General features: G+C 69.1%; 99 protein-coding genes, 1 tRNA gene and 1 pseudogene (2 of these 101 running past the window's edge). 52 read left to right on the top strand and 49 right to left on the bottom strand.

Going from position 1 to position 112,738, the window contains the following annotated elements; all coding sequences use genetic code 11:
• Positions 1 to 1,807, bottom strand: partial view of a lantibiotic dehydratase gene (locus R2J75_RS12355; RefSeq protein ID WP_316410278.1) — the 5' portion only. The gene continues 1,415 nt to the left of window position 1, outside the view; 1,807 of the gene's 3,222 nt are visible here — the first part of the coding sequence; it begins with the start codon at positions 1,805 to 1,807; its stop codon lies beyond the left edge, outside the window.
• A gap of 111 nt (positions 1,808 to 1,918) precedes the next feature.
• Between R2J75_RS12355 and R2J75_RS12350 the strand changes: the two genes are divergently transcribed.
• Positions 1,919 to 3,256, top strand: coding sequence for a lanthionine synthetase C family protein (locus R2J75_RS12350; protein ID WP_316410277.1), 1,338 nt, complete (start codon positions 1,919 to 1,921; stop codon positions 3,254 to 3,256).
• Positions 3,257 to 3,286: 30 nt separating this feature from the next.
• On the opposite strand, the gene R2J75_RS12345 is transcribed toward R2J75_RS12350, so the two are convergent.
• Entirely contained in the window at positions 3,287 to 3,592 is a 306-nt protein-coding gene (locus tag R2J75_RS12345; protein ID WP_316410276.1) for a hypothetical protein, read from the bottom strand.
• Between the two features lie 57 nt (positions 3,593 to 3,649).
• Between R2J75_RS12345 and R2J75_RS12340 the strand changes: the two genes are divergently transcribed.
• On the top strand, positions 3,650 to 3,907 hold the full coding sequence (locus R2J75_RS12340) for a helix-turn-helix domain-containing protein (RefSeq protein ID WP_316410275.1): 258 nt from the start codon (positions 3,650 to 3,652) through the stop codon (positions 3,905 to 3,907).
• A 460-nt stretch (positions 3,908 to 4,367) separates the two neighbouring features.
• Here the strand turns inward: R2J75_RS12340 and R2J75_RS19920 are convergent, their stop codons facing one another.
• From R2J75_RS19920 to R2J75_RS12330, 3 genes are all read right to left on the bottom strand, one after another.
• Positions 4,368 to 5,630 carry an ATP-binding domain-containing protein gene (locus R2J75_RS19920; RefSeq protein ID WP_394365841.1) on the bottom strand — a complete coding sequence of 421 codons (1,263 nt, stop codon included), beginning with the start codon at positions 5,628 to 5,630 and terminating at the stop codon, positions 4,368 to 4,370.
• Positions 5,627 to 7,417, bottom strand: coding sequence for an ATP-dependent nuclease (locus tag R2J75_RS12335; protein ID WP_316410274.1), 1,791 nt, complete (start codon positions 7,415 to 7,417; stop codon positions 5,627 to 5,629). Before R2J75_RS12335 ends, R2J75_RS19920 begins: the two co-directional genes overlap by 4 nt.
• 99 nt (positions 7,418 to 7,516) lie before the next feature.
• Positions 7,517 to 8,818: a Shedu immune nuclease family protein gene (locus tag R2J75_RS12330; RefSeq protein WP_316410273.1), complete on the bottom strand. Its 1,302-nt coding sequence runs from the start codon at positions 8,816 to 8,818 to the stop codon at positions 7,517 to 7,519.
• A gap of 303 nt (positions 8,819 to 9,121) precedes the next feature.
• Here R2J75_RS12330 and R2J75_RS12325 point away from each other — a divergent pair, with 303 nt between their 5' ends.
• The 3 genes from R2J75_RS12325 to R2J75_RS12315 all read left to right on the top strand — a co-directional run bounded on the left by R2J75_RS12325 (position 9,122) and on the right by R2J75_RS12315 (position 11,871).
• On the top strand, positions 9,122 to 10,300 hold the full coding sequence (locus tag R2J75_RS12325) for a tyrosine-type recombinase/integrase (RefSeq protein ID WP_316410272.1): 1,179 nt from the start codon (positions 9,122 to 9,124) through the stop codon (positions 10,298 to 10,300).
• Between the two features lie 187 nt (positions 10,301 to 10,487).
• Complete coding sequence (locus tag R2J75_RS12320; protein WP_316410271.1) at positions 10,488 to 11,288, top strand: helix-turn-helix domain-containing protein; 801 nt, start codon at positions 10,488 to 10,490, stop codon at positions 11,286 to 11,288.
• Positions 11,269 to 11,871 carry a DUF6036 family nucleotidyltransferase gene (locus R2J75_RS12315; protein ID WP_243331981.1) on the top strand — a complete coding sequence of 201 codons (603 nt, stop codon included), beginning with the start codon at positions 11,269 to 11,271 and terminating at the stop codon, positions 11,869 to 11,871. The genes R2J75_RS12320 and R2J75_RS12315 overlap by 20 nt, the downstream gene beginning before the upstream one ends.
• On the opposite strand, the gene R2J75_RS12310 is transcribed toward R2J75_RS12315, so the two are convergent.
• From R2J75_RS12310 to R2J75_RS12300, 3 genes are all read right to left on the bottom strand, one after another.
• Positions 11,798 to 12,862, bottom strand: a complete 1,065-nt coding sequence (locus tag R2J75_RS12310; RefSeq protein WP_316410270.1) for a tyrosine-type recombinase/integrase — start codon at positions 12,860 to 12,862, stop codon at positions 11,798 to 11,800. The two genes, R2J75_RS12315 and R2J75_RS12310, sit on opposite strands and share 74 nt — an antisense overlap.
• Before the next feature lie 440 nt (positions 12,863 to 13,302).
• Positions 13,303 to 13,378, bottom strand: a tRNA-Val gene (locus tag R2J75_RS12305).
• A gap of 19 nt (positions 13,379 to 13,397) precedes the next feature.
• Positions 13,398 to 13,952 (bottom strand): hypothetical protein, encoded by a 555-nt coding sequence (locus R2J75_RS12300; RefSeq protein WP_243331985.1) that lies wholly within the window; start codon positions 13,950 to 13,952, stop codon positions 13,398 to 13,400.
• Between the two features lie 108 nt (positions 13,953 to 14,060).
• Between R2J75_RS12300 and R2J75_RS12295 the strand changes: the two genes are divergently transcribed.
• From R2J75_RS12295 to R2J75_RS12270, 6 genes are all read left to right on the top strand, one after another.
• Complete coding sequence (locus tag R2J75_RS12295) at positions 14,061 to 14,846, top strand: LytR/AlgR family response regulator transcription factor (protein WP_308220513.1); 786 nt, start codon at positions 14,061 to 14,063, stop codon at positions 14,844 to 14,846.
• Between the two features lie 197 nt (positions 14,847 to 15,043).
• Positions 15,044 to 15,757: a pilus assembly FimT family protein gene (locus tag R2J75_RS12290; RefSeq protein WP_316410269.1), complete on the top strand. Its 714-nt coding sequence runs from the start codon at positions 15,044 to 15,046 to the stop codon at positions 15,755 to 15,757.
• Positions 15,754 to 16,299 carry a type IV pilus modification PilV family protein gene (locus R2J75_RS12285; protein ID WP_243331990.1) on the top strand — a complete coding sequence of 182 codons (546 nt, stop codon included), beginning with the start codon at positions 15,754 to 15,756 and terminating at the stop codon, positions 16,297 to 16,299. Before R2J75_RS12290 ends, R2J75_RS12285 begins: the two co-directional genes overlap by 4 nt.
• Positions 16,286 to 17,458 (top strand): PulJ/GspJ family protein, encoded by a 1,173-nt coding sequence (locus R2J75_RS12280; protein ID WP_243331992.1) that lies wholly within the window; start codon positions 16,286 to 16,288, stop codon positions 17,456 to 17,458. The genes R2J75_RS12285 and R2J75_RS12280 overlap by 14 nt, the downstream gene beginning before the upstream one ends.
• Positions 17,448 to 18,137: a hypothetical protein gene (locus R2J75_RS12275; protein ID WP_243331994.1), complete on the top strand. Its 690-nt coding sequence runs from the start codon at positions 17,448 to 17,450 to the stop codon at positions 18,135 to 18,137. Before R2J75_RS12280 ends, R2J75_RS12275 begins: the two co-directional genes overlap by 11 nt.
• Positions 18,138 to 18,154: 17 nt before the next feature.
• Positions 18,155 to 22,498: a pilus assembly protein gene (locus R2J75_RS12270; protein WP_316410268.1), complete on the top strand. Its 4,344-nt coding sequence runs from the start codon at positions 18,155 to 18,157 to the stop codon at positions 22,496 to 22,498.
• 40 nt (positions 22,499 to 22,538) lie between these two features.
• Here R2J75_RS12270 and glmS read toward each other — a convergent pair whose 3' ends face one another.
• On the bottom strand, positions 22,539 to 24,371 hold the full coding sequence (gene glmS, locus R2J75_RS12265) for a glutamine--fructose-6-phosphate transaminase (isomerizing) (RefSeq protein WP_243331998.1): 1,833 nt from the start codon (positions 24,369 to 24,371) through the stop codon (positions 22,539 to 22,541).
• Between the two features lie 206 nt (positions 24,372 to 24,577).
• Between glmS and R2J75_RS12260 the strand changes: the two genes are divergently transcribed.
• From R2J75_RS12260 to R2J75_RS12250, 3 genes are read left to right on the top strand one after another with little or no spacing between them, the layout of a single operon-like run.
• Positions 24,578 to 24,790 (top strand): helix-turn-helix transcriptional regulator, encoded by a 213-nt coding sequence (locus R2J75_RS12260; protein ID WP_243331999.1) that lies wholly within the window; start codon positions 24,578 to 24,580, stop codon positions 24,788 to 24,790.
• Positions 24,791 to 24,988 (top strand): hypothetical protein, encoded by a 198-nt coding sequence (locus R2J75_RS12255; RefSeq protein WP_316410267.1) that lies wholly within the window; start codon positions 24,791 to 24,793, stop codon positions 24,986 to 24,988.
• Positions 24,989 to 24,990: 2 nt separating this feature from the next.
• Positions 24,991 to 25,227, top strand: coding sequence for a hypothetical protein (locus R2J75_RS12250; protein ID WP_243332002.1), 237 nt, complete (start codon positions 24,991 to 24,993; stop codon positions 25,225 to 25,227).
• A gap of 88 nt (positions 25,228 to 25,315) precedes the next feature.
• Here R2J75_RS12250 and fliN read toward each other — a convergent pair whose 3' ends face one another.
• From fliN to flhA, 6 genes are all read right to left on the bottom strand, one after another.
• A complete protein-coding gene (fliN, locus tag R2J75_RS12245) occupies positions 25,316 to 26,278 on the bottom strand; it encodes a flagellar motor switch protein FliN (RefSeq protein WP_316410266.1) in 963 nt (320 codons plus the stop codon).
• A 13-nt stretch (positions 26,279 to 26,291) separates the two neighbouring features.
• Positions 26,292 to 27,320 carry a flagellar motor switch protein FliM gene (fliM, locus tag R2J75_RS12240; protein WP_316410265.1) on the bottom strand — a complete coding sequence of 343 codons (1,029 nt, stop codon included), beginning with the start codon at positions 27,318 to 27,320 and terminating at the stop codon, positions 26,292 to 26,294.
• Between the two features lie 12 nt (positions 27,321 to 27,332).
• Positions 27,333 to 28,199 (bottom strand): FliA/WhiG family RNA polymerase sigma factor, encoded by an 867-nt coding sequence (locus R2J75_RS12235; RefSeq protein WP_243332010.1) that lies wholly within the window; start codon positions 28,197 to 28,199, stop codon positions 27,333 to 27,335.
• Positions 28,196 to 29,059, bottom strand: coding sequence for a MinD/ParA family protein (locus tag R2J75_RS12230; protein ID WP_243332011.1), 864 nt, complete (start codon positions 29,057 to 29,059; stop codon positions 28,196 to 28,198). Before R2J75_RS12230 ends, R2J75_RS12235 begins: the two co-directional genes overlap by 4 nt.
• 37 nt (positions 29,060 to 29,096) lie before the next feature.
• Positions 29,097 to 30,203, bottom strand: coding sequence for a flagellar biosynthesis protein FlhF (locus tag R2J75_RS12225; protein ID WP_316410264.1), 1,107 nt, complete (start codon positions 30,201 to 30,203; stop codon positions 29,097 to 29,099).
• A 251-nt stretch (positions 30,204 to 30,454) separates the two neighbouring features.
• Positions 30,455 to 32,536 carry a flagellar biosynthesis protein FlhA gene (flhA, locus tag R2J75_RS12220; protein WP_243335791.1) on the bottom strand — a complete coding sequence of 694 codons (2,082 nt, stop codon included), beginning with the start codon at positions 32,534 to 32,536 and terminating at the stop codon, positions 30,455 to 30,457.
• A gap of 89 nt (positions 32,537 to 32,625) precedes the next feature.
• Here flhA and R2J75_RS12215 point away from each other — a divergent pair, with 89 nt between their 5' ends.
• Complete coding sequence (locus tag R2J75_RS12215; protein WP_243335793.1) at positions 32,626 to 33,702, top strand: hypothetical protein; 1,077 nt, start codon at positions 32,626 to 32,628, stop codon at positions 33,700 to 33,702.
• 6 nt (positions 33,703 to 33,708) lie between these two features.
• On the opposite strand, the gene R2J75_RS12210 is transcribed toward R2J75_RS12215, so the two are convergent.
• The 5 genes from R2J75_RS12210 to R2J75_RS12190 form a co-directional block, all read right to left on the bottom strand.
• Positions 33,709 to 34,695 (bottom strand): cation diffusion facilitator family transporter, encoded by a 987-nt coding sequence (locus R2J75_RS12210; RefSeq protein ID WP_243335795.1) that lies wholly within the window; start codon positions 34,693 to 34,695, stop codon positions 33,709 to 33,711.
• An 87-nt stretch (positions 34,696 to 34,782) separates the two neighbouring features.
• On the bottom strand, positions 34,783 to 35,193 hold the full coding sequence (locus R2J75_RS12205; protein WP_243335797.1) for a hypothetical protein: 411 nt from the start codon (positions 35,191 to 35,193) through the stop codon (positions 34,783 to 34,785).
• Positions 35,194 to 35,421: 228 nt separating this feature from the next.
• Entirely contained in the window at positions 35,422 to 36,468 is a 1,047-nt protein-coding gene (hydE, locus tag R2J75_RS12200) for a [FeFe] hydrogenase H-cluster radical SAM maturase HydE (protein WP_243335799.1), read from the bottom strand.
• On the bottom strand, positions 36,455 to 37,675 hold the full coding sequence (gene hydF / locus R2J75_RS12195) for a [FeFe] hydrogenase H-cluster maturation GTPase HydF (protein WP_243335801.1): 1,221 nt from the start codon (positions 37,673 to 37,675) through the stop codon (positions 36,455 to 36,457). Before hydF ends, hydE begins: the two co-directional genes overlap by 14 nt.
• Positions 37,672 to 39,075, bottom strand: a complete 1,404-nt coding sequence (locus R2J75_RS12190; protein WP_316410263.1) for an aspartate ammonia-lyase — start codon at positions 39,073 to 39,075, stop codon at positions 37,672 to 37,674. The genes hydF and R2J75_RS12190 overlap by 4 nt, the downstream gene beginning before the upstream one ends.
• Before the next feature lie 143 nt (positions 39,076 to 39,218).
• Between R2J75_RS12190 and R2J75_RS12185 the strand changes: the two genes are divergently transcribed.
• Positions 39,219 to 41,357, top strand: a complete 2,139-nt coding sequence (locus R2J75_RS12185) for an FAD-dependent oxidoreductase (RefSeq protein WP_243335803.1) — start codon at positions 39,219 to 39,221, stop codon at positions 41,355 to 41,357.
• Positions 41,357 to 42,514, top strand: coding sequence for an NAD(P)/FAD-dependent oxidoreductase (locus tag R2J75_RS12180; protein WP_243335804.1), 1,158 nt, complete (start codon positions 41,357 to 41,359; stop codon positions 42,512 to 42,514). Before R2J75_RS12185 ends, R2J75_RS12180 begins: the two co-directional genes overlap by 1 nt.
• Here R2J75_RS12180 and R2J75_RS12175 read toward each other — a convergent pair.
• Positions 42,507 to 44,528 carry a PAS domain-containing hybrid sensor histidine kinase/response regulator gene (locus tag R2J75_RS12175; protein ID WP_243347516.1) on the bottom strand — a complete coding sequence of 674 codons (2,022 nt, stop codon included), beginning with the start codon at positions 44,526 to 44,528 and terminating at the stop codon, positions 42,507 to 42,509. The genes R2J75_RS12180 and R2J75_RS12175 overlap by 8 nt on opposite strands.
• 92 nt (positions 44,529 to 44,620) lie before the next feature.
• Positions 44,621 to 45,343: a hypothetical protein gene (locus R2J75_RS12170; protein WP_243335806.1), complete on the bottom strand. Its 723-nt coding sequence runs from the start codon at positions 45,341 to 45,343 to the stop codon at positions 44,621 to 44,623.
• A gap of 30 nt (positions 45,344 to 45,373) precedes the next feature.
• On the opposite strand from R2J75_RS12170, the gene R2J75_RS12165 reads away from it, so the two are divergent.
• The 4 genes from R2J75_RS12165 to R2J75_RS12150 all read left to right on the top strand — a co-directional run bounded on the left by R2J75_RS12165 (position 45,374) and on the right by R2J75_RS12150 (position 47,767).
• Positions 45,374 to 45,883: a YqgE/AlgH family protein gene (locus tag R2J75_RS12165; protein WP_243335807.1), complete on the top strand. Its 510-nt coding sequence runs from the start codon at positions 45,374 to 45,376 to the stop codon at positions 45,881 to 45,883.
• Between the two features lie 88 nt (positions 45,884 to 45,971).
• Positions 45,972 to 46,726, top strand: a protein-coding gene (locus R2J75_RS12160; RefSeq protein WP_316410262.1) for an IS5 family transposase whose coding sequence is annotated in 2 segments (ribosomal slippage) — positions 45,972 to 46,305 and positions 46,305 to 46,726 — 756 coding nt in all. Because the reading frame shifts where the segments join, the coding sequence is not laid out codon by codon here.
• Positions 46,727 to 46,764: 38 nt separating this feature from the next.
• Positions 46,765 to 46,926, top strand: a complete 162-nt coding sequence (locus tag R2J75_RS12155; protein ID WP_316410261.1) for a GxxExxY protein — start codon at positions 46,765 to 46,767, stop codon at positions 46,924 to 46,926.
• 44 nt (positions 46,927 to 46,970) lie between these two features.
• A protein-coding gene (locus R2J75_RS12150) for an IS5 family transposase (protein ID WP_394365840.1) occupies positions 46,971 to 47,767 on the top strand; the annotation gives its coding sequence in 2 pieces (ribosomal slippage) (positions 46,971 to 47,307 and positions 47,307 to 47,767; 798 coding nt in all).
• A gap of 484 nt (positions 47,768 to 48,251) precedes the next feature.
• Here the strand turns inward: R2J75_RS12150 and rnhA are convergent.
• A complete protein-coding gene (rnhA, locus tag R2J75_RS12145; RefSeq protein ID WP_243335676.1) occupies positions 48,252 to 48,695 on the bottom strand; it encodes a ribonuclease HI in 444 nt (147 codons plus the stop codon).
• 3 nt (positions 48,696 to 48,698) lie between these two features.
• The gene (lat, locus tag R2J75_RS12140; RefSeq protein ID WP_243335675.1) at positions 48,699 to 50,039 is read right to left on the bottom strand and encodes an L-lysine 6-transaminase; all 1,341 of its coding nucleotides are present in this window, start codon (positions 50,037 to 50,039) and stop codon (positions 48,699 to 48,701) included.
• Here lat and R2J75_RS12135 point away from each other — a divergent pair.
• The 15 genes from R2J75_RS12135 (at position 49,978) to R2J75_RS12065 (ending at position 65,286) form a co-directional block, all read left to right on the top strand.
• A complete protein-coding gene (locus R2J75_RS12135) occupies positions 49,978 to 50,547 on the top strand; it encodes a molybdenum cofactor biosynthesis protein MoaE (RefSeq protein WP_316410260.1) in 570 nt (189 codons plus the stop codon). The genes lat and R2J75_RS12135 overlap by 62 nt on opposite strands.
• Positions 50,548 to 50,592: 45 nt before the next feature.
• Entirely contained in the window at positions 50,593 to 51,336 is a 744-nt protein-coding gene (locus R2J75_RS12130) for a flagellar hook-basal body protein (RefSeq protein WP_316410259.1), read from the top strand.
• Positions 51,337 to 51,362: 26 nt separating this feature from the next.
• Positions 51,363 to 52,151 carry a flagellar basal-body rod protein FlgG gene (flgG, locus tag R2J75_RS12125; RefSeq protein WP_243335669.1) on the top strand — a complete coding sequence of 263 codons (789 nt, stop codon included), beginning with the start codon at positions 51,363 to 51,365 and terminating at the stop codon, positions 52,149 to 52,151.
• Complete coding sequence (gene flgA / locus R2J75_RS12120) at positions 52,148 to 52,846, top strand: flagellar basal body P-ring formation chaperone FlgA (protein ID WP_243335668.1); 699 nt, start codon at positions 52,148 to 52,150, stop codon at positions 52,844 to 52,846. Before flgG ends, flgA begins: the two co-directional genes overlap by 4 nt.
• 55 nt (positions 52,847 to 52,901) lie before the next feature.
• Complete coding sequence (locus R2J75_RS12115; RefSeq protein WP_243335665.1) at positions 52,902 to 53,261, top strand: hypothetical protein; 360 nt, start codon at positions 52,902 to 52,904, stop codon at positions 53,259 to 53,261.
• A gap of 53 nt (positions 53,262 to 53,314) precedes the next feature.
• Complete coding sequence (locus R2J75_RS12110) at positions 53,315 to 55,261, top strand: aconitase family protein (RefSeq protein WP_243335664.1); 1,947 nt, start codon at positions 53,315 to 53,317, stop codon at positions 55,259 to 55,261.
• 46 nt (positions 55,262 to 55,307) lie between these two features.
• On the top strand, positions 55,308 to 56,330 hold the full coding sequence (locus tag R2J75_RS12105) for a 2-oxoadipate dioxygenase/decarboxylase family protein (protein WP_243335662.1): 1,023 nt from the start codon (positions 55,308 to 55,310) through the stop codon (positions 56,328 to 56,330).
• The gene (locus R2J75_RS12100; protein WP_316410258.1) at positions 56,327 to 57,718 is read left to right on the top strand and encodes an FAD-binding oxidoreductase; all 1,392 of its coding nucleotides are present in this window, start codon (positions 56,327 to 56,329) and stop codon (positions 57,716 to 57,718) included. The genes R2J75_RS12105 and R2J75_RS12100 overlap by 4 nt, the downstream gene beginning before the upstream one ends.
• Positions 57,719 to 57,731: 13 nt before the next feature.
• Positions 57,732 to 58,532 carry a nucleoside triphosphate pyrophosphohydrolase gene (mazG, locus tag R2J75_RS12095; protein WP_243335660.1) on the top strand — a complete coding sequence of 267 codons (801 nt, stop codon included), beginning with the start codon at positions 57,732 to 57,734 and terminating at the stop codon, positions 58,530 to 58,532.
• Positions 58,493 to 59,890 carry a type I 3-dehydroquinate dehydratase gene (locus R2J75_RS12090; protein WP_316410257.1) on the top strand — a complete coding sequence of 466 codons (1,398 nt, stop codon included), beginning with the start codon at positions 58,493 to 58,495 and terminating at the stop codon, positions 59,888 to 59,890. Before mazG ends, R2J75_RS12090 begins: the two co-directional genes overlap by 40 nt.
• A gap of 1 nt (position 59,891) precedes the next feature.
• The gene (locus R2J75_RS12085; RefSeq protein WP_243346573.1) at positions 59,892 to 61,100 is read left to right on the top strand and encodes a sigma-54-dependent transcriptional regulator; all 1,209 of its coding nucleotides are present in this window, start codon (positions 59,892 to 59,894) and stop codon (positions 61,098 to 61,100) included.
• Positions 61,101 to 61,109: 9 nt separating this feature from the next.
• Positions 61,110 to 62,057: an AAA family ATPase gene (locus R2J75_RS12080; protein ID WP_243335657.1), complete on the top strand. Its 948-nt coding sequence runs from the start codon at positions 61,110 to 61,112 to the stop codon at positions 62,055 to 62,057.
• A complete protein-coding gene (locus R2J75_RS12075) occupies positions 62,054 to 62,872 on the top strand; it encodes a helix-turn-helix domain-containing protein (protein ID WP_279342026.1) in 819 nt (272 codons plus the stop codon). Before R2J75_RS12080 ends, R2J75_RS12075 begins: the two co-directional genes overlap by 4 nt.
• 1 nt (position 62,873) lies before the next feature.
• Complete coding sequence (locus R2J75_RS12070; protein ID WP_243335656.1) at positions 62,874 to 63,959, top strand: hypothetical protein; 1,086 nt, start codon at positions 62,874 to 62,876, stop codon at positions 63,957 to 63,959.
• Positions 63,960 to 64,242: 283 nt separating this feature from the next.
• The gene (locus tag R2J75_RS12065) at positions 64,243 to 65,286 is read left to right on the top strand and encodes a DUF2344 domain-containing protein (protein WP_243346572.1); all 1,044 of its coding nucleotides are present in this window, start codon (positions 64,243 to 64,245) and stop codon (positions 65,284 to 65,286) included.
• Between the two features lie 204 nt (positions 65,287 to 65,490).
• Here R2J75_RS12065 and R2J75_RS12060 read toward each other — a convergent pair whose 3' ends face one another.
• The gene (locus tag R2J75_RS12060) at positions 65,491 to 67,212 is read right to left on the bottom strand and encodes an energy transducer TonB (protein WP_316410256.1); all 1,722 of its coding nucleotides are present in this window, start codon (positions 67,210 to 67,212) and stop codon (positions 65,491 to 65,493) included.
• 69 nt (positions 67,213 to 67,281) lie between these two features.
• On the bottom strand, positions 67,282 to 67,950 hold the full coding sequence (locus R2J75_RS12055; RefSeq protein ID WP_243333120.1) for a hypothetical protein: 669 nt from the start codon (positions 67,948 to 67,950) through the stop codon (positions 67,282 to 67,284).
• Between the two features lie 43 nt (positions 67,951 to 67,993).
• On the opposite strand from R2J75_RS12055, the gene R2J75_RS12050 reads away from it, so the two are divergent.
• On the top strand, positions 67,994 to 70,405 hold the full coding sequence (locus R2J75_RS12050) for a ComEC/Rec2 family competence protein (protein ID WP_243346570.1): 2,412 nt from the start codon (positions 67,994 to 67,996) through the stop codon (positions 70,403 to 70,405).
• Positions 70,406 to 70,476: 71 nt separating this feature from the next.
• On the opposite strand, the gene R2J75_RS12045 is transcribed toward R2J75_RS12050, so the two are convergent.
• The 4 genes from R2J75_RS12045 to ppdK form a co-directional block, all read right to left on the bottom strand.
• Positions 70,477 to 71,076 (bottom strand): phosphorylase family protein, encoded by a 600-nt coding sequence (locus R2J75_RS12045; RefSeq protein WP_243346569.1) that lies wholly within the window; start codon positions 71,074 to 71,076, stop codon positions 70,477 to 70,479.
• Positions 71,077 to 71,393: 317 nt separating this feature from the next.
• Positions 71,394 to 71,558 carry a hypothetical protein gene (locus R2J75_RS12040; RefSeq protein WP_243346568.1) on the bottom strand — a complete coding sequence of 55 codons (165 nt, stop codon included), beginning with the start codon at positions 71,556 to 71,558 and terminating at the stop codon, positions 71,394 to 71,396.
• A gap of 63 nt (positions 71,559 to 71,621) precedes the next feature.
• On the bottom strand, positions 71,622 to 71,825 hold the full coding sequence (locus R2J75_RS12035) for a cold-shock protein (RefSeq protein ID WP_243333127.1): 204 nt from the start codon (positions 71,823 to 71,825) through the stop codon (positions 71,622 to 71,624).
• Between the two features lie 203 nt (positions 71,826 to 72,028).
• Positions 72,029 to 74,779, bottom strand: a complete 2,751-nt coding sequence (gene ppdK, locus R2J75_RS12030; protein ID WP_316410255.1) for a pyruvate, phosphate dikinase — start codon at positions 74,777 to 74,779, stop codon at positions 72,029 to 72,031.
• Between the two features lie 197 nt (positions 74,780 to 74,976).
• Between ppdK and R2J75_RS12025 the strand changes: the two genes are divergently transcribed.
• Positions 74,977 to 75,963, top strand: coding sequence for a pseudouridine synthase (locus R2J75_RS12025; protein WP_279342025.1), 987 nt, complete (start codon positions 74,977 to 74,979; stop codon positions 75,961 to 75,963).
• Here R2J75_RS12025 and R2J75_RS12020 read toward each other — a convergent pair.
• From R2J75_RS12020 to ispH, 5 genes are read right to left on the bottom strand one after another with little or no spacing between them, the layout of a single operon-like run.
• The gene (locus R2J75_RS12020) at positions 75,960 to 79,064 is read right to left on the bottom strand and encodes a ligand-binding sensor domain-containing diguanylate cyclase (protein WP_316410254.1); all 3,105 of its coding nucleotides are present in this window, start codon (positions 79,062 to 79,064) and stop codon (positions 75,960 to 75,962) included. The genes R2J75_RS12025 and R2J75_RS12020 overlap by 4 nt on opposite strands.
• Before the next feature lie 34 nt (positions 79,065 to 79,098).
• Positions 79,099 to 80,256 (bottom strand): iron-containing alcohol dehydrogenase, encoded by a 1,158-nt coding sequence (locus R2J75_RS12015; protein ID WP_243333148.1) that lies wholly within the window; start codon positions 80,254 to 80,256, stop codon positions 79,099 to 79,101.
• A 19-nt stretch (positions 80,257 to 80,275) separates the two neighbouring features.
• On the bottom strand, positions 80,276 to 83,083 hold the full coding sequence (gene polA, locus R2J75_RS12010) for a DNA polymerase I (RefSeq protein ID WP_243346563.1): 2,808 nt from the start codon (positions 83,081 to 83,083) through the stop codon (positions 80,276 to 80,278).
• 22 nt (positions 83,084 to 83,105) lie between these two features.
• A complete protein-coding gene (locus R2J75_RS12005; RefSeq protein ID WP_243346562.1) occupies positions 83,106 to 83,930 on the bottom strand; it encodes an SDR family NAD(P)-dependent oxidoreductase in 825 nt (274 codons plus the stop codon).
• Between the two features lie 48 nt (positions 83,931 to 83,978).
• Positions 83,979 to 85,697 carry a 4-hydroxy-3-methylbut-2-enyl diphosphate reductase gene (ispH, locus tag R2J75_RS12000; protein WP_243333155.1) on the bottom strand — a complete coding sequence of 573 codons (1,719 nt, stop codon included), beginning with the start codon at positions 85,695 to 85,697 and terminating at the stop codon, positions 83,979 to 83,981.
• A gap of 146 nt (positions 85,698 to 85,843) precedes the next feature.
• Between ispH and R2J75_RS11995 the strand changes: the two genes are divergently transcribed.
• On the top strand, positions 85,844 to 86,287 hold the full coding sequence (locus tag R2J75_RS11995) for an ATP-binding protein (protein WP_243333157.1): 444 nt from the start codon (positions 85,844 to 85,846) through the stop codon (positions 86,285 to 86,287).
• Positions 86,288 to 86,302: 15 nt separating this feature from the next.
• Here the strand turns inward: R2J75_RS11995 and R2J75_RS11990 are convergent, their stop codons facing one another.
• Positions 86,303 to 87,118, bottom strand: a complete 816-nt coding sequence (locus R2J75_RS11990; protein ID WP_243333159.1) for an energy transducer TonB — start codon at positions 87,116 to 87,118, stop codon at positions 86,303 to 86,305.
• A gap of 7 nt (positions 87,119 to 87,125) precedes the next feature.
• On the bottom strand, positions 87,126 to 87,560 hold the full coding sequence (locus R2J75_RS11985; RefSeq protein ID WP_308220643.1) for an ExbD/TolR family protein: 435 nt from the start codon (positions 87,558 to 87,560) through the stop codon (positions 87,126 to 87,128).
• A 45-nt stretch (positions 87,561 to 87,605) separates the two neighbouring features.
• Between R2J75_RS11985 and R2J75_RS11980 the strand changes: the two genes are divergently transcribed.
• Together R2J75_RS11980 and R2J75_RS11975 are read left to right on the top strand one after the other, a co-directional pair.
• Complete coding sequence (locus tag R2J75_RS11980) at positions 87,606 to 89,855, top strand: DNA topoisomerase 3 (RefSeq protein WP_316410253.1); 2,250 nt, start codon at positions 87,606 to 87,608, stop codon at positions 89,853 to 89,855.
• Between the two features lie 72 nt (positions 89,856 to 89,927).
• Entirely contained in the window at positions 89,928 to 91,367 is a 1,440-nt protein-coding gene (locus R2J75_RS11975; protein ID WP_243333165.1) for a type IV pilus twitching motility protein PilT, read from the top strand.
• On the opposite strand, the gene R2J75_RS11970 is transcribed toward R2J75_RS11975, so the two are convergent.
• Positions 91,368 to 92,210, bottom strand: coding sequence for an MBL fold metallo-hydrolase (locus R2J75_RS11970; protein WP_316410252.1), 843 nt, complete (start codon positions 92,208 to 92,210; stop codon positions 91,368 to 91,370).
• A 3-nt stretch (positions 92,211 to 92,213) separates the two neighbouring features.
• Positions 92,214 to 92,849 (bottom strand): MBL fold metallo-hydrolase, encoded by a 636-nt coding sequence (locus R2J75_RS11965; protein ID WP_243333167.1) that lies wholly within the window; start codon positions 92,847 to 92,849, stop codon positions 92,214 to 92,216.
• A 79-nt stretch (positions 92,850 to 92,928) separates the two neighbouring features.
• Here R2J75_RS11965 and R2J75_RS11960 point away from each other — a divergent pair, with 79 nt between their 5' ends.
• From R2J75_RS11960 to R2J75_RS11915, 10 genes are all read left to right on the top strand, one after another.
• Entirely contained in the window at positions 92,929 to 93,477 is a 549-nt protein-coding gene (locus R2J75_RS11960; protein ID WP_243333168.1) for an LOG family protein, read from the top strand.
• Positions 93,478 to 93,723: 246 nt separating this feature from the next.
• Positions 93,724 to 94,035, top strand: a complete 312-nt coding sequence (locus R2J75_RS11955) for a c-type cytochrome (RefSeq protein WP_243333171.1) — start codon at positions 93,724 to 93,726, stop codon at positions 94,033 to 94,035.
• 21 nt (positions 94,036 to 94,056) lie between these two features.
• On the top strand, positions 94,057 to 95,739 hold the full coding sequence (locus R2J75_RS11950) for a DUF3373 family protein (protein ID WP_243333174.1): 1,683 nt from the start codon (positions 94,057 to 94,059) through the stop codon (positions 95,737 to 95,739).
• Positions 95,740 to 95,805: 66 nt separating this feature from the next.
• Positions 95,806 to 97,974, top strand: coding sequence for a molybdopterin-dependent oxidoreductase (locus R2J75_RS11945; protein ID WP_316410251.1), 2,169 nt, complete (start codon positions 95,806 to 95,808; stop codon positions 97,972 to 97,974).
• A 2-nt stretch (positions 97,975 to 97,976) separates the two neighbouring features.
• Positions 97,977 to 98,531: a 4Fe-4S dicluster domain-containing protein gene (locus R2J75_RS11940; RefSeq protein WP_243333178.1), complete on the top strand. Its 555-nt coding sequence runs from the start codon at positions 97,977 to 97,979 to the stop codon at positions 98,529 to 98,531.
• Positions 98,532 to 98,540: 9 nt separating this feature from the next.
• The gene (gene nrfD, locus R2J75_RS11935) at positions 98,541 to 99,509 is read left to right on the top strand and encodes an NrfD/PsrC family molybdoenzyme membrane anchor subunit (protein ID WP_243333180.1); all 969 of its coding nucleotides are present in this window, start codon (positions 98,541 to 98,543) and stop codon (positions 99,507 to 99,509) included.
• Positions 99,509 to 100,051 carry a molecular chaperone TorD family protein gene (locus R2J75_RS11930; protein WP_316410250.1) on the top strand — a complete coding sequence of 181 codons (543 nt, stop codon included), beginning with the start codon at positions 99,509 to 99,511 and terminating at the stop codon, positions 100,049 to 100,051. Before nrfD ends, R2J75_RS11930 begins: the two co-directional genes overlap by 1 nt.
• Before the next feature lie 3 nt (positions 100,052 to 100,054).
• Positions 100,055 to 100,501 (top strand): RrF2 family transcriptional regulator, encoded by a 447-nt coding sequence (locus R2J75_RS11925; protein WP_316410249.1) that lies wholly within the window; start codon positions 100,055 to 100,057, stop codon positions 100,499 to 100,501.
• A gap of 47 nt (positions 100,502 to 100,548) precedes the next feature.
• Positions 100,549 to 100,977, top strand: a complete 429-nt coding sequence (locus R2J75_RS11920; protein ID WP_243333186.1) for an STAS domain-containing protein — start codon at positions 100,549 to 100,551, stop codon at positions 100,975 to 100,977.
• Positions 100,974 to 101,825 carry a patatin-like phospholipase family protein gene (locus R2J75_RS11915; protein ID WP_243333188.1) on the top strand — a complete coding sequence of 284 codons (852 nt, stop codon included), beginning with the start codon at positions 100,974 to 100,976 and terminating at the stop codon, positions 101,823 to 101,825. Before R2J75_RS11920 ends, R2J75_RS11915 begins: the two co-directional genes overlap by 4 nt.
• Positions 101,826 to 102,663: 838 nt before the next feature.
• Here the strand turns inward: R2J75_RS11915 and R2J75_RS11910 are convergent.
• The 4 genes and pseudogenes from R2J75_RS11910 to R2J75_RS11895 form a co-directional block, all read right to left on the bottom strand.
• Positions 102,664 to 103,899 carry an IS4 family transposase gene (locus R2J75_RS11910; protein WP_316410146.1) on the bottom strand — a complete coding sequence of 412 codons (1,236 nt, stop codon included), beginning with the start codon at positions 103,897 to 103,899 and terminating at the stop codon, positions 102,664 to 102,666.
• Between the two features lie 240 nt (positions 103,900 to 104,139).
• Positions 104,140 to 104,559: a GxxExxY protein gene (locus tag R2J75_RS11905; RefSeq protein WP_316410248.1), complete on the bottom strand. Its 420-nt coding sequence runs from the start codon at positions 104,557 to 104,559 to the stop codon at positions 104,140 to 104,142.
• Between the two features lie 136 nt (positions 104,560 to 104,695).
• Positions 104,696 to 105,423 (bottom strand): annotated as a pseudogene (locus R2J75_RS11900) (IS5 family transposase).
• Between the two features lie 115 nt (positions 105,424 to 105,538).
• On the bottom strand, positions 105,539 to 105,874 hold the full coding sequence (locus R2J75_RS11895) for an ArsR/SmtB family transcription factor (protein WP_243333190.1): 336 nt from the start codon (positions 105,872 to 105,874) through the stop codon (positions 105,539 to 105,541).
• A 202-nt stretch (positions 105,875 to 106,076) separates the two neighbouring features.
• On the opposite strand from R2J75_RS11895, the gene R2J75_RS11890 reads away from it, so the two are divergent.
• A complete protein-coding gene (locus tag R2J75_RS11890) occupies positions 106,077 to 107,861 on the top strand; it encodes a sulfatase-like hydrolase/transferase (protein ID WP_316410247.1) in 1,785 nt (594 codons plus the stop codon).
• A 21-nt stretch (positions 107,862 to 107,882) separates the two neighbouring features.
• Here R2J75_RS11890 and R2J75_RS11885 read toward each other — a convergent pair whose 3' ends face one another.
• The 6 genes in view from R2J75_RS11885 to R2J75_RS11860 are tightly spaced (at most 9 nt apart) and all read right to left on the bottom strand, a layout consistent with a single transcriptional unit that may run on beyond the window.
• Entirely contained in the window at positions 107,883 to 108,248 is a 366-nt protein-coding gene (locus R2J75_RS11885) for a rhodanese-like domain-containing protein (protein ID WP_243333193.1), read from the bottom strand.
• A gap of 9 nt (positions 108,249 to 108,257) precedes the next feature.
• The gene (locus R2J75_RS11880; protein WP_243333195.1) at positions 108,258 to 108,446 is read right to left on the bottom strand and encodes a DUF6132 family protein; all 189 of its coding nucleotides are present in this window, start codon (positions 108,444 to 108,446) and stop codon (positions 108,258 to 108,260) included.
• The gene (locus R2J75_RS11875; protein WP_243333197.1) at positions 108,443 to 108,655 is read right to left on the bottom strand and encodes a YgaP family membrane protein; all 213 of its coding nucleotides are present in this window, start codon (positions 108,653 to 108,655) and stop codon (positions 108,443 to 108,445) included. The genes R2J75_RS11880 and R2J75_RS11875 overlap by 4 nt, the downstream gene beginning before the upstream one ends.
• A 9-nt stretch (positions 108,656 to 108,664) precedes the next feature.
• Positions 108,665 to 109,081 (bottom strand): thioredoxin, encoded by a 417-nt coding sequence (gene trxA, locus R2J75_RS11870; protein ID WP_243333205.1) that lies wholly within the window; start codon positions 109,079 to 109,081, stop codon positions 108,665 to 108,667.
• A complete protein-coding gene (locus tag R2J75_RS11865) occupies positions 109,078 to 112,374 on the bottom strand; it encodes an efflux RND transporter permease subunit (protein ID WP_243333206.1) in 3,297 nt (1,098 codons plus the stop codon). The genes trxA and R2J75_RS11865 overlap by 4 nt, the downstream gene beginning before the upstream one ends.
• Positions 112,371 to 112,738, bottom strand: the end of a protein-coding gene (locus R2J75_RS11860; RefSeq protein ID WP_279342021.1) for an efflux RND transporter periplasmic adaptor subunit. The gene runs 637 nt beyond the window's last position; 368 of the gene's 1,005 nt are visible here — the last part of the coding sequence; its start codon lies beyond the right edge, outside the window; its stop codon occupies positions 112,371 to 112,373. Before R2J75_RS11860 ends, R2J75_RS11865 begins: the two co-directional genes overlap by 4 nt.

Raw genomic sequence — 112,738 nt, 5'->3', positions numbered from 1 at the left:
GGTCGTGCTTGCGGGACCATAGGACCAGGCGTTCACCCCGCAGCCCCACATGAAGGTCCTCCAGGGGAAGCCACCGGTCCGGCTCCGCTCCCGAACGTCCCAGGCAAGGGATCTCGTAGTCCCGCAGGACGGGCCGCGCCAGAACGTTGCCCATCCGGCCTTCCCCCAGGTGCGCGATCTCGGCGAAGAGGGCCCCCGGTCGGAGCCCCTCCTCCCGTTTCAAATGGCTGCGGACCTTGGAGGCCAGATCGGGATCCCCGTGGCAGAAACGCCCCAGCATCCTGGCCGCGGAGGGTCCCCCTCCAGCATGGACCAGGATCCACCCGTCGCCGGAATCCAAGGCCTCGACGGATCGGCCAGCCAACTCCACCATGAGCGAAAAGGAATCCGGCAGGGGCACCGCCGGTTCACGGTTAAGGGCCTTCATGTCCGCTTCCTGCAAATCCAGGCATGGCGGGATGGAACTTTCCAGGGCCTGGATCCGTTTCAGCAGGTGGGCCTCCAGGGCTGTAAAGGCCGATTCCCCGGACTCCTCCGCGGCTTCCAAGGATTTCCCTTCGAGCCCCTCCAGCAGGGGGACCCCCAACGCCACGTCACCGCCGGTTCCGTCGAGACCGATGCCGGATTCAGGATCCAGCGCCTCCAGCAGGGGCGGCCAATGGTCCTCATAGCGCCGGGTGAAGGCCGCCTTGAAGGGGCCGAGGGGATCGAAGGGCCTTCGGAAGCCGAAACGCCTCAAACAGGTCACCGCGGCCATGATCTCCGCCTGCAGGCTGTGCCCCAGGGCGAAGGAGTCGGGCGGGTGGAAAAGGTCCACCTGCCAAGGCCTTGAGCCGAAAGGCCCCGAGTCTGCATGTGGCAGGGCGGACCTCAAGGCCCGGTAGGCCTCCGGGGGTTGGCCCAACCCGCGGGAATCCAAGTCCTCCAGCAAGCGGGCTACATGGGACAGGGACGTGGCCATGGCCTGGGAAGATGGCGTCCGGTCAAGTTGGGCCGCCAATCCTTTCAAAGGCTCCTTCCCCGTCGCCGGGGGCTGTAGGTCTGACACCAGGATCTGGCGGTCAATCACGGCATGAAGGTACCCATGGATCTCCTCTTGGGCCAGCTCACCATCCCAAAGGAGGTCCGTCAATCCCGTCAGGCCGATTCCGTCCCGGGCTGCTTCCAGCAAGGCGCGGAGGGGGTCGTCCATCCTGGCGCCCATCAGTTCGAACCGGCGTCCGCCGGCCTCGATCCAACTGCGAACCCAGCGGATTTGCCCGCCCGCGGTATAAAGACTGGAGTTGGGCCGGAAGGAGAGGGCTCCGCGGAGACCGCGATCCTGTTCCAACACGGCCACGAACTGGTCAACGTAGCCCATGTCCAGCCGGGAATGGCGATTCCAGGATACCCGGGGGGCGATGCTCAGGCGGGTCTCGGGACCCAGGTGGCCGGTTCCGTGGGCGGCGAACAGGCCGAAAGGGGTGGGGCGGTTGCACATCCGGGCCAAGTAACGGACCAAGGCCCGTTCCGTTCGGCGGCCTCCTTCGCTGTCTGGGGTTTCGGCCCATCGGGGCAGGCTGTCCACCAGGTCCGGTGATGCCACGAAAAGGGCTTCCCTGACTTCGGGACGTGCCGCCCAGAGGCGGAGGCGACTGCGCAGAAGTTCCATGTCGAAGGCATAGGCCTGACGGAATCCATCCGGGCCAGCCTGGGCCGGAGCGGCGCGCAGGCCCTCACTCCACGTTTCCCAGTCCCGGTAGGGGAGCAAGGGAATCCGGAAGGCGAAGAAGTCGTCCAGGTGGAATGCGGGTTTTTTATCTTCCATCTCATTCGAACGCGCATGGGGTTGAAGAATCCCATCCAGGGACTCAGGCGGCCCCCTTGGAGAATGGGTGATCGCTGAAGGCCAAAGGTTGCAGTGCCGTTTTGCCCGTGAATGGGGGGGTGGAGCTGGCCAACTGGCGGAACCTTGGCCCCTGGCCCGGCACCTTCGGGCATGGATGGATCCTGGCGCCCCCTTCTGGCAGGTCCACGCCTGAAGCAGGCGAGAGCGGCCGTCGATGAGATCCTGGACAGCTTGCCGGCACCGCAGGAATCGGGGTGGGGAGCCACCCTTGCCGGCGGGCATGCCGGGTTTGCGTTGGCCTTCGCCTACGCGGCAAGGGGCAACCATGGGAAGCAGGGCCCTGCCTGGAAATCCAGAGCCTTGGCGCATCTCGAAACCAGTGTGGCGCTGCTTCCCGAGCTGCGGGAGCGCCCCGGCCTTTACGCCGGCTACAGCGGAGTCGCCTGGACAGTGGATCACCTGCAGAAAATGGGGATTCTGGATGAGCCGGAGGATCTGAACGAAGCTGTTGATTCGGCCTTGGTGCAGCTCCTGGAGAAGAATGCATGGCGGGTGCCGTGTGAACTCATCGACGGATTGGCGGGAATCGGCCTTTATGCCTTGGACCGGCCCGGCGGAGCTGGCTCCCAAAAGGTGGTCCGCCTGGTGCTTGAACGGCTCTTGGCGTCCGAGCACCGGGTGCTTCATGGGGGGGCGGGGCATGAGGCCCCTATCGACGGCTGGACCGGATCGCGCCCGCAAGAGCCGGACGGCCGAATCGACCTGGGGGTCGCCCACGGAATCCCGGGAATCCTCGGGTTCCTGGCTAGTGCCTACGGCCAGGGGCACGCGCCGGCATTGCCGTTGCTCGAGCGCACTTTGACCTGGCTGCTCTCCTGCCGGATGTCACATCCTGACGGTTTTGTATTCGGCCGCTGGGTAAACCCAGGGAATTCTTTGGCCATGGACGGCTGTCGGCTTTCATGGTGCTACGGCGATCTCGGGATTGCAGCCGTGATGCTGGGTGTCGCCAAGAGTTCCGGAAAGGAACGGTGGCGCCAGGTGGCGATTCATTTGGGGTCGGCTTGCGCCGAACGACGGGAACCATGGGCCGGAATCCATGATGCGGCCCTGTGCCATGGTGCCGCGGGGGATGCGCATCTGTTCTCGCGGCTGTACCAGGAGACCGGTATGGCCCGGTTTCGCGACAGGGCCTTGGAGGGATATGACATGGCGCTGGGCATGCGCAGAGCCGGAACCGAGGCCGGAGGGTTTCTTGCCTACATTCCCGCAACGGAAGGCAGCGAGGTGGAATGGAACCCTGACCCGGGCTGGCTGAACGGTTCAGCGGGGATAGCGCTGAGCTTCCTGGCCGGGATGGATGCGGGGGATCCCGGATGGGATCGACCCATGCTTGTCACGGGAGGAGATGTCATGCGTCAGAAGTAATGCGCACTCGGGTCATTCTGGAGGCGCGGTCTATTCGTCCACGCCTGTCACCCAACCCTGCTGAAGGGCCAAGGGCATGCCCTTTTGGACCGCAGCCAATCCTACCTTTTTCAGCCATGGCCGCACCTCGTTACCCGGCAACACCGAGAAGGTGATGAAGGGGAACGCGAGCTGGGGATTCCTGTTCCTGCCAAGGCGGTCGGCATGCCACTCCGCCACCCCCATGTCCTTTCTCACCCATTCGATCACGGCAAGATACTGCGTGGATGGTTCACCTTCCGTGGGGCCGAAGGTGTCTTCCAGGGTTGGTCCGGGATGGTCGCTTCGTCGTGGCATGGTTTCACCCTCGGAAAGGTAGTACGTTCAAGGTCTGACCTTGGAGGCGGGGCAGCCATGGGGATTGAATGCCGGCGCCGTGAATTCCGGGAGCGCCAGCCGATCCTGCTCCAGGTGCCCGCCCCGGCGGTCTTGCCGCGGAAGGCCTACACCATCGAGGAGGCCGCTGAAGTTCTGGATGGTGGGCGGAACACAATCATGCGGCTCATCGAGGAGAAGCGGCTCCGTACCGTGCGTTGCGGCAAGCGCGTGATCATCCCAGTCGTGGCGGTGGACGATTTCCTCGCGGCCCCGAACCCGGAAGACACGGGATAGACGGCGGCCTTCAAGGTCACGCGGGGGGCCGATCTTCACCCGGTTGGGGCGCCGTTTGGGTCCTTCCTGGTCCTTCCTGATCCCGGATGGTTTGCCTGCAACTTCGGGGATGTTTCGGGGAAGGTGTCTATTACGGGGATGTGAACGCGAAAGAGGCCGCTCGTAAGCGGCCTCTTTTCTTTACTGGTTGGCGCGAGTGGAATCGAACCACCGACCCCTACCGTGTCAAGGCGCGACAAGGGGGTTTTTCTCAATTCGGCGAACCCAGGTGAACTCGGGTTTTCTCGGAAAATATAGGATTCTGTTCATCCGGTGCCGGGCAGGGGTCGGGGTGTTCGGGAGGAGTTTTGGGCCTATTGTGGGCCCAGGATGAGACGCCGTCTCAATTGATTCCTTGATCACCAAAGTCTTTGTTCATGCGGTACAGCTGGCTTCGAAACACTCTGTGATAAGGGTGAGCTTATGCAAATGGGGGTTGGGTTAGGCACGCCTTCGCTTGGATCAGGACCAGGCATCGGTTCTTTGCTCGGGTGACAGCATTGTAGAGAAGCCGACGTTTCTGGTCATCACTGCCGCCTGTAGCAGCAGGCCAAAGGACGATCACATTGTCGAACTCCCGGTTTTTCGCACCGTGGACAGTCATGCCCTTCCAGCCTTCCCCATCACCTTTGTGGGCCCTCCGCCGTTGAGCAAATCCTTGCCTGATCGCTTGTTCTATCTCACTTCTCGTAAAGGTAACCTTGCCCCGAGCCCTTTTTTGTATGTCCAACCAGTCTGCAAGATCTCTTGCTACCCGGAAGTCACCCGCATTGTCGAGTATGGAAACTAAGGTGGGTATGTCGTTCACATCTTGTAGAGCGATTTTGCTGAGATAACTTTCGGCGGCTTTCGTCTCCGATTCCTCCCATTTGATTGAATATGGACCTGATCCCCTCTTCGTCCTGTTCGCTGCGGCCCAACTCACGGTTCCAAGTGAAAACGGGCACAAAGAGGGTGTAATAACTGCGACGCGCTTACCACCGCCGAACCAGCATAAATTTTGAATTAGCCACGTTCCGGCAAGCGGCAATTTGGGAGTCAATTGGACTTTGAATGCGGTCCCTGAGGTGGGCGGCTCTCCTCTGCGAATGGCAGCGGCAGCATCGAGAAGTTCTGTAACTCTTGTTCGTCGGGGTTGAATGAGTTCCTGAGCTGAACAAACCTGGGCCAACCATGTGCAGGCAGGGTTGGGGCGTAATTCTTCATTCAGGCATTGGAACTCGTCGGCGGCTGCGAAAACCTCCTGCCTCGCTGACAAACCTTCGACAACACGAAGGCGGTTGGCAGTCAGGTCCTGTGCCTCATCTACCAGGAGGATGGGATAAGTGGCTGCCACCCACCCACGAACCTCGTCAACCTGTAGCAAGCCGCCTGCGGCGTCACACACCCCCTCGTACTGATCCGGCTCAAGTCTGGTGAACCCTAGGGCGGCTGCGAGAGACGACCACCTTCGAACCAATTGCCATGCGAAGCTGTCAATAGTGGAGCAATTCGTCCGTCCCCTGGCGGCAGGCTGCTGTGCCAGCCGTTCTTCCAGCCGGCGCCGGGAGCCATGCATAAACGTCAGGGCCAGAACTTTCTGTCCCTCTCTGAGGGGGTTGGCCTCCAGATGGCAAGACAGAGCCTTCATCAGCTGATAGGTCTTGCCACAGCCGGCACCACCCGTGAACGCATGAACTGTCACGGCTGGAAGACCCACACGCCTTCAGGGCCAGGGAGAAAGCGCTGCGTCGTAGGGGACCCAGCACATGCGCAAGCCAGCCCACTGAATAGCTCGGCAGCGCGTTTTCGGCAAGATTCGTTATTCGCAATGGCCTCGGCAACATGTTCGTATGCCACGATGTCCATTTTGTGTCCTTTTAAGTAGGCCACGACATCACTGCTGGACCTGATAGATGCCTGAGGGATCTCAGCAAGCATCGCGATCGCGGCGTCCTCGCCTGCTTTCAGAACCCATCCAACAATGTCTTCGATCATTGCCCCATCATTCCAACGGATGATCGCTGCGGGGGGCGCTGGGGTGTCTTTCAGATGTTCCACATAACGCAGTCCTTCCCTGTCGCCATCGACAAGGCAGGACGCATTTCTATGTAATCTGGCCATCAGGCGGTGGGTTTCAACTACCTTTGCATCTTCGGTTGGAACAACTCCCACCTCGATTCCATAGGGGCGACTTAAGGTTTCCACCCAACCTGAAGTCGTCATCAATGGTTTCCAGATGCACCTAAGTAGATGGAAATCTGCCTTCCCTTCAGGTACAAGCAACGATGGCTGCATTAACGCACCGAGAACATCTATTCGGCTGTGTTGTAAAAGTCTTCTCTGCCAGTTTGGTGCCACTTCCGGTAGAGGTTCCTTGAGGAATGGCTCAGTGGATAGAACACCGGCGTGCTTTCTTAGAATCAATACGGAAGTTGGGTCAGCCATGCTTGCAACGAGTGGCGAGTGAGTTGTCACGAATGTCTGGGTTGAAAGCGCTTGCACGCGCCGCACCAAGTGCTGCTGGGCCGAAGGGGGGAGGTGAATTTCTGGCTCTTCAAGGGCCATTAAGAATTCGCCACCTCCCGCTGCGCGTGCCCGACCCAATTCAAGGAGTAGGAGCAATCCTTGCATTGAAACAAGTCCACTTCCTTGTCTAGCGGCGGGGATGCTATTCCCGTCTTCCCCTTTAAAATGAGCTGTTACGGCTTCCATTACAGAGCGGCTGTCCGTCGCAGTAACTCGAAGCTGCACTTGGGGCGCATTTGGGAAGGAAATGGCTAGTTCCTTGTTTAAGCTCTGAACTAGCGGTTCAATGCCTGGGTCAGCATCAATTGGTTGCTCCGGTGAACGAAGGCGGTCTCGCTCAGCCAGGAGGGAGGCGGCTGGTTGCGCAGCGGCTGCTGCCACAGTCCGCTTGAACAATTCGTTGCCCCAGGAGAAAACTTTGTCCCACGTGCGACTTGCTCGCACAAGGTAAAAGCTCAATTCCTGAATAAGCTTGCCGGGTATTATTGCCGGGGCGTCTTCCGAAAAAGGGTCAATAGGTTGGTCGTGGTCATAGAAATATCGAAGTGTTTCTACTGCCAAGGATTCTTGATCAAACCTGGCTTGCACTGCGAGTTGGCAACACAGTTTCCATGCTTGGTTTTCCCTCCGGGGATGAACCGTGCCAGAGGCTCCATCAAGCCATTTGACTACCGCTCTACCTTCCCGAAACCACTGGCTGCTTTCTTCCGGATCGTCATTGGGAAAATCCGTAAGGGTGGCGATGATCTTGATTCGATCGGCTGCTTGAGGGCATGACCCGAAAAAATCATGCTCAGTGAGCTCCCGAACCAGTCGGTCCCTTCCCAGAAGAAGGGCGAGGGCTTCGATCAATGTTGTTTTGCCTGTGTTGTTGTCCCCGATGAGAATCGAGTGTTTTCCGAATTGAACAACGCCCGTGTTTACGCCGCGGAAGTTCTCAATCTTCAGGGTAGCTATTCTCATGGCTTTTATCCAACGAATGGACTCGATGCCCTTACCATATATCCCTTAGAGGATTTTTTAAATGGTAGATGTTTAATTCCTGGTCTCCTGAATCCATCCCTATTGTTCCTTGACCGGGTCATTCCACTCTGGGTCTTGGAGATCGGCTTTGGCCTTGAAGTGGTTAAGCACTCGCTCCAAGCGGCGCACAAGGTCATCATATGTGACTACATCTACAATGTTCTTATTCTGGCGGCGGAAGATCTCGAAATCAGCCATCTGCTGATTTGTAAGGTCATTATCGCGTCCCATGATGACTAGGCCGCAAGGATTGACAATTCGGATTTTGAGTCCGACGGGAAGGTGCTCCTTGAAACGTTCTGTTAATTTGTCTTCCCCTTGGTTGCCCCATCGGTTTAGGTGGAAAAGGTATTTTTCGACCTGTGTAACCGCTCCTGATAGTTCGTGGTGAGGGACGTGGTTATTTCGATACGTTCCTTCGGTTACGATCTTGGCCTTGAATGGTTTCTTGATTTCAACTACGTCAATATTTCCGTTAGCATCGACCAGCATGATGTCGACCTGACGATTGCCTCCGGTTAGGGTATCCTTGATAATTACTGATGTAAAACATGCAACATATTTCGGATTTAATAGTTGTAAAATTCCTAAAATTTCCTTCTGCCAGTGGCGCTCGGTATAGCCAACATCCTTTTTGAGCATTGATCTGAGCTTTTTGAGTAAGTATTCGTATTTTAGTGCCTCTACTTTCCGGAATGGCTGGATGGGGTCCTTGGGGTCAGAAGTAATGCGTTTTGCTACGTAATTATGAAGAAGGGCATTTGCATCAATTTTGGCATCAGAAAATTCACGAAACACTATGGATAAGCGTGACTTGATATAATATTTTAATTCGTAGGCAGTTGGGAATTGCGCAATTAGTTTTTCGTATTCATTGATTGGAATTGCGTCGCTTGCATCGCCCCCGATTACAATACGACTGGGTTTTAAATCTGCGAGTAACTTCAGTACGGAGACTTTTTCCTCTGCGGTGAACCACTTCCAGGTTGGATTTGATCCTCTAGCTATAAGCACGGGGACTTTGATCTGGATGATTGCTGGATTGAAAACGAAATATTTCCCCTCGGCCTGAGCTACTACAAAACTAATCTCCGAATCGTCGTAATCTACATCATTCAGATTGTTTGGTTCTGTTTTCTCCAAAAGATCCGCTTTGGTAAGGTGAAATGTGCCCTTTATGTCGAGCGCGTCGCCCCTTGCAAATCGCTCATGAATCCATGAGGCGCCATCCCGTGGGCTATAGATGAGGCACAGTTTTGTGCCGAGGGCGATGAATTGGACAGCTGAGCTCGTCACGAATTTCTTTCTACCCAATGGAATGGCAATTATCTTAGCGCGCATCCTGAAATTTGGTCAGGGTGTATGAGTTGTTTTGTTCTCGGCGTCATGTGGTGGTGCTACGGTCGCCGCGAGGAAGTTTGGGGTCTTATCAGGCCTGGAGGGTGAATGGCGAGGACCAAGCGAAGTACGGACTTGGACACCCGCAATAAGAGGCTTGAACTGGCTTTAGGGCGCCGCTGGATGGATACGCTGGGGCCAGGCGCTTACTTATCCTATGAGCGGCCCCCTTCTGGGGGCAGCGGTTCATGGATTGCCCGATGGTGCGACCTGGAAGCCACTCCACGGGTATACAAGCAGGCCCGGGTGGGAACCGCCGACGATTTCATGGACGCCGACGGAATCAAGATCCTCACCTTCACCCAGGCCTCCAAGGCTGCCCAGGCGAAATTCACCGAATGGTCCCGTGCCGCGGTCCTGGTTGCCGGTGGGGAGGTTCCCCATGAAGGCCCCTACACCGTGGCTGATGTCTGGCGGGATTACCTGGCCGATGCCAGAGTGCGGGGCGTTCACGGTGTCCGGATCATGGACCAGATCGCCCAAGCCCACATCCTGCCCGAGCTGGGCGCCATGGACGTGACAGCCCTGACACCGCGGCGGGTGCAGCGGTGGCATCAGGAATTGGCGCAGCAGCCCCGTCGGCGGACGGGCCGGGCCCGGCGGGAAGGGGAGGAGGTGATCTTTCAGGAGAAACCGGCCACCGACGATGAGCGCCGCGCCCGCAGGGATACCGCCAACCGGATCCTCACCAACCTGAAAGCCGCCCTGAACTTCGCCCAGCGCCACGGCCATGGCCGGGGCGTGAATTGGTCTGAAGTGAAGCCCTTCCGAAACGTCAGCCAGGCTCGGGTTCGCTTCCTGTCCGTGGAGGAGCAGCAGCGGCTGGTCAACGCCTGTCCTCCCGAGTTCCGGGCCTTGGTCCAGGGGGCGCTGTTCACGGGCGCCCGGTACGGCGAACTCACCAAGTTACAGGTCCGGGACTTCAACGCCCAGGCCGGCACCTTGTTCATCCAGTTCGGCAAGGCCAAGGGCGGCGGCTATAAGCCGCGCCATGTGGCCTTGACCGAAGAAGGGCAGCGTTGGTTCGTTTCGCACTCGACTGGCCGTCGGGGCGACGAGCTGATGTTCCGTCGGGGTTCCGTGGCACGGTCCGGCCGCAAGGAGGCCTTGTCCGGTTTTGACGGGTGGGCGGCCTATGACGAGGTCCACGCCATGGAGTTGGCCTGCGAGGCCGGCCAGGTGGACAAGGTGACCTTCCATGAGCTGCGGCACACCTATGCATCTGGCCTAGTTAATCGGGGGGTGCCCCTGGCTTTCGTGGCCGAGCAGCTGGGCCATTCGGACATTCGGATGGTGCAGAAGCACTATGGCCACCTGGCGCCCAGCGCCAAGGCGGAGGCCATCCGGTCCTTGGCGCCCGTGCTCGGGATTGGTGGGCTGGGGGTGGTTCAGCCCCTTGAGATCGCCAAGCCGGTTTCGGGCTGAGGGGTGAAAGGGCAGCTTGTGAAGGGTGCGGCGGATTCGCCTCCCGAATCGGTTTCGTCGGTGTGGCTTGGCTTGCGGAAGACTGGTTCCATCTTGACTTCTCTTCGTTTGGGGCCTAGATTTACCGTGTTTCCGGTAGTTTCACCGGATATCAGGTTTGGCATTCCAGATGTAGGGGGTAAGCAAAATGAATAACGTGCTTACAGCCGCCACGGCAACCCCGTCAAGGAGTCTGATTGGCAAGAAGCTCCGCGACCTCCGGAAGGGGCGGAGTTTGTCTCAGGGGGAGCTGGGCCGGATCCTGGGCCTCTCCCAAAGTGCCATTTCTGAGATCGAACTCGGGCAGAGTTCCCTGTCCGCGGAGCAGTTCATTCATGTGCTCAAGTTCTTCAACGTGCCGGCCAGCCATTTCGACCCCACCCCTGGAGACACCGGGGGAGCCATCCAGAAGGCCTTGGCCGCCCATGGTGCGAACCACCTGGCGGAGGATCCCAACCTCCTTCCCAGCGAAAACCTGGCCCGGGTGGATTCCATCATTCGGGAGGCCCTTGTTTCCGGGGAGAATCCTCGGGCCCTGACGGCTCTCGCCCCGGTCGTCATCCGCAATATCGGCCAGATAAACCTGGCCAAGCTGTTCGTCCAGTTCAAGGACTACCACTTGGAGAACCGGTACGGGTGGTTGCTCGACAATATCCTCTCAGCCATCGACCTGGCCCTCGGGGCGGCGCCTTCCCGGAAGCAGGCCCTGGCGCTCACAAAGGCTGCCACGGTTCTTCGAAGCCACAGGGACCGGGTCTTCGGCGGGGGGCGTTCCCAGGAGGCCCCCTTCGAGGACTACCTGGGGCTGCCCTTTGCGAGTCCCAAGACGAAGCAGGAGGTCCTCCGGAAACGCTCCGCGATTTCGGAGGCCTGGAACATTCTCACCACGATCCAGGTCACGGATTTCGCCGCGGCCATCCAGGAAAGCCATGTCCCCGACGCCCATTGAACGATTTCTCCAGGCCATCGATGAACAATGGCCTGAGACCGAGCCCCGGATCCCCTTCCGGGTGCTGGGTTCGACCGCCCTTATGCTCCAGACGGCCTACATCCGAGGCACGAAGGACAGCGATGTCCTCGGCGTCGATCCGATCATCGGGAAGGTGGCGCAGGATCTGCTCGCCTTGGCGGGGAAGGACACGGCCCTGCATCGGAAGCATCACGTATACCTTGACGTGGTCGGCTCCGGGGTCCCATTCCTGCCTCATCCGCCCAAATGGAACCAGGTCAGGGAACTGAATGCGAGGCTGCGGTCATTCGAGGTCCTGGCGCTGGACATCCCGGATGTGGTCGTCAGCAAGCTGAAACGCTTCCACGACAATGACAAGGCGGACATCAAGGCCATGACGGATCGGAACTTGGTGGATCACGCCTATTTGGTGGAACGGTTCCTGTCGGCGGCTGACGTCTTCTCCATGGATGCCCGCGCGCAGCACCTCACCCGCTACGCGGAGAACCTTAATTGGGTCGAGCGGGAGTGCCTGGGGGTCGCGGAGACGGAGTACGAACTGCCTCCTTGGGCGGACGCTTAGCCTCGGCGGGGAAGAGGAAGACGTACGGACCCAGCTTGGCCTGGGCGAGTTGACGGATTCGGTCCCGGGCGCGAGGTGACAGGGGCACGGTGTGCTCCTTGTGGGCCTTCATCCGCTCAGCGGGGACGGTCCACAGGGCCTTCTCGAGGTCGAACTCCTCCCACCTGGCCTTGATCACCTCGTTGGTGCGGGCGGCGGTCAGGATCAGGAATTCCAGGGCCAGGGCCGCCACCCCGTTCTGCCTGCGGAGGGCGGCGACGAAATCCCCAATCTCCGTGTAGGGAAGGGCAGGGTGATGCTCCTGGGCCTGGACCTTGCCAGGCCTCGGCAGGATATGGTCCAGATTCCCCCTCCACCTGGCGGGATTGTCCCCGGACCGATAGCCGCTGACGGTGGCCCAGGCCAGGACGGATTCGATGCGCTGGAGGACGCGGCTGGCGGTTTCGTTCTTGGTGGTCCAGATGGGGTCCAGGACCTTCCGGATAAGGGGGAGGTCGATGGCCGACACGGGCAGCTTGCCGAGGACGGGGGAGGCGTAGGTGGCCAGGGTGCTGGTCCACTGGTGGGCATGCTTGGCGTTCCGCCAGCCGGCCTTCATATCGGCGATGCAGCGCTCAGCGGCCTCATCGAAGGTGAGGACGGTGGCGGCGGCGATCTTCTGCTCGGTGCGCTTCTGCTGCCGCTGAAGGAGCGGGTCGTGGCCGTCAATCAGCATCCTTCGCAACTCGGCAGCCTTCTCCCGGGCATCAGCCAGGGACACGTCGAGGTAGCTTCCGAGGCCGTGTTCCACCTTCCGGCCCGTGGCGCGGTCGCGGTAGCGGAAGCACCAGCACTTGGTGACGTTGTCCGTGGGCCTTTCCCTGGTGCCCCTCGGGCGGACCGAGCCCCGCAGGTGGATCCTGAGGTAGAGGCAGCCGCCATCCAGGTGGTAGCCCGGCGTTGTCGCCTCTGCTACCTTCCTCGCACTAAGTCTGTTTCGTACGGTGTTCATCTGTAGACCCGCAATATAGCTCAATCCACAGTCGTTTCCATCCACCCTTGGGAGTGCGATTCCTGGATCTCCGGAGAGTTTTCGTGACCCTTCGGGCCGGCCCGAAAGCAAGTGGTGGCGAGGCTTTCGAGACACCCGGATCCTTCGGGATCCGCCCCCCCGGCAGACCCACTCTCCGACCAACCCTGGCGGGTTAATACGTATTGGCCTCCAAGGCGGGGGCCTGCATGCCGAGGGCGGCTCGGAGAAGCCGACCTATGGCGTTGGGTCGGCCTTTTGGCCTGCGTACCGGGAATCACCTTGGTGGATCCACGGCGTTCCCTGTGGATTCGCGCCGGTCCGCGGAAGGCGTTTTGGGCCTATTGTGGGCCTGGGCGAATCTTGAGACGGCCTTGTGCCGGAATAAAACAAGAGGCACCCAATGGGTGCCTCGTTCGTTTTGGTTGGCGCGAGTGGAATCGAACCACCGACCCCTACCGTGTCAAGGTAGTGCTCTAACCCCTGAGCTACGCGCCAATGTGTCGGCGAAGGTTCATTATACCTTGTCGGTTCCGGAAGTCGAGGGGTCTTTCTCGGGGGCGGCGTGGCGCTGGGCGCGGGTGTGGAAGGTGTCGCGGTACACCTTGCGTTCGCCTTCAGGCACAGCGGCGGGTTCGGGGGGGAGGCCCCAGCGGGAGCGGCGGATGCGGAGGATGAGGGCGAGGGCCAGGAGGAGGAGGACTTCGGGGTATTCGGCCAGGAGGCGGCCGGGGGTGAGGCGGAACTGGGCGGGGCGGATGCCGGTGGCGTAGAAGTTGTCCAGCACCCAGAAGGTGTCGTGGCGGTGGAGCTCCAGGGCCTCCCGGCGGGGCAGGCTGATGGTCTCGGCCTCGCCGCCGATGAGGACGCTCACCTCGCGCTGGAAGGCATCGTTGGAGTCCTTGTCCACTTCGACCACTTCCACCTGGTAGACGTCGGGCCAGTGCCAGGCGCCCTGGGGCGCGAAGATGATCAGGGCGGCCTGGACGAGGAGGATCCAGGCGTGGATGGCGGCCACGGTCCAGAGAGCCGCCAGGGCGAGGGTGCGCCTCGTGATGACCAGGTCGTTCATGCCTCCATCCTACGGTGGTAGCGAGGTGTCGGGGGGGCGAGCTCGATATGCACGTTGTAATACAGCGAAGTGCACAATTGGAAGGGTGAATGGCATCTTTGCAAGCCCATGAAGCGGCCGTCCCGGCGCACTGTATGCTCGATGCAAGAGAAGCGAATGACCCAGCAAGATTCCCGCAGTCTGAAGATCGCCATAGCCGATGATGAGTCCCTCTCGCTGCTGAGGTTGGGACGATGTCTGGAAAAATCAGGCTGTACGGTGGTCGGGAAGTTCGCGGATGGGGCCACCCTGGTGGACTGGCTCCAGGGCCATGATCAGCCGGACGCGCTCTTCATCGATGTGAAGATGCCCGGCGCCAGCGGGCTCGATATCCTCGCCGAATACTCCACGCGGCTCCCCATCGTGCTGGTCACCAGCGGTGCGGAGTTCGCCGTGCCCGCCTTCGATTTCGAGGCCACGGACTTCCTGCTCAAGCCCTTTTCCCAGGAACGCATCGAGAAGGCCCTTGAGCGCGTGCGCAAGCAGCTGGGGGTGGCCCAGGCGGCGAGCCTCGCGCAGCCGGCGCCCCGGATCCCGGTGCTCGCGGGCACGGGCACCCTCCTCCTGGAGGTGGCCAAGATCAGCCACTTCAAGCTGGAGCGAGCGGCCGTCTGGGCCTGCACGGCCTCCGGGGAGTTCCAGACCCGGTGGCGGTCCCTGAACCAGGTGCTGGAGGCCCTGCCCGGCGTCCGGCTCATCCGCCTGAATCGCACGGTGGTGGCCCGTCCCGAGGGCGTGCGGGGCCTCCGGGTGCTTCGCTACGGGAAGCGCATGATCCTCCTGGCGGACGGCCGGGAGTACATCGCGACCCGCATGGGCACCCGCGAGCTGAACCGCATCCTGGGTCTCCAGTGATGCTCAACCGTTGAAATGTTCACTTCAGGTCCCGGAATGTGCCCTTCGCTGCGCGAATCGGGCGCTCTTCGCCGGGGGGTGAAGCTTTCGTGGTTTTGAATGGTGAATTCCCGACAATTTTCATGTTCAAGCATTCTTTTGCGGGGAGGCTCCAGGCCCGTTCGCGGAGGGTGCGGGTGATCGGAGGAAATCCGTCTATGATCCAGACCTTTCCAGCCGAGGGGCCACACGCCAGGGCCGGGCGACACCGCGGGGAACGGGGCCTTGCCCTCATCGAACTGCTCGTCGTGATGGCCATCATCTCCATCCTTTGCCTGGTCTACGCCTTCTCGGTCATGGACCGCACGGCGCCGGCCGTGAAGGGCACGCTCAACGGCATCTACGGGGCCCTGGTGGAGGCCCGGACCCTGGCCCGCGGCAGCGGCCAGGCCGTGACGGTGGCGCCCACGGGGACGGGTTCGGCGGCGGCCTTCGCCTACCAGACCGCGGCCACGGGCGGGCCCGCCGTCGTATCCAGTTCCGTCACCCTCACGTTCGGCGCGAGCCAGGGGCGCTGGTCCCTGGCCTCGGAGCCCAGCCTGGCCCAGCGCGCCATGGTGGACATGACCGGCGCGACCTCGGGCGCGTCCACGGCCATCACCAGCCTGCAGGGGAAGCTCAGCACGCTGGCGGTGGACGGCGGCACGGTCTTCACGGCCGGGATGTGGACCAACAGCCTGGCCGATCCCTCCCGCACCTGGACGATCAACGCCAACGGCTCCCTCGACGCGGAGGGCTACATCGCCGTGGTGGCGGCCCGGGGCGGGGCCCCGGACCCGGAGGGCCCCGTGGGGGTGCTGCTGGTCACCCAGACCGGCTCCATCCTGCGGTACTACCGGTCGAGCCCGACCGCGACCTGGATGCGGCTGTGAGGGCCCGGGGCGCGGCGCCGGCGGGGCAGGGGGGCTTCACCCTGGTGGAGTTCCTGCTGGCGGCCTTCATCCTCTCCATCGGACTTCTCGGCCTCGCGGCCCTCCAGGCCGCCTCCACCGCGGCTTCCACCGGCGGCAGGGGCCGGGTGACGGCCTCGTACGTGGCCGACCAGGTGCTGCAGCAGGTCCAGAGCGAGGGCCAGCACAGCTACTTCGCCAAGATGAACGGGCTGACCCCGGCCTACACGGCGCTCTACACCAAGGATCCTGGCACCTCCAAGGACCCGGCGCCGGTGGGCGGATTCAATGTGGACGGCGTGCAGGTCACGACGTCCACGGGGGCCGCCGTGGCGAACCTGGCCAAGCTGGTCCCCGATCCCCAGAAGCGCGTGCCGGTCTACGCCGCGTCCTGGGCCCGGCTGGCCTACCAGGGCACCGCCCCCGTGTCCGCCATGCACTCCCAGGAGTTCGTGGTGAACGTCACCTGGACCGACGGCGCGGTGAACCGCGTCATGAGCATGAGCCGCTATGTGCGCTACTAGACGGACCCACCTGGGCTTCTCCCTCGTCGAACTCATGGTCGCCGTGGCCTTCACGGCGATCCTCATGGCGGGCCTGGCCCGGGTCTTCCGGGGCTCGGCGTCCAACTACGCCGCCGTGAACGAGACCATCGGCATCCAGCGCAGCAACCGCTGGGCCCTCGAGCAGATCTCGGACGACTTCTCCCAGGCGGGCATGATCTTCCCCGACCGGGCCCTCCCCACCTACATCATGAGCGGCAGCGAACCCCTCTTCTCGCTGGCCCTCGACCAGGCCCTCACGGTGAAGCGGATCAGCGACACGGATCCCACGACCACCCAGGACGAGACGGTGACCTCGGACGTCATCGAGTTCTTCCAGGACATCCCCCTGCGGGTCCGGGCCGAGTTCGCCACGAACACGGACGGCGAGGACATCGCCTACACGGGCGTGCCCACCTCGCCCCCGACGAGCGTCACCCTCAACCTGCTGGCGGGGAACATCACCGACCTCCAGGCCAACGACGTCATGGTGATCCTGGACAGCGGCGAGAAGGGCTACTGGGAACATCCGCTCATCGCCGGAGGCACCAACCCCATCGCGTTCCAGACGGACCAGAACGTCGTGAACCGCTTCGCCATGGGAAATGGCACCGTCGGCCTCAAGAAGCCCCACTTCGCCAAGGTGCCGGTCATGTTCATGCGCCCCGCCCAGCTGGTGCGCTTCTCCGTCCAGGCGGTGGGCCTGGACCCGGCCAATTCGGGGGTCCGGCTCCCGTGCCTGGTCCGGCAGCAGGCCGATTATCCCCTGACGGGCACGGTGGACTGGACGAAGGTCCCGGGCCGCATCGTGGCCGAGAACGTGGACGGCTTCCGCCTGGACCTGTCCTTCGACGGCGGGCGCACCTGGACGCGGCCCACGACGGGCACGGTGGACTGGGCGACGATGCAGGCCAATGCCAACAGCCAGCTGAACTCGGCAGGCCTCCAGGGCCTGAAGTCCATCACCGATCCCCTCCACCCGGACTGGTTCCGCTCCATCAACTGCCTGATCCGCATCGACCTGACCTCGCGGACCCCCCTGCGCCGGAGCGAATACGCCACCACGCCGGGCACGCGGGCCTACCGCACCCGAACCCAGACCATCCTCGTTTCTCCAAGGAATTTCGCGTATGGCTCCTGAACCTTTCCGTTCCGCCTCCCGGGACCGGGAGCGGGGCGCCGTGACCATCCTGGCCACCCTCGCCCTGCTGATCCTGGTCACGATCCTCACCTTCGCCCTGGGCCGCAACGCCCTGACGGAGGTGGCCAGCTCGGGGACCGTATGGCAGTCCGCGCGGGCCTCCGAGGCCGCCGAGGCCGGCCTGGACTGGTACCTGCTCTGGACCAACCCCGAGAACGCCGCCGCCGCGACGGACCGGGACCGCCAGCGGCTGGTGGAGGCCTTCCGCCAGCTCAACACCCTGGGGGCCTGGCAGTCCAGTCCCTACCTGCTCAACCCCGGCTGGGTGGACTCGGCCGGCGTGGCCTGGGACCGGGCGATCCTGGTGGGTTCCACCGAGGGCTCCTCGGCGTCCGACATGGTCCTCACCCGGTCGGGGACGGGCTTCCTCCAGACGGGGCTCGCCACCGTCCAGAGCTTCGACGTCACCGTGCGCTACCTGGGGAAGTCCGATGTGGCCGAGGTCTCGGCCGCCCAGGGCGGCACGGGCTCCACCGCAGGGGGGGCCACACAGCAGACGGGCCTGGCCTCCTCGCTCTACCAGGTGCAGGGCATCGGCAAGGCCAGCGTTCCCACGGGGCTGAACACCTACGTTCGCTTCAGCGCCACCCGTGAAATGTTCGTCACCGTCGCCCCCTGATGCAGGAGATCCACGCCATGAAGTGCTTCCGCGCGATTTCCACCCTCCTGCTGGCCCTGGCCCCGGTCGTGGCCACGGCCCAGCTCGACACGCGCCTCCAGACCTGCAAGACCGACGTGCTCGATGTGTACACGGGCGGCACCTCCGCCGCCGCCAAGCCGGAGATCATCACCCTCATCGACAACTCCGGATCCATGAACGGCGTCTACTGGAGCAAGCTCTACTACGCCGACGCGGACCGGACCTCCACCCAGGGCTCCACGGGGCAGAGCATCCACAACAACGTCTGGGGCCTGCCCGCGGGCGATTTCCAGAACCGGGTGGTGCCCGTGGTGTACTCCAGCGGCTCCGGGTCCAGCATCTCCGTGTGGGTGAACCTCCACGAGGGCAAGGCCATCGACCCGTCGCCCGGCAACGTGGTATCCGGCCTGAAGAACGGCATCCTCATCAAGCCCAACGGGGACCCCGTCGTCTATTCGGACGTGAACAGCACGGACGTGAAGCTCTGGGTCCAGCGGGCCAGCCACGTGCGCTTCTCCTTCGCCTCGAGCTCTTCCGCCGTGAACTACTCGTACGTGAAGTCGGACGGGACCACGGGCACCTATGCGGTCGGGAACCTGAACATCAAGCCGCGGCCCTATTCGGGCGGCGCCGGCGGCAACTACACCTCCTACTCCGCCACGGACATCAAGCGGTCCGACAAGATCCGCGTCGTGGACCTGCCGCTGCCCTGGGCGCTCTTCGACGCCGTGCCCTACTACGAGGGCCAGAACCGGTCCCTGAGCCCGGCGCCCCAGTGGCCCACGGGCGGCAACGGCAACTATGCCGACGCGGTGGCCAAGAAGCACCCCCAGCACACGTACATCTTCGACAAGGTGCCGGATTCCAACGGGAACCAGACCAGCAAGGCCCAGTGGTACGAGGTGGACGGCATCTGGTCCCAGGGCTTCGACGGCAACGACGGCATCCTCCAGCCCTGGACGGGCGCGACGAGCGCCAAGGGCAAGATCGGCTGCTTCAACTACGGGGCCGACTACCTCATGTGGATCGCCTTCGGCCAGGACGTGCGGAACGCCACGGACGACGGCATCACCGCCTACACCGGGACCAACGCTGGCAGCTACGCGGTCAAGGACGTGCGCGAGGGCGGCGCCGCCTGGAACAACCAGCTCCCGGGCATGACGCGCTTCATGGCCATCAAGCGCTGCCTGATCCAGACCTGGGTGGACAACCAGCTGGATGTGGAGTGGGCCCTCCGGTTCTTCTACGGGGATCCGGATTCCAGCAGCGGCACCACCGCGCCGACCCAGTACGATTCCAACAATACGAACGGGAACCCGGGCGACCGTGAGCTCCTCAAGCTCACCCAGCCCACCAGCGCCAACAACCCGGACGAGCGGCTCCGCTACGTCATCACCATGCGGGCCTCGGGCAGCACGCCCCTCACCAACGGCGTGATGAACGCCTATGCCCAGTTCGCCAACACCAACACGGGCAACAGTGTCTTCCCCAAGGACGTGCCCTCCTGCACCCAGAGCTACCTGATCATCCTCTCGGACGGCGGGCCGACGGACGCGGGCGGGGATTCGGATCCCTACGCCACGGGCGTCGCCAACGGCAACAAGGCCGTCGCCACCAATCCCAGCTACATCAAGGGGGCGCGCGCCTACAACAACTTCTACACCCTCGCCGGCATCGCCGCCCACTACCCCACCTCGAGCTCGATCTCGGGGATGCCCACCGATAACTACAGCGCGAACGTCAAGGTGCCCTGGGTGATCACCTCCCGGCCCAGCGGGATCACGCGGCGCATCAGCACCATGACCATCGGGGTGAGCCTGGAGGGCAACCTGAACGACACGTACGGGGCCAAGAAGGCCATGTACGCGGCGGCCCTGTACGGGTGGGAAAAGCGGACCACGCCGTGGGACATCAACAACAATCCGCCGCCGTCCTACAACCCCCTGGACCCGAATGCGGCCGACAAGCAGAAGAACCCCTTCTACTTCGATGGCAAGGACCCGGACGGCCTGTCCGATGCCCTCTCCCTCGCCTTCGGCATGGCCCGCAGCGCCACCAACACCATGGGCTCCCCGGTGGCCCCCCTCGTCGGCCTCAATGTGGGCCGGCAGACCTACGTGGGAACCTTCATCACCAACCAGAGCTCCGTCTGGACCGGGGACCTCCTGATGACCGGCCTTTCGGTCCTGGGGAACCAGATCAACATCCTCGACAAGAACGGCGCGGTCCTGGCGGCGACGAGCGGTCTCAACGCGGGCAACGCCGCGTGGTCCGCGGCCGACGCGCTCGCCACCCGGGGCTGGAACAACCGCAAGATCTACACCCTCTCGCCCTCCTCCGCGACCACCTTCACGAACACCCTGGTGGCCTGGAACGAGAGCCTCACGTCGAGCATCACGAACGCCATGCTGGGGGTCTCCTCGGATACCGAGCGGCGCAGCCTGATCCGCTTCATGATGGGGGCCAGCCTCGCGGCCCAGGCGGACACCTCCGCCAACAGCTCCATCACCGGGGTCCGGGCCGACATCATGGGGGACATCATCAACAGCACCCCCGTCATCCTGGAATTCCCCACCTCCGCCATCCCCTCGGGCAGTTCCCTGGCGACTTTCCATTCCGATTTCAAGAGTCACCTGACGGACATCCACTTCCGCCTGATCATCGTCGGCGACAACCAGGGCCTCCTGCACGGGTTCGGCGAGGTGAGCGGCATCCCCAAGGCCACCGAGACGGTGGGGGGGCGGCCCCTCGTCCAGGGCGTGGTGGAAGGGGCCGTGGACGAACTCTGGGCCTTCCTGCCCCCCGATTTCCTGGGCGGCCTCCAGGCCTGGCGGAACGGGACCACCCACCGCTTCCTGATGGACGGCTCGCCGACGGTCTATTTCAACGAGGCCGGGACCCGCAACGGCATGGTGGACGGCAATGACGTCGTCCGCATCCTCGTGGGCCTGCGCAAGGGCGGGCGCAGCCTCTACTGCCTCACCTTCACCAACAATGATCCGACCCAGCTCCAGGTCGCCTGGAAGATCCGGCCCGACGAAATCGCGCCGACGGACACCACGTCCCCCAACCAGACCCTCAAGACCCTCGGCTTCAGCTCCAGCACCCCGACCATCTCCCGGATCCGCTATGGCGGCGTCCTGACCGACGTGTTCCTCATGGGCGGCGGCCTGACGACGCCCGAGGTGGACACGGCCTTCTCCGCCGCCACCACGGCGACGCCTCCGGGCTACGGTTCCGGCACGAAGCTGGGCCGGTCCGTGCTCGCCCTCAATGTCCGGGACGGTTCGGTGGTGAAGGTGTGGGATTTCGCGAAGGACGCGACCCTCAAGTCGGCCTTCCCCTCCATGGGCTGCATCCCCGCCTCCGTCACGCCCGTCGAGGCCATCAGCAACAGCAATTCCACGCAGCGGGTTTACTTCACGGACACCTCGGGCGGGGCCTATGTGCTGGGCGCGATGGCGGCCAGCGGCTCCCGCAGCGACACCATGAACATGGACAGCTGGTCGGTGCGCCGCCTCTACACGCCCAAGTACGCCGGCACCGCCGTCAGCGTCGCGCCGGTGGTGTTCAACCTGCCCTACGGCTTCCCCGTGGCCCGGACCACGGCCCCCAAGGCCATCGTCCCCACCTGGGGCGTGGTGTTCGGGACCGGCGACCGCAACGATCCCATGGACCTGGATTCGGTGAATCCCGGCGGGGGCGGCACCTCGTACCGCAACCGGCTCCTGGTGGTGCTGGACCGGCAGGACAGCGCCGACATCACGGGCACCCTCGGGCCCATCGACACCAAGGGCCTCACGGACGACGACCTGGCCGACCTCACCGCCATCGCCTCCTCCTCCGGGACGGCGGTGGACAGCTCCCAGACGAACTACTACCTGAAGACGAAGTTCGGCTACTACCTCAACTACACGGTGGGGACCCAGAAGTCGGCCTACGTCTCCGCCCAGGACCGGTACGCGTACCAGAAGACGGTCACCCCCTCCGTGGTCCTCAACCGGGTGCTGTTCTTCTCCACCTACACGCCCGAAGCCACTTCCACGGCCTGTTCCGGCTCCGGCTACAGCTACTCGTTCCGCATGTGCGACGTGCTGGCGCCGGTCTTCAACAACGGGGCCCAGGCCGTGGCCACGCCCGGAAGCCTCTGCGACAACGGCTGGTATGGCTCCTTCAACGACATCTCCAGCGAGATGGCCACGATCGGCCTGGCCGGCGTGCTCCAGACCGGCGAGGTGAGGAACGGCGCCACGGGCTCGGGGACCATCGGCACTCAGCCGGGGCCGGGCAAGCCGCCCTCCACCATGCCCAGGATCCGGGCCTGGCGCATCATCCGGTAGGGCCTGAAGCAGCGGGGGGCGCCAGGGGCGCCCCCCGCGTTCATTCGACCGTCACGCTCTTGGCCAGGTTCCGGGGCTGGTCCACGTCGCAGCCGCGGATGACGGCGATGTGGTAGCTGAGGAGCTGCAGGGGGACGACGTAGAGGATGGGGGCCAGCCAGGGGTTCACCCTGGGCAGGGCCAGCACGTCCTCGGCGATGTGGTCCAGGCCCGTGTCCCCCTCCTCCACGAGGGCGAGGATGCGCCCGTCGCGGGCGGCGGCCTCCTGGAGGTTCGAGAGGACCTTCTCGCGGTGGGCGTCCCGGGGCATGAGGGCCACGATGGGCAGGTGCCGGTCGATGAGGGCGATGGGGCCGTGCTTCATCTCGCCGGCGGGGTAGCCCTCGGCGTGGATGTACGAGAGCTCCTTGAGCTTGAGGGCGCCTTCCAGGGCGATGGGGTAGAGGGGGCCGCGGCCCAGGTAGAGGAAGTCCGTGGCCTCGTGCCACTTCTGGGCCCAGGCGTGGAGCTGGCGGTCCATGCCGCCGGCGCGCTCGAGGAGGGCCGGGAGCTCGCGCAGGGCCTGGATGATCTCCTCCCGCTGGCCGGGGGCCAGGGTGCCCCGGGCCTCGCCCAGGCGCAGGGCGAGGAGGAGGAGCACCACCAGCTGGGTGGTGAAGGCCTTGGTGGAGGCGACGCCGATCTCGGGGCCGGCGTGGGTGAGGAGGGTGGCCTCCGCCTGGCGGGCCGCGGTCGCGCCCATCACGTTGCAGATGGCCAGGGTGCGGGCCCCCCGGGAAGCCGCTTCCTTGAGGGCGGCGAGGGTGTCGGCGGTTTCGCCGCTCTGGGTGATGCCGATGGCCAGGGTGCCCTCGGGGACCACGGGATCCCGGTAGCGGTATTCGGAGCCGTAGTCCACCTCGACGCCGATGCGGGCCAGGTGCTCCAGGTAGAACTGCCCCACGAGCCCCGCGTGCCGGCTGGTGCCGCAGGCGAGGATGGTGATGCGCCGGATGGCCCGGAGCTCGTCCAGGGTGTAGGGCAGGTCCAGGGGGATCTCCCCGCCGTCCAGGGGGAGGCGGTCCAGCAGGGTGTTGGAGACGGCCAGCGGCTGCTCGAAGATCTCCTTCTGCATGAAGTGCTTGAACCCGCCCTTCTCCGCGGCCACGGGGTCGTAGGGCACGGTGAAGACGGGGCGCTGGACGGCTGTGCCGTCCAGGCGGAAGAGGGACACGCCCTCCCGGGTGATCTCCGCCAGGTCGCCGTCCTCCAGGTAGATCACCCGGCGGGTGTGGCGCAGGAGGGGGATGACGTCCGAGGCGATGAAGTTCTCCCCTTCGCCCAGCCCCACGACGAGGGGGGGGCCGCTCCGGGCGACCAGGACCCGGCCGGGGTCGGCCGCGTGCAGGCAGGCCACGGCGTAGATCCCGTGCATGCGTCCGATGGCCTGGCGGAAGGCCTCCCGGAACGCCAAGCCGGAGGCCATGAGGTGGGAGACCAGGATGGGCAGGCACTCCGTGTCCGTCTCCGTGGCGAAGGCGTGGCCCGCGGCCGTCAGCTCGGCCCGGAGCTCCAGGAAGTTCTCGAAGATGCCGTTGTGGACAGCCACCACGGTCCCGTCGGGGCTGCGGTGGGGGTGGGCGTTGGCTTCGGTGGGCCGGCCGTGGGTGGCCCACCGCGTGTGCCCGATGCCCAGCGAGGTGGGATCCGCCATGTCCACCCGGGCCTGGAGGTTGTTGAGCTTGCCCGAGGCCCGGGTCACGCGGAACCGGCCGTCGCCGGGGTTGAGGGCGATTCCGGCGCTGTCATAGCCGCGGTATTCGAGGCTGCGGAGGCCATCCACGAGGATGGGGGCCGCGGCCTGGCTGCCGATGTATCCGACGATTCCGCACATGGGAGCTCCTGCCTGGTCCCCATTCAAGAGCATTCGCTGGATTTTGACAATGTGGTCCGTGCGCCCACAGGGTGTGTGCCCGGGTGTGGCGGGGGGTGTGGCGCCGGCGCCACAGTCGGGGCCCGCGGAAAGATGTAAAGGTGGCTTGACATCCCACCGGCGGTGCCCCAGGCTGATGTCAAGCAAGTTTGACACACAGGTGCGCCATGGCCCATCCCATCCTCGAGAACCGCGTGCGCGAGGTCCGCACGGCGCGGGGCCTCACCCAGCAGGATCTGGCGGACGCGGTGGGGGTGTCCCGCCAGAGCATCAATTCCATCGAGCAGGGGCGCTATGTGCCCAGCCTGCCCCTGGCCCTGCAGCTGGCGCGGCACTTCGGGCTGGCCACCGACGACCTGTTCACCCTCAAGGAGTCCTGAATGTTTGACGAAAGATTCATCATCCATCGGTACAAGGCCACCAGCCATGCCGCAGTGGCCGGCGCCGGGGTGCTGTGCGCCTTCCTGATCCGGGGCCTCCTCCGCGGCGAGGGCCTGCACCGGGACCTGATGGCCGTCCTGGTCGTCATGGCCGTCACGAAGGTGATCGCCCTGACCTATCTCCGGCTGAGGGGCTGACCATGTGCCGCGCCCAACGCACCCCCGTCACCGGATGGTTCTTCTGCGGCCTGGCCTGTGTGTCCGGCGGGAACCTGCTGCCCATGCTCGCGCGTCACGGCTGGCTGGGAACCCTCCAGCCAGGCCTGCTCGACTTCTTCCGCGGCCTCCTCGCCGGGGCCGGCGTGGTCCTCTTGATCGTCCACCTGGTCATCCAGCGGCGCCAGCGCAAGGCCGGCGCCCCGGACGGCAGGGCCTGACCGGGCCCAGGAGCCAGGCTCTTCGCAGCCCTTCGGACGGCCTCACCTCGGGATGGGAGGCGAACCTGCCTTCAGCGTCCAGGGCTTTCTAGACGAGGCTGCGGATGCGGGCGTCGGTGCTCTCGATCTCCGTGATGCGGAAGGCGAAATTGCCGTCGACCACCACCACTTCGCCCCGGGCGATGAGCTTGCTGTTCACCAGGAGCTCCACCGGGGCGTCGGCGGCGCGGTTGAGCTCCAGGATGCTGCCGGGGGTCAGCTTGAGCAGTTCGCCCAGCTGCATTTCGGTCTGGCCCATCCGAACCATGAGGGGCAGCTCGATGTCGAGGAGGAGGTCCAGGTTGCCCGTATCCACCGCGGACTGCTGCCGGGCGGTGGGACCCGCGGCCGGAGCGGCGGCGGGGGCGGGGGCCGCGGCCGCGCGGGCAGCTGGCGCGGCCGCCGGAGCCGCGACGGGCTCGGGGGCGGCCGGCGGCGGGGCCGCGGGCGGTTCGCCCAGGCCCAGCTTGCGCTTCAGCTGCTGCACCAGCAGGTCGGGGATGAGCAGGTGGATCTGGGTGGAGAGGTTCTCCTGGGTGGTCTCCAGGGGCAGGTCGTAGAAGGGCCCGGGCCCCATGAGTTCCTCCAGGCCGGTGGCGTCGCCGCCCTCCATGGAGAAGATCTCGACGTTGGAGATGGAGAGGGTCTCTCCCGCCAGGTCCGACAGGGCCTGGTTGGCGCTGCCCATGATCTGGTTGAAGGTCTCGGCCAGGGCGTCCTTGCTGTCGCCGGCCAGCTCCGTGCTGGGGGTCCCGTCCCCGCCCAGCATGAGGTCCACCAGCATCGTCCCCTCCTTGAGGGGGAGGGTGAACAGGAGGGTGCCGGTCATGCCCTTGGTGTAGTGGGCCTTCACGTAGACGACGGTGGCCTGGTGCAGCACCGAGACGCCGGTGTGGTCCAGGGTGTTGCCGTCCTGCGGCTTGATGGCGAATTCCCGCCCGGTGAGCATGGAGAACACGCTGGCCATGCTCTCGGAAAAACAGCCGCCGATCTTCTGATCGAGGTCGGACATCACGGGATCCATGTCAAGCCTCCTGCTTCTGGGCGGTCACCTGGAACACCCGCTTCTGGTTCGAATTGAGGGCGACGTACCCCTGGAAGCGGGGAATGCCGTCGACGGTGAGGTCCAGCACGGCGTCGAAGCGCTTGGTCAGGGGGATGAGGTCCCCCTCCTGCAGGGCCAGGATGTCCGAGAGCCTCAGGCTGGTGCCCCGGATCTCGGCGCAGACCTGCATGTCGCACCGCTTCACGCTCTCCATGAGGAGCTTGGCCTCCTCGAACGTGCCGGACTTCTTGTAGCCGGTGTACATCTCCTGGTCGAACTTGCTGGCCACCGGCTCCAGGATGATGGAGGGGATGGCCAGGTTGATCATGCCGACCACGGAGCTCATCTTCACCTCGAAGACCACCAGCAGCACGACCTCGTTGGGGGCCACGATCTGGATGAGCTGGGGGCTCGTCTCCCGGGCCTGGATCTTGAAGTCCAGGTCGATGATGCCGCGCCAGGCCTCGCGCAGGTCGTCCAGGGCCAGCTTGAGCACGCCGTCGAAGATGGACTGCTCGATGTCGGTCATGGTGCGCAGCTGCTTGAGGGGGTCGCCGGGGCCGCCCAGCATCTTGTCGATGATGGGGAAGACCAGCTGGGGGTTCACCTCGAGGGCGAAGGCGCCCTCCAGGGGCCGGATGGAGATGGCGTTGAAGCAGGTGGGGTCCGGGACGGAGAGGAGGAACTCCTGGTAGCTCAACTGCTCCACGGAGACCAGGTTGACCTCGGTGATGGTCCGGAGGTAGGCGGACAGCGAGCTGGAGAAGTTCCGGGCGAAGCGGTCGTGCATGAAGTGCAGGGAGCGCATCTGCTCCCGGCTGACCCGGTCCGGCCGGCGGAAGTTGTAGAGGCTGACCTTCTTCAACTGCTGGGCTTTTTTTGCCTTCTGAGGCGCGGCGCTGGCGGTGGGGCGATCAACCGGCCCGGCAGCGGGTGCAGGCCCCTTCGCCGCCTTGGCGTGGGACTTCAGGAGGGCATCAACCTCTTCCTGGCTTAGAATCTTGGCCATCGCTCATCCCGTTCAACCATCGATGCGTCGTTCCTTGAGCTTGCCCCGGAGGCGGAGCATGGACTTGGTATGCAATTGCGATACCCGACTTTCGGTGATGTTGAGGAGCGTGCCGATTTCCTTCATGGTCAGCTCCTCGAAGTAGTAGAGCTGGACCACGAACCGCTCCTTGGTGGGGAGGCGGTCGACGGCCGACTTGAGAATGCTTCTCACCTCCCGGGCCTGGAGCAGGATGTGGGGGTTCTCCCCGTCCGGGTCGGGGACGAAGCTGATGAGGTTCTCGCCCTCGCCGTTCTCGCCGGCGTCCACGAAGGCGCCGAGGGTCACGCCCTTGAGTTCGTCCAGGGAATGGTGGAGGTCGTCCAGGGCGAGGCCCAGGTGGGCGGCCACTTCCTCGTCCGTCGCGGCCCGCCCGTGCTGTTGCTCCAGGAGGTGATAGGCGGCCTCGATGTCCTTCTTCTTGCGGCGGAGGCTCCGGGGGACCCAGTCCAGGTCCCGCAGGCCGTCCAGGATGGCGCCCCGGATGCGCTGCTCGGCGTAGGTCTTGAACTTCACGTTCCGGTCGGGCTCGAACTTCCGCACGGCGTCCATGAGGCCCAGGATCCCGGAGTGGATGAGGTCATCCACCTCCACGTGGCTGGGCAGGCGGCTCGAGATGCGGTGGGCGACGAACTTCACCAGGGGCAGGCATTCGGTGATGAGCTCCTCCCGGTCCCGGAGGTCGGGCAGGTCCGGCACCTCCGGCGCCTCGGGCCGGGCCGGGGAGGGGGTGGGAATCCTGGCGGCGCGGCCATAGGCGTCCAGGGCCGCCCTGCCCATCGTGGACGCGGCCTGCCTGGGGTCCTGCCCCTTTCCCGCCGGTCGACCTCCCTCCGTCATGGCTCCTCGGTGCTAAGGCCCTTCCAGAATGCAGCAAATCCCTCTTTTTGTAAGGGGATCTTCTGCTGAAGGCGGGCGGCCGCCTCGGCGAAGGCGAGGGTGGCGGGGGCCTGGGGGTAGAGATCGACCACGCACCGCTGCTGGCGGACGGCCTGCAGCATGAAGGGGTCGGCGGGGAGCATGCCCAGGACCTGGAGCTCCCGGTTGAGGAAGCGCTGGGTGGCCGCCTGGAGCTGTTCGATGGTCTCCTCCGCCTCCTCCTCGTTCTGGGCGTTGTTCACGAGGAGCCACAGGGGCTTCTGGGGATCCCGCAGGTGGACGACCTTGACCATGGCGTAGGCGTCCACGAGGGCGGTGGGCTCGGGGGTGGTGACCAGGAGGACCTCCTGGGCCGCCATGAGGAGCTTGATGACCGAATCGTGGATGCCGGCGGCGGTATCGATGAGCAGCCAGTCCAGGCCCTGGGAGACCCGCTGGAGGCCCTGGACCAGGCGCAGCTCGGCGGCGGCGTCCAGCCGGGTCAGCTCCTGGATGCCGCTGCTGGCGGGGATGATCCGGATCCCGAAGGGCCCGTCCACGATGATCTCCTCCAGGAGCTTCTCGCCCCGGAGGACGTGCTCGAGGGTGTGGCTGGGGGCCAGGCCCAGGAGGATGTCCAGGTTGGCCAGGCCGAAGTCGGCGTCGAGGACCATCACGCGCTGGCCCTGCTGGGCGAGGGACATGGCCAGGCCGGCCACGACGTTGGTCTTGCCCACGCCCCCCTTGCCGGAGGCGATGGCCATCACCCGGCTCCCGAAGAGGCTGGAGGGGGCCGGCTGGGTGCGGGCCAGGGCTCTGAGACGGTTGGCTTGATCGTTCATGGCGGGCCTAGGGTCGATGCGCGGATGCGGGGAACTGTCAGGCGAGCTGGGGCAGGGGGAGGATGAGGTCGGCCAGGCGCCGGCTCGTGGCCATTTCGAGGTCCTGGGGGACCTCCTGGCCCGTCCCCAGGTAGCTGATGGGGCGCTTGACTCTCACCAGGGTGGAGAGGAGGGGGCCCAGGGTGCAGGTCTCGTCCAGCTTGGTGAAGACGAGGCGGCTGGGGCCGAGGGACTCGAAGCGCTGGGCGATGTCGGCCAGGTCCCGGGGCTTCGTGGTGGCGGAAAGCACCAGGTGGACCTCCGCCTCGGGCAGCTCGTCCAGGAACCGGCGCAGCTGGCCCATCATCTCCGCGTCCTTGGGGCTGTGCCCCGGCGTGTCGAGGAGCACGAGGGCGCGGTCCTGGTAGAAGCGGAGGGCGCTGCGCAGGTCCTCCACGGTCAGGGCCACGTGGAGGGGGACCTGGAGGATCTCCGCGTACTGGTGGAGCTGGTCCACCGCGGCGATGCGGAAGGTGTCCAGGGTCAGGAGGGCGACCTTCTGCTTGAGCTCGAGCTTGGCATAGGCGGCCAGCTTCGCGATGGTCGTGGTCTTCCCCACGCCCGTGGGCCCCACCAGGGCCACCACCCGGGTGCGCCCGGTCTCGAGCTGGATGGGAGGGGCGACGGGGATGAAGTCGGCGATGACGCGCCGCAGGAAGATGCGGGCCCGCTCGGGGTCCAGCTCCCCGGAGTGGCCGGTCCCGTCCTGCTCCATGAGGGAGCGCTGGGTGTACTCGCACAGGCGCAGGGCGATGAGGGGGTCCAGGTCGTTGGCGACGAGGTCGCCGTAGAGCTCGAGCAGGGGCTGGGGCAGCTGCAGCTGGGCCTGGGGCATGCCCTGCTTCTGGATGCGGGTGAGCTGGGCCTTCATCTGGTCCAGCTCGCGCAGGATGGAGGCGTTGCGGACCTCCACCTCCTTGAGGGCCTCCACGGCGCCCTTGATCTCCAGGAGCTCGCGCCGCAGGGGCTGGAGGTCCACGGGGGGCGGGGGCGGCGGCGGGGGGCGCGGCCGCCGCGGGCGGGGCGGCGGGGCGGGGCTCCGCCCGCGGCGGTTCGGGGGCGCGCACGGGCGCGTGGCGCGCCGCCAGGGGGTCGCGCAGGCCATACGTGGCGGCGGCCCGGGCGGGTGCGGGCGGGGGCTGGGGGGCCGGGCGGTCCGAGGCCTCGTCCACGGCCGCGGTGACCTCGATGTAGGCCTCCTCGCCCAGGGGCGTCTTGCGGCGGCGGGTCCGGGTGGACAGGATGAAGGCGTCTTCCCCCATGTCGCGCTTCACGACGGAGAGGGCTTCCTGCATGGAGGCGGCTTCAAAGGTCTTCACGCGCATGGGGCCGTCCGTGGATCGAAGGAGGGGGGGATCATGACACCGTCCCGAGGTTCACCACGCGCACGTCCATGGGGATCTCGCTGTGGCTGAGGACGACGAGGTGGGGCAGGGCGCGCTCCAGGAGGCGGCGCAGGTGGGGGCGGACCACGGGGTTCGTCAGGAGCACCGGCTGGGCCCCGGGCAGGAGGTTGGTGATGCCCGAGCTGATGCGGCCGAGGATCTCCTGCAAGCGGCCCGGGTCCAGGGCCAGGAAGCTGCCGCGGTCCGTGGTCTCGATGCCGGACTGGATGGCCTGCTCCAGCTGGGGGTCCAGCATGAGGACGCCCAGCTCGTTGTTCTCGCTGAGGTGCGGCGTCGTGAGGGAGCGCCCCATGTGCTGCCGGACGTATTCGGTGAGGACGAGGGGGTCGCGGGTGACGCCGGCGGCGTCGGCGGTGGCCTCCAGGATCCGGCCCAGGTCCCGCACGGGCACCCGCTCCCGGAGGAGGTTCTGGAGGACCTTGAGGAGGAGGCCCACGGGCACCACGTTGGGCACCAGCTCCTCCACGAGCTTGGGGGCGGACTCCTTGAGGTTGTCCAGGAGGCCCTGGAGTTCGGGCCGGCCGACGAGCTCGGGGGCCTGCTGCTTGATGAGTTCCGAGAGGTGCGTGGTGATCACGGTGGCCGGGTCGACCACCGTGTAGCCCATGAGCTGGGCGTGGTCGCGCTGGCCTTCCTGGATCCAGAAGGCGGGAAGGCCGAAGGCGGGCTCGGTGGTGGCGGTGCCCTGGACGTCGCCGGTGGCCGTCCCGGGGTTCATGGCCAGGAACATGCCCGGGATGACCTCGCTGCGCGCGATCTCCTCGCCGCGCAGCTGGACCCGGTAGACGTTGGCCGGCAGCTGGAGGTTGTCCCGGATCCGGATGGGGGGCACGACGATGCCCAGTTCCTGGGCCATCTGGCGCCGGAGGGCCTTGATCCGCTCAAGGACTGTCCCGCCCTGGTTGACGTCCAGGAGGGAGATGAGGCCGTAGCCCACCTCCAGGCCCAGGGGATCCACCTTGAGGAGGGCCTCGACCCGCTCGGGGGCCTCGGCCTTGGGCTTCTCCGGCTCCGCCTTGCGGGACGCCTTCTGCAGCGCGAACACGTAGGTGGCGTAGGCCATGATCCCGAAGACCACCCCCATGATCCAGAAGGGGACCAGGGGCAGGCCCGGGACGGCTCCGAAGAGGAAGAGGACGGCGGCCGCGATGGCCAGGGGCCGGTAGTCGAGGCCGAGCTGGCCCACCAGGTCGGCGCCGAGGTTGGGGGACTGGCTGCCGCTGCGGGTGGTGAGGATGGCGCCACCCACGGAGATGAGGAGGCTGGGCACCGCGGTGACGAGGCCGTCGCCCACGGTCAGGAGGGTGAAGGTCTCCATGGCCGCCATGACGGGCATGTTGTACTTGAGGATGCCGATGATGATGCCGGCGATGATGTTCACGGCCAGGATGAGCAGGGCGGCCACGGCGTCCCGCTGGGTGAACTTCACGGCGCCGTCCATGGCCCCGTAGAAATTGGCCTCCTCGCCCAGTTCCCGCCGCCGGCGCCGCGCCTCGTGCTCGTCGATGTAGCCGGCGTTCAGGTCCGCGTCGATGGCCATCTGCTTGCCGGGCATGGCGTCGAGGGTGAAGCGGGCGGTCACTTCCGCGATGCGGCCGGCGCCGTGGTTGATGACGAGGAACTGGATGGCCAGGAGGATGAGGAAGACCACCAGGCCGATGACGTAGCTGCCGCCCACCACGAACTGGCCGAAGGCCTGCACCATGTGGCCGGCCGCCTCCGGGCCCTGCTCGCCGCCATACAGGAGGATCCGGCGGGTGGTGGCCACGTTCAGGCCCAGGCGGAAGAGGGTGACGATCAGGAGGATCGAGGGGTAGGCGTTGAATTCCTGGGGTTTGCTGACATACATGCCCACCAGGAGGATCAGGAGGGACAGGGTGATGTTGAAGACGATCAGGATGTCGATCACGAACGCCGGCAGCGGCAGGATCATGACCACCATGACGATCAGGACGAAGACGGGCGCAGCCAGGTCAACCCGCCGGGAAAGGCGGCTGACGTAGGGGAGGAGCCTGTCCAGGTAGGTCAGCATGTTGACACCAGGGCCTCAGACAGCGAAAGTGATGCCAACAGGCCTTATCCAATGGACAGCTTGGATTTGGCAAGGTTCTGGAGGCAGGCATGGGCATGCGGGCGGGGTGGCGGATCGGAATCCTGGCGGCCCTGGTGGCCCTACCCGGTTGCCAGGCGCCGAAGGCGGTGGCGCCGGTGTCGCCCATGGGTCCGGAGGCCCTGGTCCTGGAACCGGCGGACGGCGTGGTGACGGAGGGGCGGACCCTGGACCTGCGGATCCGGGGCTGGGCGGAGGCCCCGGCCGGGACGGCGTGGTCGGTCACCGGCGGCACGATCTCGCCCGGCGGGCGATACCAGGCCACCGGTGGGCCCGGCACGTTCCAGGTCACCGCCCGGGTCCACGGCCGCACCGGCCACACCCAGGTGCGGGTCATCCCGCCCCCCCGGGGACCCGTGACCGGACCCGACCGGGTTCCCCCCGGGGCCCGGGACCTGAAGGCCTCGGTGCCCGCCCAGCCGGGCGCCACCTACGCCTGGAGCGCCGTCCATGCCGTCCTGGCGGGCCGGACCGACGGCCCCGAGGTGACCTTCCAGGCCGGGACCACCGGCCCCATCCGGCTCGTCTGCCGGATCGTCAACGCCGCCGGGACCCCCCTGACCGCCTCCCTGGAACTTCCCCTGGCGCCGCGGGTGGCCCTGTCCATCCAGCCCGCCCGGGCCGTCGTGACGGCCGGGAACCGCTACAAGGCCGGCTTCACCCTGGACGGCCCGGCCGACACGGCGATCCGCTGGACCGTGCTGGAGCCGGGCGGCGGCACCGTGGACGCCCTGGGCGAGTACCGGGCCCCCCAGACGCCCGGCCGCTATACCGTGCAGGCGGCGCTCCGGGAGGATCCCACCGTCCGGGCCACCCTGGCGATCCAGGTGGTGGCCGCCCCGGTGGGGCCCGTGCGGGGTCCGGGCCACGCGACCAAGGGGGCCACGGGCCTGGGGGCCTCGGTGCCCGACCAGCCCGGCTGCACCTACGCCTGGACCGTGGAGGGGGGCACCCTCCGGACCGGCGCCGGCAGCCCCCGGATCACCTTCGACGCGGGCGCCGGGCCCCGGGTCCGGCTCATCTGCGAGATCACCAACGAGGCCGGCGAGGCCTTCCGGAGCACCCTGGACCTGCCGCTGGCGGATTGAGGGGGGTCAGATGGGGCCCGCGGCCACGGCCGTGTCGAGGCTGATGGGGGCTGACTTCCGCTGGGCCTCCCGCCGGATGGGGCAGTCGGCGATGGGGCACTGGGCGCAGAGGGCCCGCTGGCAGGGGTCCACGTGGGTGTGGAGCTCGCCCTCCAGGCCCGCCTCCTGGATCACCCGCTGACCGAAGGCCTCGGCCAGGTCGTGGCTCCGGGCGATGTGGAAGAATTCGGGCAGGACCACGTGGATGTCCACGTGCACGTAGCGGCCCGAGCGGAGGGTGCGCATTTCGTGGATGGCGAGGACTTCCTGGGGCCGGACGCGGTTGATGACCTCCACCAGCTGGGAGAGCAGCTGGGGATCCTCGGTGTCGAGGAGGGCGGCGCTGCTGGACCGGACCAGCTTGTAACCCGTCCAGGCCAGCAGGCTGCCCACGGCCATGGCGATGGCGGGGTCCAGCCAGGTGAGGCCCGTGAAGGTCACGAGGACCAGGGCGGCGCCCAGGCCGCAGGTGGTCCAGAAATCGGACATGACGTGGTGGCCGTCCGCCTCCAGGGCGGTGGAGCGCTGCTTCTTGCCCTGGTGGATGAGGTAGAGGCCCAGGGCCCCGTTGAGGAGGCCGGCGCCGAAGTTGATGGCCAGACCCTTGCCCAGGTGCTCCAGGGCCGGCTTCTCGATGAGGGCCTTGATGGCCTCGTACCAGATGAGCACGGCGGCCAGGCTGATCATGCCCCCCTCGAAGGCGGCGGAGAAATGCTCGATCTTGCCGTGGCCGTAGGGATGATCCCGGTCGGCGGGCTTCCCGGCGAAGATCACCGCGCCCAGGGCGAACACGGCCGCCACGACGTTCACCACGCTCTCGATCGCGTCCGAATTCAGGGCCGCCGAATGGGAGATGTGGAACGCGTAGTACTTCATCCCGAGGATGAAGGTCCCGGCCCCGATGGACAGGGCCGAGACCCGGATACGCTGGCGCTGGCTGGCTTCTTCGGACATGGCGACCTCAGTGCCCCTCCAGGGCACATGCTCCATCATGGGACCATGAACGGCTGAAGCCAAATCCGGGGTGGTTGAGATCCGGTATCAGATCTTCTCGGCCAGCTTGAGGAGGGCGTCGCCCAGCTGGACCTTGGAGGACCGGAGGTTGTTGGTGTTCAGGAGGAGCTTGGGGCGGCCGCCCTCTTCCTCGATGAGCACGCAGCTGGCGGAGGCCAGTTCCCGGCGCCCGGCGACGACGAGCTTGCCCATGGCCTTGCTGACCTTGGCTTCGGGCACCGAGGTGGCCCAGATCACCTGGGCGTTGCCGTCCACCTGCAGGCCCAGGGCCTCCAGGGCGGGGCGCAGGGCGGGGTCGCTGCAGGCGATGCGGTTGGAGCCCGAGGACGACACGATCACCTTGAGGAACTTGGCCTGCACCTCAGGGGCGGCCTCGCCCGCGCGGAGGGCGGGGGCGCACGCGAGGGCGGCAAGGACGAAAAGGCGGGCGAGTTTCATGGGTGTCCTCCGGAAAGGCATGGGGCGTGGAACCGGGCTCGGCGCATCCAGCGGGGCCGGGCCCCACCGTGCGGTCCTCCGTGGCGCTGTTCCCGGGCCTGCGGGGACCTCCCCTCCACACGAGCTAGGGTTGGTCGCAGTCATTCTAGCGGATTCCCGAGGAAACGGACGGGAAAGCGGTTTGATCTGGATCACACCCGCGCGCGTCCGGACCCGGGGGGACCCCGTTCAGGCCTGGGCGGCGCGGCGGCCGCCGGGGCCCTTCCCCATCACCCGGCCGATGCTGCGGATGCGGGCCTCCATGCACCCGTGGCAGACCTGGGCGGTCTCGTGGACGCAGGCCTTGCCCGGGTAGATCTCGTAGAGGACCCGGTACTCGGGCGGGGTCACGTTGGGCATCACCACGTTGGCCCCCCGGTTGAGGCCCAGCTCCCGGCCCGTCTGGGGGTCGAGGGTGGCGAGGGCCGTCGTGCTCGGGATGTTGGCCTGGGGGCACACGAGGCGGGCGAGGGCGACCGCCTTCAGAGTGGTGAGCTCGTCGTTGGGCACCTGGTCGCCGGGCGCGGCCCGGAAGGTGTCCGCCGCCTCGCCGCCCAGGGGGGTCCGGGGGCTGGGCAGGAAGGGGCCGATGCCGAGCATGTCCATGTCGTAGTGCCGGAAGGTGTCGATGTCCTGGGCCAGGATGTCCCAGGTCTGGCCGGGGATGCCGACCATGACGCCGGTGCCGATCTCGTAGCCCATGTCCCGCATGCGCTCCAGCTGGGCCATGCGGTCGGAGAGGGTGCCGGGGAGGGCGGGGTGGATGCGGTCGTAGAGGACCGGATCCGAGGTCTCGAAGCGGAGCAGGTAGCGGTCCGCGCCGGCGGCCTTCCAGAGGCGGAGTTCCTCGTCCTCCCGCTCCCCCAGGCTCAGGGTGACGGCCAGCGGGGTCGTGGTTTTGATCTCCCGCACCAGGTCGGCGATGGTCTCCGGCTTGAAGCCCGGATCCTCGCCCGACTGCATGACCACCGAGCCATACCCGAGCCGGTGGGCCGTGCGGGCGCATTCCAGGATCTCCTCGGGGCGCATGCGGTAGCGGGTGATGCCCTGGCTGCAGGCGTTGATGCCGCAGTAGGCGCACTGGCGCACGCAGTAGTTGCCGATCTCGATGAGGCCCCGCAGGTGGACTTCGTCCCCCACATGGGCCTTCCGGGTGGCGTCGGCCTGGGCCCAGAGCGTCTCCAGGCGGGTCTCGTCGGTCTCCTTCAGCCAGGAGAGGATGTCACTTCGCTGCATTCGTCTGCTCCAGCAGGGCCTTGGCGGCGGGGAAGGGCTCCAGGGCCCGGTCGAAGATCCCCAGGGAATAGGCGATCGTCAGGCCGTAGTTGGTGAGGGGCACGCCCGCCTCCCGGGCGCGGTGGATGCGGCTCAGCATCTCGCGGCGGTTGCCGGTGCAGTTGCCGCAGTGGACCACGAGGCCGTAGGGGCTCAGGTCCTCGGGGAAATCCCGGCCCTGCACGTGCTCGAACTCCAGCTTCGCCCCCACGTACTGGGTCAGCCAGCGGGGGATCTTCACCCGGCCGATGTCCTCGCCCACGGGATGGTGCCCGCAGGTCTCGGCCACGAGGACCCGGTCCCCGCCCTTGAGGCGCTCGATGCCCAGGGTCCCCCGCACCTGCTCGGCGAGGTCGCCCTGGAAGCGGCTCATGAGGATGGAGAAGCTGGTCATGGGCACGTCCCGGGGCACGTCCGCGGCCACCTTCAGGAAGGCCTGGGAGTCCGTCACCACGAGCGCCGGGGGCCGGGTGAGGCGCTGGAGGGCGTTGCGCAGCTCCCGCTCCTGGACCACGAGGGCCATGCTCTCGCCGTCCAGCAGGTCCCGGATGGCCATGACCTGGGGGAGGATGAGGCGGCCCTTGGGGGCCTCCTTGTCGATGGGGACCACGAGGACGGCGGTCTCGCCCGGGGGGACGAGGTCGCTGACCAGGCGCCGGTTGTCGAAGAAGTCCGCGGGGGCCAGGCGCAGCAGGGCCTCCCGGAGGGCGGCCATGCCGGAACCCTCCAGGGCGCTCACCGAAACCCAGGGCAGGTCGTCGGGGTGGCCCGGGGCCTCGCCCAGGTCGGCCTTGTTCCGCACGACGAGCACGGGCACCTTGCGGGCCCGCAGCTCCTCCAGGAGGCCCGCCTCGAAGGGGCCCCAGGCCCCGCCCTCGGTGACGACCACGCCAAGGTCCACCCGGTCCAGGACGGCCCGGGTGCGGGCCATGCGGAGCTCGCCCAGGGCGCCCTCGTCGTCGATCCCGGCCGTGTCCACGAAGAGCACGGGCCCCAGGGGAAGCAGCTCCATGGGCTTCTCCACCGGATCGGTGGTGGTGCCCAGGGTGTCCGAGACGATGGAGACCCGCTGGCGGGTGAAGGCGTTCAGGAGGGAGGATTTTCCGACGTTCCGGCGACCGAAGAGGCCGATGTGGAGGCGGAGGGAGCGGGGGGCGGGCTGGGTCATGGTCGGGCCTTGCGGAAACCGAGGCGCCCCACAGCCTCGGGGCTGGTCAGGGCCTCGAACTGATCGGCGGTGAAGTAGCCCTCCTGGATGCCCGCCTCCCGCAGGCCGCGCCCGTCGAGGCGGGCGACAAGCTCGCAGGTGCGTTCGTAGCCCAGGAGGGGCAGGAGGGCCGTGGCCGCGGCGGTGCCGTTCTCCACCTGGGCCCGGCACCGGGCCTCGTCGGCCGCGAGCCCCAGGACGCAGCGCTCCCGCAGGAGGCCGCAGGCCCGGGCCAGGAGGTCCAGGCTCTCCAGGAGGCTGTGGGCCGCCAGGGGCAGGAAGGCGTTCAGCTCCAGGTTGCCCAGGGAGACCGCCAGGGTCAGGGCCTGGTCGTGGGCGATGGTCATGATGGCCGCCTGGGTCGCGGCCTCCGGGATGACCGGGTTCACCTTGCCCGGCATGATGGAGCTCCCCGCCTGGACCGGGGGCAGGATCACCTCCCCCAGGCCCGCCTGGGGGCCGCTGGCCAGGAGGCGCAGGTCGGAGCAGATCTTGATGAGGGTGGAGGCGAGGGCCTTGAGGAGGCCCGAGACCTCCACGAGGGCGTCCGCGTTCTGGGTGGCCTCCACCAGGTTCTCGGCCCGGGCGAGGCCGAGTCCGGTGATGTCCCGCAGGGCGTCCGTGGCCTGGAAGATGTAGTCGGTGGGGGCCGCGAGGCCCGTCCCGATGGCCGTGCCGCCCAGGTTGACCACGCGCAGGCGCTCCTCGGCCTTGGCCAGCCGCCACCGGTCCCGGTTCAGGGCCTCGGCGAAGGCGCCCATGGTGCGGCCCAGGGTGGTGAGCACCGCGTCCTGGAGTTCCGTCCGCCCCACCTTCACCACGTGGGCGAAGGCCCGCTCCCGGTCCTGGAAGGCCTCCTGCAGGCCCAGCACCCGGAGCTCCAGCTCCCGCAGGCCGTGGATGGCGGCGACGCGGAGGGCGGTGGGGAAGGTGTCGTTGGTGCTCTGGTGGAGGTTGAGGTGGCCGGTGGGCGAGACGGTCCCGTAGTCGCCCCGGGGCAGGCCCAGGAGCTCCAGGGCCCGGTTGGCCAGGACCTCGTTGACGTTCATGTTGGTGGAAGTGCCGGCGCCCCCCTGGAGGGCGTCGACCCGGATGTCGGCGGCGAGGGTGCCCTCCATCAGCTCCTGGCAGGCCCGGGCCATGGCGTCCGCCCGCTCGTCCTCGGGCAGGTAGCCCAGGCGGAGGTTGGTGCGGAGGGCGGCCAGCTTGACCGCCCCGAAGGCCCGGGCCAGGGCGGGGTGGACCGGGCGCCCCAGGAGGGGGAAGTTGGCGAGGGCGCGGGCCGTGTGGATCCCGTGCCGGGCCCCGGCCGGGATCTCCAGCGCCCCGAGGGCGTCCTTTTCGAGGCGGGTCTCGCTCATCCCTCCAGGATAGGGTGGAAGGGCCCAGCCTGGATTTGAGAATCGTTCCAGCCGAGAGACGCGGGTCACAACTCGCCGGGGGCGCCCCGGTCCCGGGGGACCCGGAGTGCTTGAATGGAGGGATCCCCTCGAGAGGAATTCCGATGACCGACTACCGGATCAAGGAACACCCGATCCTGCCCATCCCGCCTGGGCCCAGCCTTTCCTTTACATGGAAGGGGGAACGCCTCACGGCGCGGGAGGGCGAGACGATCGCCTCGGCCCTCTTCGGGAACGGCGTCCGCACCTTCGGCCACCACCCCAAGGACGGCGCCCCCATGGGCATCTTCTGCGCCAACGGCCAGTGCGCCCAGTGCACCGTCATCGCCGATGGCCTGCCCGTCAAATCCTGCATGGTCCCCGTGAAGGAGGGGATGGCCGTCCAGCCGCTGGACGGCAAGCCCGTCCTCCCCGACGTGGCGGAAGCGGACGCCCGGTTCCGGGACATCGAGACCCTCCAGGTGGAATGCCTGATCCTCGGCGGCGGCCCCGCCGGCCTTTCCGCCGCCATCGAGCTGGGCCGCCTCGGCGTGGGCGTGATCCTGGTGGACGACAAGACCGACCTGGGCGGCAAGCTCGTCCTCCAGACCCACAAGTTCTTCGGCTCCATCGACGCCTGCCATGCCGGCACCCGGGGCATGGACATCGGCCGCAAGCTCGAGGCCGAGGTCCGGACCTTCGAGAACGTCCGCGTCTGGACGGGCTCCAACGCCCTGGCCGTGTTCAGCGACCGGAAGGTGGGCATCCTCCGCGAGGGCCACTATGTGCTCGTCCAGCCCCAGGTGCTCCTGGTGGCCACGGGCGCCCGGGAGAAGTCCCTGGTCTTCAAGGGCAACAGCCTCCCCGGCGTCTACGGCGCCGGCGCCTTCCAGACCCTGGTCAACCGCGACATGGTGCGTCCCACGGACCGCCTCTTCGTGATCGGCGGCGGCAACGTCGGGCTCATCGCGGCCTACCACGCCCTCCAGGCCGGCATCGAGGTCGTGGGCCTCTGCGAGGCTCTGCCCGAGTGCGGCGGCTACAAGGTCCACAAGGACAAGCTGGTGCGCATGGGCGTGCCGGTCCACACCAGCCACACCGTCGTCTCCGCCAACGGCAAGGACGAGGTGGAGTCGGTGACCATCGCCAAGCTGGACGCCGCCTGGAAGGTCATCCCCGGGACGGAGCGGACCTACAAGTGCGACACGGTGCTCGTCGCCGTGGGCCTTGAGCCCGTCAACGAGTTCTTCGTCAAGGCCAAGGAGTTCGGCCTGCCGGTCTTCGCCGCGGGCGACGCCGAGGAGATCGCCGAGGCCTCCGCGGCCATGTTCACCGGCCGGATCCGCGGCCTCGAAATCGCCAAGGCCCTGGGCCGCGACGCCGGCGAAGTCCCCCAGGAGTGGCACCGGACGGCGGAGGTCCTCAAGTCCAGGCCCGGCGCCACCATCACCGAGGAGATTCCCGAGGAGGAGCGCGGCGTCTACCCCGTCTTCCACTGCAGCCAGGAGATCCCCTGCAACCCCTGCACCTCGATCTGCCCCCAGGGCTCCATCCAGATCGAGGGCGGCGACATCCTGGGCGTGCCCACCTTCAACGAGGCCGACTGCATCGCCTGCGAGCAGTGCGTCGCCGTCTGCCCGGGCCTGGCCATCACCCTGGTGGACTTCCGCAAGGAGGACGAGGCCGGCGCCCTGGTGACGATCCCCTACGAGTTCCCGGGCACCTCCATCAAGGCCGGCGACACCGTCACGGTGCTGGACACCCTGGGCCGGATCCTGGGCAACGTGCCCGTCGTGAAGACTCGTTCCCCGAAGTTCGCCGACCACGCCACCCTCGTGAAGGTGCGGGCCCCCGAGGAGATCGCCCGGCAGATCGCCGGCATCCGCGTCCAGCAGCCCTGGGTCTCGGATCCCATGGAGGAGACCGTCCAGCGCATCGATGACGACGAGATCGTCTGCCGCTGCGAGCGGGTCACCGCCGGCGAGATCCGGGCCCGCATCCGGGCCGGGGTGCGCGACCTCAACGAGCTCAAGGCCGCGACCCGCGCGGGCATGGGCTCCTGCGGCGGCAAGACCTGCCCCGGCCTCATCAAGCGGATCTTCCGCGAGGAGGGGGTCCGGGAGTCCGAGATCACCGAATTCACCCAGCGGCCGGTCTTCATGGAGGTGCCCCTGGGCGCCTTCGCGGGGCTGGACACCGGGGAGGGGCCGAAACAGGACGTGACCCCGGCCCACGCCGTCAGCGCCTTCCAGGGAGGTCTGTGATGACCACCGCGGTCTTCGACGTCATCGTCATCGGCGCCGGCAGCGTCGGCATGCCCGCGGCCATGCGGCTCGCGGAGAAGGGCATGAAGGTCCTGGTCCTCGACCAGTTCGCCTCCCCGGGCCAGGGCAGCAACAAGGCCGCCATCGGCGGCATCCGCGCCACCCATTCCTCCCCCGCCAAGATCAAGCTCTGCCTGGACAGCCTGGGCACCTTCTCCACCTGGAAGGAGGAGCGCGGCTGGGACATCGAGTGGACCCGCGGCGGCTACGTCTTCGTGGCCTACCGGCCCGAGGAGGAGCGCCTCCTCAAGGACCTGCTCGTGCTCCAGAAGCGCGCGGGGCTGGCCATCGACTGGCTCGACCCCGACGCCATCGCCGCGGTGTCCCCCGGCATCCGCCGGGAAGGGCTCCTGGGCGGGACCTTCTCCCCCGAGGACGGCTCGGCCTCCCCCATGCGCAGCTGCCTGGGCTTCTACCGCCGGGCCCTGGAACTGGGCGTCGAGTGCCGCTTCAACGAGCGCGTCACCAGCATCATGCGCCGCAAGGGCCGCGTGGTGGGAGTGCGCACCGACAAGGGCGGCTACGCCACGGGCTGCGTGGTCAACGCGGCCGGCGCCTGGGCCCGCGCGGTGGCGCAGGCCGGCGGCATGGACGTGCCCGTCGTCCCCGACTGCCACGAGGCCGGCATCACCGAGGCCGTGGCGCCCTTCCTGGATCCCATGCTGGTGGACATCCGCCCCGCGCCCGGTTCGGCCAATTTCTACTTCTACCAGCACAAGCCCGGGCAGGTGGTGTTCTGCATCACCCCCAACCCGCCCATCGTCGGTTCCGACCGCCGCGAGACCAGCGCCTACCTCCCGATGATCGCCCGCCGGATGGTGGACCTCATGCCCAAGCTGGCGAACCTGAAGGTGCGCCGCACCTGGCGGGGCCTCTACCCCATGACCCCGGACGGCGCCCCCCTCATCGGCAAGTCCCCCCACCTGGAGGGCTACATCGACGCGGTGGGCATGTGCGGCCAGGGCTACATGCTCGGGCCCGGCGTGGGCGCCCTCGTGGCGCGCCTGGCCACGGATTCCCTCCAGCCCGGCGACGCCGCCGTCCTGGAAGAGCTGAGCCCGTCCCGGGTCTTCGGCGGGGCCGAAGCGCTCAAGTAGTCAGGGCCCGCTTGATGGCCTCCATGAAATCCGCGGCCCGGTAGGGCTTCTGAAGGAAGCCCGCCAGGCCGTGGTCCTTGAAGCGGTCCACCGCCTCCCGCTCGTTGTACCCGCTGCTCAGCAGCACGGGCACCTCGCAGCCCCGGGCGCGGAGGGCGGCGAAGGTCTCGGCCCCGTCCAGGTGGGGCATGGTCAGGTCCAGCAGGACGAGGCGGATGTCGGCGCGGTGGGTCTCGAAGAGCAGCAGGGCCTCCAGGCCGTCCGCGGCCGGGAGGGCGTCGAAGCCCATGTGGACCAGGAGCCCCGAGGCCATGGCCCGGATGCTCTCCTCGTCGTCCACGACGAGGACGGTTCCCATCCCGTGGAAGGCGCCCGGCCCCGCCGCGACAGGCTGGGGCGCGGCGTGCCCGCCCTGGCCGGCGGGGAACAGGAGCTTGAACGTGGTGCCGCGGCCCGGCTCCGAATAGACGCGGATGGCGCCCCCGTGCCCCTTCACGATGCCCAGGATGGCCGAGAGCCCCAGGCCGCGGCCGGTGAACTTCGTGGTGAAGAAGGGCTCGAAGATCCGCTTCTGCGTCTCGGCGCTCATGCCGGACCCGTCGTCGGTGACCTCCAGCAGCACGTAGGTCCCCGGGAGGAGCTCCTGGCCGGGGAAGGCGCGGCGCAGGTAGTCGGCGTCCGCGTTCGTGCTCCCCGTCCGGAGGGTGATGGTGCCGGCGCGCTCCCCGATGGCGTCCGAGGCGTTGATCACCAGGTTCATGATCACCTGCTGGAGCTGCGCCGCGTCGGCCGACACGGACGGGATCCCCGCGTCCAGGGCGAAGCGGATGGCCACCTTCTTGGAGATGGAGATGGACAGGAGGTGGGTCATCTCCTTGACCAGGCCGTTCAGGTCCAGGGGGCGGATCTCGAAGGAGCCGCGCCCGGAGTAGGCCAGCATCTGGCGCGCGAGGCCGGTGGCCTTGGCCAGGAGGCGTTCGATCGTCTCCAGGCGCTGCTGCTCGGGCGCCTCCGGGGGCAGGTCCATCTGGACCATGCCCAGGTTCCCCAGGATGGCCCCCAGGAGGTTGTTGAAATCGTGGGCGATGCCCCCGGCCAGGACGCCCAGGCTCTCCAGCTTCTGGCTCTGCAGGTGGGCCTGTTCGGCGGCCTTGCGCTCGGTGATGTCGGTGCTGAGGATGCCGATGCCCCAGTTCGCCCCGTCCGCCCCCGCCAGGGGGAACTTCAGGGTGATGTAGTCGTGGGTGCTGCCGTCCCCGTGGACCCAGCGTTCCTCGGCCTGGAGGGAGCGCCCGGTGGCGATGACCTGGCTGTCCTCCCGGTCCAGCCGCTCCCCCACGCCCGGGGGCATGGCCTCCAGGTCCGTGTGGCCCAGGATCTCGGCAGCGGGCCGGGCCATGAGGGCCTCCCGGGCGGCATTGACGAGGAGGTAGCGGCGGTCGGTCCCCTTGAAGGCGATGGCCGCCGTGGCGTGGCGGACGAAGCCCTGGAGGCGCGCCTCGCTCTCCTGCAGCTCCCGGGTGCGCCGGGCGACGGTCTCCTCCAGGCTCCGGGCCAGGTCCCGGAGCCGGGCCTCCACCTCGCGCTGGGGCGTGAGGTCCCGGCTGATCTTGAGGAAGCCCTCCAGGGCCCCGTCCCGGCCCCGGATGGAGGTGATGACCACGTGGGCCATGAAGCGGGCGCCGTCCTTCCGGACCCGCCATCCCTCCTCCTGGTAGGTGCCGCAGGCCTCGGCGAGGCTCAGCTCCATGGCCGGCTTGCCCAGGGCGGCGTCCTCCTCGGCGTAGAGCAGGGAGAAATGGCGGCCCAGCACCTCCTGCGCCTCCCAGCCCTTGATCCGGCGGGCGCCCTCGTTCCAGGTGAGGATACGCCCCTGGGGGTCCAGCATGAAGACGGCGTAGTCCGAGACCTGGGCGAGCAGGCCCTGGAAGTCCGCGAGGACCCGGGCCGCCAGGGGTGGGACCGCCGATTCGGGGCCGGCCGGGGCGAGGGGTCTGGAGAGGGGCTTCCGCATGGGGCATCCGCTTCCCACCGCGGAGTATGACCCCGGCGGGGGCCGTCTGCGACCCTTTCTCAGCTATAAATTCATGATAAATAAGAGGTTGTTCATTCCGTGGCGCCGGGGACGGGGTCGGGGACCTCGAGTTTCCGGAAGAGGGCCAGGAGCACGGCGCTCGTATAGAGGTTCACGAGGGTGCCAAGGAAATTGATGGCCCATATCCCCGGGTGGGTGAGCCGGATCCAGGCGGTGGGCTCGCCCCCCTTGGAGCCGAGGGCCAAGGAGCCGACCAGCAAATAGGCCATGAAGATGGCGGCGACGGCGAGGATCACCGGGATCACCCGCCGCCACGCCCGCACCATCAGGGCGAGGCTGCCCCGGGCCGCGTCGCCCAGGCGCTCGCCCCGGAGCAGCACCCGCAGGGGGGCCCAGCCGAAGGCGGTGAGCACGAAGATGCCGGGGAGGAGGAAGGCCGCCATGCCCAGGGCGATGGCCGCGTAGAGAACCAGGCGGCAGACCATGGCGGGCACCCACCGCGCGTCGAAGCGGGCCTGCCAGCCCCCCTCCGGTTCCTGGCCGCCCATCCAGGCGTCCGCCTCGACGAGGAAGCGGGGCACGAAGTACATCTCCAGGGGGAAGAGCCCGACGAAGGCCAGGGCGCCGTGGACGATATCCCGGTCGGGCAGGCCGGCCAGGATCTGGAGCACCGGCGGCAGGGCGCCCAGGACGGCCCCCAGGGCGGCCAGGGCCAGGGTGACCTGCGGCCTGCGGGCCAGGAGGCGGAGGCCTTCGGGGAAACAGGCCATGTCGGGAGCGGGGGACTTGGTCATTCCATGAGGGTAGCGCGTTATCATCGGGGCATGAGTCAACTGGCCCCATGCCTGCTCGTGGCGAGTCCGCTCCTGCTGGACCCGAACTTCCTGCATTCCGTGGTGCTCCTCGTGGAGCACGACGAGAACGGGGCCATGGGCGTGATCCTCAATCGCCCGCTCCCGGTGACCCTCCAGCAGATCTGCCAGGAAAGCCGTCTCGCCTTCGACGGCGACCCGGAGGCCACCGCCTGGCGCGGCGGCCCCGTGGATCCCCAGCGGGGCGTCATCCTCGTGCGGGGCGGCCTCCCGGAGGCCGAGGACACGGTCCTGGACTTCACGGATTTCATCAGCTACCGCAAGGACCTGCTGGAGTCGCTGCTCATCGAGCCCAAGGCGAGCTTCCGGCTCTTCCTGGGCTACGCGGGCTGGGGCCCCGGCCAGCTGGACCAGGAGCTCCAGGAGGGGGCCTGGGCCCGCGTTCCCCTGAACCCGGACTGGCTGATGGCTGAGGATCCCCAGGAACTCTGGAACCGGGCCATCCAGTCCATCAGCGGCTAGGCTGTGTTCGGAATCTATAGATTAGGTAAATAGTTAACTTGTACTCATACGTAAAGGCTCGTACACCACGAATTTTCCTGGGGTAACGATGCCGAGAAGTTTCCTGACCGATGCCATGTGGGCAAAGCTTGAACCGCTCCTTCCGCCAGAGCGTGGAGGGATGGGGCGATCCCGTCACCCCAACCGTCCCATGGTGGAGGCGATCCTGTGGAGGCACAGGACTGGGGCGCCGTGGAGGGACCTGCCGGAGGAATTTGGACCTTGGACAAGCGTGTACACGCGATTTGAGGCCTGGACCAAGCGCGGCGTGTGGCAAAGGATCCTGGAGTTCCTGCGCAAGGAAGCCGACCTGGAGTGGGTCATGCTGGATGGCACCATCATTCGCGCTCATCAACCTTCAGCAGGCAAAAGGGGGGGCTCTGGAACCAGGCGCTCGGACGATCTCGGGGTGGATGCTCGACCAAGATCCATTTGATCTGCGATGCCCACGGTAATCCTTTGGATTTCCTGGTCACTCCGGGGCAAGCCCATGAAAGCCGGTCTGCTGAAGGATTGCTGTGCGGTTGGCAGGCAGAGTACGTGTTCGGAGATCGGGCCTACGATGGGAACCCGGTAAGGAAGGCGATCGAGGCCATGGGTGCGACAGCCGTCATCCCACCTCATCCCCGGCGCAAGAATCCGGCGGCCTGGGACTCACACCTATACAAGGCCCGCCATGCCATCGAGCATGGGTTCGCCAAGCTCAAACAGTTCAGGGCGCTGGCCACCAGGTTCGACAAAACGGCGCGAAGTTTCTCAGCCCAGGTGGCTTTGGCCTGCATCGTGATCTGGCTGAGGCTATGAGCGGAGGGTGACAAGCGTTCCGGATCCTCATTGATCCTATGAAACGCGGAGGCGCGGAGGATCTCGCAGAGGGTCGCGGAGGAAAGCGCTCCTGGAACCTGCCCCTGGATATCGAGTGGAGGGGGCTTGTGGTTGAGCGGGCCTACCGGCTGGATTTGCTGGTTGACGACCTCGTGGTCGTGGAGGCTAAGAAGTGGTAACAAAACCCCTTGTACATCAAGGAAAGAGTGCATAGTGTACTTGGATGGCCCGAGAAATCTTGCCCTCTGAGCTCTGGGAACGCATCGCTCCGCTTTTGCCTCCGCCCGTGCCGAAGCCGAAGGGAGGGCGGCCTCCTGTGCCCAACCCCAACGCCTTGCGGGGAATCCTGTTCGTCCTGAAGACAGGCATCCGCTGGGCGGATCTGCCGAAGGAGATGGGCTGCGGCAGTGGCATGACATGCTGGCGCCGACTCCAGGAGTGGCATGACCTCGGCGTGTGGGACGACCTCCATCGAATCCTGCTTGAGGAGTTGAACGACGCAGGCCGAATCGATTGGGAGCGCGGCGCCCTGGATGCTTCGAGCATCAGGGCAAAAAGGGGGGCCAAGCGATCGGCCCGAACCCCACGGATCGAGGGAAGAACGGGACCAAGCACCACCTGATCACCGATGCCAATGGCATCCCGATGGCCGTGCTGGTGGGGCCTGCGAACCAGCATGACTCGGTCCCATTCGAGAAGCTGATCGATGCGGTGCCAGGGATTCGCCATGGTCGTGGGCGCCCCCGCCGGCGTTTCAGGAAACTGCACGCCGACAAGGCGTACGACTTCCGCCGCTGCCGGGTGGCCTGCAAAGTCCGGGGCATGCTCTCCCGCATTGCACGGCGAGGGGTCGAGACCGCAGAGAAACTTGGCAAGCATCGCTGGGTAGTCGAGCGGACCTTCGCGTGGTTCAAGCACTTCAGGCGCCTCATGGTTCGTTACGAAAGGCGGGCCGATATCCACCTAGCCTTCCTCAAGGTTGCAGCCAGCCTCATCTGCTTCTCTGCCCTGGGATGGTAATGCGCTGGAAGTAGCCCCAGCCCTATCCCCGTTGATCCCAACCATCGGCGTTCATCCCTGTTACGCAGGGCCAGCGATGGCATGGGTCGGTGCGCCCATTACATGCGCCGACCCATCTATGCCTCGGCCCTGCGTAACAGGGATGAACGCCGATGGTCGGGATGGAGGAGATGAAGCATGGTAATCGCCGGCGGAAAGCACTGGTTTTGTTACCACTTCTAAGGCGGAATGGAGGTCGGCCTGCTCCTCAATTTCCATCAGTGGCCTTTCAAAGACGGTGGAATCAAGCGGGTGATACATACAAGGGCTTGATCCTTTCTCCGCGAGCCTCAGCGAGATCCTCCGCGCCTCCGCGTTCCAATAGGATGCTGCGAATGCGCGGCGCCATCAGGCACTGCAGCACAGACTCACTATTCCAGCTCCTCCATGCTCCGGCACGGATGGGTATTAGCCATTACTATCCTAGATTACGAACACACACTAGCTAGGCGACGCCCTTGGCGGCGTCGCTGGCGAGGCGGTCGACGCGCTCGTTCTCGGGGTGGCCTGCGTGGCCGCGCACCCAGTGGGCGGTGACCTTGTGGCGGGCCACCTGGGCGTCCAGCTCCCGCCAGAGCTCCTCGTTGAGCACGGGCTTGCCGTCGGCCTTGCGCCAGCCCTTGGCCTTCCAGCCCTTGATCCAGGACTGGATGCCCTTCACCACGTACTGGCTGTCGCAGTAGAGGTCCACGGTGCAGGGGCGGGTCAGGGCGCGGAGGCCCATGATGGCCCCCATCAGCTCCATGCGGTTGTTCGTGGTGGCCTTCTCGGCGCCGGCGGCCTCCTTCTCCTTCGGGCCCGCGTCGGTGCGGACCCGGAGGAGGTAGGCCCAGCCGCCGGGGCCGGGATTGCCGAGACAGGCGCCGTCGCAGTAGAGTTCGACCTCCACCGGCTACGCCTTGGCCATGTGGGGGCGGACGGACTCGGCCGCGAGCTGGATGCTGCGGTGCAGCAGTTCGACGCCCAGGTCGAGGTCCTCCGTGGCCAGGTTGAGGGCGGGCCGGAAGCGGAGGCCCTGCTGGCCGGTGCTCAGGATGATCATGCCCAGGTCCTGGGCCTTGCTGACGGTGGCCGTCCGCAGGGCGGGGGTGCACATGTCCAGGGCGCAGAACAGGCCGCGGCCGCGCGGATTGCTGGTGAACTCGGGGAAGTCGCGGTGGATCTGCTCGAGGCCCTTGAGGAGCCGCTCGCCCTGCCTCGCGCAGTGGCCCACGAGGTCCTCCTCGACCATCACGTCGATGATGCGCTTGCCGCGGACCATGTCGACGAGGTTGCCGCCCCACGTGCTGTTGATGCGGCTGGGGATCTTGAAGACGCTGTCGACCTCGTCGAGGCGGGCGCCGGCGGCGATGCCGCAGCACTGGGTCTTCTTGCCGAAGGCGATGATGTCGGGGCGGACGTCGTGGTGCTGGTGGGCCCACCACTTGCCGGTGGCGCCGAAGCCGGTCTGGACCTCGTCGAAGATGAGGAGGAACTCGTGCTCGTCGGCGAGCCTGCGGAGCTCCCGGAGGAACTCGGTGCGGAAGTGGTTGTCGCCGCCCTCGCCCTGGATGGGCTCGATGATGAGGCAGGCGATCTCATCGGGGTCCTGCCTCACGACGGCCTCGATCTGGGCCAGGGCCACCTTCTCCATCTGCTCGACCCGCGCCGTGTTCTCGGCGTCGAGGGGGAAGGTCACCTTGGGATTGGGGATGCGGGGCCAGTCGAACTTGGGGAAGTACTGGTACTTGCGGGGGTCGGCCGTGTTGGTGAGGCTGAGCGTGTAGCCGCTGCGGCCGTGGAAGGCCTCCTTGAAGTGGATGACCTTGCTGCCCTTCTCGGGCCTGCCCTTCTCGAGGTTCTTGCGGACCTTCCAGTCGAAGGCCGCCTTGAGGGCGTTCTCGACCGCGAGCGCGCCGCCGTCGATCCAGAAGAGGTGGGGCAGGTAGGCGGGGGCGGCCTTCGTGGCGAAGGTCTCAACCCATTCCGCGTAGGCCGTCGTGTAGATGTCGGAGTTGGCGGGCTTGTTCACGGCGATGGCGCCGAGTTCGGCCTGGAAGGCCGCTTCCTGCAGGCGGGGATGGTTGTGGCCCAGGGGCGCGGTGGCGAAGAAGGTGTAGAAGTCGAGGTAGCGCTTGCCGTCCCGCGCGTCGACGATCCACGAGCCCTTGGACTTGTCCAGGTCCATCACCATGTGGAACCCGTCCACCAGGAGATGCCGACCTAGGACGTCGAAGACATCGGTGGGCTGCACGCGGATTTCCTGCGATTTTTTCATATTCAGCCTCGGGTTTGAGCCAGACTACCATGGGGTGCCTAGGGGGCTTTTCTTGGTTTCAATGATCGAAGTCACAGAAACAAGGCTTGATGTCGATGAAATTCGCAACAGTATGAGGGATCCGCGCGCCGGAGCGGTGACCGTTTTCGAGGGCTGCGCCCGGGATCACCACGGGGGCCGGGCCGTGTCCAGCCTCGCGTACGAGGCCTTCGGACCCATGGCCCGGGCCGAGCTCACCCGGATCCGGGAGGCGGCCATGGCCCGGTTCGACCTCCTGGGGTGCGCCATCCACCACCGCACCGGCGAGGTGCCCCTGACGGAGGCCGCCGTGGTCGTGGCCTGCGCCGCCGCCCACCGCGGGCCCACCTTCGAGGCCGTCGCGTGGATCATGGACCGGGTCAAGGAAAGCGTTCCTGTCTGGAAGAAGGAGGCTTACCGCGACGGGGACGCCGCCTGGGTCGAAGGGGAGGCCCGGCGCCCCTGATTTTGGCACGGCCTTGGCACCTCCCCCGGCGAGAGGTGCCTACCCATGGATCCCGCCTACTACGTCGCAGCCGGAAGCTTGAAGGCCCGTTCCTTCCAGCTGGACGTCGTCTCCAACAACCTGGCGAACACGTCCACCCCCGGGTACAAGCCCGAGAAGAGCTTCTTCGCCCTGTTCAACAAGGCCCGGGACGAAGGGCAGGGGCTGCCCCTGTCGGGCTACCTCAATGACGGCACCGTGCTGGCCTCCCGGGGGACCGATTTCTCCCAGGGCGTCCTCAAGACCACCGGGCGCACCCTGGACCTGGCCCTGGACGGGACCGGGTTCTTCATGGTGAAGGCCCAGGGGCGGACCCTCGCGACCCGGGACGGGCGCTTCACCCTGTCCCGGACCGGGGAGCTCCAGACCCTGGATGGGGCCACGGTGCTGGGCAAAAATGGCCAGCCCATCGTCCTGGACACCGCCAATCCGGCCTTCACCGTCCTTCCCGACGGCACCGTCCAGCAGGGGCCCGAGCCCAGGGGCCAGCTGGACATCCGCGACTACCAGCAGACCGACGCCCTCCAGCGGGTCGGCGCCAACCGCTTCGACCCCGGCGGCGCCACCGCCAAGGCCGCCGCGGGCCAGGTGGTCCAGGGTTCGCAGGAGCAGAGCTCCGTGGACATGGCCACTTGCATGATCGACATGATCCGTCTCAACCGCCTGTTCGAGATGAGCCTCAAGGCCGCCTCGACCATCACCAACGACATGGACGCCAAGAGCATCAGCGACGTCTCGACGGGCAGGTGAAACCGCCCCATCCCCAGGAGTGAGCCATGATGAGAGCCATGTGGTCCGCCGCCGCCGGCATGAACGTGCAGACGGTGAACATGGACACGATCTCCAACAACCTGGCCAACATCAACACCACGGGCTTCAAGAAGTCCAGGGCCGAGTTCCAGGACCTGCTCTACCAGACCATCAACACGGCCGGCACCAACACCACGTCCACGACCACGTTCCCCGGCAACATCCAGATCGGCCACGGCGCGCGGCTCACGGCCATGGTGAAGGAGTTCACCACCGGCAGCCTCAAGAGCACCACGAACCAGTACTCCATGGCCATCGAAGGCGCGGGCTTCTTCCGGGTGACCATGCCCGACGGGACTTTCGCCTACACCCGGGACGGCTCCTTCAGCCTCGACCAGAACGGCAACCTCGTGACGGCCAACGGCAACCCCCTGGATCCCCAGATCACCATCCCCCAGGACGCCACCAGCGTCACCGTGGCCACCGACGGGACCGTGTCCGTCACCCAGCCCGGGCAGACCGCCCCCCAGCAGGTGGGCCAGATCACCATTTCCAACTTCATCAACCCCAACGGCCTCAACGCCCTGGGCCGCAACCTGTTCCAGCCCACCCTGGCCAGCGGCGACGCCATCGACGGGACGCCGGGCCTCACCGGGCTCGGCACCATCCAGCAGTACTTCCTCGAGGTCTCCAACGTCGACATGGCCGACGAGATGGTGAACATGATCATCGGCCAGCGCGCCTACGAGGCCAATTCCAAGACCATCCAGACGGCGGACAACATGCTCCAGCTGGTGGCCGCCCTCAAGCGATGAAGGCCGCGGTCCTCCTCCTCTGCTGCGCGCTCCTCCGCGGGGGCGAGGCGGTGGTCCTGCCCCCGGGGGACCGGCTCCAGGCCCAGGCCCTGGCCTACGTGCAGGAACAGGCGGCGGGACGCGACGGGAGCTACACCTTCAAGGTCGTCCACATGCCCGTGCTGCCCCGGCCGGCGAAGGGGGACCTGGCCTTCGAGCCCGCCCACCTCAGCCGCAACGACCTCACCGGGCGTTTCTACGTATCCTTCAACGCCCTGGCGGACGGGCGGAACCTGGGCATGGTCCGGGTGGACCTGGAGGGGCGCTGGGCCGGGAAGCTCCTGAAGTTCCGGGCCGCCCAGCCCCGCAAGACCCCCCTGGAGGCCGCGCTGCTCGAGCCGGTGGACTTCGAGGGCGTGCCCCCCGCGGGCGCCCTGCGGGAGGTGCCCCCCGGGCACCGGCTGCGCGGGCCCGTCACGGAGGGACACCTCCTCGTGCGGACCGACGTGGAGGCCATACCCCTGGTGAACGCCGGGGACCCGGTCCGCCTCGAACTGGTGGACGGGGACCTCACCATCTCGGTGGACGCCGTGGCCAAGTCCTCCGGGGCGGCCGGGGACCGCATTAGGCTGGAAATGCCCACCAACCGGAAGCTGGTGCAGGCCGTGGTCACCGGGCCGGGGGCCGCCCGCGTGCGGGTGGGCGGCAGCAAATAAGGGCTGGTCGCGAAAGGCCAAAAGCCCTAGTCTGGAGGCTTGTAAGGAGCCCGTCATGGCCCACGAGCACGATCACAACGACCCCAACCATACCTGCGGCTGCGGCCACGACGAGGACCACCAGGACGAGATCGAGGTGGTGGAGCTCGAGGACGAGAACGGCGAGAAGGAGGAGTTCGCGATCCTGGAGGAGGTGGACTTCGAAGGCCGCCACTTCGCGATCATGGCCCCCCTGGCCGAGGTCCAGGCCTACTCCGAGGCCGGCGACGAGGCCGAGGGCGAGGCCAACCTGACCATCGAGATCTTCGAGGTCAAGGGCGACGACTTCACCATCCTGGAGGACGAGGCCTTCGCGCAGCGCCTCCTCACCCACCTCGACGATCTTTCCGCCAAGCTCGAGGAAGAGGGCAAGTAGCCCTCCCCCATCCCCGGGTTCTGTGGCATTCTTGTGACATGAAGGGGGATTCCGTGAAGGTCGATGGCCGGGTTCTTCTGCTCAGCGAAGACCCGGCCCGCCTCCGGAGCCAGTTCCAGGGCGAGGATCTGCGCGTCGGCGTGACCGCCCTGCGGGACTACGTGACCGTGGACGAGATCGCCCCCGGCTGGGTGTGCTTCTACTTCGGCCAGCGCCTCGGGGACTTCGCCTACCTCGGCTGCCTCTGCGGTGGGACCTTCCCGATGCACGAAGGTTTCATCAAGCGGGGCGGCTTCCAGGTGGTGGTTTCGGGCAAGCGCCACGGCGGCGGCGGCCCGCGCGAGGCGGCGCCCTACGCCGAGCGCGCCGCGGGCATCCGCCTGGTCATCGCGGAGAGCTTCGATCCCGCCTACCGCCAGCAGTGCCACGCCCTCGGCCTCCTCACGTCCACGGACATGGGGCTCGTCGAGCGCATCCGGCAGGGCGAGGACCTGCCCATGGACCTCTTCACCCGCGGCCTCGACGCCCTCACCGCCGAGATCGTCAGGGCGGGGGGCATCTTCGAGTACACGCAGGCCCGGCTCCGGGAGGAGGCGCGGCTGCCCGAAGTCTCGCGCGCGCCCCGCCCGATGACCTACGGGGAGAAGCTCCTGGCCCGCGCCGCCCGGCACGGGTTCGGCTATGACGCCTGCGGCCTCGAGGCGGTGGCCCCCGGGGACGGCATCCTGGTGAAGGCCGACTGGCGCTTCTCCCACGAGACCGTGACCCCCCTCGCCGTGGCCATGGTGAAGGACCGCCTGGGGGAGGGCGTCCCCTTCGAGGACACCCACAGCATCCTGGCCTTCCGCGACCATCTCACCTTCCTCGGCCGGTTCTACACCCAGGACCAGGGCCAGCCCGGCATCGCCGACGCCGCCAGGCGGATCAAGCGCATGCAGGAGGAGTTCTGCGCCGCCAACGGGATCCGCCTCCACGGCGAGGACGCGGAGACGGGCTGCGAGGGCATCTGCCACGTCCTGATGGCCGAGCGGTACGCCCTGCCCGGGCAGGTCATCGTCGGCACGGATTCGCACACCTCCCATTCCGGGGCCCTCGGCGCGCTGGCCTTCGGGGTCGGGGCCGCCGACATCGCCTGCGCCTGGGTCACCGGCGACGTGCGGGTCACGGTGCCGCCCAGCGTCCTCGTGAAGCTGAAGGGCCGGCTCGGCCCCGGCGTCTTCGCCAAGGACCTGGTGCTCCACCTCCTCACCCTGCCGTTCTTCCGGGACGGCCACGTGAAGGGCCGGATCATCGAGTACGAGGGCGAGGCCCTCGCGGGCCTCGGCACCGACGAGCGCGCCACCCTCACGAACATGGCCGCCGATTCCGGCGCCTTCGCGGGCATCATCGCCCCGGACGCCGAGACGGTGCGCTACGTCGAGGAGCGCCGCGGCCGCAGGATCGGCCTCGTGCCCTGGATGCGGAGCGATCCCGGGGCCGTGTACGAGGGCGAGCTCGAGGTGGACTGCTCCGCCGTGACGCCCATGCTGGCCTCGCCGGGCTTCGCGGGCAACGGCCTGCCCCTCGCGGCCCTGGACCGCCAGGTGGACGTGGACATCGCCTACGTGGGCAGCTGCACGGGCGCGAAGCGGGAGGACCTCGAGCGCGTCTACGAGGTCGTGAGCTGGGGCCTCGCGCGCGGCATGACCGTGCCCCTGCGCGTGCAGTTCTTCATCCAGCTCGGCAGCGAGGACGTGCGGGCCCACGCCGAGGCCCAGGGCTGGCTCAGGGCCTTCGACGAGGCCGGGGCGCGGATCCTGGATCCCGGCTGCGGCGCCTGCATCAACGCCGGGCCCGGCGTCTCCACCCGGCCCGACCAGGTCACCATCAGCGCCATCAACCGCAACAACCCCGGCCGGAGCGGACCCGGCCAGGTCTGGCTCGCGAGCCCGGCCACCGTGGCCGCCAGCGCCCTCAAGGGCTACATCTGCGGCGCCGACACCTTGATGGGAACGCCCTGATTCCGGGCGGCATCCAACCATCGGGGACTGTCCCCGTGGAGGCGGGATGCGGAAGGCTGGCGGTGAAGACGACCTGCTCGAGGGCCTCGTCGCGGGCGCGCTGGGCGCGCGGCGCGCGCGGGTGCTCCTGGGCGCGGTGCGCGTGCCCGAGGCCCTGGCCGGGCCCGCGCCGTCCGCCGACCGCGCCCGCATCGCCTTCGCCCTCGCGCTCATCCTCCTGAGGGACCTCCTGGGCCGGGTGCCCTCCGCGCGCGCCTACGCCGACGACCTCGCGCGGGAGGGGCGGCCCCTCGTGCTGGACCACGGCGCCGTCCGGACCGTGCTGGCCCCCTGCGGGGCCCTGCCGCCCGGGGAGGAGGCCCTGACGCGCATCCTGCGGCCCCTGGGCTTCGCCTGCGCGGAGACCTACCCCCTGGACCGCCTGGCCATGACGGGCCGGGCCTGGCGCCACCTGGACCTGCCGGAGGACGTGCCCCAGTACTTCGTGAGCGAGTTCCATCCCGAGGGCTTCGGGGCCGCCTTCCGCGGCGCCGCGGAGCGGGTGCTGGCGAGCTCCGCCGATCCCCTCCCGCCGCGGGCCGCGGCCCTGCTGGAACGGCTCGGGGGCGAGGGGCGCCTGGCTCCCGCCGAGGCCGTCTCCCTCCTGCCGGACCTCGCGGCCTGCTTCGACCGCCACCACGACGCGCCCGCCCTGGACGACTACCGCGTCCTCGCCGAGGCGAGCCCGGAGATGGCCTGGATCGCCACCGAGGGCAACGCCTTCAACCACGCCACGGACCGGGTGCCCGACGTGGAGGCCCTCGCGGCCCGCCAGAAGGCCCTGGGCCGGCCCATGAAGGACGCCGTGGAGGTCTCGGCCACGGGCCGCGTCCTGCAGACCGCGTACCGGGCCGACGCCGTCGAGCGCACCTTCGCGACCCCGGAGGGGGCCGTCGTCCAGCGCGTGCCGGGGAGCTTCTTCGAATTCATCACCCGGCGGCCGCTGCCCGCGGGCGGGCTGGACCTGGGCTTCGACACGAGCAACGCCCAGGCCATCTTCCGCATGACCGCGGCCGGGGAGGGGCGTTGAGCGCCCCGGTCCCGTCCGGCCTGGAGGCGCTCCTCGGGCCGGGCGGCCTGATCACCGATCCCCAGGAAATGGCCCCCTACGTCACCGGCTGGCGCTACGGCCAGGGCCGGGCCCGGTTCGTGGCCCGTCCCGCGACCACGGAGGCCGTGGCTGCCCTGCTGGCCCGGTGCCGGGCCGAGGGCGTCCGGGTGGTGCCCCAGGGCGCCAACACGGGCCTCGTGGGCGCCTCCGTGCCCGACATGGGCGGGGAGATGGCCGTGCTGAGCCTGGAGCGGCTGGACCGCCTCGAGGTGGATCCCGCGGACCGCACCGCCCTCGCGGGCGGGGGCGTGCGCCTCAGCGCCCTCAACGCGGCCCTGGCCCCCCATGGCCTCTTCTTCCCCGTCGACCTGGGGGCCGATCCCTGCGTCGGGGGGATGGTGGCCACCAACACCGGCGGCACCCGCCTCCTCCGCTACGGGGACGTGCGCCGCAACCTCCTGGGCGTGGAGGTGGTCCTGGCCGACGGCACCGTGGTGGACGCCCTCTCGCCCTTGCGGAAGAACAACGCCGGCCTCGACTGGAAGCAGCTGTTCACCGGCACCTCGGGCCTCTTCGGGGTCGTGACGGCGGCCTCCCTCCAGACGGCGCCCCTGCCGCGCCAGGTGTCGGCGGCCCTCGTGGCCGTGGAGGACGGGGCGGCCGCCCTGGCCCTGCTCCTGGCGGCCGAGGCGGGCCTCGGGGAGACCCTCAGCGCCTTCGAGGCCATGTCGGCGGAGGCCCTGGCCCCGGTGTTCCGGCACCTGCCCAACCCCTTCGACCTGGTGCCCCCCTATGCGGTGCTGGTGGAGGCCTCCACCGCGCTGCCGGCCACGGCCTTCGACCTGGAGGCCGCCCTCCAGGGCGTCCTGGAGGCCCACCTGGAGGCCGGCGGCCCGGGGATCCTCGACGCCAGGTTCGGCCGGGCCGAGGCCTTCTGGGCCCTCCGCCACCGCATCTCCGAATCCCTGCGGGAGGAGGGCCGGGTCCTGGCCTTCGACCTGTCGGTGCCCCGCTCGAGCCTGCCCGCGTTCACGGCCGAGGCCCGGGCCCGGGTGGCCGCGGCCTGGCCCTGGCTGCGGGTGTGCGATTTCGGCCACTGGGGGGACGGGGGCACCCACCTGAACCTGGTCTGGCGGGAGGAGGCGGCCCCCGGGGACCCCGCGGGCTGGATTCCCGAGGTGCAGGCGGGCCTCTACGCCCTGGCGGTGGAGGGCTTCCGGGGCAGCTACAGCGCCGAGCACGGGGTCGGGCCCCACAACCAGCGGAGCTTCGACCGCTTCACCCCGGCGCCGGTGAAGGCCGCCGGGGCCGCCCTCCGGGCGCACTTCGATCCGGCGGGCATCCTGGGCACCGCCCGGCTCTGGTAGGTACAATGGGGGGATGACCCCCACCTCCCTCCGCGCCGTCATGTCAGCCCTCCGGAAACCCGGGACGGGCTGCCCCTGGGACCTCGAACAGGACCACGGGACCCTGGCCCGGTACCTCCGCGAGGAGGCCGCCGAGGTCCTGGACGCCCTCGCCGCCCTGGAGCCGGGAAACCCGGAGCGGGAGCGCCACCTCTGCGAGGAGCTGGGCGACCTGTGGCTGCAGGTGGCCTTCCACGCCCAGATCGCCCACGAGCGGGGCGCCTGGGACCTGGCCGACGTGGAGGCCATGGTGGTGGAGAAGCTGGTGCGCCGGCACCCGCACGTCTTCGGCGAGGTGGAGGTGTCGGGCTCCGACGACGTGCTCGTGAACTGGGCCGCCATCAAGCAGGACGAGAAGGCCGGACGCGGCGAGACCGCGCGCAAGCGCCTCCTGGAGAGCATGCCGGCGAGCCTTTCGCCCCTGGACGAGGCCATGGAGATCGGCCGCAAGTGCGGCAAGGTGGGATTCGACTGGGAGGACCTGGACGGCGTCCTGGACAAGGTGGGCGAGGAGATCCGCGAGCTCCAGGCCGAGAGCGACCTGGACCGCGTGGAGGCGGAGTTCGGCGACGTGCTGTTCACGCTCGTGCAGTGGGCCCGCAAGAAGGGCGTGGACCCGGACCGGGCCCTGCGCCGGCAGATGGCCAGGTTCCGGGGCCGGTTCCGCCACGTGGAGGACCACGCCGAGGCCAACGGCGGCTGGGAGGCCCAGGACATGGAAGCCATGGAGGCGGCTTGGCAGCGCGCCAAGGCCGCGGGGACGGAGGCGCCGTGACGGCGCCGCCGCGCTACTTCGTCACCCTCGCCCATCCCGCCTGGGAGGACGCCCTGGCCTGCGCCCGGCGCCTGCCCCCCGAGGCCCTGCCCGAGGTGCGGCTGGACCTCCATCCCGACGGGGATCCGGAGGCCATGGTCCAGGCCCTGCGGGGGCGCTGCCTCGTGACCTGCCGGCGCAGGGCGGAGGGCGGGGCCTGGGACGGCAACGAGGCCGACCGTCTCGCGCGCCTCTGCGAGGCGGCCGCCGCGAGGCCGGCCTGGCTGGACCTGGAGTGGGACCTGCCGGTGCCGGAGGGCATCCAGGCCCACCGCTCCCACCTGCGGCTCCTGCGCTCCGTCCACGTGGGGGAGGGGGTCTTCGACCTGGACGCACGCCTGGGCGACCTGCCAGAGGGCGAGGCCTACAAGTGGGTGGGCCGGGCCACGAAGCTGGCGGACAACGCGCGCCTGAAGGACGCCCTGGCCTGGGCCTCGGCCCGGGGGATCTTCCTGTCGGCCTTCCTCATGGGCGACCGGGGCGTGGCCAGCCGGTGCATGCAGTTCGCCTGGGGGGGCGCGTTCACCTACGCCGCGCCCGACGATGGCCCACCCGCCGCCCCGGGCCAGGTGCCCCTGGCCCAAATGCTGGCCTGGCGCTGCCACCGCCTCCACGGGCATCACGCCCTCTGCGGCGTGATGGGCAGCCCCGTGATGCACTCCCGGGGCCCGGCCTACCACAACGCGCGCTTCAAGGCCGCCTTCAAGGACCTGCTCTACCTGCCCCTGGAGTGCGGGGACGCGCTCGAGGCCCTGGAGGCCCTGGAGGCGCTGCCCCTGCTGGGCGCGAGCCTCACCGCCCCCCTCAAGGAGCGCCTGCCCCGGGCCCTCGGCCTGGAGGGGCCCCTGAACACCCTCTACCGCAGGTCGCCGGGCGATCCCTGGACGGGCGCGAACACGGACGCGGGCGCCCTGGAGGCGGCCCTCGCCCCGCTCCCGCCGGGGCCGGTGCTGGTCCTGGGGGACGGCGGCGTGGCCGCGACCACCCTCGGCGTCCTGGCCCGGGCGGGCCGGCCCGCCCTGCGCGTCTCCCGGCGCACCCCGGCGGACCCGCGGGAGGTCTCGGCCTTCGCGCCGGCGGGCGTGGTCCAGGCCACGTCCCTGGGCATGGATCCCGCCGATCCCGCGCCCTTCCCGGAACTCCTGGCGGCGGCCGGGGCCACCGCGTCCTGGGCCGTGGAATGGATCTACAAGGAGGACACGGCCTTCGCCCGTTGGGCCCGGGAGGCCGGACTCCGGCTGGTGGAGGGCGCCGCCCTGTTCGAGGCCCAGGCCCGGCTCCAGTCCGAGCACTTCGTGCGCGAATGCGGGGGGGCCTGAGGTGCGCATCCTGCTGGTCGAGGACAAGGACAGCTTCCGGAAGCTGCTGGTCAAGGCCCTCGCGGACGGCGCGTGGGACGTCACGGCCGTGGGGGACCCCCGCGAGGCGCTGGCGGCCCTGAAGGAGAGGCCCTTCGAGGCCCTGGTCACCGACCTCCGGCTGCCGGGCATGACGGGCCTCGAGCTGCTCAAGGCCGCCAAGCGCCTCCAGCCCGCCATCCGCGCCGTGGTGATGTCGGCCTTCGGGGAGACCCGGGACATCGTGGAGGCCATCCGCTGGGGGGCCGACGATTTCCTGGCCAAGCCCTTCGACTTGGACGCCTTCCTGGACGTCCTCGCGCGGATGCGCGCCCTGGGGCTGGCGCCGCCGCCGGATCCGCGGGAGCCGTGGATCGCGGTGAGCGGGCCGATGACGGCCCTGGACCGGGCCCTGTCCCGGGCGGCGGAATCCGGGGAACCGGTGCTCTTCCACGGGGAGGCGGGGGCCGGCAAGGCCCGGGCCGCGCGGCGGCTGCACGCCCTGCGCCACCCCCAGGCTCCGTTCCTGCGCCTTTCCGCCGCGGGCCGGGTGCCCGGTCCGGACGACCTGGCGGTGGCCCGGGGAGGGTCCCTCTACCTCACGGACCTGGACCAGGCGCCGTCCCAGCAGGCCCTCGCGGCGGCCATGGATCTGCCCGGGGCCGGCGAAGTCCACTGGATGGGCGCCTGCCGCCAGCCGGAAGCCCTCGGCGAGTCCCTGCGGATGCGGCTGGGGGTGCTGGCCTTCGGGATCGCGCCCCTGCGGGAGCGCCGGGAGGACGTCCTGCCCCTCTTCCGCGCCTATCTGGAGGCCCGGTCCCGCCAGGAAGGGCGCCCCGTCCCCTTCCTGGAGCGAGGGGCCGAGCGAGATCTGCTGCAGCGGGGCTGGCCCGGCAACGTGCGGGAGCTGGCCTGGTGCCTCGACCAGGCCCTCGCGGCCACCGCCGGCCCGGCCCTGGCGCCCCTGCCGCCGCCGGGGCCGGGCCGGGGCCTGCCCCTCGTGCTCTCCTATCCCCCCGAAGGCGCCCTGGGCGCCATGCTGGACGATGTGACGGCCCAGGCGGAGGGGGCCCTCCTGCGCCGGGCCCTGGAGGGCCGGGAGCCCGCCGCCGCCGCCCAGGCCCTGGGACTCACCCTCCGGACGCTGGCCAAGGCCCTCCGGGACCATGGCATTCCCCTGGATGGCGACTAGGATGGAACCATGACGCAGCAGCCGGGGGAGATGGAGATCAGGAAGGCGGTCCTGGACGGGCTCGCCGCCCTCGGGTCCGTCGTCGTGGGCAAGGAGCGCCAGGTGCGCCGCGCCCTGGCGGTGCTCCTCTCGGGCGGGCACCTGCTCCTGGAGGATCTGCCCGGGGTGGGCAAGACCACCCTCGCCAAGGGCCTCAGCCGGCTCCTGGGCGGTTCCTACCAGCGCGTCCAGGGCACCAATGACCTGCTGCCCTCGGACCTGCTGGGCGTCCACCTGTGGGAGGCCGAGCATCAGCGCTTCCGGTTCCAGGAGGGCCCCGTCTTCGCCAACGTGCTCCTCCTCGACGAGCTGAACCGCATCGGGCCCAAGACCCAGAGCTCCCTGCTGGAGGTGATGGTGGAGGGCCAGGTGACCCTGGACCGGGCCACGTACCGCCTGCCGGATCCGTTCTTCGTGATCGCCACCCAGAACCCCATGGACCACGCCGGCACCTTTCCGCTGCCGGAGAGCCAGATGGACCGTTTCGCCTGCGTCCTCCACCTGGGCTACCCGGACCCCCGGGCCGAGCGCCTCGTGCTCCGGGGCGAGGCGGGGGCGGATACGCTCGATCGTTTGCAGCCGGCCCTGGACCTGGACGGATGGCGGCGCGCCCGGGCCGCGGTGAAGACCGTCCGCGTGGCCGACGCGGCCCTGGACTACGCGGAGCGGGTCGTCGCCTCCATCCGGGAGGGGCGCGGCTTCTGCAGCACCCGGGCCGCGGGCCACTGGCTGGCCCTGGCCAAGGCGGAGGCCTGGCTGGCGGGGCGGAGCTTCACCACCCCCGACGATCTCCAGGGCACCCTGGGGGACGCCATGGCCCACCGGGGCGTCATGGATGACCGCCGGCTCAACCGGGACGAGCGCCGGGAGCAGCTGGCCCGCGTGCTCGAGACGGTGCCCGTGGGGTGGAAGCCTTGAGCGGCGAGGCCCAGGGCGCGCCCCCGCCCGGGATCGGGGAGGCGCTTCGGAAGGCCCGGCTGGAGCAGGGGATCTCCCTCTACGCCCTGGGCTTCGACCTGAACATCAGCGTCCGCATCCTCGAGGCGGTCGAGGCCGACGCCTGGGAGAAGGTGCCCCCGGGCCGGGAGCGGCCCTACGCGCGCCAGATCGCGGAGCGCCTGGGCGTGGACCTGGAGGCCCTGTCCGAACCCTGGAGCCGACTCCCGGGGGCCATGGAGCAGGAGCCGCCCGACCCGCGCCGGGAGCGCCTCGAACGGGTGCTCATGGGCGGTCTCACCGCCGCCACCATCCTCCTGGTCCTCTGGCTCGTGGTGCCGGGACGCAGCCTCCGGCGCGAGCGCCGCGAGGAGCTGACGGCCGCGGACCGGACGCCGCCGCCGCGGTGGACCCCCGCGTCCCCCGCGGGGCCCTATCCCGTGGTGGGGGAGGTCCTGCCGGAGGCCCCCGTCAACGAGGAGGGCGTGCTGGTGGCCCTGCGGGCCCTGGACACCTGCGTCGTGACCATCGCCCAGGAACAGGGCCAGCCGCCCCAGGCCCGGGTCCTCCGCATCTCGGACCCCTGGCAGCTGCGGGTGAAGGGCCCCTTCTCCGTGGCCATCGACAACGCGGGCGTCGCCGTGCTGGACGTGGCGGGCCGGCGCATCCGCCACGGGGGCGCCGTGGGCGAGGCCTGGACGGGGAAGTTCACCGGCACGGGGGAGCTGATCGTGCCCGAGGCCGTTCCGCCCAACAGGCCGTCCACCCCGCCGGAGACCGACCAGGAAGAGGAATGACGTGCATCTGATCATCCAGAAATTCATCGACGGACAGCTGCCCGAAGCCATGGCCAAGGCCCTGGTCTCCGGCAACCTCCCGGTGCCCCCCGGGGACCTCCTCGTGGGCCTGGCGCACGCGGTGTTCCAGGAGACGCCCTTCAAGGAGGCCGCGGTCGGGACCCTGACGGCGATGCCGGAGAGCCTCCTGTCCAGCGCGCTCCTCCTGCCCCAGGACCCGCCCGACCCGCTGGGACTCATCCTCACCTACCGCAAGGAACCGGCCCTCCTCGAGACCGCCCTCCTCCATCCGGACATGACCTCCGCCTGGATGGAGCGCGTGGTGCCGTTCCTGCCCGGCTCCGTCCTCGAGATCCCCCTGAACAACCAGGTGCTCTGGCTGGAGCGCCCCGCCATCCTCGACCTCCTGGAGGAGCACCCGGAAGCGGAGTACGTCATCAAGCGGCGGGTGAACGAATTCCGCAGGGACGTGCTGAGGCTGGCCACCCCCGAGATCGCCGCCGAGCGCCTGGAGATCATCGACGAGGTCGAGGCGGGACGCCTGGACCGGGCGTGGTCCGAGCTGCCCATGCCCTCCGCGGCGCCGGAGGAGCCCCAGGCGGCGGAGGAGGCCGAGGTCGACGCGGCGCGGCCCGAGGCCGAAGGCTACGTGGACGACGAGGGCAACCCGATCCCCCTCTCCCTCACCAAGCGGATCATGCGCCTGCGCACGAACCAGAAGATCATGCTCGCCATCAAGGGCGGCAAGGAGGAGCGGACCTTCCTCATCCGGGAGGCCAACCGGCTCATCCAGGTGAACGTGGTCCGCAACCCGCGCATCACCGAAGGGGAAGTGGCCTTCATCGCCCAGATGCGCACGGTGAACGAGGAGGTCATCCGGGTCATCGCCGCCAACCGCGAGTGGCTCAAGAAGTACCCCATCGTCAAGGCCCTCGTCCTCAATCCCAAGACGCCCATCGCCATCTCCCTGAACCTGTTCAAGCGCCTCGTGGACCTGGACCTCAAGCTCCTCATGCGGGACAAGGGCGTGACCGAGGTCCTGCGCCGCGAGGCGAAGCGCTACCTCGAATCGAAAATGCACCGCTGAGCCGGCGGGGGCGCGGAAGGTAAAAATCGATTCATGACTTTTGCAGCCTTCTTGGTCGGCGTCCGGCCTTGTAACATCCGGCGCAGGGCTGCGGGAAATGGCGTAAACACAGGGGGTTTGGACTGCCGAACGCTTCGGGGAATTTCCCTGCACTGAGAACGCAGCAATCCGATCCTTACCTGATTCTCATAGCGACTCGGGGATTCCCCGCGGAGAAATCAGCAGCGGTCGCGGAAAACCCCGGAGGTGGCCGGAAAACCGTTCAGGAGTAGACTGGAGGGCCATGACCCAGGCCCCGCGCGCTTCCGCAACACCCGTGCTTTCCGCCCTCCAGGCCGCCGTCACCGGCGAGGTGCCCCCCGCCGACGTCCTGGAAGGATGGCTGGCCGGCCTGGTCCAGGAAGGCACGGCCGAACATGCCCTCGCCCTGTCCCGGCCGCGGGCCGGCGATCCCGCCTGGGATGACTTCCGCCGGCGCCTGAAGGCCCAGGTGGCGGCCAATCGCGGCCGGCGCATGGCGGGGTGGCAGAACGATCCGCGGCGCCGGAAGGTGCGGGTGCGCTTCTCCGTCGACGCCCCGGCCTCCGACCTGCACCCGCCGGCCCTCCTGGCCAGTCTGGCGCGGGCCTTCCTGGATGCCGGCCTGCCCCTGGCCATGGGCCTGGAGAAGGTGCCGAGGCCCGCCCTCGTCCTGGGCCATCCCCTGCCGCAGGGCGTGGCGGGCCGGGGCGAGTGGGTGGACGTCGGCCTCGATCGCGAGCCCGGCCTGCCCCTCGGCGAACTGCCCGCGCTGCTGGACGCCCACGCCCCGGCGGGGGTGGCCTTCCTGGACGCGGCCCTGGTGCCCACCTACGCCTCGCCCGTCGCGGATCTCTGCCGGTCCGCCCTGTGGCGGTGGGCCTGCCCCGGACCCGAGCGGGAGGCCGCTGAGGGGCGCACCGGGGCCTTCCTCGCCGCCGAGTCCTTCGCCATGGAGAAGGCGGGCAAGACCGGGGGCCAGAAGGGCCTCAAGCGCGTCGAGATCCGCTCCCTCGTGGAGGACATGGCCTGGGCCGACGGGGGCCTCGTCTTCCGCACCGCCATCCGCCAGGGCCAGGCCCTGAACCCGCGGAAGCTGCTGGCCGCCATCCTGGGCCGGGAACCCGCCGAGGTCCTGGGGCTGGAGCGCCTGGAACTGGCGCTGGACGAGGATCCGCGCCTCCTGGAGGCCGAGCGCTACGCGCCCAAGCTCCACAACATGTTCGAGGACGCCGTCCTGCTGGAATCGGGCCCCAACATCCGCATCGTCGACGAGGACGACGACGAGCCGATCCGCCTCCACGACTGAGGCTTCCGGGCGCCTGCAGGTCCGTGTCCCTCCAGTCCGCCTCGGCAAACGCATGACCGGACCCTGAATGCTGGCGCATTCAGGGCCGGTGCCGGTTCAGGGGCCTGGGAAGCGGGGTTCCACCTTGCCGGCTGCGCCGGCATCGACGGACCAGGGCGGAAGGGAGGGACAGGAACCTGCCGCCGCCAAGACGTCACCGTCGGATCAGCGGGGCCGCCCGAAGTTGTATTCCAGGGTCAGCCAGCCGGTGGTGGGCTTGCCGTTGCGGGTGGCGGGGCTGTAGGTGGAGTTGAGGGCGGCGTGCTGGGCGGCGTCGTTGTAGCCGAAGGGGCCGTCGACGCCCTTCACGATCACGACGCGCGCGGGGCGGCCGCCGGCGTCCACCATCACCTTGAGCTGCACGCGGATCTCCTGCTCGCGCAGGGCCGTGGGCAGGAAGCTCTTGTTGATGCGCGGCGCGGCGGGCACGGTGCGGTTCACGATCTGGGCCGCCGTCTCCACCACATCCTGGGCCGCGGGCGCCTGGGCCACGGGGGCGGGGGCCGGCTCGACCTTGGGGGCGGGGGCGGGGGCCTGCACGGGGGCGGGCTGGGGCGGCTGGGCCGCGGGCGCGGCGGCCTGGGCGATGGCCGTGGTCTCCTTGGCGATCTCCTGCCGCTTGCGCAGGGCCTCCTCCTTCTGGCGGTTCAGTTCCTCGGCCTTGGCCTTGGCCTCCTCCAGGTCCTTCTTGGCGCGGGCGCGCTCCTCGGCGGTCTTGGCCTCGGAGGCCTTCTTCGCGAGCTGGTCCTGCAGGGCCTTCTGGGCCTCCTCCTGCTTGGCCAGGTCCTGGAGGCGGTTGTCGTTGGCGGCGTTCTTCTGCTGCAGTTCGGCCAGCTGCCGCTGCAGGTCCTCGTTCATCCGGGTGCTCCGGAGGTAGTTGTAGCCCATCACCCCGAAGAGGAGGGCGAGGGCGACGCCGCCCCAGATGAAGAACTTCGCGCGGCTGGTGCCGTCGGGGGCCACGAGGACGTTGTGGGCCGAGGCGTCGGAGGGCAGGAAGGGGGTGAAGTCCGCGGCCTGGTCGGCCTTGATGGCCTGGACGTCCTGCTCGCTCTCCTCGCGGAAGAGCGTATGCATGTAGAAGGCCATGTTGAACGTCGTGGGGCTGTGGTCGCCGTCGTAGAGGACGCGCTCCAGCTCCTTGTTGAACTCGCCGAGGCTGGAGAAGCCCTGGGTCTCGGCCAGGAGCCTGCGCAGGAGGCCCGCGATCTCGCCGGGGATGGGGCCGTCCTCCTGGGCGGCCTTGAGGGTCGCGCGGGAGATGGCGGCGGCCGCGGCGTCCCGGGCCGGAGGGGCCTCGAGGGTCAGGAGCTCGAAGAGCACGGCGCCGAGGGCGTAGAGGTCCTGGTGGAGCGGGGAGGCCCCCGGGAGCCGGTAGGGCGAGAGGGTCTGCTCCAGCTGGCGCGCCTTGGGCAGGACCGCGGCCAGGGCGGCGGCGCCCGGCGTGTCGATGATCTGTGTGGCGCCCTCGTAGCTCACCCAGACGCTGTGCGGGGTGAGGAGGCCGTGGTGGAGACCCTTGGCGTCCAGGGCCAGGAGGGCCTGGGCCATGCCCTGGATGACGGACAGGGCGTGGTCGACCCCGAGCGGGATCTGCTCCTCGCGGGTCTTCCGGATCACCTGGGCCAGGCTGCGCCCGGGGATGTAGTCGCAGACGGCGTGGGGGGCGCGCCCGGCCTCGACGTGGTGGCCGGTGCCGAGGCCGCGGGTCCCGGCGAGGAGGCCCGCGACGCGCTGGGCCTCGGGGACCTTGGCGGAGAAGCCCGCTTCGGCCACCTCGTCCGGGAAGGTCCGGATGAGCACGTGCTTGCCGAAGGCGCTGCCGTTCAGGGTCAGGCCCCGGTGGACCTTGCCGAGGGGATCCGCCGAGAGTTCGCTGGAAAGCAAGTACGATCCGAGACGGGTATACGAGGCCATTTCCACTCCAGGTTGATAATGAACGATAGCAAGAAACGGCTATCGGCCGGGGTGGATTTCGTCGGCCTGGGGCACCCAGAGGTCGCCGACCGCCCGCCAGAGCTGGATCCACAGGTTGGCGGTGGCGTGGATGCCGTTGGAATACGCCAGCTGGAGCTGGGCGAAGGGGACGGACAGTTCGTCCCAGCCGCCCTTCCTCCGGCCGGTGCCCTCGTCGAACCAGGCCTGGAGGGCCTCGTGCCGCTCGAACTTGGTGCGGGCCCATTCCAGCAGCTTGGGCCGGGGGTCCAGGGGCGCCGCCACGGCCCAGAAGGGCTCCCGGCTCAGCACGAGCCGGGCCAGCTTCTCCTCGCCGTAGGCCTGGAAGGATTCCCGGAGGGGCGTGACGCCCTTGACGGCCGAAGGATCCGTGAGGAGCTGGACCTGGTGGGCCAGGACCCCCAGCTCCCGCGCGATGCGCTCGGGCCGCTTCCGCTCCTCCGAGAGGGCCACGACGCGGCGGAACTGCTCCTCCACGTCCTCCACGGTGGGGACCTGGTCGTTGTGCTGGCCCCGGGCCCCGGCGAGGAGGTCGCGCCGGTGGTCCTCCAGGAAGCGGGCCATGCCCGCGGGCAGGAGGCGGGCGGCCTTGGTCGTCTGGGCCTCATGGAAGGTGGGGCTCCAGGCGGCCAGCGAACAGCCGGCGGCGAACAGGATCGCGGGGCGCAAGGGACGTGGCATCATCGGTTGTTTTCCGGCATGAACCTCCATCTTGCCATGGATCCTCCCGGGCCTAGACTCGGACACCATGCTGGACCGGGAATCCCTCTGGCGCCGGTGGAGCGGCGCGGGCCTCTGGGGGCCGGCCTGGGCGCTTGCGGCGGCCTGTTCGGTGCCGTGGCTCCTTCCGGAGGCCTGGAGCGGGGAGGTCGTCCCCGGCCTCCAGGTCCTCGGCTGGGCGGCGGTCCTGGCCACGGCCCCCTTCGCCCTGCGGCGGCGCGGGAACGGGGTGGCGCTGGCGGCGGCCCTGGCCTGGGGCGTCCTGGGCGCCCTCGCCGGGGAGGCGCGGCGGGAGGCCGCCCTGCCCGAAGGCTTCCAGGAGGTCCGGGGGCGCGTCGCCACCCCCTGGACCCTCCGGGGCCGGTCCCTGCGGGCGGAAGTGGCCGGGACCGGGCCCCTCGAAGGCCTCCGGGTGGGGGTCTCGGTGCCGGCCCGGAGCGCGCCGCCCCCGGGGCCGGGCACCCCCGTCGTCTTCCGGGGCGCCCTGGAGCGGGTGGCGCCCGCGCCGGCCTTCCTCGCTGAGCGGCCCCTCTGGCGGGCCCGGGACGCCGGCCCGGCCCGGTTCGTCCGGCTGGCCTCGGGGGCCTGCCTGGCGCCCCTGGGCCCGCCCCGGCCCGGGCCCCTCCTGCGGCTCCGGGCCTGGGTCCGGTCCCGGTTCGAGGCCCTGCCCCTGCGGGGGCCCGGCCGCGACCTGTGGGGGGCCATGGCCCTGGCCATCCCGCCGGCCTCGCCGGAGGCCTTCACCCCCTTCGCCGAGAGCGGCACGGTGCACGTGCTCGTGGTGTCCGGCCTCCACCTGACCCTCGTGATGGGCGCCGCGGAGGCGCTCTGGCGGCGCCTCCGGGGTCCCGGGGGCGCCTGGGCCGCCGCCGGCGCCGGGCTGGCCTACGCCCTCGCCACGGGCTTCAGCGCCCCGGTGTGGCGGGGGCTGCTCATGGGCTTCGCCTGGGCCGCGGGCCGGGCGACGGGCTGGAAGGCGCCCCCCGTCCTGGCCCTCCACGGGGCCCTGGCGGCCTGGATCCTGATCCGCCCCGCCTCGGGCTGCGATCCGGGCTTCCTCCTGTCCTGGGGGGCGCTGGCGGGCCTGCTGTGGGCCCGGGAGCCCGTCGCGGGACTCCTGGGGCCCCTCGCGGGCCGCTGGGCGGACCCGGCGGCAGCCCTTCTCGCCCCCTGGCTTTCCACCCTGCCGCTGCTCGCCGTCCTGCACGGGGGCGCCCCCCTGGGGGGGCCCCTCGCCAACCTCCTGGTGCTGCCCCTGGTCTCGTGCCTGGTCCCGGCCTGCCTCCTCCTCACCCTGGCGCCCGCGCCGGGCCTCGTGGAGGCCCTGGGGGCCGTCCTGGGCTGGCTGGGCGGGACCCTGGTGCCAGCCTTCGCCCGCATCACCCCCCTGGCCACCGGGTGGTTGCCGCCCTGGCTGGCCCTGGGAGCCGGCTGGTTGCTGTTGGGTCAGGCGGCCAGCGCCTTCCGCCGCACCCGCGCCCTGGCGGCGGCCCTGGTCCTGGGGTCCCTCCTGCTCCTCGCCCGGGGCGGGACCGGCGCGCCGCCGGCCACCTTCAGCCTCGAGGCCATCGATGTGGGGCAGGGGGATGCGATCCTCGTGCGGGCCCCCGGCGGCGAGGCCACCCTGGTGGATGCGGGACCGGATCCCTGGGCCGCGCGCCGGATTGTCCGGGTGCTGAGCCGGCGGGGGGTCCGGGAACCCGTCCATCTGGTCCTGACCCACCCCCACCTGGACCACGCGGGCGGGTGGATGACCCTCGCCCGCCTGTGGCCCCTGGCCAGCGTCGCCCGGCCCGCCATGGCGGCGCCGCCCTGGGCCCCCTTCCAGCCCCCCGGAACGGACCCCCGGAGCCTGGCCCGGGGGGCGGCCTGGACCCGGGGGGCCGCGGCCTTTTCGGTGCGTTGGCCGCCGGGCCCCCTCCGCCTGCCGGACGTGAACATGAACTCCCTGGTCCTGCGGATCCGCTGGGGGGCGCACGAGACCTGGCTCATGGGGGACGCCCTGGCCCTCCAGGAAGCGGACCTCCTGGACCTGGGGGACCCCGGGCCCGGCCCGCCCCACCGGCTCCTCAAGGCCGGCCACCACGGCAGCCGCAGCGCCACCGGCCGCGCCTGGGCCGAGGCCCTGGGGGCCCCCGTCGTCCTGGTCACCGCCGGGCGGGGCAACCGCTTCGGCCATCCCCATGCCGCCACGCTGGACACCCTGGCCGGCGCCCAGGTGTTCGTCACCGGCGACAGCCTGGGCGTCCGGGCCGAGGCGGTGCCGGGGGGGTGGCTGGTCTCCACCGGCCGCGGCTGGGAAGGCCGGTTGACGGGGTGGGCCGCGCGCCCCGACGCGGCTGCGAGCGGCCTGGGGCCCCCAGGGGGCGACCGTCGGGAAGGCACTGCCTTCCCGACGCCCTAGGGGGCGATGCCCCCGATGGACGTGCAGCGGCCGCTCCCCTCGGATGATTCAGGCAACGTTGCGGAGCCTGTCTAGGCCGGTCCGAAGAGCCCCAGGCGCGCCAGGGCCGCCAGGAGGGACCGGCTCGCCTCGGCGTGGTGGGCCCGCCACTCGGCGTGGGCGGCGGGGCCCACCCGGTTGGCCACCGCGAGGACGGCGCCGCAGGGAATGCCGGCCGCCTCGCAGGCCGCATACACGCCCGTCAGTTCCAGGTGCTCCACGCCCGCGAGCCGGGCCAGGGCCCCGGCGCCGGCCTCGGTGCGGGTGATGGCCGGGGGGACGGCGACCGTCTGGGCGGGGAAGGGCAGGGGCGGGTGCCAGGTGGCGGCCCAGCGGCTGCGCTCCAGATCAGGCCGGTAGGCCCTCCCTTCGGCTTCCTCCACCGAGGTGGCCACGGCCTCCTGCGCCCACACGGCCTGGCCCAGGGCCAGGTCCTCCCCGTAGGCGCCGCAGGTGCCCACGAAGAGCACCCGCTCGGGCGCCAGAGCCTGGAGGAGGCGGGCCGTCTCGAGTGCGGCGGGCAGGGCGCCGATCCCCGTACAGGCGGCTATCCAGCCCGTGGCTGGTCGCCCGGTAAACCCGGCCAGTTCGGGGGGGAAGGCGGCGAGGAGCAGGGACGGGATCGGGGCCATGGAACCCATGGTACGCCGGAAGCCCCGGGATCCGGCGGTCCGGGAACCTGGCCGCCCTGGGGGGCATAGGTATTAAATATTTATCCGACCTGGACGGGTCCGGCCTGAGGGGAGCCCCCACCATGCCTTTTCGCTACTGGATCGCCCTGGCCTGCGCCGTACTGCTGATCCTGGTGGGCACGTTCGCCTGCACCTGAGCCACCGCCACGCACTCGCCGGGTTCCCTGGGCATCCACCCGGTCCTGAACGGGACGGTCGGGTCCGGGCTTTCCGGCCGGCCGGCGCTTGCGGGCCGTTGGGTCCGTCCGGCGCGGGCCTCAGGCCTCCGGCGCCGGATCCGTCTCCTCCACGGGGGCGGGGGCGGTGGGCTCGGGTTCCGTCTGGCCGTCCTTCTGGTGCCGGCGGGCACGCTTGTCTTCCTGCTTTTGCTGGCGGGCGAGATCCTTGAGGCGCTTCTCGCGTTGGTAGTTCGGCCGGGCCATCGCCAACCCCCTATCAAAAGGCCCGCCCACGAAGGGGCGGGCCTGGACATGCTGCTGGTCGACCTAGAGCTTGACGACGTTGGTCGCCTGGGGACCCTTCTGGCCGCGGCCGGTGTCGAAGCTGACACGCTGGCCCTCGTCGAGGGTCTTGAAGCCGGTCGCCTGGATGGCGGTGTGATGAACGAAGAGATCGGCGCCGCCCTCATCGGGGGTGATGAAGCCGAAACCCTTTTCGGGATTGAACCACTTGACGGTTCCCTGAGCCATGAACTACTCCAAATTGTCTCGATGGAAAAAAAGGGCTGGGTGCAAGTCGAGACAAGGGCCGGCTCAGCAGGGGAACCCCCGAACCGATCGGGAGTCCTCTGGATCCATCCTGACAGGCCGGGCGCCAGGAGGGAAGCCCCAACCATGGAAATGGGGCGCCCGAAGGCGCCCCAGTTCATTCAGGCTGACAAGCAGTCAGGCGGCTACTTCTTCTCTTCCAGGACGGCCTGGGCGGCGGCCAGGATCGCGACGGGCACGCGGTAGGGGCTGCAGCTGACGTAGGCGAGGCCGGTGCGGTGGAAGAACTTCACCGAACGGGGATCGCCGCCGTGCTCGCCGCAGACGCCCAGCTTGATGTCGGGGCGGGTCTTGCGGCCCTTCTCGCAGGCGATGCGCACGAGCTCGCCGATGCCTTCCTGGTCCAGGGACTGGAAGGGATCGTCCTCGAGGATCTTCTTGGAGACGTACTCGGGCAGGAAGCTGCCGGAGTCGTCGCGGCTGTAGCCGAAGCCCATCTGGGTGAGGTCGTTGGTGCCGAAGGAGAAGAACTCGGCCTCCTCGGCGACCTTGTCGGCGGTGATGGCGGCGCGGGGGATCTCGATCATGGTGCCGATGGGGCACATGAAGTCGGTCCCGTTCTCCTTGTTGACGGCGGCGATCTCGTCGAGCATCTGGTCCTTGGTGAACTTCAGCTCCTTGACCGTGCCGATCAGGGGGACCATCACCTCGGGCATGGCCTTGACGCCCTGCTTCGAGACGTTGATGGCGGCCTCGGCGATGGCGCGCATCTGCATGCGGATGAGCTCGGGGTAGGTGATGCCCAGGCGGCAGCCGCGGTGGCCCATCATCGGGTTGAACTCGTGCAGCTTCTCGACCCGGTGCTTGACCTCCTCGATGGTGACGCCGAGGACCTTGGCCATCTCGGCCTGGCCCTTCTCATCGTGGGGCACGAACTCGTGGAGGGGGGGATCCAGGAGGCGCACGGTGACGGGCAGGCCGTTCATGGCCGTGAAGATGCCCTCGAAGTCCTTGCGCTGGTAGGGCAGGAGCTTGATGACGGCGGCCTTGCGGGCCTCCTCGTCCTTGGCCAGGATGAATTCGCGGACGGCGGGGATGCGCTCATCCTCGAAGAACATGTGCTCGGTGCGGCACAGGCCGATGCCCTGGGCGCCGAAGGCGCGGGCCACGGCGGCGTCGTGCGGGGTGTCGGCGTTGGTGCGGACCTTCAGGGCGCGGTACTTGTTGGACCACTCCATGATCTGGGCGAAGCGCTGGAAGGTCTCGCTGGCCTCGGGCTTGAGGGTCTTCTCGACCAGCACCTGGTTGACTTCGCTGGGGAAGGCGCTCAGCTTGCCGGCGTAGATCTCGCCCGCGCTGCCGTCGATGGAGATGAAGTCCTCGCCGGCCTTCAGGACGATGTCGCCGACGCTGACGGTGCGCTTGGCCACGTCGATGACGAGGCTGGAGGCGCCGCAGACGCAGGGCTTGCCCATGCCGCGGGCGACCACGGCCGCGTGGCTGGTCATGCCGCCGCGGGCGGTGAGGATGCCCTTGGCGGCGACCATGCCGGCCAGGTCCTCAGGGGAGGTCTCGATGCGGACGAGGACGACGCCCTTCCGCTTGCTCGGATCCAGGCTCTCTTCCTTCTCGGCCAGGGCGACCGCTTCTTCGGCGGACAGCGCGATGAGGCCGACGGCGGCGCCGGGGCCCGCGGGCAGGCCCTTGGCCATCATCTTGCCGGCCTTCTTGAAGGCGGCCTTCTCCTTCGCGTCGAAGATGGGGGCCAGCAGCTGGGTCAGATCGTCGGCGTTGAGGCGCTTCAGGCCTTCCTGCTCGTCGATCATGCCTTCCTTGACCATGTCCAGGGCGATGCGGATGCCGGCCAGGGCGGTGCGCTTGCCGTTGCGGGTCTGCAGCATGTAGAGCCGGCCCTGCTGGATGGTGAACTCGAGGTCCTGCATGTTCTTGAAGTGCTTCTCGAGCTTCTGGCAGGTGTCGTAGAGCTCCTTGTAGACGTCGGGCATGACTTCTTCAAGGCTCTTCAGGCCGCTGTCGGCGGCCTGGTACTTGGTGATCGGCTGCGGGGTGCGGATGCCGGCGACGACGTCCTCGCCCTGGGCGTTGATCAGGTACTCGCCGTAGAAGTAGGGCTCGCCGGTGCCGGGGTCGCGCGTGAAGGCCACGCCGGTGCCGCAGTCGTCGCCCATGTTGCCGAACACCATGGTCTGCACGTTGACGGCGGTGCCCCACTCGTCAGGGATCTTGTTCATGCGCCGGTAGATGATGGCGCGCTCGGTGTCCCAGCTGTTGAACACGGCGCGGATGCCGCCCAGCAGCTGCTCCCAGGGATCCTGGGGGAAGTCGCGGCCGAGCTTGGCCTTGACGATGGCCTTGAACTCGCCGCAGAGCTGCTTCCACTCCTCGGCGGTGATCTCGGTGTCGAGCTTCTTGCCGGTCTTGTGCTTGAGCTCCTCGATCTTCTCCTCGAAGTGGTCCTTGTGGACGTCCAGCACCACGTCGCTGTACATCATGATGAAGCGGCGGTAGGAATCGTAGGCGAAGCGGGGGTTGTTGCTGGCCTTGGCCAGGCCCTCGACGGTCGCGTCGTTGAGGCCCAGGTTCAGGACGGTGTCCATCATGCCGGGCATGGAATCCCGGGCGCCGGAGCGGACGGAAAGGAGCAGGGGCTTCTCGGCGTTGCCGAGGGTGCGGCCCTGGTTGCCCTCCAGCCACTTCAGGGCCTCCTTGATCTGCTCCACAACGTCGGCGGGCAGCTGCTTGCCGGCCTGGTTGTACAGGGTGCACACGTCGGTGGTGACGGTGAACCCGGGGGGAACGGGGATGCCCAGCCCGGCCATCTCGGCCAGGTTGCAGCCCTTGCCGCCCAGGAGGTTGCGCATCGAGGCGTTGCCCTCGTTCCGGTCGCCGCCGAAGGTATAGACATGTTTCGTCATAGAGACTCCTCCTCCTGAAAAAGACCAAACGAAACCAGTCTACCCTGAGCCCGGCAAAATGCCCGCGTTATTTCCAGAGTGGACGATCGTCAAAACGCATCTGCGCAAGGGTTTGGAGCCCCCTGTTTCCGCTGGCGCGGAGGCTCCCGCTGTGAGATCATGGTCGATTCGCGTCGGGAGACGCTGGAGGAGGACCCATGGCCGGCATGCGCCCGAAGGACCCCAGGACCGGGACCGCCCGGACGAAAGCACCCGCGGGAAAGACGGGCGCCGGAAGACCTTCCGCCCGGCCTGGCGCGGCCAAGCCTCACGCCGCCCGGCCTGGCGCGGCCCGGCCCGGCGCGGCCAAGCCCCACGCGGCCCGGCCCGGGGTGGGGCGTCCCGCCGCAAGCCGGCCGACCGGACCCAAGGCCGCCGCGCCCGGCAAGGCGGCTCCCCGGAAGGCCGCCCCCCGCGCCGGCGGCAAACCGGCCCAGGCCGGTGAGCGTCTGCAGAAGATCCTGGCTGCGGCCGGCGTGGCCTCCCGCCGGGCCTGCGAGGAGATCATCCTCGAAGGCCGGGTGCAGGTGAACGGGGTGACCGTCACCGAACTGGGGACCCGGGCCGATCCGCGCCGGGACGAGATCACGGTCGACCTCGCCCCCATCGCCCGGGAGGCGCCGGTCTACATCCTCCTGAACAAGCCCAAGGGCTACGTCACCACCGTCAAGGACGACCAGGGCCGCCCCACGGTCATGGCCCTCGTCCACGGGGTGGAGGCCCGGGTCTATCCCGTGGGCCGGCTGGACTTCAACTCGGAGGGCCTGCTCCTCCTCACCAACGACGGCGAGCTGGCCCAGCGCCTCAGCGCCCCCGACTTCCACGTGCCCAAGGTCTACCTCGTGAAGGTCCACCGCATGCCCAAGCCCGAACTCCTGGACGAGTTCCGGGAGGGATTCCGGCTGGATGGGCGGCGCCTCAAGCCCTGCCTGGTCGAGGTGGTCGACAAGGCGGAGAACCCCTGGCTGAAGGTCACGCTGACCGAGGGGAAGAACCAGCAGATCCGCCGCATGTTCGCCGCCGTCGGCCATCCGGTGAGCAAGCTCCGCCGCATCCAGTTCGGGCCCCTGGACGATCCTTTCCTCAAGCCCGGCGCCTGGCGTTTCCTGGACGCCCAGGAGCTGTCCGCCCTCAAGAACCTCTAGGCGCCTGGCGCCTCGTCCGTCCACGTGAAGCCGGGGTCGGAGGAGGCGACGGTCACGAGGTGGTGCGCCAGGGCCCAGCCCACGTCCCAGGACTTGAGGCCCTCGAGGGGCCGGGGGTCCACCAGCTCGTCCAGGTCCACGCCCACCCAGCGCGCCCGGCCGGTGTTCTTGGCGGCGTAGAGGCACTGGTCGGCCATGCGCAGGGCCTGCTGCCAGTCCCCCAGCTCGGGGGCGCGGGGGTGGATGGGCAGGGCGGCGTAGCCGATCGAGCAGGTCATGGTCAGGTCCACGCCGCCGGGGAGGGTGAAGATCCGGTTGCGCACCGTGTCCAGGAGGCCCTGGGCGATGGCGGGGGCGCTGGCGCGCTTGGATCGGCGGGCCACCAGCAGGAACTCCTCGCCGCCCCACCGCACGAGGCTGTCGGTGGCCCGGGTGACGGAGCGGAGGGTCTGGGCCAGCTGCTGGAGGATCTGGTCCCCCGCCAGGTGGCCGTGGGTGTCGTTGACCCGCTTGAAGTGGTCCAGGTCCATGAGGAAGAGGAGCACGTCCTCCTTGCCGGCCTCGGGCAGGCCGCCGGCGTCCAGGATCTCCCGGTAGGTGCGCGCGGCTTGGCGGGCGTCGGTCGGGAGGCTCATGTCCAGGAAGCGGCGGTTGTGCAGGCCGGTGAGGGGATCCACGAGGGTCGCCTCCTCCAGGGCCCGGTTCACCTTCTCCAGCTCCTCGGTGCGGGCGGCCACCATGGCCTCCAGGGCGGCGTTGCGGCGGGACAGGGTGGCGGTGCGGCGCCGGAAGCCGAGGACGACGGCCCCGGCGGCGGCCAGCGCGCCCAGGGCGCGGAACCACCAGGTGCCCCACCAGGGCGGGAGGATGCGGAAGGGGTAGACGGCGACCGGCCCGGGGGGGCCGTCATCCATGCGGCTCCGCACCTCGAACCGGTAGTCGCCGTCGGCCAGGGCCGGGAAGCGGTCCATGCCCCGGTTGACCAGGGGCCGCCACTCGTTCTCCAGGCCCACGAGGCGCACCTCCTGGACCACCCGGGCCTCGTTCAGGAAGGAGAGGGCCCCGAACCGGAATTCGAGGGTGTTCTCGCCGTAGGGCAGGCGGGGCGCCTTGCCCCCCAGGGGCAGGGGGCCCCGGCGGCCGAGGACCTCGGTGATGCGGGTGACGGGCGGCTCGGGCTGGCCCTTGAAGGCCCGGGGGCTGAAGTGGGAGATGCCGTTGCTGAAGCCGTGCCAGAGGCCGCCGTCCGCGTCCGTGGCGATGCCGTTGGCGCTGGGGTCCTGGCTCAGGAGCCCGTCGCCCTTGCCGAAGGTCTCCAGGTTGTGCCCGTCCCAGCGCTTCATGCCCCCGCCCGTGCCCAGCCACAGGACGCCGGAGGCGTCGAAGGCCATGCTGACGATGGAGTCCTTGAAGAGGGCCTCGGGCGTGGTCATGGCCTGGACGACCCGCCAACCCTGCTCGGTCCGGGTCACCCGGTTCAGGCCCCGCGCGTCGCTGAAGGCCACCCACATGAAGCCCTGGGGGTCCCTGGACAGGCTGCCGCAGTTCTCGCCCAGGAGGCCGTCCTTGACGCCCAGGCGGGTCCAGGCGCCGCCGTCCAGGATGTAGAGGCCGTGGGCCGTGGCGGCGAGGATCCGCCCGGCGCGGTCGCGGCGCAGGGCGTTGACGCGCTCGTTGGCGCCCTCCCCGGGGAAGGGCTTGGCCTCGGTCTTCCAGGCGCCGCCCTCCCGGTGGATGTGGTAGACGCCGGTCGTGAGGGTGCCCAGGTAGATGCCGCCGGAGCCGTCCCCGGCCAGGGCGAGGATCAGGTCGGAACTCTTGACCCCGGTGGCGAGGATCCGCTCGGCGCGGTTCTGCTTGAGGTCGTAGCGGATCACCGCGTTCCAGGGCTCGTTGAGGGCGGTGCCCGCGAACCAGAGGGCCTCCCGCCCTTCGCCGCCGCCGGACATGAGGGTCCGCCCCTCGGTCCCGGGGAGCACGGACCAGCGCTCCCCCTGGAGCACGGCGACGCCGTGGTCGGTGCACGCGAAGATCCGCCCGTCCAGGCTGCGCCCGATGTCCCACACGGTCGGCGAGGGCAGGCCCTGGTGGGTGCCGAAGTTCGTCCAGAGGAAGCGCCCCTTGAGGCGGTGCACCCCTTCGCTGCCGACCCAGAGGGAGCCCTCCCGGTCCACGAGGGTCACGCCCGCCCAGCCGCCTGGCAGGCCCTTGTCCTCGCCCAGGACCCAGGCCTCCTCCCCGTCGAAGCAGACCAGGCCCTTGGAGGTGCCCACCCAGATGCGCCCGAGCCCGTCCTCCACGGGCCGGTACGCGTTGAACGCGTTGCCCGGGAGCTGGCGGGTGAGGTCGGTCCAGGCGCCTTCCCACTGGTCCAGGCGCCAGAGGCTCTGGCGGTTCCGCAGGAAGATGCGGTGGAGCCGGTCCTCGATGACGCGGGCCGTGGTGCCCTGGAAGGTCCGGGGCAGGTCGCGGCTGACCCAGAGGCCGTCCTCGAGCTTCCAGATCCGGTCCTCCGTGAGGACGAGGAGGGTCCGGAGGTCCCGGGACGCCCAGCCCGTCGTGATGGGCCCGGGGAAGGTCCGGGCGGGGTGCATGGGGCCGGGGGCAGCCCGGGTGTAGAGGGTGGATCCGCTGCCGGCGAAGGCGGCCCCGGCGGTGCCGAGGGCGGCGAAGGCGGCCCGGGTGGCGGGAAGGCCGGGGACCGGCAGGTGGACCGCGCCGGTCAATTCGAACAGGCCGCTGTCCGTGCTGACCCAGAGCCCGGCATCGGCCGCCGTGGCGATCTCCCAGATCGTGCTGGATTTCAGGCCGACGCTCCAGCGCCGGAAGGTGTGGCCGTCGTACCGGAAGAGGCCGTCGTCCGTGCCGGCCCACAGGAAGCCGTCGGCGTCCTGGGCCATGGAGAAGACCGACAGGTTGCCCAGCCCGTCCTCGATGCCGTAGCTCCGGAACCCGAAGACCCCCGCCTGGACGCCCCGGGGCGGGGGCGCCGCCCCCTGGAGCGGAGCCAGGAGGATCAGGCCTGCGAGGACGCTGGTGACCGTCTTGAGGATGGCGGGCCCCCGGGGGGAACGTTGGGAAATCCGGCTGGAATTTGCCACGAATATACAGGGTGATGGGTGCGGGTTCAAGCGCCTAGCGCGCGAGGGCGAGGATCTCGAGGACCTTCTCCTCCGTGATGTCCCGGCGCTCCCCGAGGGGCAGGGCCCGGCGGGCCTGGAGGCGCTCCACGATCTCGCCGAACCGGTCCTCGCCGACGGCGTAGGCGCTCAGGTGGGTGGGGCTGCCCATGGCCTCGAAGAAGGCCCGGGTGGCGATGATGCCCTTCTCGATGCGGGAGCCTTCGGTGCCCTCCCGGATGTCCCAGACCCGCTCGGCGAACTGCAGCAGCTTCTCGCGCTTGGGCACGCGCTGGACCCACAGGAGGTTGGGGAGGATGATCGCCAGCGTCTGGGCGTGGTCGAGGCCGTGGAGGGCCGTCAGCTCGTGCCCGATGGCGTGCGTCGCCCAGTCCTGGGGCACGCCGGCGCCGATGAACCCGTTGAGCGCGGCGGTGGCGCACCACATGACGTTGGCCCGGGCGTCGTAGTCGCGCGGCTCGGCCAGCGTCCGCGGTCCCTCCTCCACGAGGGTGCGGAGGATCCCCTCCGCGAAGCGGTCCTGGAGGGGGGCCCCGGCGGGGTAGGTCAGGTACTGCTCGGCGACGTGGGCGAAGGCGTCCACCACCCCGTTGGCCACCTGGCGGGATGGAAGGCTGAACGTGGTCTCCGGGTCCAGGACGGAGAACCGGGGGAAGAGCAGGGGGGAGCCGAAGGACATCTTCTCCTTGGTGGCGGCCCGGGTGATGACGGCGTACGAGTTGGATTCGCTGCCGGTGGCGGGGAGGGTCAGCACCGCGCCCAGGGGGAGGGCGGTCTTCGGAGGCATGCGCCGGTGGACGATGTCCCACTCGTTGCCGCCCTGCCAGGGGATGGCCGCGGCCATGAACTTCGTGCCGTCCAGGACGGAGCCGCCGCCCACGGCCAGGAGGAAATCCACCTCCTCGCGCCGGGCCAGCTCGACGCCCTTCATGAGGGTCTCGAAGAGGGGGTTCGGCTCGATGCCTCCGAACTCGATGATGTCGAAGCCCTCCAGGGCCCGCCGCACCTGGTCGTAGACGCCGTTGGCCTTGATGCTTCCGCCGCCGTAGGTCAGCAGCACCCGCGCGCCCTGGGGGATCTCCCGGGAGAGCCCGCCGATCTGGCCTGCGCCGAAGAGGATCCGGGTGGGGTTGTGGAAGGTGAAATTCTGCATGGCCGCTCCCGCTGTCGTCCTACTTGCACTCCATCCAGTTCGCGCCGCGGCGCACCTCCGCCGCCAGGGACACGCCCAGGGTCCCGAGGTCGTCCGCGCCCTCCATGGCTTCCCTGAGCAGGGCCTCCACGCGGTCCGCCTCCTCCGGCGGGGCCTCGACGAGGAGCTCGTCGTGCACCTGGAGGAGAAGCCGCGCGGCCAGGCCTTCCTTCGCGAGGGCCTGGGCGAACCGGACCATGGCGCGCCGCATGATGTCCGCGGCCGTGCCCTGGACGACGGTGTTCACCGCCTCCCGCAGGGCCTGGGCCTTGAGCCCGGGGTTGGAGGAATGGAGGTCCGGGATGGGCCGGACCCGGCCCCACCGCGTCCTGACCAGGCCGTCCTCCAGGGCCCGGGCCTTGGTGGCCTCGATCCATTCGGCCACCTTGGGCATGCGCTCGAAGTACCTGTCGATGAAGGCCTTGGCCTCCTTGAAGGTGATGCCGAGGCTGCCGGAGAGGGCGAAGGCGCCCTGGCCGTAGAGGAGGCCGAAGTTCACGGCCTTGGCGGCGGAGCGCTGGGAGGGCTCGACGGCCTCCATGGGCACGCCCATGACCTCGGAGGCGGTGCGGCGGTGGATGTCCTCGCCCCGCTCGAAGGCCCCCAGGAGCACCGGATCGCCGGCGAGGGCCGCCACCACGCGCAGTTCGATCTGGCTGTAGTCGGCGTCCAGGAAGACCCAGCCCGGCCGCGGCACGAAGGCGGCGCGGATGGCGCGCCCCTCCTCGGTCCGCACGGGGATGTTCTGGAGGTTGGGGTCGGAGGAGGCCAGGCGGCCCGTGGCCACCGCGGCCTGGTGGAGCCGCGTGTGGAGCCGGCCGGTGACCGGGTTGACCATGGTCGGCAGGGCCTCCACGTACGTGCTGAGGAGCTTCTGGACCTGGCGGTGGCGCAGGAGGACCTGGGCGATCTCCCCGTCTTCGCGCTGGGCGAGCTCGGTCAGCACGTCCTCGTCCGTGGCCGGGGCCTTGGTCTTGTCGGTGCGCTTGAGCACGGGCAGGCCGAGCTTCTCGTAGAGGATGCGCCCCAGCTGGGCCGGGCTGTTGAGGTTGAAGGGTTCCCCGGCCAGCTCCACGGCCCGGGCGAGGGACGCCTCGCGCTGGGCGCGGAGGTCGACGGCGAGGCGCTCGAGGACGGCCGGGTCCAGGCGGACCCCGTCCAGCTCCAGATCGGCGAGCACCGCCACGAGGGGCAGGTCCACCTCCCGGTAGAGGCGCTCCAGGCCGGCGGCGTCCACCAGCGGCCCCAGCTTGCGGCAGAGGCGCAGGGCCAGGTCCGCGTCCTCGGCGGCGTACTGCACGGCCTGGTCGAAGTCGGCCTCGTCGAAGCGCTTCTGGGCCTTGCCCTTGCCCACCACGGCCTCGAAGGGGATGGGCCGGAGGTCCAGGTGCCGGCTGGAGAGGTCGTCCAGGTTGTGCCGGCTGCGGGCGTCCAGGAGGAAGCTGAGCACCATGCTGTCGTCGCCGACGCCGGCCACGGGCAGGCCGTGGCGGCGGAGGACCTGCAGGTCGTACTTGAGGTTCTGGCCGGCCTTGGCGACCGCGGGATCGGCGAGCAGGGGGGCCAGGATCCGCCGCACCTCCCGGAAGGGCAGGTTCCGGGGGTCCAGGTGGGGGGCCAGGTCGTCGAAGAAGGCTTCGGGATCGCCCCGCAGGTCCAGGAGGGCCTCGGGCAGGCCGGATTCGGGGAGGAGGCCCGGCAGGGCCCCTTCGGCGGCCTCGGAGCCGGGCTTGAGGTGGGCCAGGGGCACGTACAGGCCGTCCCCCTCCTGCCAGGCGAGGCTCAGCCCCACCAGGTGGCCGCGCACCGGGTCGAGGGAGGTGGTCTCGGTGTCCAGGCCGAACCGGCCCGCCTGGCGGCAGGCGGCCACCGCGGCCTCCAGGTCCGCCAGGGTGGCGGCGGCCCTGTACCGGCGCTCCGGGGCCGGGGCCGTGGCGCTGCCGACGGCGGTGAACTCCTTGGTGAGCTGCTCGAAGCCCAGGGCCTTGAAGGCGTTCCGGGCCTGGGCCATGTCCACGCCGGGGTAGGCGAGGTCGGCGGGGGTGACGGGCAGGGTCAGATCGGTGACGACGGTGACCAGGCGGCGCACCAGGGGGAGGCGATCCAGGGCGGCCTCCAGGCCCTCCCGGTGGGCCTTGCGCTTGAGCTCCCCGCGGTGGGCCAGGATGGCGTCCAGGCTGCCGTACTGGTCCACCAGGTCCCGGGCGCCCTTCTCGCCGATGCCGTCCACGCCCTTCACGTTGTCGCTGGCGTCCCCCATGAGGGCGAGGACGTCCACCACCTGCTCGGGCCAGACGCCGAAGCGCGCCTTGACCCCGGCCCGGTCGATCCAGACCTCGCCGTCGCGGTTGTTGAGCACCTGGACGCCGCCGGGGTCGTCCACCAGCTGGAGCAGGTCCTTGTCGGGACTCACGATCACGGTGGGCAGGCCCTCCCGGCTCGCCATGCGGGCGAGGGTGCCCATGACGTCGTCGGCCTCGTACCCGGCCAGCTCGACCACCGGGATGTTCAGGGCCTGGATGAGGTCCTTGATCAGGGGCACCTGGGGCCGGAGATCCTCGGGCATCTCGGCGCGGTTGGCCTTGTATTCCGGGTAGATCTCGTGGCGGAAGGTGGGCTCGGGCCGGTCGAAGACCGCCGCGATGTGGGTGGGCTTGTGCTGGGCGACCAGGGCCAGGAGCATGCGGGCCATGGTGTAGGCCGCGCCGTTCTTGAGGCGCATGTTGCCGTAGTAGGCCCTGAAGATGAGGGCGAAGGCGTCGATGAGGTAGAGGCGTCGCTCGGTCATGTGGGCCCAGTTTATCCCAGCGTCATCCCATGCCGAAGGTCTTCCGGACGGCCCATTCCCAGAGGGGGGCGGGCAGGAGGGCCCGGCCCAGGAGGGCGATGCGGGCATCCCGGCCAATGACCAAGCGACGGGGCGGGGTCCGGCGGCCCAGGGCCTCGGCGATCCGGGCGGCGCAGGCGGCGGCGGACAGGCCGTGCGCCCCCGCCCGGGCCTTCTGGCGGGCGAGGTAGGCCAGCATGGGCGCCAGGTAGGGGGTCCCCTGGAGGCGCTCCGGCAGGTCGCCCAGGCCCTTGGCCAGGGTCTCCCGGAAGTCGCTCTGGATGGCGCCCGGCTCCACGAGCATCACCCGCACCGCCGGACCCGCCTCCAGGCGCAGGGCCTCCGCCAGGGCGGCGACCGCGTGCTTGGAGGCGCAGTAGGCCCCGGCCAGCGGAATGGCCATGCGATCCAGGATGGAGCCCACCTGGACCACCCGGGCGTCCCCGGAGCGGCGGAGGAGGGGGAGGAAGGCGACGGTGGCGGCCTGGAGGCCCACCACGTTGGTTTCCAGCTGGGCCCGCAGGTCGGCGGGCCTCAGGTGCTCGATGGGGCCGGGGACCCCATAGCCGGCGTTGTTGACCAGCACCCGCAGGTCCAGGTCCCGGCAGGCCTCCACGGCGGCGGCGAGGCTGGCGGGATCCGTCACGTCCAGGGCCAGGCGGCGGAGGTCGGGTCCGTCGGGCAAGTCGGCCAGGGTCTCCGGCCGCCGGGCCGTGGCGACCACGCCCCAGCCCTGGGCGCGCAGCGCCGGCACCAGGGCCCGTCCGATGCCCGTCGAACAGCCCGTTACGATCGCCCAGCCCCGCATGCGCACCTCCCGAGACCTACCCTACCCCGCCTGGGGGGGTTTCGGGGGTCAGAGGAGGGCCAGGGTGCCGGCCAGGTAGAAGCAGGCCTCCACCCAGGGCTCGAACCGGTGCTTGCCGGCGGAGAAGCGCTCCTGGAAGAACCAGAGGTGCACGAGGGGGTAGGCCAGGCAGGCGCCGAGGATGCCCAGCTGGGCCCAGGGGCGGGGCGTGGGCTCGACGCGGATGGCCCAGGCCATGGCCACGGCGGTGAAGGCCAGGGAGCCGGCCAGCAGGAGCTTGGTGGTGCGCCGCCCGAAGACGATGGGGAGGGTGTCCTTGCCCAGGATCTGGTCGTTCTGCATCTCGCGCAGGTTGTTGAGGGTCGTGCGGGCGAAGCCCATGACGGCCACGAAGAGGATGCCGGCCCAGACCCGCGCGCCCCAGGGCATGCCGTCGTGCCAGAGGGGCAGGGCGAGGGCCACCACGGCCAGGGCGGAGGGCACCAGGATGTCCTTGGAGCCGGGGATGTCGTCCAGGCTCAGCTGCCGGGAGCCGAGGCGCAGGCGGCGCTTGTAGACCACGCCGAACACCGAGGCCGCGGCCACCACCGCCACGGAGCCGATGCCCAGGCTCGCCGTGAGGCCCAGGGCCATGCCCAGGGAGACGAGGGCCGTCCCCAGCATGACCCGGCGGTTCCGCTCCAGCACGCGGGCCCGGGCGGGCCCCTTGGAGCCCAGGCCCAGGGGGTTGAGGAAGGGGGCCAGGAGGAACATGGCCAGCACGTACAGGGCCGTCACCACGGGGTACTGCCAGATGACGGGCAGGCCCGTCCAGGCGTGGACGCCCACGGTCAGGAAGGCGGCGCCGACGGCCAGACGCAGGGGCACGCCGAAGGACGCGCGGAGGGCCTTGGTGAGCCGGTCGGGCCCCTTGCCGAGCTGCTCCAGGACGTCCACCACCTCCTCCACCAGCCAGGTGGGGGTGGAGGCGCCGGCCATGACGCCCACCGTCTCGGTGCCCTGGAAGGCGCCGAGGTCCAGTTCGGACGCCGTCTCCACGTACTGGACCGGCTTGCCGTTGCGGAGGGCCAATTCGGCCAGGTGCTTGGTGTTGGACGAGGCCTTGCCGCCCACGACGACCACCGCGTCCACGGTGCGGGCGAGGGTGGCCGCCTCCTCCTGGCGGGTCCAGGTGTCCTCGCAGATGGTGTTCTCCACGATGCACTGCCCGGACCGGGACCGGATGTCGTCGGAGATGGCGTGGAAGTCCTTCACGGTGAACGTGGTCTGGGCGACGATGAGCACCTTGCCGAGCTGCTCGGGGGTCAGGGCCCGGGCCTCCTCCATGGAGGAGACGATGGCGCTGCCGCTTTCGGCGAAGCTCTGGTGGGCGACGCTCTCGGCGTGGCCGTGGGTGCCCAGGATGACGGTGAAGTACCCCTTGGGGCTCCACTTCTTGATCTTGCTGTGGACCTTGGCCACCTCGGGGCAGGTGGCGTTGACGATGTCCAGCTCGCCCTTGGCCTGGCGCTCCTTCAGGCCCCGCAGGGACTGGATGGGGATGCCGTGGGCCCGGATGACGACGGCCCCCTCCTTCACGTCCTCGGGGCGGTCGGCCACGGACACGCCGCGCCGGCCGATGAGCTCCAGGGCCTGGGGGTTGTGGATGAGGGGGCCCAGGGTCTGGACGGGGCCGGCCCCGGACCGGTTGGAGGCCTCCAGCACGGCGTCCATGGCCCGGCGGACCCCCCAGCAGAACCCCGCCGTCTTCGCCACGATGACCTTCATGCCCCCGCTCCCTAAAGATGACCGATCAGGTCAGTAATCCAGTCTAGCGCCCTGGGGACGGGCCTTCGAGGATATTTCCTGGCAATCCGGCCGGTTTTCCCATTAACTAGGAATTCGGGGGATGAGATTCCCAAGGATATTTGTACATGACTGCCGCTCCGCTGCTTCCGGTATCGCTGACCTGCAACACCGATCTGAGATTCATCGACCTGATCCAGGTGGTCGGGTCGGAGCTGCTCAAGCACATGAACTTCTCCCATGAAGACGGGGAGCGGGTCTGGCTGGCCATCCAGGAGGGCATCGCCAACGCGATGCGCCACGGCAACAAGCTGGACAAGCGGAAGCCCGTGGAGGTCACCTTCACCCCCCTGGCCAACCGCCTGGAGATCCGCATCAAGGACACCGGCGCCGGGGTGGACCTGGACGCCCTCCCCAACCCCAACCTGCCCGAGAACCTCCTCAAGCCCTGCGGCCGGGGGGTCTTCTTCATGAAGCAGGTCATGGACCAGGTCGCCATGGAATCCCACGCCCAAGGCAGCACGCTCGTCCTCGTCAAGCTCCGCCGGTCGTCCGAACAGCCGGAGGCCTGACCGGAGGGCGGCGCCTCAGTTGCCCAGGTAGGTGAACCAGAAGCGCACCCCCAGGGTCTTGGCCTCGAACCCATCCGGAAGGCGGGGCAGGGGGTCGGAGCGGCGAACGGCCATCAGGGCGCTCTGGTCCAGGGCGGCGTTGTTGCTGGGGATCTCCACGCGGGCCCCTTCGATGCCGCCGTCCCGGCGGATGCGGAAGTAGATCTGGACGCGGCCCTGGCTGGAGGTCATGCGGTTCCAGTTGCCGGTGATCCGGGCCTGGATCTGCTGCAGGTACCACAGGAAGGGGAAGTCCCCGTCCAGGTCCCCCACGAGGCCGGTGCCGCCGGCGACGCCGTTGGTGGCCCGGAGCCCGGGGATGCCGGTGGCGGTGCCCACGCCGCCGCCCCCGCCGCTGCCGGCGGCGCCGGGGGTGGGGTTGGGGCTGGGGTTCCTGCCCTTGGAGGCCACGGGGGCCTTGCCCATGCTGTCGGGATTGGTGCTGGTGCCCTGGACGGGGCGGCTGGGCCGGGTGCCCCAGGCGTTGGGGGTCGCGTTGTAGCCCGTGGGCTCGCTGCGTTTGGGGGCCACTTCCTCGACCCGGCGCTGGCGTTCGCCCTCCTTGCCCTCCTCCAGGGGACCCTGGCCGCCGGCCTCGCCGGCGACGCCGGCCGCGGGCAGGGAGACCCAGGTCACCTTGGTCTCCTCCTCCGCATCCTTGGACTGGGGCGTGAAGAGCAGGGCCGCCACGGCGACGGCGTGCACCGCCAGGCTCGCGGCCAGGCCCCGGCCGAGGCCGAGGCTGCCGAGCCTGGCCCGTTCCCTGAGATACGCGTAGAGTTCCTGGCTCACGGCGGCCTCAGGGTGCCAGGGGCTCGGCGCCGGCGGGGGCGGTGGAGGCCTGGGTCACGAAGCCCACCTGGGTGAAGCCCGCCTCGCGGATGGCGTCGACGACGGTGATGACGCGGCCGTAGGGGATGTTGAGGTCGGCGCGCACCATCACGGGGCGCTTCCTGCTCTCGGCGGCCCTGCGCCGGAGTTCGGCCTTGAGGGCCCCTTCCTGGACGAAGCGCTTCTCGAACTCGATGCGCCCGTCCCGCACGAGGGTGACGACGAGGGCCTCGGATTCCAGGTTCTTCCCGGTCCTGCTCTCGGGCAGGTTGACGTCGACGCCGGTGGTCAGCATGGGGGCCGCCACCATGAAGATGATCAGGAGCACGAGCATCACGTCGATGAGGGGCGTCATGTTGATTTCCGCCATCTGGCCGTGCCTGGAGCCTGGATTGAAAGCCATCACCTAACCTCAACGACAGTCTACACCTTCCCGTAGAATGGAGGCATGGGAGCCTCCATCCGCCTCATTGTCAGCGAGAAACCGAGCATGGGCCGCGCCATCGCGGCCGCGCTGGGGATCCAGGGTTCGGGGCGGAGCTTCATCCAGGGGGGGGACGTGATCGTGACCTGGTGCGTGGGCCACCTCGTGGAGGCGCTGGCGCCGGAGGGCTACGATCCGGCCCTCAAGCAGTGGCGCATGGACCGGCTGCCCTTCTTTCCCGAGGCCTTCCGCTACGCCCCCATCGAGGCCACGAAGGACCAGTACCAGGTCGTCGAGCGCCTCATGAACCGGGAGGACGTGACCGAGATCGTGAACGCGACGGACGCCGGGCGCGAGGGCGAGCTGATCTTCGACCTCGTCTACCGCCTCAGCGGGACCTCCAAGCCCGTGGTCCGCTTCTGGACCAGCAGCCTCACCGACGACGCCATCCGGGAGGCCTACGGCCGCATGAAGCCGGGCACGGCCTACGAGGGCCTCCGGGACGCGGCCCGCTGCCGGCAGGAGGCCGACTGGCTCGTGGGCATCAACTGCACCCGCGCCCAGACCCTGGCCCAGCGCCGGTCCGGGGGGGAGGGGGTCTTCTCCGTGGGGCGGGTCCAGACGCCGACCCTGGCCCTGCTCGTGAACCGGGAGCTGGAGATCCAGAACTTCGTGCCCAAGGACTTCTGGACCCTCTGGGCGGTGTTCCAGGCCGGGGCCGGCACTTACCGCGGCAAGTGGTTCCGCAAGGAGGACGGCAAGGACGTGGAGCGCTTCGACACCGAGGCGGCCGCGCGCGACCTGGCGGAGGCCCTCAAGGGGCACCCCGGCAAGGTGGCCTCCGTCACGGCCAGGACCGAGAAGAAGAAGCCGGAGCTCCTGTACGACCTCACCGCCCTCCAGAAGGAGGCCAACAAGCGCTTCGGCTTCACCGCCGAGCACACCCTAGAGGTGGCCCAGGACCTGTACGAGGCCAAGCTCATCAGCTACCCCCGCACCAACAGCCGGTGCCTGACCGAGGCGGACGCCGCCAAGGCCCCCGGCTGGATCCGGTCCCTGGCCCAGGGCCAGCTGGAGGAGCTGCGCCCGTACGTGGACCAGCTCCGCAAGCGCTGGCCCGTGAAGCTGGACAAGCGCTTCGTCAACGACAAGGAGGTCGAGGACCACTCGGCCCTCGTGCCCACCGAGACCCCCGCGCGGAGCCTCTCCGGCGACCGCCTGAAGATCTACGAGCTGATCGCGCGGCGCTTCCTCGCGGCCTTCTGGCCCGACCGCATCGAGGGGAAGACGACGATCGTGACCCACGTGCTGAAGGAGGCCTTCAAGACCACGGGCACGGTGGTGAAGGAGCTGGGCTGGTCCGAGGTGGACCCGCCCCATTCCCGGCCGCGCCGCGAGGCCAAGGCCGAGGACGGGGAGGAGCCCGAGGAGGAGGAGTCCGGCCTCCTGCCGGCCGTCACCAAGGGGGAGGCGGTGGAGACCCGGGAGCTCTTCCCCAAGGCCGGGAAGACCACCCCGCCCAAGCGCATGTCCGAGGCCGACCTGCTGGGGGCCATGCAGAGCGCGGGGAAGGAGCTGGACGACGAGGAGCTCAAGGGGGCCATGAAGGACTGCGGCCTCGGCACCCCGGCCACCCGGGCCAACATCATCGAGACGCTCCTGAAGCGCGGCTACGTGGAGCGCAAGCGGAACATCCTGCAGCCCACCCCCAAGGGCATCGAGCTCGTGCGCAGCCTGAAGGCGGAGGTCCTCACCAGCCCGCAGCTCACCGGCGAGTGGGAGGCCAAGATGGAGCGCATCCGCCGGGGCGAGGCGGCCCGGGACGCCTTCATGGAAGGCATCCGGGCCTTCGTCTCGGAGGTGATCGCCCAGATCCGCGACGCGGCCCCCGCGCGGCCCCGCCCGGCCACGGGCCCCGTCGTGGGGACCTGTCCCCGCTGCGGCTCCTCCCTCCACCTGCGCACCTGGGAGGGCGCCCACTACGCCCGCTGCGGCGCCACGGCCGACCCCGAATGCAAGGTGGGCTTCGCCTGCGGCGAGGACGGCGCGCCCCTGGAGACCTGCCGCCGCTGCCGCGGGCCGCTCCGGACCACCCGGGCCGGGGCCAAGGTGTGCGTGGCCTGCGGCGCCTGGGACGCGGACCTGCCCGAGCACATGCCCGAGGCCGGCACCTGCCCCTCCTGCGGCCAGCCGATGCGGCTCGTGCCGTCCACGGCCCGGGGCCAGTGGTTCCGGCGCTGCGCCCCCTGCGGCAGGACCGAGCCCGCCGTCTGAGGCGAGGATTTCCCCTTCAAACTTGGGGTGCGCCGCACTAGGATGAATCGACAAAACCTATCGGCGGCCTGCATGGCAAAAATCGACAAGTTCCTCCAGCAGATGGTGCTCCGGGGCGCGACGGTGCTGCGCCTGGACCCAGGCGAGTGCCCCGTGGCGGAAGTGGCGGGGGGCCACCGGATCTCCCTCTCGAGCCAGGAGCTGCTGGGTTCCGTGCTCGACGCCCTCGCCAAGGAGATCCTGCCCGGGGAGCACCACGCCGAGTTCGCCCGGGGCTCCAAGGTCAGCTTCGACTACGCCCTGGACGGCGCCCGGTACCAGGTCCTGGTGTGCCGGACGACGCTGGGGACCCGGATCGCCGTGGCCCGCTTCGGGGGGGCCCCCGCCGCGGGGGCGGAACCGTCGGAAGGCATCGAGGGCCTCGTGATGCGCCTCCTCTCCGAGGGGGGTTCGGACCTGTACCTCACCGTGGACGAGCCGCCCCTGCTGCGCGTGGCCGGCGGCGTCGAGTCCGTGGAGGACTTCGGCAAGGCCACCGCCCGCCGGATCCAGGAGGCCGCCCAGGCCTGGGCTCCGGCGCGGGCCTGGGAGGCCTTTTCCGCCGGCCAGGACGTGGAGTTCGCCCGGGTGGACCCCGCGCTGCCGTGCCGCCTGCGGGTCAGCCTCTTCCACGACCACGCGGGGCCCGGCCTGGCCCTGCGCGTGATCCCGCGGGAGGTGCCGGACCCGGCCAGCCTCGGCCTCCCGGACACCGTCCGGCGCCTGGCGGGCCTGAACAAGGGGCTCATCCTCCTCAACGGCCCCATGGGCAGCGGCAAGTCCACCACCCTGGCCAGCCTCCTGGCCCTGGCCAACCAGGTGCGGCCGGCCTTCATCGTGACCATCCAGGACGCCGTCGAGTTCGAGTACCCCGACGGGACCTGCATCATCCGGCAGCGGGAGGTGGGCGGGGACCTGGCCCGGCACCACCAGGCCATCCGGTCCGCCATCAAGCAGGCCCCGGACATCCTGGCCGCGGGGCCCATCCGGGACGCCGAGACCCTCGATCTCTGCCTCCAGGCCGTCCAGACCGGCCGGGTGGTGATCGCCACCCACGCCGCCGCGACCCGGGAGGAGACCCTGGCCTCGCTGGCCGGCTATTTCCCGCCCGACCAGCGCCGGCGGGTCCTGGCCCGGATCTCCGAGTCCCTCAACGCCATCGTGGGGCACACGCTCCTGCCCCGGGTCGGGGGCGGGCAGGTGGTGGCCTTCGAGACCTTCTTCAACAACCCCGGCATCGCCGCCCTCATCCGCACGGACCGCCTCAGCCAGCTCCAGGACGCCATGCGGCAGAGCCGCTACGGGCAGGTCACCCACGAGGAGGCCCTGGTGGCCCTCGTGGAGGAGAACAAGGTGGCGCCCATGGAGGCCTACCTGCGCTGCCACGACCGGGGCGCCTTCATCTCGGCCTGCCACCGCTCGGAGATCGAGTTCGACCCGCGGGGCGCGGGCCAGACCGTCACCGAGGTCTGATCAGAGGTCGACCGGGGTCACCCGGTAGCGGCCCTTGGCGTCCGCGGCCACCGTTCCGGCTCGGACCTCCGGGTCGTGCTCGAAGACGAGGATCGTGTCCGTGCCCGCGACCTCGGAGAGGAGCTGCTGGCGCTCCGCCACGCAGGTGGGCACGTCCAGGTCGTAGCCCATGCACCAGGCCGGCTGGATGTGGTGGCTGGTGGGGATGAGGTCGGCGAGGTAGACGAGCCTGCGGCCGCCGCCCTCCACCTCCACCGCCTGAAGGCCGGGCGTGTGGCCGGGCACCGGGCGGAGGCGGAGGCCCGGCAGGACCTCGTGGGGCCCGTCCACCAGGTCCAGGAGGCCGGCGGCCTGCAGGGGCTCCCAGTTCCAGGGCAGGTACGAGGCCCGTTCCCGGATGAAGCCGGAGGTGGCGTTGGCCAGGTCCCGGGCCTGGAGCAGGTGGCGGGCGCGGGGGAAGGTGGGCACGGCCTGGCCGTCCGCGTCCAGGCGGGTGACGCCCCCGGCGTGGTCGAAATGGAGGTGGGTCAGGAGGACGGTGTCCACGTCGCCGGGCGTCACCCCGGCCGCGCGAAGGCCGGCCTCCAGGGCGCCCCGGGGGCCCATGGCGAACCGCTCCCGGAAGGCCTCGGGCTCCTTGTCGCCGTTCCCGGTGTCCACCAGGATCGTGCGGCCCCGGCCCCGGAGGAGGAGGACGTTGGTGTCCATGAGGATCCGGTGCTCCGCGTCGGCGGGGCACAGGCGCTCCCACACCACCCGCGGCACCGTGCCGAACATGCTCCCGCCGTCCAGGCGGAAGGTGCCGGCGCTGACGATCGTGGCGTCCCAGTCTCCCAGCCGCATGGCTCAGCTCCTTCCGGTCCGGCGCACGTAGGGGTTCTCCCGCGCCTCGCCGCCGATGGTGGTGGAGGGGCCGTGGCCGGGGATGACGAGGGTGGCGTCGGGCAGGGCGTAGAGCTCCCGGTGGATGCTCTCCTCCAGGTGCTCCCAGCTGCCGCCCCACAGGTCCGTGCGCCCCACGCCGCCCTGGAAGAGGGTGTCGCCGGCCAGGACGACCCCGCCGCGCTCGAAGGCCCCGTGGAAGCAGCAGGAGCCCGGCGTGTGGCCCGGGGTGTGGAGGGTCTTCAGCCCCTCCAGGACGTCCCCGTGGGCCAGGCCCGCGGTCTCGGGGCGGGGGATGGGGTCCATGCCGAAGAGTCCGGTCTGCATGTCCAGGGCGTCCAGGAGGAAGCGGTCCCCCTCGTGGAGGAGGGCGGGGCACTGCCACAGGTCCTGCAGCTCCCGGGTGGCGCCGACGTGGTCGAAGTGGGCGTGGGTGTGGAGGAGGGCGCGGACCCGGAAGCCCAGGGCCTGGACGCGGGCGGCGATCCGGGCGCCGTCGCCGCCCGGGTCCACCACGACGCCGGTCCCGGCCTCGGGATCCCACAGGAGCGAGCAGTTGCATCCGAGCGGGCCGACAGCAAAGGTCTCGAGCTTGTACACAGGTCCTCCTGACCGGTACACGTTACCAGGGCCGGCCCCGTCCGTTGCGCCCGCGGTCCGGACCCGGCACCCTGGAAGGATGAGCGCCAGTCTTTGTGTCTTCACCGGCAGCAGCGACGCCCGGGATCCGCGGCACGCGGATCTGGCCCGGGAGCTGGGGCGGGCCATGGCCCGCCGGGGCATCCGCCTCGTCTACGGGGGCGGGAACTGCGGCCTCATGGGTCTCCTGGCCGACGCGGTCCTGGAGGGCGGGGGCCAGGTGACGGGCGTCATCCCCCGGGCCCTCGTGGCCCGGGAGCGGGCCCACCGCGGCCTCACGGAGCTCATCGTCACCGAGGACATGCACGCCCGGAAGGCCCGCATGGTGAACCTCTCCGACGCCTTCCTGGCCATGCCGGGGGGGTACGGGACGCTGGACGAACTCTTCGAGGTGACCACGTGGCGGCAGCTGGGCATCCACACCAAGCCCGTGGGTCTCCTGGACCGCGGCGGCTTCTGGGGCGGGCTCCTGGCCTTCCTGGACCGCGCCTCGGAGGCCGGGTTCATCGGCGCCGACGGGCCGCGGCTCGTGCACGGCGAGGACGTGGACGGCGTCCTCACGGAGCTCATGGGCCAAGCAATCAACTAACTAGTTATACAATTTAATAAAAAAATACGCTTGCTTCGATAAGTGGACTGCGCCATCTTCTATTCCGGAAGATCGACGCAGCATCCGGTCACCCCGGCTTAATTCGATCCAGATTTCACGAATACCGGTCCCGCCTCCGGGCGCAGGGACCGGGCGCTTCGCCTTGCCTGGCCGGCCCTTTTCCGGGGCCGGGTCCCCCTCCACCCCCCTCCGCGCGCAAGCGCGCACCCCCGAAAGGAAGGAGCCATGAAAGTCCTTTCCATCCTCACAGCGGCGGCCCTGCTCGCCCTGCCCCTGTCCGCCGAGCCCAAGGGCAGCGACACCAAGGGCAAGTTCTACTTCAAGAAGCAGTGCAAGACCTGCCACGAGAAGGGCGCGGCGGCCCTGACGCCCCTCTCCAGGACCCAGGCCCAGTGGCGCAAGTTCTTCGACGCCGGCAAGCACAAGGGCGAGGCCATGGCGCCGAAGCTCGCCACGCCGGAGCAGCTCCTGGACATCAAGACCTTCCTGATCAACCACGCCTCCGATTCCCCCCAGCCCGAGACCTGCGGCGGCTGAGCCCAACGAGGAGCCACGACCATGACCATGACCCGCATCGCCCTCGCCCTCGCCGTCCTCGCCCCGGCGCTCTCCGCCCAGGAGGATCTGAAGAAGCAGCTGGAGGACCTCAAGAAGCAGGTGGCCGTCCTCGAAGAGAAGGCCAAGGACCAGGAGAAGACCCTCACCAAGGTCGAGACCAAGGTGGCCCAGGACAACATCGCCTGGGGCGGCGACCTCCGGACCCGCTTCGATTCCGCCCAGTGGCACTTCAAGCCGTACAAGCAGTTCATGGGGTTCGTGCAGAACCCGTCCATGAGCCCCAGCAACCCCTATCCCTTCATGCCCCTGGCCCAGCAGATGCCCGACCAGGACTGGAGCAATTCGGTCCAGTGGAGCACCCGGCTCCGCCTGCGCATGACCATGAACATCAGCGAACACGCCAAGATCATGGGCCGCCTGACCATGTACAAGGTCCACGGCGGGGCCGACACCCCGATCTTCAACGGCTCGCCGAACACGGTCCAGAACTCCTTCAACAGCGGCAAGGTGCCGGCCACCGACGCCCTGCACGTGGAGCGCGCCAGCTTCGTCTACGACTGGCCCGCCCTCGGCGTCCTCTCCATCGGGCGCCAGAACACCTCCGACGGGCCGCCCTACGAGGTCCGCGAGGGCGGCGAGCGGCAGGCGACGCCCCAGGCCCTGGCGGTCAACGCCATGGTCGACGGGATCGGCTGGAAGTTCCACCTGGAGCCCCTGGGCTTCCCCGAGCATTCCCTCCTCGGCTTCTGCTACGGGGTGGGCTACGAGAGCGGCTTCGGCGGGGGCGGCCTGGTCAAGTCCAGCGCCGCGGTGGTGGGCTTCAACTTCACCAATGCCACCCAGGCCAATCCGGCCGCCGCGACCATGCAGGTGAACCCCATCGGCTCCCTCAAGGACAGCACCGTCCTGGGCGCCATGCTGGACGTCCCCTTCCTCTTCGAGGGCTTCGGGACGGTCCACGCGGCCAACCTGTACGTGGGCTACAACCGCTTCGGGAACATGACCGACATCCCCTTCGGGAGCCTGTCGAACTTCCCCGTGCCCGCCCAGCCAGGCATGGGCGGCATGCCCAGCATCCAGTACGTCACGGCCACCAACAACCTGGGCGACATGGACCAGTGGACGGCCACCTGGAAGCACCGCATCGGCGACGCCTTCACCTACTTCGCCAGCTTCGGCTACATCAAGAGCCATCCCAACGGCAAGACCAGCCAGTACGGCGCCTACTGGGACATGCCGGCCGGCTACGGCGGCCCCGGCGTCCAGCTCACGGGCTTCGGCGGCCTCCTGGGCGACAAGGACCACAGCCAGACCGCGAACGCCTACTGGGTGGGCGCCCGCTGGGACGTCCTGTCGAACCTGGGCCTGGGCCTGGAGTTCAACCACGGCTCGCCCAAGTGGTTCACCTACAGCCCCGCCACCGGCGAGGCCATGGAGAAGCTGTCCACCCGCGGCGACGTGCTCGAGGCCTACGTCCACTGGGAATTCGCCCGGAACGTGGCCCTGCGCGTGGGCTATCTGGACTACAAGTACTCCCACGCCTTCAGCGGCTGGCACATCGCCCCCGCGCCCATGGCCGGGAGCTGGGACGCCGCCTACGACCTCAACAACAACCCCATGCTGCAGTACGCGTCGCCCTCGGGCATCAAGAACACGTACGTCAGCCTGGAAGTGAAGTTCTGATCGGCCCCGCCGCCGCGCGCGCTGTCCCCCGGGCGGCGCGCGCGGCGGCCGTGACCCGGAGTCCCCATGGACCGTCGCCTCTTCCTCCAGATGGTGGGCGCCGGCGGCCTCGCCGCCACGAGCGTCGCCTGTCCCCGGTTCCTGTCCAAGGCCAAGGGCGGGCCCGAGCCGCCCGCGCCCTTCGGCATCCCCACCTCCTGCGAGCTCTGTCCCAACAAGTGCTCCGTCCTCGCCATGGTGGAGGATGGCCGGGTTCGGAAACTCAACCCCAACCCGGAAAACCCCAAGTCCCGGGGCATGCTCTGCGCCCGGGGCAACGCCGCCATCCAGCAGGTGTACGACCCCGACCGGCTCAAGCAGCCCCTGATCCGGGCCGGCGCGCGCGGGGAAGGGAAGTGGCGGCCCGTCTCCTGGGACGAGGCCTTCGACTACGCGGCGGCCAGGCTCCGGGTGACCCGGGACAAGTACGGCCCCGAGGGGACGCTGTGGTCCAGCACCGAGGGGTTCCAGGAAGTCTTCTTCAAGAACCTGGGCATGGCTTTCGGCAGCCCCAACATCCTCCGCCACCCGAGCCTCTGCCTCGCCTCGGTGAACCTCGCCTACTCGGTGACGTTCGGCACCGTGCCCAGCTTCGACCTGCTCAACGCCAAGTATGTGATCATGGCCGGCGCGAACCGTTTCGAGAGCATCATCACGCCCGACACCATGGACCTCATCGGCGGGGTGATGGAGCGGAAGGCCAAGTTCGTCTACCTCGATCCCCGCTTCACCGTGACGGCCTCCAAGGCCGACGAGTGGTATCCCATCCGCCCCGGGACGGACATGGCGTTCATCCTGGCCATGATCCAGGTGATCATCTCCGAGGAACGCCACGACAAGGTCTTCGTCGACCAGTGGACGCTGGGTTTCGAGCAGCTCGCGGAGCACGTCAAGGGCTGCACCCCGGAATGGGCCGAGGGCGAGACCGGCATCCCGGCCCGGGACATCCGCCGCATCGCGCGTGAGTTCGCCGACGCCGGCCACCGCGCCGTCTTCTATGCCGGGCGGCGGTCCAGCTGGTACCAGAACGACTTCCAGATGCGCCGCGCCCAGGCCATCCTGAACGCCATCGTCGGCAACTGGGACCGGGAGGGCGGGATGGTGCCCAACCGGAAGGTGGCCAAGGGCGAGTTCCTCTTCCTGCCCTGGGACGACCCCAAGGCGTCCCGGGTGGACGAGATCGAGAAGGCCTTTCCCCTGGCCAGCGCCAAGGACGGCGCCTACCTGCCCCTGCGCGAGAACGTGCTGAAGGGCAAGCCCTACCCGGTGAAGGCCTGGATGATCTACAAGCAGGACCCCCTCAACGCCGTGCCGGACCAGGGCAAGACCCTGCGGATGATGGAGGGGATGGACTTCATCGGGGTCGTGGACATCGCCATGAGCGACACGGCCTGGTACGCCGACGTGGTCTTTCCCGAGAGCCACTACCTGGAGCGCACGGACCCGATCGAGGTGATGCCCGGCATCTGGCCCGCGGCGGTGCTCCGCCAGCAGGTGGTCAAGCCCATCCACGACACCAGGCCATGCCTGGAGATCGCCCAGGGGCTGGCGAAGCGGCTGGGCCTCTCGGACTACTTCGACTACACCATCGACCAGTGGATCGAGGCCGAGGCCAAGGAGCTTCCGGTGGAGAACGGCCTGGAGTACATGAAGAAGCACGGCGTCGTCGCCTTCAGCGAGCCCAAGTACGGGACCACGCGCAACGCGGTCTACCGGTTCGTCACCAAGAGCGGGAAGATCGAGCTCTTCTCCGAACGTCTCCAGGAGGCCGGCCACGACCCGCTGCCGGCCTACGCGGCGCCGGCCCAGCCCCCCGCGGGGCGCTACCGCATGATCCTGGGCCGGAAGGCCACCATGACCCACGCGGCCCTGGCCAACCTCCCCTGGCTCCACGAGCACAACCCCGAGAACGATCTCTGGCTCAACGCGGGCGAGGCCGCCCGGCTCGGCATCCGCACCGGGGACCTGGTCGAGGTGAGCAGCACGGCCGGAACGGTCCGCCTCAAGGCCCGCGCCACCGAGGAGATCCGCCCCGACTGCGTGTTCATGCTGCACGGCTTCGGGAAGAAGTCCCCCTGGCTCCGCTCGGTCCACAACGTGGGCGCCGCCGACGCGGTGCTGCTCGAGACCGCCTGGGACAAGGTGAGCGGGAACGCCGCCATGCACGAGACGTTCGTCAAGGTCGTGAAGGTGTGAACATGCCCAAGAACCCCACCCGACGCTACATCATGGTCCTGGACTCCAGGAAATGCATCGACTGCAAGGCCTGCGTCGTGGCCTGCAAGGCCGAGAACCGGGTCCCCCTGGGCCGGTTCCGCAACTGGATCAACGCCGAGCGCGAGGGGGCCTTCCCCCGCCTCCGGGCCTCCTTCGACCCCGAGCAGTGCCACCACTGTGAGAACCCGAGCTGCGTGCGGGTCTGCCCCACGGGCGCCAGCTGGCAGCGGGAGGACGGCATCGTGATGGTGCGCGAGGCCGACTGCATCGGCTGCAAGTACTGCATGGTGGCCTGCCCCTATGGGGCCCGCTTCTTCAACGAGGAGACGAAGGTCGTCGACAAATGCACCTTCTGCGCCCACCGGGTCGACCGGGGGGAGGTCCCCGCCTGCGTGGAGACCTGCCCCAGCCGGGTGCGCACCTTCGGGGACGCGGCCGATCCGAAGAGCCCCGTCCACGCCCTCCTGGAAGGGCGGCGCTACCGCGTCCTGAAACCCCAGACGGGCAACGGCCCGCAGCTTTACTACCTCCTGTAGGAGCGCCCCATGCACGAACCGGTCTGGGAATTCCTCATCGTCAACTACCTTTTCCTGGGCGGCCTCTCCGCCGGGATCTTCTTCGTGTCCGCCCTGTGCACCTGGCTCCAGACGGATGGCCAGGCCTCGTACCCCCGCATCGCCCGCACCGGCGCCCTGCTGGCGCCCTGGCCGGTGGCCCTGGGCAGCTTCCTCCTGATCTTCGACCTGGGGAAGTGGTGGCGCTTCTGGAAGCTCTTCGCCACCTTCCGGTGGGAGTCGCCCATGTCCATCGGGAGCTGGCTCCTGATGCTCTTCACGGGCCTCACCCTCCTGAACGCGTACGCCTGGCTGTCCGAGGCGGAGCGGACCCGCCTCTTCGCCAAGCTCCCCGCAACTTTCCCTGGCCGGCAGCGGCTCCTGGCCCTGCATCCGAGCCTGACGGCCTGGAGGCGGAACCTAGCCATGCTCGGCTTCCCCCTGGCCGTGGGGGTGGGCATCTACACGGGCGTCCTCCTGGGCGCCGTCCAGGCCCGGCCCTTCTGGAACACGAACCTGGTGGCCCAGCTCTTCCTCTTCAGCGCCCTCTCCACGGGCACGGCCGCGCTCATCCTGGCGCGCATGCTGGAGAAGGGGGACAAGGACCTGGCCGAGTTCCGCTTTCTCTACACCCTGGACATCTGCCTGATCGCCCTGGAGTGCTTCATCGTCCTGCCGTACCTCATCCACGGCCAGCTCTCCTCCCTGGCGGTGCGGGAGGCCCTGGACCTCATCCTCGGCGGCCGCTACACCTTCGCCTTCTGGGGCCTCTTCCTGGTGCCGGGGCTGCTGGCCCCCCTGGCCATTGAGTTGTGGGAGTTCCGCCCGGTGCTGCTGGGCCGGGGCACCCTCCACATCACCCGCAACCTGGCCCTGGCCGCGGCCGGCCTGGTCATCTTCGGCGGCTACGTGCTCCGCTACGTCTTCGTGTTCGCGGGCCAGGCCAGCGGGTTCAAGTGATGGCCGCCACGCTGCCGGACCTCCTGGAGGCCCTGGCCGGGGTCTTCCTCGAACCGGGGGCCCCCGGCTGGGACCCCGGCCCCTTCCTGGACCTCCCCTGGGTGCCCGGCGACCTGCGGGCGGACCTGGGCGCCATGGAGCCCGGACCCGGCCTGGCGGTGGCCTATGCGGGCCTGTTCCTCGCGGCCCGCGACCGGGCCCCCCTTCGCCTGGAACTATCGGCCTTGCGGGCGGGGCGCCTGCGGGACGAGGAACTCCTGGCGGCCCTGGACGTGCCCTACCGCGCCGCCGGCCTCCTCCCCCGGGGGGGGCTCGCCCCGGATCACCTGAGCGCCCTCCTGGGCCTCCTGGCCGCGCTCCTCCGGGGCGCCCAGGATCCTGCCCAGGAGCGGCTGGCGCGCCTCCTGCTGGACGATCACCTCGAACCCCTGGTCACTCATGTGGTCGAGGGCCTGGCGCTCCCCGGCACCCCCCCCTTCTTCGCCGCGGGCGGGCGGGCCCTTTCCGGGACCCTCGGCCTGGTCCGGCGTCTCCTCGGCTGACCCATGCCCATCTTCTCGCTTTCCGTTTTCTACGCGTTCCGCACCCTTGGGCACCTCCGCGGTCCGGGGGAGGGCTGGGTGCGGGTGGAGATCCTCTCTGAACGGACCGCCGCGCCGGGCCCCTTCCTGGCCAAGGTGCTCCAGGCCCTGCAGAAGGCCGGCGTCGTCGATTCCCTCCGGGGCCGGAACGGCGGCTTCCGGCTGCGGGTGGCCCCCACCGGGCTGCCCCTGGCGGCCATCGTGGACGCCCTGGACGGAACGGGGTGGCGCCACGCCTGTCTCCTGGGCGTCGGGACGTGCACCGGCCGCGCAGGTTGTCCGGCCGAAGCCTGCTGCCGCGACCTGCGGGACAAGCTGGTGGCCGAGCTTGAGCGCCTGACCGTGGCCGACCTGGGCCCGATCCTGGCAGCCGCTCCCCTGCAGGAGGCGGCCGTGCAAATGGGCGCTTGACAAGATTGAGATTCAATCAAGAATGAGCCCACCTTTCAGGGTGGGCCATGAAAGATTCTGAATCGCCGTACGTGCAGGGCGCCCTCGGCCGCGCCCCCTTCGGGCAGCCAGGCCCCGCCGCGGACGCGGCCCTGGAGGTGGCGATCCAGGAGGGGGGTGCCGTCACCGTGGCCGTGGTGGCGGGCAGTCTGGACGCCCTGACCGCGGAGGCCCTGGAGACGGCCCTGGAGGCCCGGATCCGGGAGGGCCAGGTGAACCTCGTCCTGGACCTCACGGGCGTGGCCTACACCAGCAGCGCCGGCCTGGGCGCCATGCTCCTCCTGGTGAAGGAGGCCCGCCGCCACGGGGGCGATGTGCGCCTCGCGGGGGTCCAGCCCCGGGTGAGGCGGGTGCTGGAGATGAGCGGGTTCACCTCCTTCATGAAGCTCTTTCCGGACGCCGCCGGCGCCGCGGCCAGCTACGGGACCGCCCAGTGACGGCCGGGCGCCGGAAGGTGGCCCTCGTCATCGGGGCGGGCAGCGTGAAGTGCGCCGCCTCCCTTGGCCTGCAGGAAGTGCTGGCCCGGGAGGGCATCGGGGTGGACATGGTGGTCGGTTGTTCGGCCGGGGCCATTTACGCGTCGCTGATCGCCGCAGGGCGGGGGGCCGACGAGTCCGCCGCCATGACGGCCCGGCTGTGGACCCGGGAGGTCACCAGCCAGCGCGATCCCTACGCCCTCCTGCGCGCCCTGTTCGGGGGCCTCTTCGGGCGGGGCCAGGCCTTCGGCCTGCGCAAGGACGCCCTGATCCTCCAGCGGCTGCGGGAGGCCTTCGGGGACATGCGCATCGAGGACGCGGGCATCCCCCTCTACATCACCGCCACGGACCTGGCCAACGGGGAGCAGGCGGTGCTGGATTCGGGGAGCGTGGTGGACGCCATCCGCGCCAGCATCTCGCTGCCCTACATCTTCAAGCCCCACCGCGTCGGGGAGCGGATGCTCATCGACGGCTTCATGTCGGATCCCCTGCCGGTGAACGTGGCCATCCGGGAGGGCGCCGGGGTCATCGTCGCCATGGGCTTCGAGAGTCCCTACCAGCGCCGGTTCGACGCCCTCGGGCGCTTCTCCTTCCAGCTGAGCAGCATCATGACCAACAACCTGCTCCGCTCCCGCTTCGCCATGCACAGCCTCAGCCACCACGCCGAGATCATCCTCGTGGCGCCGGAGTTCGAGAAGCGGGTCCACCTCTTCGACACCGCGAAGATCCCCTACGTCATCGAGGAGGGCCGCCGCGCCGCCGAGGCCCAGGTGCCCTACCTGCGCCGCCTCCTGGCCGCCGCGGGCTAGCCGGGCTCCCTCGCGCAGGTGGATCGAGTCACCGGAACGATCGTGTCACCGGAACGATCGAGTCACCGGAACGATCGAGTCACCGGAACGATCGTGTCCCGTTCCTCCGTAACGGCAAGGGTAAGTCAAGATCCCGTACGCCGAGTGCGCCGAGACTCTGAGTCACGCTGAGCCAGCTTCGCGATCCACCGCGCCGCCCCACTCCGCCCAGGCCCTGGCCCGCTGGCGCGGGCCGCGATGCTGCGCATCGCTCGGCTGGGGGCTCCGGGCCTTCCGCATGCAAGCCTGTGGGTGCCCTGCGCCCCCAGCCTTGGACGGGCCTGGGCTCAGCCGCCAGATCGGCTTGAGGAACGTCAGCCACTCCGGGGGGGGGTGCCATGCCGCTTGGAGTCCTGGGTCATCGTTCCGCAGCGGCCCTGGTTCAGGGGCAGCCCGGGCCGAGTCCGGTCCCAGGCCTGGAATGAGGCGTGAGCCCGTTGGCCTTCCTGATTTTCCACACCGCGAAGCTGACTCCGCGTGGCTCGGGGTCTCGGTGCACTCGGCGTACGGGGTCTTTACTTACCCTTGCCGTCACGAAGGAAGGGACACGATCGTTCCGGTGATTCGATCCACCTGCCCTAGGGTCAATACTGTCGGTACAATGAATCATCGAGGCCGCCGGCGATGCCCTTTGGGGTTCCGGTGCCGGGGCTGAGGTGTCTCCAGGACCTCGATTTCGAATTCGACTCGCCTCGTCCCGGCTCGACTTCTTAGTCGGGTCGGCCAGTTGCTCATTTTCCTCTTGATGGCCCTGGGATTCATCCGGTCGCGGCTACAGCCTGCAGGTTCGCTCAGCAGCTCAGACAGGACGCTCTGATGGAATGCTGGCCTCTCCCGAGGGGGGGAGAGACGCGAAACGCGTCAGCTTGCGGCGAATCACCCGAACTGCGTGCAGGAACGATAAGCGATCGGGATCGACATCCCCCTTCAGGGCCGCTTCATGCATCAGGCCGCGGATGGAAAAGTGGGCCATCATCATCCCGTAGAACTCCTGTCTGACCAGGTCAGGCGTCTTGCTTCGAAGGGTTACCTGGCGACCCCGGAGATGGGTCTTCAATTCATCGAACGCACTCTCGATCTCCCATCGCTCGTGATAGAGGGCAGCCAATTCCCTGGCTGGGGCTTTCTCTGGATCGAGGATGGTAGTCGCCAGGCGGTAGATCGGTTCCGCTCCCTCCATCCCCTCCAGGGTGTATTCCACAACGCGGACCCGAATTCCATTCGTGGACTTCTTCCGGTCATACCAATACTCGTAGAAGGTGCTCAGGTAGCTTCCATCCTGCAGTTGCTTCTCCCTGGGCAGGTTCATGTCCTTACGCAGGCGCCAAAGGAGATCAGCCCCGGTTCCTTGGGCCAACTTCCATAGCTTGAAGCAATTGAATCCGCGATCGGCCAGGCAGAGCATCCCTGGTTCGAGCAGGGGTAACACGTCCTCCGCCAAGGCAACCTCTCCGACCTCATAGGAATCTACGCAGCTCCCGAACATCACATGGGTCCCAAGCTCGCAGAGGCAAACAAACCGGACCTTCGGGAATGCGACTTTGCCTCGTGATGACTCTATGGATCCGAAGGCTGCCTCGTTCTCAGCCTCATCTGGAACATCAAGGGTGCTTCCGTCAATGCTCACCAGCCGCCAGTTTCGAAACCAGGCACCCCGTGTCTGAGGCGTCGCGATAGGCTTGACGATCTCGTCGTGAAGCACCTTCATCGGTTCCCAACCAAGCCGAATTCGGGCCTGGGAAATGCTGGATTTGTGGGAGACCTTCGGCTCGACAGCCTTGTCCATCAACCATTGGACGCCTTCCAGCAGGCACCTCAGCACCTCACCGTAGGAAGCCTGCATGAATAACGCGAGAGCGATCACGTAGTAGACGACGACATGGGCGGGGAGGTCCCGTTGCCGCGCACTGGTCCTGCCTGTGCGTTTTAAAACATCGTCAACGTGGGTTCGGGGGAAGGTCTTTGCCACTACCCCCAAGCTCATGTAATCGGTGATCCGACTCCCTGCCGGGAGCGTCGCCGCAGTCCTCGCCATGGTCGCCTCTTCTTGCAACTATAGGCTACCGAGGCGTCTTGGCAAGGCTTGTACCGACAGTATTGGCCCTAGGGTGTGTTCGTAATCTAGGATAGTAATGGCTAATACCCATCCGTGCCGGAGCATGGAGGAGCTGGAATAGTGAGTCTGTGCTGCAGTGCCTGATGGCGCCGCGCATTCGCAGCATCCTATTGGAACGCGGAGGCGCGGCGGATCTCGCTGAGGCTCGCGGAGAAAGGATCAAGCCCTTGTATGTATCACCCGCTTGATTCCACCGTCTGTGAAAGGCCACTGACGGAAATTGAGGAGCAGGCCGACCTCCATTCCGCTGAAACGCAGCTGGGTTTTCAGTTGCGCGAAGTGGGCATCCATCAGTTTCTCGACCGCCTTAGCCTCCACGACCACGAGGTCGTCAACCAGCAAATCCAGCCGGTAGGCCCGCTCAACCACAAGCCCCCTCCACTCGATATCCAGGAAAACCTCCCGCTTCACCTTATGGCCGGCCAGTCTCAGGGAGTGCGCCAGACAGACCTTGTAGGGATCTTCCAGGAGTCCGTGCCCCAGAGCCTTCTGGATCTCGATGGCCTCCCCGATGATGGCCTGGGTGATCTCCTTGTGCGGATGATCCTCCCCGTCGACCTCTCCCCAATGCCTTCCCATCACGCCTCCCGTTGGGACGTGTCATTGGGAGGTGGCAGGTTCCAGGAGCGCTTTCCTCCGCGACCCTCTGCGAGATCCTCCGCGCCTCCGCGTTTCATAGGATCAATGAGGATCCGGAACGCTTGTCACCCTCCGCTCATAGCCTCAGCCAGATCACGATGCAGGCCAAAGCCACCTGGGCTGAGAAACTTCGCGCCGTTTTGTCGAACCTGGTGGCCAGCGCCCTGAACTGTTTGAGCTTGGCGAACCCATGCTCGATGGCATGGCGGGCCTTGTATAGGTGTGAGTCCCAGGCCGCCGGATTCTTGCGCCGGGGATGAGGTGGGATGACGGCTGTCGCACCCATGGCCTCGATCGCCTTCCTTACCGGGTTCCCATCGTAGGCCCGATCTCCGAACACGTACTCTGCCTGCCAACCGCACAGCAATCCTTCAGCAGACCGGCTTTCATGGGCTTGCCCCGGAGTGACCAGGAAATCCAAAGGATTACCGTGGGCATCGCAGATCAAATGGATCTTGGTCGAGCATCCACCCCGAGATCGTCCGAGCGCCTGGTTCCAGAGCCCCCCCTTTTGCCTGCTGAAGGTTGATGAGCGCGAATGATGGTGCCATCCGGCATGACCCACTCCAGGTCGGCTTCCTTGCGCAGGAACTCCAGGATCCTTTGCCACACGCCGCGCTTGGTCCAGGCCTCAAATCGCGTGTACACGCTTGTCCAAGGTCCAAATTCCTCCGGCAGGTCCCTCCACGGCGCCCCAGTCCTGTGCCTCCACAGGATCGCCTCCACCATGGGACGGTTGGGGTGACGGGATCGCCCCATCCCTCCACGCTCTGGCGGAAGGAGCGGTTCAAGCTTTGCCCGCATGGCATCGGTCAGGAAACTTCTCGGCATCGTTACCCCAGGAAAATTCGTGGTGTACGAGCCTTTACGTATGAGTACAAGTTAACTATTTATCTAATCTATAGATTCCGAACACAGCCTAGTTCAGCGCCTGGTAGGCGGCCTTCACCCGCTCGTGGACGTGGCCGCAGACCAGGTCGCACACGTCGCCCACCAGGGGCATGACGGGGGAGAAGAAGACGGCGTTGCCCTGGGGTTCGCGGCTGGCCAGGCCCACCCGGACGAGGAAGGCCAGGTGCTTGCTCGCGTTGGCCTGGGACAGGCCGGTGCACTCGGCGATGGCGCCCTGGCTCATGGGTTCGCCGTTCTCCAGGAGGCAGCGGAGGATCTTCAGGCGGGACGGGTCCCCCAGGGCCAGGAAGAGGCGGCTCACCTCTTCGATCATGGGGTCGGTCATGGCCTTGTGGGGGGGCATTCAATCTCCGTTACGCGCATACAATCATATGTTCGGCGACATCCCCTGTCCAGGCGCCCTCCGGGCGGGCAGGTCCCGGGGCCGTTGACAGGGGCGGGAGGCAGCATAAATTGCTCATACACCCCTCCGTTCCGGCGTGCCTTCCGGCATCCCCAGCCCCCGGCCTGCGCGGACCTCCCTTCGTTCCGACCGGAAGCCCCGGATGCGCTCCCTGCTCAACCGATGGATCCTGCTGCACCTGGCCGTCCACGTGACGGTGATCCTCGCCGTGGGGGACGTGGCCTGGGCCACCCTGGCGCCCCCGCTCCTGTGGACGCCGCTCTTCGCCCTGGCCTTCTACCATCCCTGGCTCCTCCAGCCGTTGGCGTCCCGGCGGGGCTGGCTGCTGTTCTTCCTGGCCTGCCTTTCGGCCTGGACCCTCCTGTCCGGGGTCTACCGGGTGTTCCTGGGCGCGTATCCGAACGCCGGCACCCTGGAATTCATGGCCAATCGGCCGGATTACGCCTGGGTGCTGGCCCGGGACCGCGTCGGGCCCTGGCTCCTTCCGGCGGTCCTCCTGGGGGCGGGCGGGGTGGCCTGGGTGGCCCGGGGGGTTCCGGGCGCCCCCCGGTCCCGGCTCTGGAAGGGGGTGGGGCTGGTCCTGGCCATCGGGCTCCTCCTGGGGTTCCAGCGGGTGGACGCCACCGGGCGCGGCATGGCCCCCGATGTGATGGCCCTGAGGACGCTGGTGGAATTCAGCCCCCGACGGGCGCGGGCCAGCGGCTTCGTGCGGGCCATGACGCTCACCCGTCCGTCTGCGCCCCAGGGCCCGCCGCCACCCTTCAACATCCTCTTCATCGTGAACGAAAGCCTCAACGCCGACGGCCTGGACCCCATGCTGCGCCCGGCCCTCAAGGCCCGCCTGGACCGCGGGGAGATCCTGGCCTTCCCCAGGGCCTACGCCTCGGCGTCCATGACGGACCTGTGCCTGCCCTCCCTCTTCACGGGGGTCGCCTCGGCCGAGCCCATGGAGGGGTTCTACCAGGCGCCGCTCCCCTGGCACCGGGGCCGGGCCCACGGCATGGCGACCGCCTTCTTCTCCGTCCAGCGCATGGAGGATGGGGACCTGGCGGACCTCCTCCTGGTGGACGGGCTGGATCAATGGCGCGCGGCGGACCGGGAGCCCTTGCCCCTGGTCAACGACCTGGGCTGTCTGGACGGCAACCTCCTGCCCTGGTTCCGGGACTGGCTGCGGAGCACCCAGGGCCGGCCCACCCTCACGGTGCTCCACTTCAACGCCACCCACGCGCCCTACCTGCAGGTGCCCGGTTTCACGCCCTGGACCGCCGACGACGTGGCGCGCCTGCGCCCGTCCGTGCTTCCGCTCCGGCGGGCGTCCCTGGCCCGGTACTGGAACGCCATCGCCTACCTGGACCACCTGCAGGAGGAGGTCCTGCGGAGCCTGGAGGAGGCGGGGCACCTGGAGGACACCTGGGTCATCTCCACCTCCGATCACGGTGAGAATTTCGACGGGCCGGCGATCGCCCGCCAGGAGGATCTGCGGCCCGCCACCCTGCAGGTGCCCCTGTGGATGCGGCTGCCCCGGGCCTTTCCACGGGCGGCCCGGGAAGCGCTGGCGGCGAACCGGACCCGCCTCACCAGCAACCTGGACCTGATGCCCACCCTGGCGGACGCCCTGGGGGATCCGGACCCGGGCCACCTGGGCGCCAGCCTCCTGCGTCCGCTGAAGGCCTATCCGCGCCAGGTGGTGGCCGACAACCAGGGGGAGATCCGCGTCCGGAGGCCCCGCACCGTGGGCCTGGTGTGGGAGGAGGGGGACGGTACCCAGGCCACCTGGCGCTGGGTCAAGGGCGAGGGAACGGCCTGGGAAGGGCAGAGGGCGGGCGGCTGGGAACCGGTCCAGCCCACCCCCGCCCAGCGGGGACGGGTCCGCCGCACGCTGGCGGCGATGCCCGTCCTGCTGCGTTCGGGGGCCGAGCCGGACTGAGGGGCGGGTCTGGCCCTCAGGTCAGAGGTTCGTCCAGGGGCCGAGGTTGTGGACCTCGGTGAAGCCCGCCCTGCGGAGGATCGCGCAGGCGGATCCGCTGCGCATGCCGGAGGCGCAGCAGGCCAGGACGGGCCGGGTCCGGTCCAGTTCGCCCAGGCGGGCCTTGAGGTCGCCCAGGGGGATGTTCCGGGCGCCGGGGGCGTGGCCCGCGGCGAATTCCCCGGGGCTCCGGACGTCGAGGACGACGGCGCCCTGCTGGCGCAGCTCCTGGAGCCGCTGGCGGGTCATGGGCTCGGCCTGGGCCCGCCGCCGCATGAGGAGGTACCAGGCCACCCCGATGAACAGGGCGGCCAGGAGGGTGAGGTCGGAGGTGGACAGGGACGGCATGGCGATCCTTCAGGAACCGGAGCGGGACCCGAGGGCCCAGACGGTGCCGACGACGGCGCCGTAGAGGATGGCGCGCAGGGGCGTGGCCGTGAGGGGGCAGGTGCCGGTGCGGCAGCCGATGAGCCTCTGGTACGCGAAGCCCAGGCCGCCGCCGATCAGCACGCCCAGGGCGATGCGCTTGGCGAGGAGGAGGGTCATGGCTTCACGCCGCAGGCGCCCTGGGTGTTCACGCCCAGCCTGGCGAGGATGCTGGACATCAGGCACCAGTTGGTGAGGCCGCTCTGGAGGAGGTTGGCCCCGACGAAGACGGTGAGCCAGATCCAGTTCGGGTTGTGCCAGCGGGTGAGGGCGACGCTGGCCAGGACGAGGGTCCCGGCGACGATGTGGACGATGCGGTCGACGTTCATGGTCTCTCCTTAGCGCGCCGCGTTGAGGGCGCCGGCGAGGACGTCCGCGCTCTGGACGCCCACGAAGCGGTTGACGACCTGGCCGTTCTTGAGGACGACCAGGGTGGGGATGGCCTGGACCCCGAACTGGGCGGCGAGGGCGCGCTCGTCGTCCACGTTCACCTTGGCGACGACGGCGGTGTCGCCGACCTGGGTCCCGACCTGGTCGACGATGGGGCCCTGGGTCCGGCAGGGGCCGCACCAGGGGGCCCAGAAGTCGATGAGGACGGGCTTGGCCTGGTCGCGGACGGCGGGGAAGGTGGCGGCGGTGAGGGTCTGGACGGCGGACACGGTGGAGGCTCCTTGGGGTTGGGTGGTGCGGGAAGCGCGGTCGCAGGCCAGGGCGGCCGCGAGCGCGAGGAGGACGAAGGGGAGGGCGGATTTCATGGGAGCTCCTGGGAGGCGGCCTTCCGCTGGAGGTCCGCGGCGCGGCCCCGGCGGGCGACGAGGTAGTAGAGCACGGGCACGGCGAGCCGGGACAGGAGGGTCGCCGCCACCTCGCCGGCCATCAGGCTGATGGCCAGGCCCTGGAAGATCGGGTCGGCCAGCATCACGCTGGAGCCGACCATGACGGCGGCGGCGGTGAGGAGCATGGGGCGGAACCGCACCACGCCGGCCTCCTCCACGGCGCTCTCGAGGGCCATGCCTTCGGAGAGCTTGAGCTCGATGAAATCCACGAGGATGATGCTGTTGCGCACGATGATGCCGGCGCCGGCGATGAAGCCGATCATGCTGGTGGCGGTGAAGAAGGCGCCCAGGGCCCCGTGGGCGGGGATGATGCCGATGAGGCTGAGGGGGATGGGGACGAGGATCACGAAGGGGATCGTGAAGCTCTCGAACCAGCCCACCACGAGCACGAAGATCAGCACCAGGACGGCCGCGAAGGCCAGGCCCAGGTCCCGGAAGACCTCGAGGGTGATGTGCCACTCGCCGTCCCACTTCATGACCAGGTCTTCGGTGGCGGCGGGGTGGCTGAGGCCCAGGCGGACGACGGGCTTGCCGTGGGTGCCGGGGATGGCGTCGATCTTCTTGCCGAGGGCCGCCAGGGCGTAGACGGGGCTCTCGATGGTCCCGGCCAGGTCGCCGAACACGTAGGCGACGGGCATGAGGTTCTTGTGCTGGATGTCGGCCTCCTCGCGGCCCTCCTTCACGGTCACGAGCTCGGAGAGGGGCACGGGGCCCCGGGCGCCGGGGACGGTGAGCTGGAGGAGGTCCCGCAGCTCGCGGCGCCGCTCGGGGGCGAGCTGGACGACCACGGGCACCTGGGTGGCGCCTTCCAGGACGTGGAAGGTGCCGGCGGCGTGGCCCTGGCCCGCCATGTAGAGGGTCTGGACCGCATGGGAGGGCGCGACGCCGTGGAGGGCGGCCTTCTCCCGGTCAAGCACGAGGCTGATCTTGGGGTCGGTGGGGTTGAGGGTGGAGTCCACGTCCACGACACCGTCGACGGCCCGGAAGGCCTTGAGGACCTCGGAGGCGTAGCGGGCGCGCTCCTCGGGGGTGGGGCCGTACACCTCGGCCACGACGGTGTCGAGCACGGGCGGGCCGGGGGGGATCTCGACCACCTTCATCCGGGCGCCGGCGGGGACGGTGATCTTCTCCAGCTCGGGGCGGAGGCGGGTGGCGATGGCGTGGCTCTGCTCCTTGCGGTCGCCCTTGCCCACCAGGTTCACCTGGACGTCGATCATGCTGGCGTCCTGGCGAAGGAAGCTGTGGCGGACCATGCCCACGAAGGTGAAGGGAGCCGCCTCCTGGCTGTAGACCTGTACGTTGCGCACGACGGGCTCGGCCATGAGCCGCTTGGCCACGCGCTGGCCCAGGGCGAGGGCGTCCTCCCGGGGCGTGCCCGCGGGCAGGTCGAGCTGGACCATGAATTCGGACTTGTTGTCGAAGGGGAGCATCTTCACCTTGACGACGCCGGTGCCGACGAGGGCCATGGCCCCGGCCAGGAGGGCGGCGACGCCCACGAAGAAGCCCAGCCGGACGCGTCCGTTGGTGAGCAGGGCGCGCATGACCCGGCGGTAGGCGCGGGTGCCCCAGTCCTCGGCGCCCTCCCCGGGGTGGTCGTGGGCGTGGCCGGGTTCGGCCGGGGCGTTCTCGACGGTGGCCGGGTGGAGGCCGCTGGCGTCGGTCTCGGGGAGCTGGGCCTCCTTGCGGAAGATCTTGAGGGAGGCCCAGGGGCTGATGACGAAGGCGATGGCCAGGCTGAAGAGCATGGCGAGGCTGGCGCCCACGGGGATGGGCCGCATGTAGGGGCCCATCAGGCCCCGCACGAAGGCCATGGGGAGGATGGCGGCGATGACGGCGAAGGTGGCGAGGATGGTCGGGTTGCCGACCTCGTCCACGGCCTCGACGACGGTGGCCGCGAAGCTCTTCCGGGGCCCGGGCAGGTGCATGTGGCGGTGGATGTTCTCGACCACCACGATGGCGTCGTCCACCAGGATGCCGATGGAGAAGATGAGGGCGAACAGGGTCACCCGGTTCAGGGTGTACCCGAACAGGTAGGTGAGGAGCAGCGTCAGGGCGAGGGTCACGGGGACCGCCACGCCGACGACGACGGCGGAGCGCCAGCCCATGGCGAGGAGGATGAGGGCGATGACGGAGAGGGTGGCGATGAGCAGGTGCTCGATGAGCTCGTTGCTCTTGTCGCCGGCGGTCTCGCCGTAGTCGCGGGTCACGTCCACCTTGAGGGCCCGGGGCAGGAGGCCGCCCCGGAGGGCCTCGACCTTCGCCAGGGCGGCGTGGCTCAGGGCGGTGGCGTTGGCGCCGGCGCGCTTGGAGAGGGTGACGGTGACGGCGTTCTCGAGGCTGCCGGCGGCCCCGAAGAGGACGACGGGGGGTTCGGGATCGGGGCCGTCGCTCACGCGGGCCACGTCGGCCAGGTAGATGGGACGCTGGTTGCGCACGGCCACCACGAGCCGGTCCAGCTCCCGGGCCTCCAGGACGAAGCCCGTGGCCTCCAGGCTGGTGCGGCGCCCGCGGTCGACGAGGGCTCCGGCGGGCAGCTGGGCCTCGGCGCTCTGGAGCGCCGGCTGGAGCTCAGCCAGGCTGACGTTCAGGGCCCGGAGCCGGTCCGGGTCGGGCTCGATGCGGACCATGCGGCGGGCGCCGCCGATCACCTTCGCCTGGGCGGTGTCGGGCAGGGTGGACAACTCGCGGGCCAGGGCCTCGCCGAGGCGGCGGAGCTGGCCCGGGGTCTGGCCCTCGCCGTGGAGGGTGAGGGTCAGGAAGGGGACGTCGTCGATGGTCTGGAGGCGGACGATGGGCTTCATGGCGCCCGCCGGCAGGATCTCGGGATGGGCTGCGAGCTCCTGGTGGACCTTGACCAGGCTGGGCTCCTGGGGCTCGTTGACCTTGAAGCGCACCGTGAGGAGGGCCATGCCGGGCCGGCTCGTGCTGTAGAGGTACTCCACCCCGGGGATGCCCCAGAGGCGCTTCTCCAGCGGTGTGGTGACCTGGGACTCCACCTCCTTCGGACTGGCGCCGGGGTAGGGGACGTACAGGTCCACCATGGGGACGATGATCTGGGGCTCCTCCTCCCGGGGGGTGAGCACCACGGCCATCACGCCCAGGAGGAGGGAGGCGAAGACGAGGAGGGGCGTCAGCTTGCTGCGGAGGAAGGCCTTGGCGAGCCGGCCCGCGAGGCCCAGCCGCGCGGTGACCTGCGTGGGTTCCATGCTCATTTCACCACCTCGATGGGCTGCCCATCCGTGAGGGCGCCGGGCGTGTCGATGACCTGTTCACCCGCGGTGAGGCCGGCCCGGACCGGGACCACCTCGCCGCGCGCGTCGCCCAGGGAGAGCCAGCGGAGCTCCGCCTTGCCGTCCCGGGCCACGAAGACCCCCGTCAGCTCGCCCCGGGTGACCAGGGCGGTGCGGGGCACGGTGAGGCCTTCCGCCTTGATGCCGGGGACCTGGATGCGGGCGAAGGCGCCGGTGCGCCAGGCTCCGCCGAGGACGCGGGCCCGGAAGGCGGCTCGGTGGGACACCGGATCGCCGCCGGTGGAGAGGGCCGAAATCTCGGCCGAGCCCTTGGCGCCTTCCGCCT

Origin of the sequence: Mesoterricola sediminis (genome assembly GCF_030295425.1) — a bacterium.
Classification (GTDB): Bacteria; Acidobacteriota; Holophagae; order Holophagales; family Holophagaceae; genus Mesoterricola; species Mesoterricola sediminis.
The sequence above is the reverse complement of the archived record's forward strand: the minus strand, read 5'-3'. Positions and strand labels throughout refer to the sequence as shown.

What these genes read in the sequence shown, in the direction of transcription:
- flhA (WP_243335791.1), bottom strand. Translation starts at nt 32,536, where the DNA reads ATGCTGACCTACCTGGACAGGCTCCTCCCCTACGTCAGCCGCCTTTCC.
- trxA (WP_243333205.1), bottom strand. Translation starts at nt 109,081, where the DNA reads ATGAAATCCGCCCTCCCCTTCGTCCTCCTCGCGCTCGCGGCCGCCCTG.
- ppdK (WP_316410255.1), bottom strand. Translation starts at nt 74,779, where the DNA reads ATGACGAAACATGTCTATACCTTCGGCGGCGACCGGAACGAGGGCAAC.
- polA (WP_243346563.1), bottom strand. Translation starts at nt 83,083, where the DNA reads ATGACCGAGCGACGCCTCTACCTCATCGACGCCTTCGCCCTCATCTTC.
- R2J75_RS12335 (WP_316410274.1), bottom strand. Translation starts at nt 7,417, where the DNA reads ATGAGAATAGCTACCCTGAAGATTGAGAACTTCCGCGGCGTAAACACG.
- R2J75_RS11890 (WP_316410247.1), top strand. Translation starts at nt 106,077, where the DNA reads ATGCGCTCCCTGCTCAACCGATGGATCCTGCTGCACCTGGCCGTCCAC.
- glmS (WP_243331998.1), bottom strand. Translation starts at nt 24,371, where the DNA reads ATGTGCGGAATCGTCGGATACATCGGCAGCCAGGCCGCGGCCCCCATC.
- R2J75_RS12205 (WP_243335797.1), bottom strand. Translation starts at nt 35,193, where the DNA reads ATGAAACTCGCCCGCCTTTTCGTCCTTGCCGCCCTCGCGTGCGCCCCC.
- R2J75_RS11955 (WP_243333171.1), top strand. Translation starts at nt 93,724, where the DNA reads ATGAAAGTCCTTTCCATCCTCACAGCGGCGGCCCTGCTCGCCCTGCCC.
- R2J75_RS12175 (WP_243347516.1), bottom strand. Translation starts at nt 44,528, where the DNA reads ATGCGGAAGCCCCTCTCCAGACCCCTCGCCCCGGCCGGCCCCGAATCG.
- R2J75_RS11975 (WP_243333165.1), top strand. Translation starts at nt 89,928, where the DNA reads ATGGCAAAAATCGACAAGTTCCTCCAGCAGATGGTGCTCCGGGGCGCG.
- R2J75_RS12345 (WP_316410276.1), bottom strand. Translation starts at nt 3,592, where the DNA reads ATGCCACGACGAAGCGACCATCCCGGACCAACCCTGGAAGACACCTTC.
- R2J75_RS12300 (WP_243331985.1), bottom strand. Translation starts at nt 13,952, where the DNA reads ATGAACGACCTGGTCATCACGAGGCGCACCCTCGCCCTGGCGGCTCTC.
- fliM (WP_316410265.1), bottom strand. Translation starts at nt 27,320, where the DNA reads ATGGCCAAGATTCTAAGCCAGGAAGAGGTTGATGCCCTCCTGAAGTCC.
- R2J75_RS12130 (WP_316410259.1), top strand. Translation starts at nt 50,593, where the DNA reads ATGGATCCCGCCTACTACGTCGCAGCCGGAAGCTTGAAGGCCCGTTCC.
- R2J75_RS11875 (WP_243333197.1), bottom strand. Translation starts at nt 108,655, where the DNA reads ATGAACGTCGACCGCATCGTCCACATCGTCGCCGGGACCCTCGTCCTG.
- R2J75_RS11940 (WP_243333178.1), top strand. Translation starts at nt 97,977, where the DNA reads ATGCCCAAGAACCCCACCCGACGCTACATCATGGTCCTGGACTCCAGG.
- R2J75_RS12005 (WP_243346562.1), bottom strand. Translation starts at nt 83,930, where the DNA reads ATGCGGGGCTGGGCGATCGTAACGGGCTGTTCGACGGGCATCGGACGG.
- R2J75_RS12290 (WP_316410269.1), top strand. Translation starts at nt 15,044, where the DNA reads ATGATCCAGACCTTTCCAGCCGAGGGGCCACACGCCAGGGCCGGGCGA.
- R2J75_RS12215 (WP_243335793.1), top strand. Translation starts at nt 32,626, where the DNA reads ATGGGCATGCGGGCGGGGTGGCGGATCGGAATCCTGGCGGCCCTGGTG.
- R2J75_RS11920 (WP_243333186.1), top strand. Translation starts at nt 100,549, where the DNA reads ATGAAAGATTCTGAATCGCCGTACGTGCAGGGCGCCCTCGGCCGCGCC.
- R2J75_RS11865 (WP_243333206.1), bottom strand. Translation starts at nt 112,374, where the DNA reads ATGAGCATGGAACCCACGCAGGTCACCGCGCGGCTGGGCCTCGCGGGC.
- hydF (WP_243335801.1), bottom strand. Translation starts at nt 37,675, where the DNA reads ATGACCCAGCCCGCCCCCCGCTCCCTCCGCCTCCACATCGGCCTCTTC.
- fliN (WP_316410266.1), bottom strand. Translation starts at nt 26,278, where the DNA reads ATGTCCGACCTCGATCAGAAGATCGGCGGCTGTTTTTCCGAGAGCATG.
- R2J75_RS12255 (WP_316410267.1), top strand. Translation starts at nt 24,791, where the DNA reads ATGTTTGACGAAAGATTCATCATCCATCGGTACAAGGCCACCAGCCAT.
- R2J75_RS12115 (WP_243335665.1), top strand. Translation starts at nt 52,902, where the DNA reads ATGGCCCACGAGCACGATCACAACGACCCCAACCATACCTGCGGCTGC.
- R2J75_RS12320 (WP_316410271.1), top strand. Translation starts at nt 10,488, where the DNA reads ATGAATAACGTGCTTACAGCCGCCACGGCAACCCCGTCAAGGAGTCTG.
- mazG (WP_243335660.1), top strand. Translation starts at nt 57,732, where the DNA reads ATGACCCCCACCTCCCTCCGCGCCGTCATGTCAGCCCTCCGGAAACCC.
- R2J75_RS12180 (WP_243335804.1), top strand. Translation starts at nt 41,357, where the DNA reads ATGACCACCGCGGTCTTCGACGTCATCGTCATCGGCGCCGGCAGCGTC.
- R2J75_RS12040 (WP_243346568.1), bottom strand. Translation starts at nt 71,558, where the DNA reads ATGGCCCGGCCGAACTACCAACGCGAGAAGCGCCTCAAGGATCTCGCC.
- R2J75_RS11960 (WP_243333168.1), top strand. Translation starts at nt 92,929, where the DNA reads ATGAGCGCCAGTCTTTGTGTCTTCACCGGCAGCAGCGACGCCCGGGAT.
- R2J75_RS12025 (WP_279342025.1), top strand. Translation starts at nt 74,977, where the DNA reads ATGGCCGGCATGCGCCCGAAGGACCCCAGGACCGGGACCGCCCGGACG.
- R2J75_RS12280 (WP_243331992.1), top strand. Translation starts at nt 16,286, where the DNA reads ATGTGCGCTACTAGACGGACCCACCTGGGCTTCTCCCTCGTCGAACTC.
- R2J75_RS12230 (WP_243332011.1), bottom strand. Translation starts at nt 29,059, where the DNA reads ATGAACGATCAAGCCAACCGTCTCAGAGCCCTGGCCCGCACCCAGCCG.
- R2J75_RS12065 (WP_243346572.1), top strand. Translation starts at nt 64,243, where the DNA reads ATGACCCAGGCCCCGCGCGCTTCCGCAACACCCGTGCTTTCCGCCCTC.
- nrfD (WP_243333180.1), top strand. Translation starts at nt 98,541, where the DNA reads ATGCACGAACCGGTCTGGGAATTCCTCATCGTCAACTACCTTTTCCTG.
- R2J75_RS12260 (WP_243331999.1), top strand. Translation starts at nt 24,578, where the DNA reads ATGGCCCATCCCATCCTCGAGAACCGCGTGCGCGAGGTCCGCACGGCG.
- R2J75_RS12165 (WP_243335807.1), top strand. Translation starts at nt 45,374, where the DNA reads ATGAGTCAACTGGCCCCATGCCTGCTCGTGGCGAGTCCGCTCCTGCTG.
- R2J75_RS12045 (WP_243346569.1), bottom strand. Translation starts at nt 71,076, where the DNA reads ATGGCCCCGATCCCGTCCCTGCTCCTCGCCGCCTTCCCCCCCGAACTG.
- R2J75_RS12225 (WP_316410264.1), bottom strand. Translation starts at nt 30,203, where the DNA reads ATGGCCTGCGCGACCCCCTGGCGGCGCGCCACGCGCCCGTGCGCGCCC.
- R2J75_RS12275 (WP_243331994.1), top strand. Translation starts at nt 17,448, where the DNA reads ATGGCTCCTGAACCTTTCCGTTCCGCCTCCCGGGACCGGGAGCGGGGC.
- R2J75_RS11945 (WP_316410251.1), top strand. Translation starts at nt 95,806, where the DNA reads ATGGACCGTCGCCTCTTCCTCCAGATGGTGGGCGCCGGCGGCCTCGCC.
- R2J75_RS11905 (WP_316410248.1), bottom strand. Translation starts at nt 104,559, where the DNA reads ATGGGAAGGCATTGGGGAGAGGTCGACGGGGAGGATCATCCGCACAAG.
- R2J75_RS12135 (WP_316410260.1), top strand. Translation starts at nt 49,978, where the DNA reads ATGTGGAACCCGTCCACCAGGAGATGCCGACCTAGGACGTCGAAGACA.
- R2J75_RS11895 (WP_243333190.1), bottom strand. Translation starts at nt 105,874, where the DNA reads ATGCCCCCCCACAAGGCCATGACCGACCCCATGATCGAAGAGGTGAGC.
- R2J75_RS12295 (WP_308220513.1), top strand. Translation starts at nt 14,061, where the DNA reads ATGAAGCGGCCGTCCCGGCGCACTGTATGCTCGATGCAAGAGAAGCGA.
- R2J75_RS11930 (WP_316410250.1), top strand. Translation starts at nt 99,509, where the DNA reads ATGGCCGCCACGCTGCCGGACCTCCTGGAGGCCCTGGCCGGGGTCTTC.
- R2J75_RS11980 (WP_316410253.1), top strand. Translation starts at nt 87,606, where the DNA reads ATGGGAGCCTCCATCCGCCTCATTGTCAGCGAGAAACCGAGCATGGGC.
- R2J75_RS11885 (WP_243333193.1), bottom strand. Translation starts at nt 108,248, where the DNA reads ATGCCGTCCCTGTCCACCTCCGACCTCACCCTCCTGGCCGCCCTGTTC.
- R2J75_RS11925 (WP_316410249.1), top strand. Translation starts at nt 100,055, where the DNA reads ATGCCCATCTTCTCGCTTTCCGTTTTCTACGCGTTCCGCACCCTTGGG.
- flgA (WP_243335668.1), top strand. Translation starts at nt 52,148, where the DNA reads ATGAAGGCCGCGGTCCTCCTCCTCTGCTGCGCGCTCCTCCGCGGGGGC.
- R2J75_RS11985 (WP_308220643.1), bottom strand. Translation starts at nt 87,560, where the DNA reads ATGGCTTTCAATCCAGGCTCCAGGCACGGCCAGATGGCGGAAATCAAC.
- R2J75_RS12340 (WP_316410275.1), top strand. Translation starts at nt 3,650, where the DNA reads ATGGGGATTGAATGCCGGCGCCGTGAATTCCGGGAGCGCCAGCCGATC.
- R2J75_RS12270 (WP_316410268.1), top strand. Translation starts at nt 18,155, where the DNA reads ATGAAGTGCTTCCGCGCGATTTCCACCCTCCTGCTGGCCCTGGCCCCG.
- R2J75_RS12170 (WP_243335806.1), bottom strand. Translation starts at nt 45,343, where the DNA reads ATGACCAAGTCCCCCGCTCCCGACATGGCCTGTTTCCCCGAAGGCCTC.
- R2J75_RS12190 (WP_316410263.1), bottom strand. Translation starts at nt 39,075, where the DNA reads ATGAGCGAGACCCGCCTCGAAAAGGACGCCCTCGGGGCGCTGGAGATC.
- R2J75_RS12330 (WP_316410273.1), bottom strand. Translation starts at nt 8,818, where the DNA reads ATGCGCGCTAAGATAATTGCCATTCCATTGGGTAGAAAGAAATTCGTG.
- R2J75_RS12250 (WP_243332002.1), top strand. Translation starts at nt 24,991, where the DNA reads ATGTGCCGCGCCCAACGCACCCCCGTCACCGGATGGTTCTTCTGCGGC.
- hydE (WP_243335799.1), bottom strand. Translation starts at nt 36,468, where the DNA reads ATGCAGCGAAGTGACATCCTCTCCTGGCTGAAGGAGACCGACGAGACC.
- R2J75_RS12185 (WP_243335803.1), top strand. Translation starts at nt 39,219, where the DNA reads ATGACCGACTACCGGATCAAGGAACACCCGATCCTGCCCATCCCGCCT.
- ispH (WP_243333155.1), bottom strand. Translation starts at nt 85,697, where the DNA reads ATGAAGGTCATCGTGGCGAAGACGGCGGGGTTCTGCTGGGGGGTCCGC.
- R2J75_RS11995 (WP_243333157.1), top strand. Translation starts at nt 85,844, where the DNA reads ATGACTGCCGCTCCGCTGCTTCCGGTATCGCTGACCTGCAACACCGAT.
- R2J75_RS12105 (WP_243335662.1), top strand. Translation starts at nt 55,308, where the DNA reads ATGCGGAAGGCTGGCGGTGAAGACGACCTGCTCGAGGGCCTCGTCGCG.
- R2J75_RS11880 (WP_243333195.1), bottom strand. Translation starts at nt 108,446, where the DNA reads ATGACCCTCCTCCTCGCCAAGCGCATCGCCCTGGGCGTGCTGATCGGC.
- R2J75_RS12080 (WP_243335657.1), top strand. Translation starts at nt 61,110, where the DNA reads ATGACGCAGCAGCCGGGGGAGATGGAGATCAGGAAGGCGGTCCTGGAC.
- R2J75_RS12315 (WP_243331981.1), top strand. Translation starts at nt 11,269, where the DNA reads ATGTCCCCGACGCCCATTGAACGATTTCTCCAGGCCATCGATGAACAA.
- R2J75_RS11910 (WP_316410146.1), bottom strand. Translation starts at nt 103,899, where the DNA reads ATGGCGAGGACTGCGGCGACGCTCCCGGCAGGGAGTCGGATCACCGAT.
- flgG (WP_243335669.1), top strand. Translation starts at nt 51,363, where the DNA reads ATGATGAGAGCCATGTGGTCCGCCGCCGCCGGCATGAACGTGCAGACG.
- R2J75_RS11950 (WP_243333174.1), top strand. Translation starts at nt 94,057, where the DNA reads ATGACCATGACCCGCATCGCCCTCGCCCTCGCCGTCCTCGCCCCGGCG.
- R2J75_RS12235 (WP_243332010.1), bottom strand. Translation starts at nt 28,199, where the DNA reads ATGACGGAGGGAGGTCGACCGGCGGGAAAGGGGCAGGACCCCAGGCAG.
- R2J75_RS12155 (WP_316410261.1), top strand. Translation starts at nt 46,765, where the DNA reads ATGAAACGCGGAGGCGCGGAGGATCTCGCAGAGGGTCGCGGAGGAAAG.
- R2J75_RS12015 (WP_243333148.1), bottom strand. Translation starts at nt 80,256, where the DNA reads ATGCAGAATTTCACCTTCCACAACCCCACCCGGATCCTCTTCGGCGCA.
- R2J75_RS11970 (WP_316410252.1), bottom strand. Translation starts at nt 92,210, where the DNA reads ATGCGGCTGGGAGACTGGGACGCCACGATCGTCAGCGCCGGCACCTTC.
- R2J75_RS12350 (WP_316410277.1), top strand. Translation starts at nt 1,919, where the DNA reads ATGGGGGGGTGGAGCTGGCCAACTGGCGGAACCTTGGCCCCTGGCCCG.
- R2J75_RS12035 (WP_243333127.1), bottom strand. Translation starts at nt 71,825, where the DNA reads ATGGCTCAGGGAACCGTCAAGTGGTTCAATCCCGAAAAGGGTTTCGGC.
- R2J75_RS12310 (WP_316410270.1), bottom strand. Translation starts at nt 12,862, where the DNA reads ATGAACACCGTACGAAACAGACTTAGTGCGAGGAAGGTAGCAGAGGCG.
- R2J75_RS12210 (WP_243335795.1), bottom strand. Translation starts at nt 34,695, where the DNA reads ATGTCCGAAGAAGCCAGCCAGCGCCAGCGTATCCGGGTCTCGGCCCTG.